Here is a 111696-nt window from a genome sequence, read left to right on the forward strand (position 1 = left end):
GACATGACACCCCGATGACGTACCACCCGTTCGAGATCGAAGGGGCCGACCGCCCTGCGCGCTGGCTCGTGACCTGCGACCACGCGGCCAACACCGTGCCCCCGTTCGTGAATGGCGGCACGCTGGGGCTGGCCGAGGGCGACATGGCGCGCCACATCGCCTATGACGTGGGCGCGCTGGGCATGGCACGCGAACTCGCCCGGCAGCTCGACGCGCCCTTCATCGCCACCAATTTCTCGCGCCTCGTGATCGACCCGAACCGGGGCGAGGATGACCCGACGCTTCTGATGAAGCTCTATGACGGCACGATCATCCCGGGCAACCGGCATGCGGGCGACGAGGAGCTTCAGCTGCGGCTCAACCGGTGCTACCGGCCCTATCACACGGCTCTGGCGGAGCTGGCGGCGCGGCGGGCCGATACGGTGATCGTCTCGGTCCACAGCTTCACCCGCCAGCTTCAGGGCCGCCCGCCCCGGCCGTGGCATGTGGGCGTGCTTTACGCCGCCGACGAACGCCTGAGCCGCCCGCTGGCGGCGCGCCTGCGGCAAGAGCCCGACCTGTGCATCGGCGAGAACGAACCCTATGGCGGGCATCTGCCCGGCGACGCCATCGCGCGGCACGCCATCGCCTATGAGCGGCCCAACGTGTTGCTGGAAGTGCGCAACGACCTGATCGAGGAAGAGGCGGATCAGGTCGCGTGGGGGAGGCGCCTGGCGCCGCTTCTGGAGGACGCGGCGGAGACGGCGGGGGTGTAGCCGTTTTCCGCGCGGAAAACGGGGTAGAAAATGCGCATTTTCTACCCCGGAATTTGCGCAAATTCCGGGCACGCCGACCGCAGCGTATCGCGTCGTCCGACGCCCTTGCGATCGACCCTCCACAAATGAACTCCATCTGCTAGGCTCGGGCGCATGTTTCGGCTTCTCTCCGGCGTCTGGGCGCTTCTGCTCGGGATCGTGTTCATCATGCTGGGCAACGGCATGCATTTCACCCTGATCGGCCTGCGCGGCGGGATCGAGGGGTTTTCGGCCACTGAACTCGCCATCGTCACCTCGGGCTATTTCCTGGGCTTCCTCTCGGGCGCCCGGATCACGCCGCTGATGATCCAGCGCGTGGGCCATGTGCGGGTCTTCGCCGCGCTGGGCAGTTTCATGTCGGCCGGGCTCATCGCCTTCCCGCTGGTGACCGACCCCATCGCCTGGACGGTGCTGCGCCTGCTGGTGGGGTTCTGCATGTCGGGCGTCTACGTGACCGCCGAAAGCTGGCTCAACGATTCCACCACCAACGAGACGCGCGGCTCGGTGCTGGCGGCCTACATGATCGCCCAGACCCTCGGGATCATCGGCGCGCAGGGGCTTCTGACCCTCGGCGATGCCGGGACCGCGACGCTGTTCATCGGCGCCTCGATCCTCGTCTCCATCTCCTTCGGGCCGATCCTTCTGTCGGCGACGCCCGCGCCGGCGGCCAAGGTCGCCAAGCCGATGTCGCTGCGCCGGCTCTTCACCGGCTCGCCGCTCGGCACGGTGGGGATCTTCCTGCTGGGCGGGGTCTATGCCACGCAGTCGGGCATGGCGGCTGTTTTCGGCACCGAGATCGGCATGTCGTCCGATGCCATCGCGCTTCTGGTGGCGATGCTGTTCGGCGGCGCGCTGCTGCTGCAATACCCGATCGGCTGGCTGTCGGACCGGATGGACCGGCGCAAGCTGATCTTCGGCGCGGCGGTGCTGGGCGGGGTGTCCTGCGGGCTGGGCTGGATGGCGGGCGGCAACCTGTGGTTCCTGATGGCGGCGGCCTTCTTTGCCGGGGGCGTGACCACGCCGCTTTACGCCCTCTTCCTCGCCTACACGAACGACTTCCTCACGGCCGAGGAGATGCCGGCGGCCTCGGGCGGGCTCGTGTTCACCTTCGGTCTGGGCGCCATCGTGGGGCCGCTGCTGGCGGGCTGGGCGATGGGGCAGTTCTCTCCGTCGGCCTTCTGGCTGGTGCTGGGCGGCACCTTCGCCTTCATCGCGCTCTATGCCCTCTACCGGATGACCCAGCGCGCGGTGGCGCCGGCGGAGGAGACCGAGAGCTATCTCGGTGTCCTGCCCACCGCCTCGCCCGTCGCGGTGGAGGCCGCCGGGGCCTGGGCGGCGGAGCAGGCGGAACAGGACCGCGACGCGCAGGAGGAAGGCTGACCCGTCCGCGGCCGGGGGCGTTTTCCGCGCGGAAAACGGGAGAGAAAATGCGCATTTTCTCCCCCGGAATTTGCGCAAATTCCGGGTGCCGCGCTCGAGGCCGCCTAGCCCGCCCGCAGGATTTTCTCCATCGCCTTGCCCTTGGCCAGCTCGTCCACCAGCTTGTCGAGGTAGCGGATCTCGCGCATCAGCGGCTCCTCGATCTGTTCGACCCGCACGCCACAGATCACGCCCGTGATCCCGCTTCGCGCCGGGTTCATGCGGGGCGCCCGGGCGAAGAAGGTCTCGAAATCGCGCTCATCCGCCAGCACCGCCTTCAGCCCTGCCGCGTCATACCCGGTCAGCCAGTGGATGATCTGGTCGAGCTCTGCCCTGGTGCGGCCCTTCCGCTCGGCCTTGGCGACGTAGTGCGGGTAGACGCTCGCGAAACTCATCGAGAAGATCTTGTGCCGTGTCATCGGGGCCTCTGTCGTGCTGCTTGACCCGTTCTACCACCGGCTTGGCCGAGATGCCCCAACTTTGCTGTTGCGCCCCGTGCGGCCAGCCGCGTTTACTCGCCCGGAAGAAGGAGACCGCCCATGCCCCATATCACCATCGAACATTCCAAGGGCCTTGAGGACAGCCACGACCTTCAGGCGCTGTGCGACACCCTGTGGGAGGCCTTTGCCGCCCACCCCTCCGTCAGTTCCCCCGATACCGTGCGCACGCGCACCATCGCCGCGACCGCCTCTCGCATCGGGGTCGAGCCGCAGAGCTTCGCCCACGCCACCCTCCTGCTGCTGCCGGGCCGGGATGAGGACACCCGCGCCGACCTTGCCCGGCTGACACTGGACCACCTGGAAAAGCATCTTCCCGATGTCGGCAGCCTGACGGTCCGGCTGAGCGACATTCACCCGCCCTACCTCAAGCGCATGTTGTAACCCGCCTTGTCAGCGCCGCGCCAATATCCCGACGTGTTCCACAAGCACCGCTGGACGGTTCTTCCCGAACCCGTGCAACGCGCAGTCTACGAGCTTGGCTGTGCCAGTCGCCGCGACCGGGTCGAGCCGGGGCAGATCGCCGCATACAGACAGGGCCTTGCCGGGCTCACGCCCATGGCCGTGCCGCGCGGAGGCTACGAGATCAGGCGGCTTTACGAGCCCTGGATCCCGTCCAGGGACGAGGATCCCTACCTGACGTCCCTGTGGCCCAATGGGCGGTTCGGTCGCGCCCCGCGCGACAGCAAACGCCTCGCCCTGAACCCCGACCTCGGCTGGCTCGTCCTTTTCCACGGCGACGGCTATCTGCGGCAGGCGGCGATGGAGGCGCTTCCCGGTCCGCCGCGCTCTGCCTTTGAACTGGCCGCTGCCTGTTATCGCCTGAACGACTGGGTCGAGAACGTGCGCCTCGCGGCCGAGGCCTATGCCGCCCGCGCCTTCCCCGAGACCGACCCGAACGTCATCGCCGGCGCCGCGCTCTTCCTGCTGGAGATGGAGCCGCATCTTCAACGCTGGTCCGCCACGGGCCGGGCAGCGGTGCGGCATCTCCTGACCCGCCGCGATACCGCCGCCTGTCTTGCAGATACCCTGCAGACGGCGCTTACCGGCCGACAGGGATACCTTTTGCAACAGCTGCTTCGCGACCCGTCGCTTGATCCCTACCTGCACCGTCTCGCCCATGACGCCGCCCATCCGGGCGTGCGCCGTGTTGCCATGACATGCCTGCTGACCGGTCAGGCCCGCTGGCTTACGGGCTTTCGCTACGAGTGGATCGACAAGTCCATGGCGCGGCGGAAGCGTGTTCCCGTGCACGAGACCCAGTCGCTTACCGTCGCCGGCGACCTTCCCGCACTCCTCTCGGCCGCGGTGGCTGACCGATCGCCGAAAGTCCGCGCAGTGGCCGCCGACCGCTTGATCGCCCGCCGGCAAGAGGCCACATCCGACATGGACAGGCTTGCCGCACGCCTTGCGGAGGATACCTCTCCCTCTGTAAGATCGCGTGCCGCCTATTATCTGACCCACCGGTAAGGAGACCCGTCATGGACGACCAGACCCGCATCGAGCTCGAGGCCGCCGCGTTCCGGACCCTGCGCGAGCACCTGATGGAAAAGCGCACCGACGTGCAGAATATCGACATGATGAACCTCGCCGGGTTCTGCCGGAACTGCCTCTCGCGCTGGTACCAGGAGGCCGCCAACGAGCGCGGCATCGAGATGGGCAAGGAAGAGGCGCGCGAGATCTTCTACGGCATGACGATGGACGAGTGGAAGGCCAACTACCAGACCGACGCCTCGCCCGAGAAGCAGGACGCCTTCAAGAAATCCTTCGCCGAGAACGTGGGCGACAAGGGCTGAGGTGCCTTTCTCAGACGCTCTCAACCTTGTTGGCCGGGTTCTGATCGCGCTGCTGTTTCTCGGCGGCGCGGTTCAGAAGGTCGGCGACCCGACGCAGGTGATCGGGATGATCACCGGGATCGGGTTGCCGGGGTGGCTGGACTGGCCGGTTGCCGCGTTCAACCTCGTGGCCGGTCTGTGCCTTGTGCTCGGGCCGCGCGTGCGGGTCTGGGCGCTGGTGCTGGCGGCGTATTGCGTGTTCACCAGCTTCTTTCACTGGCAGCTGCGGGCCGACCCGTGGCAGGTGACGATCATGGTCAAGAATATCGCCATTGCCGGGGGCTTGCTGATCCTCGCGGCGCAGGGGCCGGGGCGGTACTACTTGTTCGGCCGCAAGAACACCTAAGCGCAATCGCTGGCGCGGAACGAAGGCGCGCCAAGCGAGCGCCGCCGCGCATCGCCCTCTAGCTTAACCCCCGTCAAAGCCCCTCGTCCCACTCCCTGCTAAACCCGCCCCGCGCAAGGTTCAGCCGGTGTCTGCCCGCCCCCTTTTCCGAACGCCGAAAGGCTTCCTATATCCAAACCAGTCTCACCCGAGGTGGAAGGACCAACCCAATGATCGAGATAGACCACACCGGCGACCACGGCATCCTCGAGATCCGCATGACGCCGCCCGTTACCGACGCCGACTACACCGATACCCTGATCCCCGCCATCGACGCGGCCATCGCCAAGGGCGACCGCGTGCGCATGCTGGCCGTGGTCGAGGCCGGCTTTTCCGACTTCACCCTGGGCGCGATGCTGAAAGACGCGCGCACCGGGCTCAAGCACTGGCGCGGCTTCGACCGGGCGGCGCTGGTGACCGACAACACCGCCATGCGCAATGCCGTGGGCGCGTTTTCGGTGTTCCTCCCCTGCCCGGTGGGCAAGTTCGCCATGTCCGAGCTGGAGGATGCCCGCCGCTGGCTGCGCGAAAGCCTCGGCACCATCCAGCAGGAGGAGATCGGCGACGGCATCCTGCATCTCAGCCTGCGCGGCAAGCTTGACGGCGAGGCCTATGCCAACGACCTCGAAGACCTCAATCGCTACATGGCCAAGCACGAGAAGATGCGCCTGCTGATCGACCTGCGCGATTTCGACGGCTGGCAGGGGCTGGGCGCGCTGAAGGATCACTTCGACCTCGTGCGCGGCCATGCCTCCCGCGTCGACCGGGCGGCCATCGTCGGCGATGCCGGCTGGCAGGACATGGCCGTGGGCATCGGCAAGCGCGCCTTCGGGCTCGACGCCCGGCATTTCGGCGGGTCGGAGTTCGACAAGGCGAAGGAGTGGCTTGCCGCCTGACCCATCCCGGGGCCGCTTCACGCAAGGGCAGGCGGCCCCGCAGGAACAACCCCCTGCCGACTCTCGTTGACTCTCCGAGATTTCAGAGAGGCCGACGATGACCGACGACAAGAAGACACCCCCGACCACCACGGACGCAGGTTTCAAGGTTCAGAGCGACGAACACTCGCTGACCGTGGGCCCCGATGGCCCGATCGTGCTGAACGATCACTACCTGATCGAACAGATGGCCAACTTCAACCGGGAGCGCATTCCGGAACGCCAGCCCCACGCCAAGGGCTCGGGCGCCTTCGGCACGTTCGAAACCACGCAGGACGTGTCGAAATACACCAAGGCCGCCATCTTCCAGCCCGGCGCGAAATGCGAGGTGGTCGCCCGCTTCTCGACCGTCGCCGGCGAGCGCGGCAGCCCCGACACCTGGCGCGACCCGCGCGGCTTTTCCATCAAGATGTACACCGAAGAGGGCAATTTCGACATGGTCGGAAACAACACGCCTGTCTTCTTCGTCCGCGACCCGATGAAGTTTCAGCACTTCATCCGCAGCCAGAAACGTCGCGCCGACAATGCGCTGCGCGACCACGACATGCAGTGGGATTTCTGGACGCTGTCGCCCGAAAGCGCCCACCAGGTCGCCTATCTGATGGGAGATCGCGGCATTCCGCGCACATGGCGCGAGATGAACGGCTATTCCTCGCACACCTATTCGCTGGTCAATGCCGAGGGCGAGAAGTTCTGGGTCAAGTTCCACTTCCACACCGACCTGGGCGACGGCAACGCCTACCTGAGCCAGGAGGAAGCCGACGAGTTGGCCGGTGCCGACAGCGATTACCACCGGCGCGATCTCTTCAACGCCATCGCCGAGGGGAACCCGCCCTCTTGGACGCTCAAGTGGCAGATCATGCCCTACGAGGATGCCAAGACCTATCGCATCAACCCCTTCGACCTCACCAAGGTCTGGCCGCATGACGACTATCCCCTGATGGAGGTCGGCAAGCTGACCCTCGACCGCAACCCGGTCGATTTCCATAGCCAGATCGAACAGGTCGCCTTCGAGCCCAACAACATGGTGCCGGGCGTGGGGCTTTCGCCCGACAAGATGCTGCTGGCGCGCGGCTTCTCCTATGCCGACGCGCACCGTGCGCGGCTTGGGGTGAACTACAAGCAGATCCCGGTGAACGCGCCCAAGACCGAAACGCACGCCTATTCCAAGGATGGCGAGATGCGCACCAAGCACGCGGTCGACCCGGTCTATGCGCCCAACTCCTATGGCGGTCCGGCGGCCGAGCCGGACATGACCGGCGAGGCGGGCACCTTCCACGCCGATGGCGATCTGGTCCGGCAGGCCTATACCCTGCGCGAGGACGATGACGACTGGAGCCAGGCGCACGCGCTGGTGCGCGACGTGATGGACGATGCCATGCGCGAGCGGCTGGTCAACAACGTGGTTGGCCACCTCTGCGACGGCGTCAGCGAGAAGGTCCTGCAGCGGGCCTTCGAATACTGGCGCAACATCGACAAGGATGTCGGCGACCGGATCGAGAAAGGCGTGCGCGAGAAGCTCGGCGGCACATCCGACGCGCCGGGCATGGCCTCGGCCAAGAGCATCGGCGGCTAGCCCGCCACGCGAAGGCGCGCTTTCGGGCGCGCCTTCCTGTTTCGTGCACTGACACCCCGCGAAATCTTCCCCCATTGACACGGGTCAAACCATGCGCTCGCCTGTCGGCCTAAAGTGGTGCGGCGGCAAGGACGACAGGAGGCGCGCGGTTTGAAGTTTCTCGTCACCGGCGGGGCCGGGTTCATGGGCATCAACCTGATCAGGATGCTTCTCGATCAGGGGCACGGGGTGCGCAGTTACGACATTGCACCGTTCTCCTACCCCGAGGCGGGGCAAATCGACGTGCTTCAGGGCGATATCCGCGACCGGAGCCTGCATGACCGGGCCTTCGACGGGGTCGACGTGGTGGTGCATTGCGCCGCCGCTTTGCCGTTGTGGGAGCCCGAGGAGATCATGTCCACCAATGTCGACGGCACCCGGGCGTTGCTGGAGACGGCGCAGGCGAAGGGGATTTCGCGGTTCATCCATATTTCCAGCACGGCTGTCTACGGCATTCCCGACCATCACCCGCTGGTGGAAGAGGACGCGATGCACGGGGTCGGCCCCTACGGCGAGTCGAAGGTCAGGGCCGAGGAGGTGTGCGGAGAGGCGCGGCTGACAGGGCTGTGCCTGCCGGTGCTGCGGCCGAAAAGCTTCGTCGGGCCGGAGCGGCTGGGGGCGTTCGAGCTGCTGTACGATTTCGCCTGTGACGGGCACGGCTTCCCGGTGCTGGGTTCGGGGAACAACCGCTACCAGCTGCTGGATGTCGAGGACCTGAACCGGGCCGTGCTGCTTTGTGCGACGCTGGAGCGGGAGGTTGTGAACGACACGTTCAACGTCGGCGCCGAGCGGTTCGGGTCGTTGCGCGAAAGCTTCCAGGCGGTGCTGGACCGGGCCGGGCATGGCAAACGGGTGATCGGCATACCGGCGGGGCCGGCGATCGCGGTGCTGCGGGTGCTGGAGGCGCTGGGGCTGAGCCCGCTCTACAAGTGGATCTACGAGACCGCCGGCAAGGACAGTTTCGTCAGCGTCGAAAAGATCAGGACGCGGCTGGGCTGGCAGCCGGAGCATTCCAACGAGGAGGCGCTGGTCAGGAATTACGAGTGGTACCTGGCCAACCGCGAGACGATTTCGGCCCGCACGGGCGTGACCCACCGGGTGCCGTGGAAACGCGGGGCGCTCAGACTGTTGCGGTGGGTCATCTGAGGGCACTCAACCGCCGTGTTCGGCCTTGCTGTCCTGCGGCGCCTCGGCGCGCTCGTTGAGGCCGTAATCGCGCAGGACATGGGCCACGCGAAGGCGGTAATCGGCGAACATGCCGGCGCGGCCTTTCGACTGTGCCCGGCGGTGGGCGGCAAGCCGGCGCCATTCCTCGACCGCCTCTTCGCTTTCCCAGAAGGAGAGGGAGAGCAGCTTTTCGGGGTGGACCAGGCTCTGGAACCGTTCGACCGAGATGAAGCCGTCGATCTGTTCGGCCAGGGGGCGCATCTCGGCGGCGATGTCGAGGTAGGGGTCTTTCTGGCCGTCGGCGGGGATGACCTCGAAGATGATGGCGATCATGGCTGTCTCCTTCCGGTGTTCGCGGGCGAGTTTCGGGGGTGTCGGGTTCAGGGGCAAGCGGTGTTTCCAATGGAGAGCGCCGGGGGGCCAGCCCCCCGGACCCCCCCGGGATATTTTCGCCAAGAAGAAGCAGGGGGTGGTCTTGTCGTTGTCGGGCAATACCAGATTGCAGGAGCGATAGGGCCAGTATAGCGTTCGGATATGTCGATCCCCGTCGAGACCTTCTTCCTGAACCCAGAGGCGCAAGGCACGCTGCAGGCGCAGATCCAGCAGATGATCGCGCAGGGCATCCTTTCGGGGCGCTTGCGGAAGGGTGAGAAGCTGCCCTCGTCGCGGAAGCTGGCCGGGCACCTGGGGGTGAGCCGGATCACGGTGACGCTGGCCTATACGGAGTTGCAGGCCTCGGATTACCTCGAATCGCGGGACCGGTCGGGGTATTTCGTCTCGAACAACGCGCCGGAGCCGCCGCAATTCGCGGCAAGGCACCCGCGGCAGGACAGCATCGACTGGTCGCGGGCGCTGGGCCGGAAATTCACCGGCGGGGCCACGCCGGTGAAGCCGCGCGACTGGTGGAGCTTTCGCTATCCGTTCGTCTATGGGCAGACCGATCCGTCGCTGTTCGATCACGCCAACTGGCGCCATTGCGCGCTGAGGGCGCTGGGGCAGAAGGATTTCCAGGCGCTGACGACCGATTACTACGACAATGACGACCCGCAGCTGATCGAGTTCATCGCGCGGCATACGCTGCCGCGGCGGGGGATACTCGCGCGGCCCGAGGAGATCCTCGTCACGATGGGGGCGCAGAACGCGCTGTGGCTGACGGCGCAGGTGCTGTTGACGCAACGGCGCACGGCGGTGGCGGAGGAGCCGTGTTACCACGCGCTCAGGGATATCCTGACGCAGTCGCGCTGTCATCTTGCCCCCGTGGCGGTGGACCGGGACGGGTTGCCGCCCGAGGCGCTGCCGGAAAGCGCCGACGTGATCTTTACCACGCCGAGCCACCAGTCGCCCACCAATGCGACCATGCCGATGGGCCGGCGCAAGGCGCTGATGGCAAGGGCGCGGGAGATGGAGGCGCTGATCGTCGAGGATGATTACGAGTTCGAGATGTCCTTCCTGCGGGCGCCGCTGCCGGCGTTGAAGTCGCTCGATACCGACGGACGGGTGATCTATGTGGGCAGTTTTTCGAAGTCGATCTTTCCGGGGCTGCGGCTGGGCTATCTTGTCGGGCCCGAGCCGTTCATCCGCGAGGCCAGGGCGCTTCGGGCGAGCGTCTATCGCCACCCGCCGGGGCATATTCAGCGGACGGCGTCGTACTTCCTGAGCCTCGGGCATTACGACAGCCTGATCCGGCGGATGGGGCAGGTGTTTGCCCGGCGGCGCAAGGTGATGGAGGAGGCGCTGGCGGGCCACGGCCTTGGCGTGGCCGGGCGGGGCGTGTTCGGCGGCTCGTCGATCTGGATGCAGGCCCCCGACGGGGTGGACACCGGAGAGCTAGACCGGCGCCTGCGGGAGAAGGGTGTGCTGATCGAGCCCGGGCGGCCGTTCTTCCATGCCGCCGAGCCGCCGGGCAGCTATTATCGCCTCGCCTATTCGTCGATTTCGTCGGAACGGATCCCCGAAGGGATCGCCCGGCTGGCGACGGAATTGGCGCTGATGCGCTGACTGGTCCTAACCTGGCTGCGATTCTGGCCCTACTGAGTCTTCCGGCCCTGCCGTACCTTCTGGCCAACTGCCGCCCCGGGGAGGGGGCCGGCTCGCATTCCAGGAGACACGCCATGAAGATGACCACCGAAGAAGCTTTCGTGAAAACCCTGCAGATGCATGGCATCCAGCATGCCTTCGGGATCATCGGCTCGGCGATGATGCCGATTTCGGATATCTTCCCCAAGGCCGGGATCACCTTCTGGGATTGCGCGCATGAGGGCAGCGCCGGGATGATGGCCGATGGCTATACCCGCGCGACCGGCAAGATGAGCATGATGATCGCCCAGAACGGGCCGGGCATCACCAACTTCGTGACCGCCGTGAAAACCGCCTACTGGAACCACACGCCGCTGCTGCTGGTGACGCCGCAGGCGGCGAACAAGACCATCGGGCAGGGTGGCTTCCAGGAGGTCGAGCAGATGAAGCTGTTCGAGGACATGGTGGCCTACCAGGAGGAAGTGCGCGACCCGACGCGGATTGCCGAGGTGCTGAACCGGGTGATCCTGAAGGCGAAGCGGGCGAGCGCGCCGGCACAGATCAACATCCCGCGGGATTACTGGACGCAGGTCGTCGATATCGCGCTGCCGCAGATCGTGGCGTTCGAGCGGCCGACGGGCGGGGCGGAGTCGCTGGACCGGGCGGCGAAGCTGCTGGACGAGGCGAAATTCCCGGTGATCCTGAACGGCGCGGGCGTGGTTCTGGCCGGCGGGATCGAGGCCAGCAAGAAGCTGGCCGAGCGGCTGGATGCGCCGGTTTGCGTGGGCTATCAGCACAACGATGCCTTCCCCGGCTCGCACCCGCTTTTCGCCGGGCCGCTGGGCTATAACGGGTCGAAGGCGGGGATGGAGCTGATTTCGCAGGCCGACGTGGTGCTGTGCCTCGGCACGCGGCTCAACCCGTTCTCGACCCTGCCGGGCTATGGCATCGATTACTGGCCCAAGGACGCCAAGATCATCCAGGTCGACCTGAACCCCGACCGGATCGGCCTGACCAAGCCGGTCAGCGTGGGGATCGTGGGCGATGCCAAGGCGGTGGCCGAGGGTATTCTCGAGCGGCTGTCGGATACCGCGGGCGATGCGGGGCGTGACGAGCGCAAGGCGCTCATTGCCAAGACGAAATCGGCCTGGGCGCAGCAACTGTCCAGCATGGATCACGAGGATGACGACCCGGGCACCACGTGGAACGAGCGCGCCCGCAAGGACAAGCCCGACTGGATGAGCCCGCGCATGGCGTGGCGGGCCATTCAGCAGGCCCTGCCGAAGGATGCGATCATCTCGTCGGATATCGGCAACAACTGTGCCATCGGCAATGCCTACCCGTCCTTCGAGGAAGGCCGGAAATACCTGGCGCCGGGGCTGTTTGGCCCCTGCGGCTATGGCCTGCCCTCGGTGATGGGCGCGAAGATCGGCTGCCCCGACGTGCCGGTGGTTGGGTTTGCAGGTGACGGCGCGTTCGGCATTGCCGTCAATGAACTCACCGCGATCGGCCGCGAGGAGTGGCCGGCGATGACGCAGATCGTGTTCCGCAACTACCAGTGGGGCGCGGAGAAGCGGAACTCGACCCTGTGGTTCGACGACAACTTCGTCGGCACCGAGCTGGACGAGGGCGTGAGCTATGCCGGGATCGCCAATGCCTGCGGGCTGAAGGGCGTCGTGGCGCGCACGATGGACGAGCTGACCGATGCGCTGAACCAGGCGATCAAGGACCAGATGGAACACGGCAAGACCACCCTGATCGAGGCGATGATCAACCAGGAGCTGGGCGAGCCCTTCCGCCGCGACGCGATGAAGAAACCGGTGGAAGTCGCCGGGATCGACGCGGCCGACATGCGCGAGCAGGTGGTCTGATCCGATGACGGGAACCGGCGGCGAGGACGCGATACTGGTTCTCAATGCCGGGTCCTCTTCCATCAAATGCGCTGTGTTCGGCGGTGACCTGACCGAGCGGCTGGGCGGCATGGCCGACGGAATCGGCGGCGAAGGGTCGCTGAAGGTCGGGGACACCCGGCACAAGGCAAGGTTCGCCAATCATGAAGAGGCGCTGGCGGCCCTGCTGGAGGGGCTGGCGGCGCAAGGCCTGTCGGTGGAGAGCTTCCGGGCGGCCGGGCATCGCGTGGTGCATGGCGGCACCGAGCTGACCCGGCCGGCATTGGTGACAGACGACGTGCTGGCGGGCATCCGGCGCTGCGTGCCGCTGGCGCCGCTGCACAACCCCCACAACCTTGCCGCCATCGAAACGCTGGCGCGGCTGGCGCCCGACCTGCCGCAATGCGCAAGCTTCGATACCGGCTTTCATGCTTCCAATCCGGAAGTGGCGCGGCGCTATGCCCTGCCCGCGGATATCGAGGCGCGGGGGATACGGCGCTACGGGTTTCACGGCCTGTCTTATGCGTCGCTGGTGCGGTCGCTGCCCGAGGTGTCCGGCGAGGTGCTGCCGAAACGGCTTCTGGCGCTGCACCTCGGCAACGGCGCGTCGATCTGTGCCATCCGCGACGGGCAGTCAGTGGCGACAACGATGGGCTATTCGCCGCTGGAAGGCCTGACCATGGGCACGCGTACCGGCAGCATCGACGGCAACGCCGTTCTGCGGCTCGCGGGCGAGGACGGGATCGACGCGACGCACCGGAGGCTCAACAAGGAGAGCGGGCTCTGGGGCCTGTCGGGTGGCATTTCCGACATGCGCGCGCTGCTCGAGGATGGCGGCGACCGCGCGCGCTTTGCGGTCGAGCATTTCTGTTACTGGGCGGTGCGCCACTCCGGCTCGATGATCGCGGCGATGGAGGGGCTGGATGCCGTGGCCTTCACCGGCGGCATCGGCGAGAACGCCGCGCCCGTACGGCAGCGTATTGCCGAGGGGCTGGGCTGGCTGGGGCTGAAGCTCGACCCCGAGGCCAATGACAAAGGGCATACAAAGCTGCATTCCGAGGGGTCGAATGTGGCGTGCTGGATCATCGAGGCGCAGGAAGAACGCCGGATCGCGGCGGATGCGCTGGACTTGCTGGGGGACGGGTGATTGGATTGTCGGGAAAAACGTCTGCAAGACCCGGTGATTCCTGGGAGAGTGTTCCAATCCCGGATGTCACTCAGAAAATGGTCGCGGACCCTATCAATCTGGCCTAATGTACCGCCGGACGGAGGGACAATTTCCAAATGAGTTTTGATCAACCGCGAATCAATACCTCGCCCAAGGTGTCGGACGAGGTGCGCAAGACCACGTGCTACATGTGCGCCTGCCGCTGCGGGATCAACGTGCACATGAAGGACGGCAAGGTCGCCTATATCGAGGGCAACCGCGACCATCCGGTGAACAAGGGCGTGCTTTGCGCCAAGGGCAGCGCGGGGATCATGCAGGTCAACGCGCCATCACGGCTGCGGGCCCCGTTGAAGCGTGTCGGCCCGCGCGGCTCGGGCGAGTTCGAGGAGATCAGCTGGGACGAGGCGCTGGATATCGCCGCCGGGTGGCTGGGCCCGCTGCGCAAGAACGACCCGTCGAAGCTGGCCTTCTTCACCGGGCGGGATCAGAGCCAGTCCTTCACCAGCTTCTGGGCGCAGAATTTCGGCACGCCCAACTATGCCGCGCATGGCGGGTTCTGCTCGGTCAACATGGCGGCTGCGGGCATCTACACGATGGGTGGCGCGTTCTGGGAGTTCGGCCAGCCCGATTGGGACCATACCAAGCTCTTCATGATCTTCGGCGTGGCCGAGGACCATGACAGCAACCCCATCAAGATGGGCATCGGCAAGATCAAGGCGCGGGGCGCCAAGGTGATCGGGGTGAACCCGATCCGGTCAGGCTACAATGCCGTGGCCGATGACTGGGTCGGGATCACGCCGGGGACGGATGGCCTCTTTATCCTGTCGCTGGTGCATTGCCTGTTGAAGGCCGGCAAGATCGACCTCGATTACCTCGCCCGTTACACCAATGCCGGGTACATCGTGAACCGGGATTCCAAGTCGGCCCAGTACGGGCTTTTCCTGCGCGACGCCGACGGCAAGCCGCAGGTGATCGACCGGAAGACCGGCAAGCTGACGGCGTTCGACAAGAAGGGCGTGCGGCCAGACCTGTCGGCCACGTATCGGGATGGCGGGATCACCCACAAACCGGTGATGCACCTGATGGCCTCGCGCTACATGGGCAAGGAATACGCGCCCGAGGCGGTGGCCGAGCGTTGTGGCGTCAAGCCCGCCAAGATCCGCGCGATCGCCAACGAGCTGGCGCGGGTGGCCTTCGAGGAAGAGATCGTGCTCGAGCGGGAATGGACGGATTTCCGCGGCGAAAAGCATTCGGTCATGAAGGGCCGCCCGGTGAGCTTCCACGCCATGCGCGGCATCTCGGCCCATTCCAACGGGTTCCAGACCTGCCGGGCGCTGCACATGCTGCAGATCCTGCTGGGCTCGGTCGAGGTGCCCGGCGGCTTCCGGTTCAAGCCGCCCTATCCCAAGCCCGTCACCGCCCACCCGACACCACACTGCAAGTTCACCCCCGATGCCCCGCTCGACGGCCCGCACCTTGGCTTCGTGCGCGGCCCGCAGGACCTTGCGCTGAGGGAAGACGGCACGCCCGCCCGGATCGACAAGGCGTTCACATGGGAAAACCCGATGAGCGCGCATGGCCTGATGCACATGGTCATCAGCAACGCCCATGCCGGTGACCCCTACAAGATCGACACGCTGTTCATGTACATGGCCAACATGTCGTGGAATTCCAGCATGAACACGCGCGGCGTGATCGACATGCTGACGGACACCGACGAGAACGGCGAGTATGTCATTCCGCGGATCATCTATTCGGATGCCTACAGTTCCGAGATGGTCGCCTATGCCGACCTGATCCTGCCCGATACGACATATCTAGAGCGCTACGACTGTATCAGCCTGCTCGACCGCCCGATCTGCGAGGCGGATGCCGCGGCCGACGCGATCCGCTGGCCGGTGGTCGAACCCGACCGCGACGTGCGCGGCTTCCAGACGGTGCTGGTGCAGCTGGCGAACAAGCTGAAGCTGCCGGGATTCACCGATGAGGCGGGCGCCGCGAAATACACCGACTACGCCGATTACATCACCAACCACGAGCGCAAGCCGGGCATCGGCCCGCTCGCCGGGTGGCGCAGCGGCAAGACCGGCCTGACCCACGGGCGCGGTGCGCCGAACCCCTCGCAGTTGAAAAGCTACATCGCCAATGGCGGGTTCTTCATCAAGCACATCCCCGACGAGGCGGCCTATATGAAGCCGTGGAACATGGCCTACCAGGACTGGGCCGTCGACATGGGCATCTATGACAGCCCGCAGCCGTATGTCTTCGATTTGTATGTCGAGACGATGCGCCAGTTCCAGCTGGCCGCCGAAGGCCATGGCGAACGCCAGCCGCCCGCGCATCTGCGCGAGCGGATCAAGCAGACGCTCGACCCGCTGCCGGTGTGGTACCCGCCCTTCGAGGATGGCAGCGTGGATGTGGAGGAATACCCGGTTCACGCCCTGACCCAGCGGCCGATGGCGATGTATCACAGCTGGGGCACGCAGAACGCGTGGCTGCGGCAGATCCACGGGCAGAACCCGCTCTACGTTCCGACGAAGATCTGGGAGAAGGAGGGCTTTGCCGAGGGGGACTGGGCGCGCGTGAGCTCGGCGCATGGAGAGATCGTGGTGCCGGTGGCCCACATGGCGGCACTGAACGAGAACACGGTCTGGACATGGAACGCCATCGGCAAGCGCAAGGGCGCCTGGGCGCTGGACGAAAAGGCTCCGGAGGCGACAAGGGGGTTCCTGCTGAACCACCTCATTCACGAGCTGCTGCCGCCCAAGGGCGACGGGCTGCGCTGGTCGAATTCCGATCCGATCACCGGGCAGGCCGCTTGGTTCGACCTGCGCGTGAAGATCGAGAAGACCACTGCACCCGACGAGGCAAAGCCCACGTTCAGCGCGATCAAGTCGCCGGTGGGCAAGGGGCCGGATGAACTCCGCTGGAAGGTGGGCGAATGAGCATGCCGGAGATCACCGGCCGCGACGGCGTGCGGCTGGCCACGTATGCGGAGGGCCCTGAGGGCGCGCCGGCCGTGCTCTTCATCCACGGCTGGGCGCAGCAATCTGTGTGCTGGCGGCCGGTGATGGACCGGCTGAAGGGCCGGTTCCGCGTGGTGGCGATGGATTTGCGCGGGCATGGCGCGTCGGACAAGCCGGAGGGCGAGGGGCCCTACACCGATACGGCGCTCTGGGCCGATGACGTGACCGCGGTGATCGAAGGCTACGGGCTCGAGAAGCCGGTGCTTGTGGGCTGGTCTTATGGCAGCCGGGTGATCGCGTCGTACCTGTCGGTGCATGGCGATGCAGGGCTGTCAGGCATGGTGCTCGCCGGTGGCATCCTGACCATTGGCGCGGCCCGCGAAGACTGGATGGTCGGACCGTCGAGCCCCGGCGTGCAGCGCGACCTTTACACCGACGACCTGCCGAGGCGGCTGGCGGCCACCGCGAAATTCGTCAAGGAATGCACCGCGCAGCCCCTCGATACGCAAGCGTATGGTGAGCTGGTCGGCGCTAACATGCTCTGCCCGCCGCATGTGCGCCGGGCGCTCTTTGCCCCCACGTGGGATTTCCGGCCCGTCTACGCGGCGATGACCTGCCCCGGGCTGGTGATTCACGGTGTGCAGGACGAGGTCGTTTCCGCCGCGACCGGTGAGGCGGCGGCGGCGTTGATGAAAGACGCCCGCTACCTGCCCTATGACGGGGCGGGCCATGCGCCCTTCCTCGAAAACCCCGACCGGTTCGCCGACGATCTCGCGGCATTCGTTGAAACTTGTACCACAGCGGAGGAGGGTCAATGACCACGCTTCCCGAAAAGACCGACCGCAAGCTCGGGCTGGTGATCGACCTCGACACCTGTGTCGGCTGTCACGCCTGCGTGGTCAGCTGCAAGGGCTGGAACACCGAGAATTACGGCGCGCCCCTGTCCGATCAGGATCCCTATGGCGCCGACCCGAGCGGCACGTTCCTCAACCGGGTGCATTCCTACGAGGTACAGCCCGAGGAAGGCGCGGCGCAGCTCATCCACTTCCCGAAAAGCTGTCTGCATTGCGAGGATGCGCCTTGCGTCACCGTCTGCCCCACCGGCGCCAGCTACAAGCGGGTCGAGGACGGGATCGTTCTGGTGAACGAAAGCGCCTGCATCGGCTGCGGCCTCTGCGCCTGGGCCTGCCCCTATGGCGCGCGCGAGATGGATGCGGCCGAAGGGGTGATGAAGAAATGCACGCTCTGCGTCGACCGGATCTACAATGTGAACCTGCCCGAGGAAGACCGGGTTCCCGCCTGCGTGCGCACCTGCCCGGCGGGCGCGCGGCATTTCGGCGACCTTGGCGATCCGGAGAGCGATGTCTCGAAACTGGTCGAGGAACGGGGCGGCATGGACCTGATGCCGGAGCAGGGCACGAAGCCCGTCAACAAGTACCTGCCGCCGCGGCCCAAGGACGAGCTCGACCAGGTCGACGTGCTGGCGCCCTATCTTCAGCCGGTCGCGGAGGAGCCCAAGGGCTTCCTCGGCTGGCTTGACAAGACTTTGGAGAAGCTCTGACATGCATCCGGCGCCGTCCGTCATCATCTTCACCACGCTCTCGGGGCTGGGCTTCGGCCTTCTGGCGTGGCTGGGCCTCGGCTTTCCGCAGGTCACCGGCTGGGTTGCGTTCACCTTCTTCGTCATCGGCTATGCGCTGGCGGTGGGCGGGCTTGTCTCCTCGACCTTCCACCTCGGCCACCCGGAACGCGCGCTGCTGGCCTTCACGCAATGGCGCAGCTCGTGGCTGAGCCGCGAAGGCGTCGTCTCGGTCGCGGCCCTCGTGGTGATGGCCCTCTATGGCGCCGGGCTGGTCTTCTGGGGCGAAAGCTGGCGCCTCCTCGGCGTGATCGGCGCGGCGCTGTCGCTGGGCACGGTGTTCTGCACGGCGATGATCTATGCGCAGATGTCCACGGTGCCGCGCTGGAAGACCTGGCTGACGCCGCTCCTGTTCCTGATGCTGTCGGTCTCTGGCGGCGCGCTGCTGGCCGGGCAGATCAAGGCGGCGATGCTGCTTCTGCCCCTGGCGGCGGCGGTTCAGGTGCTGTGGTGGATGCGCGGCGACGGGGCATTCGAAAACAGCGGCACGACGCTGGCGACGGCGACGGGGCTTGGCCGTACCGGCAAGGTGCGCTCGTTCGAGCCGCCGCATACCGGCAACAACTACCTGCTGCGGGAATTCGCCTACCAGGTGGGCCGCAAACACGCGACCAAGCTGCGCTCGATCGCGATGCTGCTGGGCTTCGTCCTGCCCTTTTCGCTGCTGATCATGCCCTTTGCGCATGTGCTGGCGCTGGTGGCAGTGATCAGCCATCTCGCGGGCGTCGCGGCCAGCCGATGGCTCTTCTTCGCCGAGGCCGAGCACGTGGTGGGCCTCTATTACGGCAAGCGCTAGGGCGCCGCTCATCAGCCCTTGCGGGCTGCCTCGCCCCGGCTTCTTCTTGGAATCAAATATCCATAGCGTGACGGAAGCGTGTCGGTGACACGCTCATGGGGTCAGCCCCAGCCATCCGTCCATTCATCGACCTTCGGGTTGATCCTGTTCCGGCGGAACCGCCGCCACCGCACGCGCACCGCCCAGAACAGCGCGAAGAGCAGCGTCAGCACGATGATGTTGAACCACGGGATGATCTGCACGTCGGGCCCCGCGACCCGTTTGATGGTGACCGCGTTTGGATAGATCGAAATGAACTCGTTGCGCCAGCCATAGTGGCGGATCGACACCCACCGGGGGTTCTCCGAGGTCGATTTCAGGTCGGCCGCCTCGGCCTGCAGGTTCGAGGTGTCGAACTTGAAATAGGGCGGCCAGCCCCAGCCGGTGTCCTCGTTGCGATAGACCATCACCCGGCCGTTCTCGCGCACCGCCGTGATGAAGAACACGTCGCGGTTCACCGTGCCTTCGACCTCGCCCGTGCCCTGGTTGGCCCAGAAGATCGAGTTCTCGCCGAAATCGACGCGCTTTTCATAGGTGTCGGTGATGCGCGCGATATCGTGCTGGGGCAGGGTGTAATGCAGGAAGGCGCCCACGACGAGCCAGAAGGCGATGATGAAGACCCATTTGACGTAGACCATGCCGGCCCCTTTCCTTTGCTGCGCGATTCCTGCCCGTGTGACCGCATATAATCATGAACCCGCGAGGGGCCAGATGCGACCGGGAATCTCGCAAAATTTCCCGGCACTGGCGGGGTGGCGGGACGGGGTGTGCGCGAATCCCGTTTGGCCGACGGCCCTTTCGGGTTACGTTTGCCCGATAATCATAAATCAGGGAGTACGATCATGTGTGATATCTGCGTGATGAATGCCGTGAAGGAAAAGATGCTGTCGCGGCGGAGTTTCTTTACCGCGACCGCCGCAAGCGGCGCGGCCGCGGTGCTGGGCAGCTCGGTCGCGGCCCCGCCGGCGATGGCCGCCGGGGTGGGGTCGGTCGAGGACCTGACCCATGCCTATGGCCCCGATTTCCCCACCTTCTTCGGTGCCCCCGGCATCGAGATGACGCAGGAGTTCAACTTCGCCGACCACGGCTTCAACCTCTTCAACCTGAGCATCAACGAGCACACCGGCACCCATGTCGACGCGCCGATGCATTTCTCGGCCGATGGCAACTCGGTCGACGAGATCCCGGTGAACACGCTGGTCGCGCCCCTTTGCGTGGTGGATATCGCCGCCAAGGCCGAGGAGGACGCCGATGCACAGGTCACGCCAGACGACCTGAAGGCGTGGATCGACGCCAATGGCGAGATCCCCGAGAATGCCTGTGTGGCGATGCATTCCGGCTGGGGTGGCAAGACCGGCGGCGACGGGTTCCGCAACGCTGATGGCGAAGGGGTGATGCACTTCCCCGGCTTCCATGTCGAGGCGGCGACCATGCTGATGGAGGAAACCGCGGCACAGTCGATCGCGGTCGACACGCTGTCGCTCGATTTCGGCCCTTCGCCCGATTTCGCGACCCATTACGCCTGGCTGCCCTCGGGCCGGTTCGGCATCGAGTGCCTCGCCAATCTCGACAAGCTGCCGGCGGCCGGGGCGACCATCGTCGTGGGGGCGCCCAAGCACAAGGGCGGCTCCGGCGGGCCGGCGCGGATCTTCGCGATGACGTGACGGGTTACGTCGTGAGAGCGTCCCGGACCTGATCCGGGACCTCTTCGCTGTCCGGAGGTCCCGGTTCGGGGCCGGGACGGGTATCGCGTCAGGGCGCCGCGCTCAGGATCTCGCCCACTTTCAGCGCCCGCATCGGGCTGCCGTCGACCTTGAGCTTGCCGGTCATCACGGCGGTGGTGGGGTTCTGGCTGCCCTCGACGATGTTGCGGAAGACCTGCGACGTGGCCGTCAATGTCAGGTCGGCATCGCGGTCGCTTTCGGTCGCCCCGGTCTCGTCGACATAGAGGCGCCCGAGGTCGGGCATGTCGAGCGCGACGGAGCCCCGGATACGCCCCTTGGCGCGGGCACTGACGGCGGCGGCGAAGTCTTCGAGCGGGGTCATGGACGGGGTCTCCGGCTGGATGTCGGGGATACCATGCCAGAGCGCGCGGGAAAGCAAAGTGTGACGGTGGGTCACTTCGGGCGCCGCCCCGGTTAGGCGGCGCCCGGTGTCTCAACCGACCACGTTGAACCCCGGCCCGTAGGGGTAGCCGGTGATGTTCTCGTGTCCCTCGTCGGTGATCACCAGCACGTCATGCTCGCGATAACCGCCGGCGCCGGGCGCTCCCTCGGGGAGGGTCAGCATCGGCTCCATCGAAATGACCATGCCGGGTTGCAGCACGGTATCGATATCCTCGCGCAGCTCCAGCCCGGCCTCGCGCCCGTAATAGTGGCTGAGGATGCCGAAGGAGTGGCCATAGCCGAAGGTGCGGTATTGCAGCAGGTCGCGCTCTTCCAGGAAGGCGTTGATCTGGTGCGTGACCTCGGCACAGCTGACGCCGGGTTTCAGCAGCGACATGCCATATTCATGGGTGGCGACGTTGGCCTCCCAGATCCTGCGGGAGGCCTCATCCACCTCGCCCACGAACATCGTCCGCTCCAGCGCCACGTAATAGCCCGAGACCATCGGGAAGGTGTTGAGGCTGAGGATATCGCCACGCTGCAATGGCCGCGCCGTGACCGGGTTGTGGGCCCCGTCGGTGTTCAGCCCCGACTGGAACCAGACCCAGGTGTCGCGGTATTCGGCGTCGGGGAAAACGCGGGCGATCTCCAGCTCCATCGCGTCGCGCCCGGCCATCGCCACGTCGATCTCGCGCACCCCTTCGCGCACCGCTTCCTTGATCGCGTAGCCGCCCACATCGGCGATCGCGGTGCATTTGCGGATCAGGGCGATCTCGGCGTCGGATTTCATCATCCGCTGGCGCATCGTGGCCGGCGCGATATCAAGCATGGTCAGCGGCTTGAGGAAATCCTCGAGCTTGTCGCGCTGCATCAGCGTCAGGTGGTCGCCCTCATACCCGATCACCGCGTTCTCACCCGTCACCTCGCGCACGGCGCGCCAGAAATTGTCGCGCTGCCAGTCGGTATAGGTGATGTTGTCGCCCACCGAACGGCGCCACGGCTGGCCCGCGTCGATGCCGGCCGAGATGGTGACGCAGTCGGTGTCGGTGACGACACAGGCATAGGGCCGCCCGAAGGCGCAATAGAGAAACCCCGAGAAATAGGCGGCGTTATGCATCGAAGTGAGCACGCAGGCGCTGGCGCCCATCTGCTCCATCGTGTCGCGCAGGTCGGCGAGGCGGGCGTCGTATTCGGATTTGGCGAAAGGCAGCGGGGCCTTTTCGCCATTGTGGAAGCGGTAGAATTCAGGACGTGCAGTCATTTTCAGACCCTCCTTGATCAGAAAGGTCCCGGCGTTCAGGACTGTGGGGAAGGGCCATGAGGGGGCGACGCCATCGCCCGGGCCTGTGGGTGTTCTTGCCGATCCGGGGCGATCCGGTCAAGACTGTTTGCGACTGAACGGAGGGCGACGCGTGACGGAAGCTTATCGACCGGGAGAGCGGAACCTGATCACCGACGTGGGCGGCCTGCGCGTGGGGCACGCGGCGGATGCGCGGATCAAGACCGGGTCGACCGTGCTGGTGGGGGACAAGCCCTTCGTCGCCGGGGTCCAGGTGACGGGCGGCGCGCCGGGCACGCGGGAAACGGATTTGCTGGCGCCCGACAAGACGGTGCAGGAGGTCGATGCGCTGGTGCTGTCGGGCGGCTCGGCCTTCGGGCTCGACGCGGCCTCGGGCGTGGCAGACGGGTTGCGCGTCACGGGGCGCGGCTTTGCGGTGGGGCCCGTGAGGGTGCCGATCGTGCCGGGGGCGATCCTGTTCGACCTGGCGAATGGGGGCGCAAAAGATTGGCCCGAGAATCCCTACAAGCGGCTCGGCGCGCAGGCGCTGGAGGCCGCGGCGCAAGACTTCGCGCTGGGCACGGAAGGGGCCGGAACGGGGGCGGTGACGGCCACGCTGAAAGGCGGCATCGGCTCGGCCTCGCTGCGGCTGCCCTCCGGCCATGTCGTCGGCGCACTTGTGGCGGTGAACGCGCTGGGCTCGGCGATCGTCGGCGACGGGCCGCAGTTCTGGGCGGCGCCTTTCGAGATCGGCGGCGAGTTCGGCGGGCTGGGGTTGGCCCCAACCGCCCCGCCCCTGGCCCCTCACATCAAGGGCCGCGACCGGGGCAACACCACCATCGGCATCGTCGCCACCGACGCCGTGCTCACCCAGGCCCAATGCACCCGCATGGCCACCGCCGCCCATGACGGCATGGCCCGCGCCCTTGTGCCGTCGCACACGCCGCTCGACGGTGACCTGATCTTCGCCGCCGCCACCGGGGAAAAGCCGCTGACCGATCCGCTGGCCGATACGCTTCTGCTGGGCCACGCCGCCGCCCTCTGCGTGGCGCGGGCCATTGCCCGCGGCGTCTACGAGGCGCGGGCGGAAGCGGGCGACATGAAACCGTGCTGGCGCACCAGGTTCGGCTGACGGTTCTTTCGAGTATTTGGGGCAAGATGAAGGACGGGCCGTGCTTTCATTGTTCCAAAAATACTCAAATCCGCACCGGCACCACACGCGCGCCCTATCGCGTTTCCCTTGCGACAGAGCCAGACTCGCTATATCTGCATGTGCATGACACGGATATTCGACATGGATGACCGCGCGCGCCTGCCCTGGCGCTTCCACGGCGCGACGATGACGGTGCTGGCGCGCCTATGAGCGCGCGGCCATTCCTGTCACACCACAACTCCATCTGAAGAACCGGAGAGGACCCATGTCCCCCAAGACACTCTATGACAAGATCTGGGATGCCCATCTCGCCCACGAGGCCGAGGACGGCACATCCCTTCTCTATATCGACCGGCACCTCGTGCACGAAGTGACCAGCCCGCAGGCCTTTGAAGGGCTGCGCATGGCGGGCCGCACCGTGCGGGCACCCGAGAAAACCATCGCTGTTCCGGATCACAACGTGCCCACCACCCCCGACCGGGTGAACGGGATCGAGAACCCGGAAAGCCGCATCCAGGTCGAGGCGCTGGACAAGAACGCCAAGGATTTCGGGGTGAACTACTACCCCGTCAACGATATCCGGCAGGGCATCGTGCATATCGTCGGCCCCGAGCAGGGCTGGACGTTGCCGGGCATGACCGTGGTCTGCGGCGACAGCCATACGGCCACGCATGGTGCCTTCGGCGCGCTGGCCCACGGCATCGGCACGTCCGAGGTCGAGCATGTGCTGGCCACCCAGACGCTGATCCAGACCAAGTCGAAGAACATGAAGGTCGAGATCACCGGCCAGCTGCGCCCCGGCGTCACCGCGAAAGACATCACCCTGTCGGTGATCGGCCGCACCGGCACCGCCGGCGGCACCGGCTACGTGATCGAGTATTGCGGCGAGGCGATCCGGAGCCTGTCGATGGAAGGCCGGATGACCGTCTGCAACATGGCGATCGAGGGCGGCGCCCGCGCCGGCCTGATCGCGCCGGACGAGACCACCTTCGAATACATCAAGGGCCGGCCGCATACGCCGAAAGGCGCCCAATGGGAGGCCGCGCTCAACTGGTGGAAGACTCTCTACTCCGATGACGACGCGCATTGGGACAAGGTGATCACCATCAAGGGCGAAGATATCGCCCCCGTCGTCACCTGGGGCACCAGTCCCGAGGACGTGCTCCCGATCGACGCCATCGTGCCCGCGCCGGAAGACTTCCAGGGCGGCAAGGTCGACGCCGCCAAGCGCGCGCTGGAATACATGGGCCTGAAAGCCGGCACGCCGCTGTCGGAGATCGAGATCGACACGGTCTTCATCGGCTCCTGCACCAACGGCCGGATCGAGGATCTGCGCGCCGCGGCCGAGATCCTGAAGGGCAAGAAGATCAAGGAAGGGCTTCGCGCCATGGTCGTGCCCGGCTCGGGCCTCGTGCGCGCACAGGCCGAGGAAGAGGGGCTGGCCGACATCTTCAAGGACGCGGGCTTCGAATGGCGTCTCGCGGGCTGTTCCATGTGCCTTGCCATGAACCCCGACCAGCTGGCGCCCGGCGAGCGCTGTGCCGCCACCTCGAACCGCAACTTCGAGGGCCGGCAGGGCCGTGGCGGCCGGACCCACCTGATGAGCCCGGCCATGGCGGCCGCGGCGGCGGTGACCGGCAAGCTGACCGACGTACGGCAGATGATGTGACGGTGTGCCGGGCTGAAGCCCGGCCTACCACCGGCGTAGGGCGGGCTTCAGCCCGCCACCCGTTCAAGGAGACAAGACATGGAAAAATTCGAGAAAATCACCGGGGTCGCGGCGCCCATGCCGATGATCAACGTCGATACCGACATGATCATCCCCAAGCAGTTCCTGAAGACGATCAAGCGCTCGGGCCTCGGCGTGAACCTGTTTCACGAGATGCGCTATGACGACGACGGCAACGACATCCCCGAGTTCGTGCTGAACAAGCCGCAGTATCGCGAGGCCGAGGTGCTTGTCACAGGCGACAATTTCGGCTGCGGATCGAGCCGCGAGCACGCGCCCTGGGCGATCAAGGATTTCGGCATTCGCTGCGTCATCGCGCCCAGCTTTGCCGACATCTTCTACAACAACTGCTTCAAGAACGGCATCTTGCCGATCTCGCTTCCGCAGGAGAAGGTCGACGTGCTGATGAAGGATGCCGAGAAGGGCTCGAACGCGCGGATGACCGTCGACCTCGAAGAGCAGACGGTCACCACCTCGGATGGCGAAGTCATTCCGTTCGAGATCGACAGCTTCAAGAAGCACTGCCTTCTGGAAGGGCTCGACGATATCGGCCTGACGATGGAAAAAGCCGACGCCATCGCCGCCTATGAAACCCGCGCGGCGGCCGAACGGCCCTGGGTCTGAGGCACAAGCCCGCCACAATTCGGCCATCTTCCCGGCCTTCCCGCATGGCGTGCGGGCCGGGAAATTGCCACATCTTTTAAGCGAAACTTGCCACAGGCCATTCAGGTATAGTGGCGAGGCTTGCCAATTCCACCATATGTTGTGTATATACACAAGAACGTCAAATTTCGGATATCAAATTGATGCATTCCCGCACCACTTGCATCATCAATTGAACAGAAAATTCCGATCTAGAATGCCCCAAGCTTGAGCCCGTGGTGGAAAAGGGGCAAAAATTGGACAAGAATGAGGCAGACCGCCAGAAACGGCGGGATCAAGTTGGGACAAAGGCGCGGCATCGTACCGGGCCTGGCCAGTTTGAAGGGAAACGGGCAGTGGTTTCGCAGATTGTCAGTGCGCTTTTTCGCGCCTATTGCGTGGCGGTTCTCGTCGCGCTTCCGGCGTTGCTGCTGCCGACCGTCGCCTCGGATACCGCCCAGATCGTTGTCGTCATCGCGCTGCTGGCCTCGCTCCTGACCTTCATGGAGTATTACGGGAAGTACCCCAGCATCGTCGAATTCCGTTTCGCGCCGCCCTTCAACCGCATCAAGTTCATCGCCCTGGCGGTCTCGGTGGTCACGATCTCGCTGATCATGCGGGGCAAGACCGACCCGAACGGCGTGACGGTCATGCTCAGCCAGCTGGGCGACGTGCTGGGCCGGGTGATCGACTTTCCCTATTCGCCCGTTCGCCTTGTGGTGCTGATGCTGCCGCCCGATGCCGGGCCCGACCTGACCCACGATGTGCGCACGGCGGCCGGCATTTCCTATGCCGTCTCGCTGGTGATGATGCTGATCTTCGTCACCTATGTGCGGATGCTGAATTGGCCCATGCGCAAGGGGTCGTTCAATGTCTGGGTCAACCTGCCGCTTTTCGACCCCACGCGCGGCGGTGACGTCGTCGACCGGCTCAAACGCGATGCCGGCGTTAACATAGTGTTAGGGGCTCTTCTGCCATTCATTATCCCGACGGCGATCAAGGCGACGTCGGATATCATCGATCCGGTGTCGGTCGCCAATCCGCAAACGCTGATCTGGACGATAACGGCATGGGCCTTTCTACCTGCAAGCATGTTGATCCGGGGCATCGCCCTGTCGCGCGTGGCCGAGCTGATCGAGGCCAAGCGCCGCCGGGTCTATGGCAAGGACGAGGCCGAAGACACGCTGCAGGAAGCCTGATTTCCGCCCTCCTGCTGGGCTGGCTTCTGGCCGGGCCGGCCATGGCGGACACCCTTCGCATCGCCACCTTCCACACCGAGCTGTCCCGCAAGGGGCCTGGCCTCCTGCTTCGGGATATCCTCGACGGCGATCCACAGGCCGAGGCGGTCGCCGAGGTGGTCGCGCACGCGGCGCCCGATGTGCTGATCCTCCAGGGCATCGATTACGATCACGGGCAGGCGGCTCTGGCTGCATTACGCGATCTCATCGAGGCGGCAGGCGTGGCCTATCCGCACATCTTCGCCCTGCGCCCCAACAGCGGCATGGCCAGCGGTCACGACCTCGACGGCGACGGGCGGCTGGGTGAGCCGGAGGATGCCCAGGGCTACGGCTGGTTCGCGGGCGAGGGGGGCATGGCGATCCTGTCGCGCCACCCGGTCGACCTGGCCGGCGTGCAGGATTTCAGCGATCTGTTGTGGAAAGACCTGCCCGGTGCAATTCCAGACGAGGGGATGAACGCCGAGGTGCAGAGGTTGTCCTCGGTCGGCCATTGGGCTCTCCCCATCACGATCGGCGACAGGCGGTTGACGCTGCTGACCTTCCACGCCACGCCGCCGGTCTTCGACGGCCCGGAAGACAGGAATGGGCGGCGGAACCATGACGAGATCGTCTTCTGGCAGCGCTATCTCGACGGCGCTTTCGGTGACGTGCCGGGGCATGCCTTCGTGCTGGCGGGCAACGCCAACCTCGACCCTGTCGATGGCGACGGGCGAAAGGAGGCGATAGCAGGCCTGCTTGCAGACCCACGGCTTCAGGACCCCGCGCCACAGCGCGACGGCCCGGCGGCCCGGGCCGAGGGGCAGATGGGCGACCCGGCCCTCGACACCGCCGCCTGGGGCGAGCCGGTGCCGGGGCACCTGCGGGTCAGCTACGTGCTGCCCTCGGCTGACCTGAAGGTCGCCGCGTCAGGTGTGGTCTGGCCCGGCGAGGGCGACCCGCTGGCCGCCGCCGCGACAGAGGCCAGCCGTCACAGGCTCGTCTGGGTCGACCTCGTCATCGACTGACGGATCACGGTGCAGCGTTTCGCCGGTTTCAGCCAGGGCGCCGCGGCGCGGGCCAGCGCATCCTCCGGCGCGGTGGCGGTGAAGCGGGGGCAAAGCCTATCAAACGCCTCGCTTTCCAGCCAATGCGGCGTGTCCCACAGGTAGCGCATCTCCAACAGGCTGCGCCCCATCGGCCAGACCGGCGCGGCAAACCGCAGCGGCAGCCACGACATCCGGCGCAGCGCAACCCGACGGCCCGCAAGGCCCGACAGCATGTCGGCCATGTCCGCCCCGGTCATCGTGTATCCCGGGAAATTCACATCGGTGAACGCCGGCAGGCTCTCCTTCTGCTCGGCAATCTCGGCCGCGGCTCGGGTCAGGTCCGGCAGGTAGGCCCAGGCATGGGGAATGTCCGGCTGCCCCGGATAGGTCAGCGTCCCGCGCGGCAGCGACGGCAGCATCATCCGGTCAAGCCAGTTGCCCGAGGCCTCGGTGTCGATGAAATCGCCAGCCCGCAGGATGACGGTCTGCACCCCGCTGTCGCGATAGCTCTGCTCCATCCCGACCCGCAAACGGCCAAGCGGGTTGGCCGCCGCATGGGCCGAACCTTCCCGCCAGGGGGCGGGCGTCTGCTCCCCATAGACATAGACATTCCCGGGGATCACAACCATCGCGCCCGAACGGCGGGCGGCCTCCTGTATGCGCGCATGCAACTGCGGCAGCTGCGCCGCCCAATCGGGGTAGGCCGGGTTCCAGGCGGCAACGATCACGTCGGCGCCCTGCGCGGCCTCGTTCAGGTCGTCATGCCGCCGGTCGAAACTGCGAATCGACCAGCCGGCATTCCAGAAGGCCTCGGCGGCATTGCGGCCGAACCGGCCCGAGGCGCCGAGGATCAGTACGGATTTCTGCATCATCCCGCTCCCATGTGTTCGAGGAATTGACGTAACGATACCTGTTCCCCTCCGAATGGGAATTGCCAAAAATTCTGCAATTGATATTCAATAATGAATGGATAAATCCCTCACCTCTCTCGACTGGGCCCTCGTCCGCGCCTTTCTCATCGTGGCCGAGACCGGCTCGCTTTCCGCGGCGGCGCGGCGCCTCGGGGCCAGCCAGCCAACGCTCGGCCGCCAGATCCGGCAGCTTGAAACCGCGCTCGGGCAGACGCTTTTCAACCGCCAACCCAAGGGGCTGGCGCTGACCGAGAATGGCCGCGCGCTGATGCCCGGCGCGCAGAAGATGCAGACGGCGATGCACGAGATCACGCTGACGGCGGCGGGGCAGGAAACCGGCCTCGCGGGCCCGGTGCGGATCACCGCCAGCGAATCGGTCTCGCTCTACATCCTGCCGCCGATCCTCGCCAAATTGCGGGCCGAGGCGCCGGGCATCAGCGTGGACATCGTGCCAAGCGACAGCACCGAGAACCTGCTCTTCCGCGAGGCCGACATCGCGCTGCGCATGTACCGCCCGAAACAGCTCGAACTGGTGGGGCGGCACCTGGGCGATATCCGGCTGGGCATCTTCGCCTCGCGCGCCTATCTCGACCGGGCGGGCCGGCCGGAAACGGTGCGCGACCTCTTCGATCACCCGATCATCGGCTATGACCGCAACGAAGAGATCATCCGCGAATTGCAGGCGCGCGGCTTTCCGGCCACGCGCGAGTGGTTCGCCTTCCGCTGCGACAGCCACACCGTCAACTGGGAACTGGTGCGCGCCGGCTGCGGCATCGGCTTCGGCCAGGCCGGCGTGGCCGAGGCCGACCCCGAGGTCGAGGAAATCCCGATCGACGTGAACCTGCCGGTGCTGCCGGTCTGGCTGGCCACGCACCAGGCTCTGCGCCATAGTCCGCGCATCGCCCTGGTGTGGGACGCGCTGGCCGAAGGCATGGCACCGCACCTGGTCTGAGCGGGAGAGGACGATGGAAAACCTGACCGGCGGCTGCCTCTGCGGCAAGGTACGGATCGTGGCGACGGGCCGGCCCAACCGGGTGGGCCTCTGCCACTGCCTCGACTGTCGCAAGCATCACGGGGCGCTCTTCTATGCCGCGGCGATCTTTCCCGCCGGCGCGGTGCGGGTCGAGGGCGAAACCAGGGCCTGGAAGGGCCGGCATTTCTGCCCCGACTGCGGCTCCTCGGTGTTTGCCGAAGACGGCGAGGAAACAGAGCTGCACCTGGGTGCGCTGGATGCACCGGATCAGCTGCAACCGACCTACGAGAACTGGTGCATCCGCCGCGAGGCATGGCTGCCCGCGTTTCCGTTGTCGATAAGCTACGACAGGGACCGCGAAGGCGAGGGCCGCGGCGAGGATTGACGCGCCGACGTCTGCCTTTCTTGACCCTCCCCCGGCTTCGGGCTAGGCGATTGGCGACATAGTTTCCAGACAGAGGATTGCCCCCATGACCAACCCTTCGCTTCTTATCCTCCCCGGTGACGGGATCGGCCCCGAAGTGATGGCGGAAGTCGTCAAGATCATCGGCTGGTATGGCGACAAGCGGGACATGAAATTCGACGTCAGCGAAGACCTTGTCGGCGGCGCCGCCTATGACATGCACGGCACCCCGCTGGCCGACGTGACGATGGACCGCGCGCAACAGGTCGACGCCGTCCTGCTCGGCGCCGTGGGCGGGCCGAAATACGACAACCTCGACTTCTCCGTGAAGCCCGAGCGCGGCCTCCTGCGCCTGCGCAAGGAAATGGACCTCTTCGCCAACCTGCGCCCGGCCCAGTGCTTTGACGCGCTGGCCGATTTCTCCTCGCTGAAGAAGGACGTGGTCGCAGGCCTCGACATCATGATCGTCCGCGAGCTGACCAGCGGCGTCTATTTCGGCGAGCCGCGCGGCATCTTCGAGGAAGGCAACGAGCGCGTCGGCATCAACACCCAGCGCTACACCGAGTCGGAGATCGACCGCGTCGCCCGCGCCGCCTTCGAACTGGCCCGCCGGCGGAATAACAAGGTCTGCTCGATGGAGAAGGCCAACGTGATGGAGAGCGGCATCCTCTGGCGCGAGGTCGTGCAGAAGGTGCATGACGAGGATTACGCCGATGTCCAGCTCTCGCACATGTACGCCGACGCCGGCGCCATGCAGCTCTGCCGCTGGCCCAAGCAGTTCGACGTGATCGTCACCGACAACCTCTTCGGCGACCTGCTGTCGGACGCCGCCGCGATGCTCACCGGCTCGCTCGGCATGCTGCCATCGGCCAGCCTCGGCGCGCCGATGGCGAACGGCCGGCCCAAGGCGCTCTACGAGCCGGTCCACGGCTCGGCCCCCGATATCGCGGGCCAGGGCAAGGCCAACCCCATCGCCTGTATCCTCAGCTTCGCCATGGCGCTGCGCTATTCCTTCGACCAGGGCGACGAGGCCGCGCGCCTCGAAGGCGCGGTCGAGAAAGTGTTGGCCGACGGCCTGCGCACCGCCGACCTGCTGGGCGAAGAGGGCGTGACGCCCGTCTCCACCAGCGAGATGGGCGACGCCATCGTCGCGGCGCTCGACGCCAGCCTGTGATCGAAACGCGGCCCTACCGTCCCGGCGACGGGGCCGCGTTCGAACCGCTCTACCACGGCTATCTCGAACATTACCGCCTCGGCCCCCCGGACGGGGCCGAGACCGCGCAACTGATCGGCCATCTCGATGCAGGCCGGCACATGTCCTGCCTGATGGCCCATGACGGCGCCCGGCCCGTGGGCTTTGCCACATGGGCGCTCACTTTCCCGGCGGGCCGCGGCACGGCGCTTTTCATGAAGGAGCTGTTCGTCGACCCCGCCGCCCGCGGACAGGGCGCGGGCCGCCACCTGCTGGCCGGCCTGGCAGAGATCGCCGAGGCCGAAGGCTGCGTCAGGCTCGACTGGCAGACGGATGGCGACAACCAGGGCGCCCAGGCCTTCTACAAGGCCATCGGCGCACCACGTCTCGAAAAGCTTAGCTTTCGCGTCCCCGCTGCCGACCTTGCCGACTTCCGACGTCGGCTTACCCGGCCTTCCGCTCGGCCATAGTGGGCGCCGAGATCCAGTAGCCCGCCAGCCGGTCGGCAAGCTGGCCCTTCTTCTCCCCCAGCATCTGGGCAGCCAGCCCGAAGGCCCGCTTGCGCAGCACCTCGCTTTCGGCGTCGGCCAGCTCGGCCACCCGTTTGCGGGCCGCTTTCGGCAGGTCTTTCGACGCCTCGTCCAGCGTCGCGCGCAGAACCACAAGGTCGTGATCGTCGCCCAGCACGTCCGACAACTCGTCCAGCGTGTCGACCCGGGCAAGCATCGGCTCGGGCCACGCCTCGCGCAGCAGGCGGCAATGATACCAGTGATACTTCACACGCTTGCGCCACTGGTGCAGAAGCTCGTCATTCTCCGGGTCGCGCCCGGCCTTGCGCCAGTTCTTCCGGGCCCGGCCATAGGTCTTTTTCAGCCCGCCCGCGATCACCTCGTGCGAGGTACCGTCGACGGGCCAGGCCGTGGCGCGGATGCGGGCATCCTCCAGCCGGTTCGCCGCCTCTTCCAGCCGGCCGGGCAGGTCGTGCTCGTGCAGCATCGCATCGCGCCGCTCGCCGGCCCAGGCGATCAATGGAGACAGGCTGTCGTCGCCGGCCTTCTCCGCCAGCCCCTCCAGGGTTTGCGTCAGAACCTGCTTGTCGCGGATATCCGAGAACAGCCGCGCGATATCGCGAAACTCGGCATTCTCCGACTTGTAATGCTTGCCCAACCCGGGGCGGACCAGCCGCAGAAGCCCGCGCAGCTTCTTCATCCGCTTGCGCACATCATGCACACGCGGCTCGAGCGCGCCCTCGCCGGTCAGCGAGGCCAGCGCGGCACCGATCTGGTCATCGGCCACCTGCCGCACGTTTTCCGTCAGCGACAGCCCGGGTTTGAAATGATAGGTCATATCGTCTGTCATTACATATTTACCCTTGCACGGATTTCCATGATTTCGCTACTTGCAAATCGTCGGGCAGGCGTATAATCGCGTGGCTCAGCGTCGGAGTGTAGCTCAGCCTGGTAGAGCACTGTCTTCGGGAGGCAGGGGCCGGAGGTTCGAATCCTCTCACTCCGACCATTATTTTCCCGCATAATCCACTATGACCGTTGTTGCCCCCGCTGAATTGGGGTGTTGCGTTGCCGGTGCCCATCGAATCTAACGGGCCCGACCAATTCTAGCGACGATTTGATACCCATGAATGAGACCTACGATATTCGCGAGTTTCTCGCCGACCCTACGAACCCGAGGCATATTGAAGGCGAAGTGACGTGCCCGGCCAGCGCGCGGGGCCGCGTGAAAATAAACCCGGTCGGCAATATGGCGGCGAAGCGGTTTCTCACGGTGCGGATCCTGGCAGATGAGGTTCCCGGAAGCATCATCATCGGCATGGGCCCGGGCTCCTCGGACTGCACGATTCATTCCGGAAGCCGTATGATCGCCAAGATCAACTTTTGGCGCAGGGCCAGCCTGACGATCGGCGAGGGCACCACGATGAACGGGGTGCGGCTCGTGGTCGACGAGGCCGATGTCGAGATCGGCAAGGATACCCTTTGGTCTGACGAGATTATCGTGCAGTCGAACGATCAGCATGGGCTCGTCGATCTTGCGGATTTCAAGGTCATACGGTCCGGCCGGAAACACGTCCGGATCGGCGATCATGTCTGGGTCGGGCGGCGGTCTCTGATCATGCCGGATATCGAGATCGGCGAGGGCAGCGTCATCGGCGCGGCGAGCCTCGTGACCAAGTCGGTTGAGCCGTTTACCATCGTCGCCGGCAACCCGGCGCGCGTGGTCCGCGAGAACGCGACGTGGTGCCGATCGCCAAAGGGGTTCTCCGAGGCTGAAGAGGCGTGGGTGCGGGCACGGATGCCAGGCCAGGGCGGGGACTGAAGAGCTTCAGGTCAGCAGCCCACGATCCGCAAGTTCCTTGCGGATGGCCGCGCTGTCGGCGCCGCGGTCGGGCGGTGCGGCGGGCGACGGTGTCGCCCCGCCAAAGCGCGGGGCAGGGGCCGGTTGCAGCGTGGCCCCGTCCGTTGACCAGGTGCCTCGGGCCTTCATGTGCGGGTCTTCCGCCGCTGCATCCGGCGACAGCACCGGGGCGACGCAGGCGTCGGAGCCCTCGAACAGCCCGGCCCAGTGGGCGACAGGCTGGTCGGCGAAGATTTCGGCGAGGCGGGCACCCTGCTCGGGCCACAGGGCGCGGTCGTATTGCTCGGCGAACGCCGGATCGTCGGCGAGGCCCATCAGTGACAGGAACTCGGCATAGAATTTCGGCTCGAGGCATTGCACGCTGATCCAGGCCCCGTCGGCACAGGCATAGGTCCGGCACCAATGCGCCCCGTCGAGAAGGCTCTGCCCGCGCGCCTCGACCGTGTTGCCCGAAGGCACCATCGACATCAGCAGGGCCATCATGTGGGCCGAGCCGTCGACGATGGCGGCATCGACCACGGTGCCCTGTCCGGTGCGCCCGGCGTTGATGATCCCGGCCAGCAGACCCGCCACGAGGTAAAGCGCGCCGCCGCCGACGTCGCCCACCAGCGTGGCCGGGGTGATCGGCGCATCGCCCGGCGCGCCCGCATACCAGAGCGCCCCCGAGGTGGCGATATAGTTGAGGTCATGCCCGGCGGTCATGGCGCGCGGGCCGGTCTGGCCCCAGCCGGTCATCCGGCCATAAACGAGCTTCGGGTTGCTCTCTGCAAAGCTGTCGGGCCCGAGGCCGAGCCGCTCCATCACGCCGGGGCGAAAGCCTTCGATCAACGCGTCGGCCGAGGCGATGAGCGCCCGCGCGGTCGCAAGGTCCTCCCGATCCTTCAGGTCGAGCGTGATCGATTTCTTGCCCCGGTCGAGCAGCGAGGCACCGCTGCCCGTGGGGTTGGTCGAGGCGGGGCGGTGGATCACGATCACCTCGGCCCCCATATCGGCCAGCATCATGCCCGCAAACGGGCCGGGGCCCAGCCCCTCGACCTCGACGATGCGAATTCCGTCTAGCATGCGTACCTCCCTCTGTTGGGCCAAAGGCTAGCCCAGAGGCGCCGACGGGGAAATGCGGTTTCGCCAAAACGCCCTCCGTTGCGCACCACACCACATCTCGTATCACGCCCCATCGCGCGCCACATGAACCCGGCCCTGCACCGTGAAACGCACCGACGGAATACCGACAAAATACCGACGTTATACCGACACGGCATTCTCATCCAAAATCAACGCATTAACCCTGATTCGCGGCCCAATGCGAAAACACCCCGGTTCATACCTCCGTCAGAACCGCCGGTGCAGCCGCTTCCGCGTCACGATATACCGCTTCTTCTGCCGCTCGCGCAGGAACACGAACAGCCCCGCCCCGAGGATGAGCGCGATGCCCATCATCGCCACCGGCTCGGGCAGGTCGTCCCAGATGAGCCACCCCCAGAGGATCGCCAGCGGCAGCCCGGTATATTCGAACGGCGCAATCGTGGCCGCGTCGGCAATGCGATAGGCCGCGCTCAGGCAATAGCCCACGATGGAGGAACTGAAGCCGAGCGCGAGGAAGAGATAGATGTCCGTCCCCTCCGGCCAGACCCAGGCGCGCAGCAGGAAAACAAGGCTTTCATTCTCCACCCCCTCGGCAAACCGCCCGTCGCCGGCCACCAGCCAGAACATCGAACTGACGATGATGAAGCCCACCTGGATATAGATCGCCATCGCCGAAGCCTTGGAGCTGACCCCCAGTTTGCGCGTCAGCACCTGGTTCAGCGCATAGGCGAACGCCGCGATGATCGGCAGAAGGTAGACCCAGAGAGAGACATCGCGCGACGCGTCGCTCTGCCAGGGCCGGGTCATGATGATGACGCCCAGAAGGCCCACCACGACGGCACCGATCCTGAGCGGGCCCACCTTCTCGCCCAGCAGCGGGATCGACAGCAGCGTGATCATCAGCGGCGCCACGAAGAACGCCGCCGTCGCCTCGGCCAGCGGCAGCACGGCCAGCGCGGCGAAATAGGTCATGTTGGCGAAGATGATCATCAGGCAGCGCAGCGCATGCAGCCCCGGCGTCGAGGTGCGCAGCAGTTTCCAGCCGCCTTCAAGTTGCAGCAGCACGATACTGAAAAGAATGCCGATGGCCGAGCGGCAGAACACCATCTGATGCAGCGGGTAGCCACCCGACAGGAACTTGATCAGCACGTCATTGGCGGAAAGCGCCACGATGGCCAGCAGGATGAAACCGATGCCCGCCGAGGGGTTCTGAAGCCGTGCGATCCCTGTCATGGAATGTCCTTTCCCCGACCCCCTAACACGGCCGCGCCCGGGCCTCCATCCTCAATCGCGACAATCCGCCACACGGATGCGCAGGGCGCTCTTGGCCCCGCCCCGGTGCTGGGGTACGCTTCCGCCGACAGCGTGACAGGAGGGAGCCGCCGCCATGAAGATGAGTGACGAAAAGCAGATCAACGCCGACCGCGAAACGGTCTGGAACGCGCTGACCAGTCCGGACGTGCTTCAGGAATGCGTGCCCGGCGCGCAAGATGTCAGCGGCTCGCCCGAAGAGGGGTTCGAGGCGACGGTCACCCAGAAGGTCGGCCCGGTGAAGGCGACGTTCAAAGGCACGGTGACGTTTTCGGAGATGGAGAAGCCCGAGAAACTGACCCTGACGGGCGAGGGCAAGGGTGGGGCGGCCGGCTTCGCCAAGGGCAGCGCCGCGGTGACCCTGACCGAGAACGAGGGCGGCACGCTTCTGTCCTACGATGTCGAGGCGAAGGTGGGCGGCAAGCTGGCCCAGCTTGGCAGCCGGATCGTCGATGGCTTCGCCAAGAAGATGGCCGACCAGTTCTTTTCCCGGCTCGAAGAGGTGATCGAGGGGCCGAAGGACGAGGACGAAGAGCAGGAGGCCGAGAAAAAAGGCTGGCTCAAGCGGCTGATTTCCTGAGGAAAATCAGGGTGGGTTCGCACCCACCCTACGCAAGCCCGCGTGGCGCGGATCACCGAAGGGTCGGCCACCGGCGCATGCAGCCCCTGCTCGACGACACCCGGATCAGTCTCTTCTGAAACCCGGAGCCGTTGGAGTGAATACACGGGAATTTGATGATTTTCGCACAGGCCCGCCTGCTCTCAGGGGCAATTGCACTTCGGTGCATGAGGGCTAGTTTGGCCGGATACCAAGCGCGAACAAGGTGAACTCATGGCCCCAATTGTCGATGTCAAAGACCTGCGCAAGACCTTTGACGGCGGGTTCGAGGCGCTGAAAGGCGTCTCGCTGGAAATCGAGGAGGGTGAAATCCTTGCCCTGCTGGGCCCGAACGGCGCGGGCAAGACCACGCTGATCTCGGCGCTCTGCGGCATCACCACGCCCACGGGCGGCAGTGCCCGCGTGGGCGGGCATGACATCATTTCCGACTATCGCGCCGCGCGTCAGATGATCGGGCTCGTGCCCCAGGAAATCGCACTGGAACCCTTCGAGAAGGTGATGAACGCGGTACGCTTCTCCCGCGGCCTCTTCGGCAAGCCGCGCGACGAGGCCTTCATAGAGAAGACGCTGAAACAGCTGTCGCTCTGGGACAAGCGCAAGAGCAAGGTGATGGAGCTTTCGGGCGGCATGAAGCGCCGGGTGATGATCGCCAAGGCGCTCTGTCACGAACCGCGGGTGCTGTTTCTCGACGAGCCCACCGCCGGCGTCGATGTCGAACTGCGCCGCGACATGTGGAAGGTGGTGGCGGGCCTGAAGGAAAGCGGCGTTACCATCATCCTGACCACCCATTACATCGAAGAGGCCGAAGCCATCGCCGATCGCGTCGCCGTGATCAACAAAGGCGAGATCCTGCTGGTCGAGGAGAAATCGGCGCTGATGACGCGCATGGGCCGCAAGAGCCTGCGGATCGAACTCGTCGAGCCGCTCAGGGAGGTGCCCGACGGGGTGGAAGAGTACGACCTCGAGCTTGCCCCCGATGGCCGCGCCCTGACCTATACCTACGACACCAACGCCGAGCGCACGGGCATCACGCGCCTTCTTCAGACCTTGTCCGAGAAGGGCGTGGCGCTGAAAGACCTCCAGACCTCGCAGTCGAGCCTTGAGGAAATTTTCGTGAGCCTCGTCAACGAGGGGGATGCGGCATGAACCTGACAGCTATCCGTGCGATCTATGTTTTCGAAATGGCGCGGTTTTTCCGCACCCTGCTGCAAAGCTTCATCTCGCCGGTGATCTCGACCTCGCTCTATTTCGTCGTCTTCGGCGCGGCCATCGGCAGCCGCATCGACCAGGTCGAGGGCGTCAGCTATGGCGCCTTCATCGTGCCGGGGCTGATCATGCTGACGGTGATGACGCAAGGTATCTCGAACGCCTCCTTCGCCATCTACTTCCCGAAATTCATCGGCACGATCTTCGAGCTTCTCTCGGCGCCGGTGAACTTTCTCGAAATCGTGCTGGGCTATGTCGGCGCGGCGGCCACCAAGGCGCTGTTCATCGGCATCGTGATCCTCGGCACCTCGGCGTTCTTCGTCGATCTCGACATCCAGCACCCGCTGGCGATGGTGGTCTTCCTGCTGCTGACTTGCATATCCTTCGCCCTGTTCGGCTTCATCATCGGCATCTGGGCGGGGAATTTCGAACAGCTGCAGCTGATCCCGCTGCTGGTCATCACGCCGCTCGTGTTCCTCGGCGGGTCGTTCTACTCGATCTCGATGCTGCCGCCCGTCTGGCAGACGATCACCATGTTCAACCCGGTGGTCTACCTGATCTCGGGTTTCCGCTGGTCGTTCTTCGGGCAGGCCGACGTGGCGATCGGGTTCAGCCTCTTTGCCATCGGGCTCTTCACCACGATCTGCCTCGTGATCGTCTGGCTGATCTTCAAGACCGGCTGGCGTATCCGCTCGTGATCGCCGTCGGGTTTTGAGTATTTTTGGCAAGATGAAGGGCGGGGCGGCGCCTCCCCGGTACGGTGCCGCAAGGTAAGTCGCCGGAATAATGTGCCTCGCGTACGGGTTTTTTGCGTCTGCACGTAAAACAGCGGGGCGCCCCGCCTTGTTATGGGCGCCCGCGCGATCTACATCGGGCGGATGAAGCTGAAACTGCCTTTTGTCGACCGCGGGCCGCTTGTCGCCGTGATCCGTCTCAATGGTGCCATCGGCACGGGCGGGCGCGCGCAGCTCAACGACGAGTCGCTGGCCCCGATCATCGAAAAGGCGTTCAAGCGCGGCAAGCCAAAGGCGGTGGCGCTGGTGATCAACTCACCGGGCGGCTCTCCGGTGCAATCCTCGCTCATCGCGGCCCGCATCCGCCGGCTGGCGGAAGAGAAATCCGTGCCCGTCCATGCCTTCGTCGAAGACGTGGCGGCCTCGGGCGGCTACTGGCTGGCCTCGGCGGCCGATGACATCTGGGTCGACGAAAGCTCGATCGTCGGTTCGATCGGCGTGATCTCGGCGGGGTTCGGCGCGCATGTGCTGCTGGCCCGGCAAGGGGTCGAGCGTCGCGTCTACACCGCCGGCAAGTCGAAAAGCATGCTCGACCCGTTCCTTCCCGAAAAGGAGGAGGACGTGAAGCGCCTCAAGTCGCTGCTCGACCAGATGCACGAGACCTTCACCGCGCAGATCAAATCGCGCCGGGGCGACCGCCTCGCCGACCGACAGGACCTTTTCACCGGCGAATTCTGGCTGGGCAGCCGCGCGGTCGAGCTTGGCCTCGCCGATGGCGTGGCCCATGTCGTGCCCAAGCTGAAGGCGCTCTACGGCGACAAGGTGCGCTTTGCCCGCTACGGCAAGAAGCGCGGCCTGTTCCAGCGGTTCGGCGCGACCATGGCGCAGGACGCCTTCGACACCATCGAGGAGCGGGCGGCCTATGCCCGTTTCGGCCTCTGACGTGATCGTCAAGATCGTCATATTGTTCCTCGTCTTCATGGTCGTGATGGCCATGTTCGGCAAGTTCCGCTTTCCCGGCCAGCAGCGCCTCGCCTCTGCGCGCTGCAAGAACTGCGGCCGGTTCCGCCTTGGCAAGGGTCCGTGCGACTGCCGGAAAGGCAAGGCGAAATGATCGTATGGCTGCTGGCAGGGCTCGGTCTGCTGATTCTGCTTCTGGCGGGGGATGCCCTCGTGAAAGGAGCTGTTAACCTCAGCCTGCGTGTGGGCATACCTGCGCTCATCGTCAGCCTAACGATCGTGGCCTTCGGGACCTCGGCACCAGAGCTGCTGATCTCGGTCAATGCCGTGCTGGATGACAAGCCGGGCCTCGGGCTGGGCAACGTGGTGGGCTCGAACACCGCCAACATCCTGCTGGTGCTGGGCGTGCCGGCGCTGATGACGGGCCTGCACACCAGCCAGTGCGACACCCGCAAGACCTATCTCTTCATGATCGGCGCGACGGTGATCTTCATCGGCCTCGCCTTCCGCGGCACGTTCGACATGCTGGCGGGTGGCCTGCTGCTGGGGATGCTGGCCTTCGTGCTGGCCGATGCCTTCCGCGAGGCGCGCAACCACCGCCGCGCCTGTGCCGCCGCCGCGCTCGACCCCGATGACGAGGAAGAGGTCGAAGGCGCCGACCCCAACATGCCGTGGTGGCAGATCTACGTCTTCCTCGTGCTGGGCCTCGTCGGCCTGCCACTGGGCGCCGACCTTCTGGTCGACAACGCCTCGATCATCGCGCGGCGCTACGGCGTCAGCGACTCGGTGATCGGGCTGACGCTGGTGGCGCTGGGCACCTCGCTGCCGGAACTGGCAACAACGGTCATGGCGGCCCTGCGTCGTCAGGCCGACGTGGCGCTGGGCAACGTGATCGGGTCGAACCTGTTCAACCTGCTGGCCATCATCGGCATCACCACGATGATCGGAGAGATCCCGGTCGACCCCGAGTTCCTGCAATTCGACCTGTGGGTAATGCTGGGCGCCTCGCTGCTGCTGGGGCCTTTCGTCCTGATGAAGATAGATATCAACCGGATCTGGGGCATTGTCCTGACGGCGCTCTATCTCGTCTATGTCACGTTCATACTGACCTGAAGAGGGGGCGCGCGGAATGACACGGGCACTTGTAACGGGAGCAGGCAAGCGGCTGGGCCGCGCGATGGCGCTGGACCTGGCGCGGCGCGGGCATGACGTGGCGGTGCATTACGCAAGCTCCGCCGATGCCGCCGCCGAGGTGGTTTCTGAAATCGAGGGCATGGGCCGCCGCGCCGTGGCGCTGCAGGCCGACCTGCTGGCCGAGGACGAGGTGCAGGCCCTTCTGCCCCGCGCGGCCGAGGCGCTGGGCGGGCCGATCCTGACGCTGGTGAACAACGCCTCGATCTTCGAATACGACAGGATCGAAACCGCCACTCGCGACAGCTGGGACAGGCATCTCGAAAGCAACCTGCGCGCGCCTTTCGTGCTGATCCAGGCACTCGCCGCGCAGATCCCCGACCCGGAGACCGACGAGAACGGTGAGCCGGTCGCGCAGGGGCTGGCGGTCAACATGATCGACCAGCGCGTGCGCAAGCTGACGCCCGAGTTCATGAGCTACACCATCGCCAAGTCGGCGCTCTGGACCCTGACCCGCACCGCCGCGCAGGGTTTGGCGCCGAAAGTCAGGGTCAACGGCATCGGCCCCGGCCCCACGATCATCGGCCACCGGCAGAGCGACGACCACTTCCGCCGACAGCGTCAATCGACCGTTCTGGAACGCGGCGCCGACGCCACCGACATCACCGCCGCGCTGGGCTACCTGCTCGATGCGCGGGCCGTGACGGGCCAGTTGATATGCGTCGACGGCGGTCAGCATCTCGGCTGGCAGACACCCGATATTCAGGGGGTCGAACCCTGACCCCGCGACAAGTTGTGCACGTGTCACGGTGCCGTGAAGGAAGCGTTACAAAAAATTTAATGTTTTCAGTGCATTGGTGTATATACAGTTTTTTATATAGTGAAATCAATAGGTTAAAAAACCGATTAAATTTTAGGCAACTCAACGAAGCCGTCCAAAAACAACGAGAATTTTGGTGTACCAATAAGTTGTCCGCAGCCTTATCCACAGGAATCGTGGAAAGCTTTCCTCTTGATCCTGCCGGGTTAAGATTGCAGCCAAGGCCAAGAATCATCAAGTACCCTGCATGAGCGAGCAAACCCCCGATACCACGCCGCGCACAGGCCCGCGCGTCATCCAGAGTTACCTCAAGACGCTCGACTCCTCGCCGGGCGTCTACCGGATGCTGGATGCGCAGGCGCGTGTTCTCTACGTCGGCAAGGCGCGCAACCTGCGGGCGCGGGTGTCGAACTACGCTCGCCCCACCGGCCACACGCCGCGCATCGCCCGGATGATCCTCGAAACCGCGTCGATGATGTTCCTCACCACCTCGACCGAGACCGAGGCACTGCTGCTCGAACAGAACCTCATCAAGCAGCTCAAGCCGCGCTACAACGTGCTTTTGCGCGACGACAAGAGCTTCCCCAACATCATGGTGACCAAGGCGCACCCCTACCCGATGATCAAGAAGCACCGGGGGGCCAAGACCGAAAAGGGCGCCTATTACGGCCCCTTCGCCAGCGCCGGCGCAGTGAACCGCACGCTCGCGCAGCTTCAGAAGGTGTTCCAGCTGCGCAACTGCTCGGATTCCATGTTCGAAAGCCGCACGCGGCCCTGCCTGCAATACCAGATCAAGCGCTGCACGGCGCCCTGCGTCGGCTACATCTCGGAAGAGGAGTACGGCGCGCAAGTGCGGGACGCCGAGCGCTATCTCTCCGGCCGCTCCACCGACGTGCAGGAGAAGCTGAAGACCCAGATGATGGACGCCTCGGAATCGATGGAGTTCGAGCGCGCCGCCGCCCTGCGTGACCGGATCAAGGCTTTGACACAGGTGCAGACGGCGCAGGGCATCAACCCCCGCACGGTGACCGAGGCCGACCTGCTGGCGCTGCATCTCGAAAACGGGCAGGCCTGCGTGCAGGTCTTTTTCATCCGCGCCGGTCAGAACTGGGGCAACAACGATTTCTACCCCCGCGTCGGCGCCGACGTGGAAGAGGCCGAGGTGCTCGAGGCCTTCCTCGGCCAGTTCTACGACAACAAGGAACCGCCCCGGCAGGTGATCCTCTCGCACCCGATCGAGAACGAAGACCTGATGGCCGACGCCCTTTCCGGCAAGCGCGGCGGCAAGGTCGAGATCCTCGTGCCCAGGCGTGGCGAGAAGGCCGAGCTGGTCGACAGCGCGCTCCGCAACGCCCGCGAGAGCCTCGCCCGCAAGATGGCCGAGACGGCGACGCAAGCCAAGCTGCTCAAGGGGCTGGCCGAGGCCTTCGATCTCGAAGAGCCGCCGAAACGCATCGAGGTCTACGACAACAGCCACATCCAGGGCACCAATGCCGTCGGCGCCATGATCGTCGCCGGCCCCGACGGGCTGATGAAGAACCAGTACCGCAAGTTCAACATCCGCGGCGACGACCTGACCCCGGGCGACGATTTCGGCATGATGAAGGAGGTTCTGACCCGCCGCTTCAAGCGGTTGCTGAAGGAAGACCCCGACCGCGAAGAAGGGCACTGGCCCGACCTGCTGCTGATCGACGGCGGGGCAGGGCAGGTCAGCGCCGTCGCCCAGATCATGCGCGAGATGGGCGTGCAGGACATCCCCATGGTCGGCGTCGCCAAGGGCATCGACCGCGATCACGGCAAGGAAGAATTCCACCGCGTCGGCAAACGCCCCAAGGCGCTGCGCCACAACGACCCGGTGCTCTATTTCGTCCAGCGCCTGCGCGACGAGGCGCACAGGTTTGCCATCGGCACCCACCGCGCGAAACGCGCCAAGGGCGTCTCGGCCTCACCGCTCGACGACATCCCCGGCGTGGGCGCCTCCCGCAAGCGGGCGCTCCTCACCCATTTCGGCTCCGCCAAGGCCGTCAGCCGCGCGGCCCTGAGCGACCTGAAGGCGGTCGACGGCGTGTCGGAGGGGTTGGCGCAGAAGGTCTATGACTATTTCCACGAGAAAGGCTAGGCGCCCGGAATTTTCGAAAACTCCGGGATAGAAAATGCGCATTTTCTATCCCGTTTTCTGCGAAGAAAACGGCCACCGCCCGGCCGCGCAGGGCGGGCAAAAAAATTTTCCGTCGCAACGACCTTCCCCCGTCTTGACGCCTCCCCCGCCCATCTCCATCTGCGCCGGAGCAGGCCACCGCCCGCACCCGCCTAAAGACACCGCGCCCGCCAGATCATAGCGGCGCAGACCCGGACCGCCGATTGGGGAGACCCGCACAATGTTTCAGGTTCTGGGTGCCGTCTGGGCGCTTCTTCTCGGTATGATTCTGATCATGGCCGGCAACGGCATGCAGTCCACCCTGATGGGCGTGCGCGGCGGGATCGAGGGGTTCTCGACACTGCACCTGTCCTTCGTCACCGCCGGTTATTTCGTGGGCTTCCTCCTTGGCTCGCGGCTGGCACCGCGAATGATCCAGCATGTCGGCCACGTGCGCGTCTTCGCGGCTCTGGGGTCCTTCATGTCGGCGGCGCTCATCGCCTACCCGCTGCTGGCCGACCCGATCGCGTGGGCGGGGCTGCGCATCGTCATCGGTTTTGCCATGTCGGGCATCTACGTCACCGCCGAAAGCTGGCTCAACCATTCCGCCTCCAACGCGCAGCGGGGCAAGCTTCTGTCCGCCTACATGGTGGCGCAGACCACGGGCGACATGTCGGCGCAGGGCCTTCTGAACCTCGCCGACCCGGCAGAGCCCACGCTGTTCATCGCGGCCTCTATCCTTGTCTCGCTCGCCTTTGCGCCGATCCTGCTGTCGGCCAACCCGGTGCCCTTCAACGAGAGCGCCAAGGCGATGAGCCTGCGCCGCCTCTACCACGCCTCGCCGCTTGGCACGGTGGGGGTCTTCCTGCTGGGTGGCGTCTTCTCGGCCCAGGCGGGGATGGCGGCCGTCTATGGCTCGTCGGCCGGGCTTTCGGTGCGCGAGATCTCGATCTTCATCACCTCGCTTCTGGCGGGCTCTCTGGTCATGCAATACCCGATCGGCTGGCTGTCCGACCGGATGGATCGGCGGCGCGTCATCATCCTTGCCGCCATCATCGGGGCAGGGGCCTGCACGCTGGGGTTCACCTCGGACGCGGCGCTGCCCGTGCTGATGGTGGCGGGGTTCTTCACCGGGGGCATGGCCATGCCGCTCTATTCGCTGCTCATCGCCTATGTGAACGACTACCTCGATCCCGATGACATGCCGGCGGCCTCGGGCGGGTTGATCTTCGCCTATGGCGCGGGCGCCATCACCGGTCCGATCATCGCCGGTCAGGCGATGGAGCTCACGGGCCCGCAGACCTTCTGGCTGGTACTGGCCAGCCTCTTCGCCGCCATCGCAATCTATGGTCTCTGGCGGATGACCCGCCGCCCGGGGGTTTCGGCGGAGGATTCCAGTGCCTATTTCGGGGCTATCCCAACCGGCTCCTCCATGGCCATCGAAACGGCGCAGGAGGCGGTGCAATATGAAGAGGAGCACGGCGAGACAAGCGGCCGGACGGGCTGACGCCCGGGGTACGCTTGTCCTTTCACGTGCCTCCGGAAAGGTCTAAGACTGGCCCCATGACGTGGACCATACCAAACGTGCTCACCACCCTCCGGCTGCTGGCGGCGCCGGCGGTGGCTGTGATGTTCCTCTATTTCACCCGACCCTGGGCCGACTGGTTCGCGCTCGTGCTGTTCGTGGGCGCGGCGATCACCGACTATTTCGACGGCTACCTCGCCCGGATGTGGAAACAGACCACCAAGCTCGGCACCATGCTCGACCCCATCGCCGACAAGGCGATGGTGGTGATCGCGCTGATGGTGATCGTGGGGTATTCCAGCATGTCGCCGTGGCTGGTGCTGCCCGCCACGGTAATCCTGTTCCGCGAGGTGTTCGTCAGCGGGCTTCGCGAATTCCTCGGCGACACCGCCGGCACGCTCAAGGTCACCAAGCTGGCCAAGTGGAAGACCACGGCGCAGATGGTCGCCATCGCCGTGCTCTTTGCCCAGGGCGTGTTCGAACACTACCTCTGGGCCAGCACCGAGGGCATGGACCAGGCGATGGTCGACGCCATCCTCGCCGGTCAGGAGGAGGACCTGCACGGCCTGCAGTGGAAGCTGACGGGCATGGTCTGGTGTGGGCATGTCGGTCTGTGGCTGCTGTGGCTGGCCGCGGCGCTGACGCTGATCACCGGGTTCGACTATTTCCGCAAAGCCACGCCGTTTCTGAAGGACTGACGCGATGGATGTTCTCTATTTCGCATGGGTGCGGGAACGCATCGGCCACCCGAAAGACCGGATCGAAACGCCCCCCGGCACGGTGCGCGAGTTGGTCGAAGACCTCCGCGGGCGCGAGGAACGCTATGCCGCGGCCTTTGCGGACCTGTCGGCGCTGCGGGTAGCGGTCGATCAGGAACTGTCGGATTTCGATGCGCCGCTCGACGGCGTGCGCGAGGTGGCGTTCTTTCCGCCGATGACCGGGGGCTGACGCGATGGATATCCGCGTGCAGGCAGAGCCGTTCGATTTCGGGGCCGAGGCCGGCGCCTTCGCTGCCCGGCAGGAGGGCATGGGCGCGGTCGTCACCTTCACCGGCATCGTGCGCGACCTGGAGGGTGGCGGGCTTCGCGCGATGGAGATCGAGCATTACCCGGGCATGACCGAAAAGGCGATCGAAGCCATCGCCAAGGAAGCGGCCGAGCGCTGGCACACCGGCGATCTGCTGGTCATCCACCGTTACGGGCCACTGGCCCCCGGCGACATGATCATGATGGTCGCCACCGCTGCCCCGCACCGGGCCGACGCCTTTCAGGCGGCGGAATTTCTAATGGATTTCCTGAAATCCCGTGCGCCCTTCTGGAAGAAGGAAGTCGCGCAGGATGGCGCCGACTGGGTCGCCGCCCGCGACGAGGACGAAGACGCGTTGGGCCGCTGGTAGCGGCCCCTACTTGAACCGGCTCCGTGCCTTTTCCATGGCACTGCTCATCTCGGACCACGCCTTCTCGGCGCCGGCCTTCATGTCGGTCCAGGCTTCGCCTTGCGAGCTTTTCAGCTTCTCCACCTGCGCCTGCATCTCGTCGCGCCGCTGGCGCAGCTCGTCGAGTTGCTTTTCATAATCGATCTGGCTGTCGGCACTGGCGCCCTTGGCCTGCGCCCGCAGCTTGTCGATCTCGGCCTGCCATTCCTCGAGCTTGGCCTCGTATTTCTGCTTGTAGGCTTGTTGCTGGTCCATGGGTCAAATCCTTTCATCCGAGATTGGTTTTGACCGCCCGTTCCGGGGACGGCTGTCTATGCCTCAAAGCTAGGAAGGCGGCCGCTGCGCTTCAACAGCGCCATGCCTCAACCTCTTGCGGTCAATCGGAATACTCGTCGCCACCATCGTCGGGCACGGTGCTCATTCCCATGGCAAGTATCCCGGCGGCGGCCCCCTCCGGCTCGGCCGGCTTGGGTTTCCGGAAGGCGAGTATGAACAGAACCACGCCCGCAAACCCCAGCAAACCGCCCCCGAAGAGCGCTGCGTAGATGTGGTTCTGATCGGCAGTGCTGGAGGCAAGGTTCATCTCTGTCAGGGCAAAAGCGATCCCCCCGGCAATGAAGCCGAGCGACAGCAACAGAAGGATGAGCTTCCTGATCATGGTCTGTGTCTCCTCCACCGGAGGTAGTGCACTCTTGCGCGAAATCACGCGTCTGTCAAAACCGCATCGGCGGCTTATGGCGCGCCCCAGCCACCGCCGCCCGGGGTTTCCATGCCGAAAACGCTGCCCGCGGGCAGGTCGATCTCGTCATTTCCCGCCAATTCGCGCTGCTCCCCGCCGGGCAGAACGGCCCAGTTTCGACCCACCTTGCCCGGCTCGCCGCCATCGACGCCGAAAGGCGGAATGATGCGGTGATTGCTGAGCGTGGTGACGGTGACCGGTTCCAGGAACCGCAAAAGCCGCGTCACGCCATGCCCCCCGCGCCATTGGCCCGCGCCGCCCGATCCGGGCCGGATCGAGAACTCCTCGAGCCTGACCGGAAACCTCTTCTCAAGGATTTCCGGGTCGGTCATCCGCGTGTTCGTCATATGCGTCTGCACTGCGTCGCACCCGTCGAATCCGGGGCCCGCGCCCGTGCCCCCGGCGATGGTCTCGTAATTCTGGAACTGGTCATTGCCCCAGACGAAATTGTTCATCGTCGCCTGGGACCCCGCGATCACGTGCAGCGCGCCGTAGAGGGCATTGCAGGTGGCCTGGCTTACTTCCGTATTGCCGGAAATCACAGCGGCCGGGTAGACCGGGTTCAGCATCGAGCCTTCGGGGATAATGATGTTCAGCGGCTTCAGGCACCCCTCGTTCAGCGGGATCTCCGCCCCCACCATCGTCCGAAACACGTACAGCACCACGGCCCGGCAGATCGATTTCGGCGCGTTGTAATTCCCCTCGTGCTGCGGGCTGGTGCCGGTGAAGTCGATCGTGGCCTCGCGGTTCTCCGCATCGACCGTCACCTTCACCTCGATCACCGCGCCATGATCCATCGGGTAGGTGAACTGCCCGTCGGTCAGCCGGTCGATCACCCGCCGCACGCTCTCCTCGGCATTGTCCTGCACGTGGCCCATATAGGCCTGCACCACGTCGAGACCGAACGTGTCGACCACCTTCAGCAGCGCCTGCCGCCCGGTCTCGTTCGCGGCGATCTGCGCCTTCAGGTCGGCCATGTTCTGGGGAATGTTGCGGCAGGGGTATTTGCCCGAGGCCAGCAGCGCCTCCGCCTCCGGCTCCAGCAGCGTTCCCTTGTCGACCAGCTTGACGTTGTCGATCAGAACGCCTTCCTCGTCGATGTGCTTGCTGTCGGGCGGCGCACTCCCGGGCGTGCGCCCGCCGATATCCGCATGGTGCCCCCGTGAGCCCAGCCAGAAGACCGGCTTGTCGCCTACGAAGACCGGCGTCACAACCGTCACGTCGGGCAGATGCGTGCCGCCATTATAGGGCGAGTTCAGCACGTAGGCATCGCCCTGCGCCACGTCCGGGTTCAGCCGCATCACCGTCTTGATCGAATCCGACATCGACCCAAGATGCACCGGCACATGCGGGGCGTTCGCCACCAGGTCACCCTGCGCATCGAAGATCGCACAGGAGAAATCCAGCCGCTCCTTGATATTGACCGAGGCGGATGTGTTCTCCAGCGTCGCGCCCATCTGGTCGGCCACCGACATGAAGAGGTTGTTGAACACCTCCAGCAAGACCGGGTCCGCCTCGGTGCCTGCCGCATGGTCGCGCGCCTTGGCCTCCACCCGCTCCAGCAGCAGGTTGCCCATCCTATCCACCGACGCTTCCCAGCCGGGCTCGACCACGTTGGTGCCGGTGGGCTCTGTGATGATCGCGGGGCCCGCGATCCGGCTCTCCGGCGAAAGCCGCTCGCGGTCATAAAGCGGGACGTCACGCCGTTCCCCTTCGATATGCACAGGCACCTGTGCCACCGACGCGCCATCGCCATCCGGCAGAACCGCAGCGGGGCTTTGTCCCGTGCGCCCGATCGCCTCGACGCTCAGCATGTCGAAGACAATCTCCCGCTCGGGTGAGGCGAAGCCGAACCGCTGCCGATGCGCCGCCTCGAACGCCATGCGCATCTCCTCGACCGTGCCGAATGGCACCTCCAAAGCCTGATGCGCATTATCATACCGAAGATGTGCCCGGCGCTCGACGTCGATATCGGTGATCCCCTGGCTTTCGACCTCGGTCTTCGCCTGGCCCGAGATCCGCTCCAGAACGTCCTGCGTCGCCTCGACGTCGTCGAGAGGCGCATCCATCTGCACCTCGCGCATCGCCCGCACCTCGGCCAGCCCCATGCCATAGGCCGACAGCACCCCGGCATGCGGGTGGATCAGCACCTTGGTCATCCCCAGCGCATCGGCCACAAGACAGGCATGCTGCCCACCCGCGCCGCCGAAGCATTGCAGCGTATAGCGCGTGACGTCATGGCCGCGCTGCACAGAAATCTTCTTGATCGCGTTGGCCATGTTGTCGACGGCGATCCGCAGGAAGCCTTCGGCCATCTCCTCGGGGCTGCGGGGCGCCTCTCCCGTCTCGGCCGAGACGGTCTCGGCCAGGTCTGCGAATTTCTCCCGCACCACCTCTGCATCGAGGGGCGCGTTCCCCTCCGGCCCGAAGACGGCCGGAAAATGGTCAGGGTTCAGCTTTCCCAGCATCACGTTGCAATCGGTCACCGCCAGCGGCCCGCCCCGCCGATAACACGCCGGCCCCGGGTCGGCCCCGGCACTCTCGGGCCCCACCTGGAACCGCCCGTCCTTGAACTTGCAGATCGAGCCGCCCCCGGCGGCCACGGTGTGAATATCCATCATCGGCGCGCGCATCCGCACGCCCGCCACTTCCGTCTCGAAGCTGCGTTCGTAATCGCCGGCATAGTGGCTGACATCCGTCGATGTCCCGCCCATGTCGAAGCCGATCAGGCGGTCATGCCCCGCCGCCTCGCCCGTCTTGACCATCCCGACAATGCCCCCCGCCGGGCCCGACAGGATGGCATCCTTCCCCTGGAACAGCTTCGCATCGGTCAGCCCGCCATTCGACTGCATGAACAACAGCGCCTCGCAGGCCCGGCCAACGTCCAGCGCATCGGCCACCTGGTCGACATACCGCCGCAGCAAGGGCGAGAGATACGCATCGACCACCGCCGTATCCCCGCGGCCCACCAGCTTGGCCAGCCGGTTGACCTGGTGGCTGGCGGTGATCTGGGTAAACCCGATCTCGGCGGCGATATCGGCGACCCGCCGCTCGTGCTCTGGGTTGAGATAGGCGTGCAACCCGGCAATCGCCACGGCGCGGATGCCCCTGTCATGGGCGCCTTGCAGGGTGATCCGCGCCTTGTCTTCGTCGAGCGGCCTCACGACGGCGCCATCGGCGTCCAGCCGCTCATCCAGCTCCGCCACCTCTTCATAGAGAAGATCGGGCCGCCTGATATGCAGATCGAACAGCCGCGGCCGGGTCTGGTAGCCGATCCGCAAAAGATCGCGAAACCCTTGCGTGATGAGCAGCAGGACCCGCTCGCCCTTGCGTTCCAGAAGCGCGTTGGTGGCCACCGTGGTGCCCATCTTGACCGCCTTGATCGAGCCGTCGGCGAAATTCCCCTCTTCGCCCATCACTTCGCGAATACCCTGCACGGCGGCATCGTGATACCGCTCCGGGTTTTCGGACAGAAGCTTGTGCGTATGCACCGTGCCATCGGGGGCAAGGGCGACCACATCGGTGAATGTGCCACCGCGATCGATCCAGAACTCCCACGGGGCAGTGCCCATGCCGTTGTGCCTCCTCTCCCCGCTAAAGGGAAGGTTTGGCGCCGCACAATCAAATGTCAACGCCGGATGGCATTGAAATCCGTGCGATTTTCGGTGCTAATACAATCGAAATCGGATAACGGGAGCCCTCCATGGACCTGCGCAAGATCACTGACGACTACACTGTCTCTCCGCAAATAGACGTCGAGAATGTGCGCGAGATCGCCAACGCCGGGTATCGCTCGGTCATGTGCAACCGGCCCGACGGCGAAGAGCCGGGCCAGACCGGCTATGCCCTCATCGCCGAGGCGGCCGAGGCCGAGGGGCTCAAAGTGGTCTCCGTGCCAATCACCTCGGGCATGATCACGCCCGAGGCGCTCGACGAGTTCCGCAAGGCGCTCAAGGACATGCCCAAGCCAATGCTGGCCTATTGTCGCTCGGGCACGCGCTGCACCATGCTCTGGGCCATCGCCCAGCACGGCACGATGGAGGATTCCGAGATCGAGCGCCGCGCCGCCGAGGCGGGCTACGACGTCTCGGGCGTGTTGCGGCAGCTCGGGGCGCAATGACCGGCTGGATCGCGCTGGGTAAAGCCCCTGACGGCGTGCGCGCCTGTGCCATGAAGGGCGGTAGGCTGCTGGAACAGGTCACCGCCGGCAGCGAAGGCGCGGCGCTCGAGAACCTCTCCGAACCCGCCGAGCGGATCCTCCGCATCGGCGATGGCACCCCGGCCGCGCTGCCGGCCAATATCCTGCCCGAGGGCGGCCACGGGCTGCCCGGCTTCAGCCAGAAATCACCACCCGACGTGATCGGCGCCTGGGTCCGGCTCTGGCTCGCCGGGTTCCTGTCGAACCAGCCCAACTGGGATGGGGTGATCAACGCCACAGAAGGGCCGGTCAGCCACTGGATCCACATCAGCGCGGGCGAGGCGGTCAGCTCGCAAAGCTTCCTCACGCCGCGCCTGATCGACGCGCTGGGCGGGGCCGAAACCCCCGACACCGACGCCATGAATGACAGCCTCAGCCGCCCCGAACGCCTTGCCGCCCATCTCCGCGCGGCCGAGGTCGCGGGCAACATGCAGGCCCTCACCGGCCACCTGATCGGCGCCGAACTCGCCGCCGCCCGCGCCTATTGGCTGGGCCAGCAGGTCGCCGTCATCGCCCCGCCCCCGGCGCCCATCGCCGCTGCCCTCAAGGCGCAAAGCGTGCCCTGCGAAACCCAAACGCCTGACGACCTCCTCGCGCCCGGTCTCGCCGCCATAGGCAAGACCCTGGGCCTCTAAACACCCCACGCTTCTTCTGGCCAAAAATATCCCGGGGGTCGCCATTGTCGCGCCATTGGTCCGAGAGACAATGGCGACGGGCTGGCCCCCAGTTCCGACCTATCCCGCAGGCGCCCCCGCCCGATGCCGGCAGGGCCCCGCCAAGGCCGCCACCCCAAGGATCACCCCCGACACCGTCGCGATCATCCCCGCCGCGCTCACCGCGTTGTCCGAGCCCAGCCAGAGCGGACCGTATCCGGCCAGCACGTAGCCCAGCACCGCCGAAAGTGTCGCGAACACCACCGACCAGCCGATCTGGCGCTCGAGCCGGTTGGTCATCATCCGCGCCGCGGCCGGCGGGCAGATGAACATGGCAATCACGATAATCGACCCCACCGCGTCGAACGCCGCCACCGCCGCGATCGCCGCCACCACCACCAGCGACAGCCCGATCAACCCGGTGGGCAGGCCCAGCGTCCGCGCAAACCCCTCGTCGAAGGTCGAGAGTTTCAGCGGCCGCCACAGCAGGAAGATGAACGCGCACACGAAAAGCAGCGTGAAGAACATCCGTGGCAGTTCCGGCGGCAGGCCCTTCAGCGCCTCCCAGTCCAGCAAGGACGCCCAGCCCAGCCCGTCCAGCCAGATAAGGCTTTCGAGATTGCCGTAAAGCGCGTGCTGAACGTCGAGATGCACGCTCGACGTATCCGATTGCTCCAGCAACAGCACGCCGCCCGCGAACATCGAGGTGAACACCACCCCCATCGCCGCGCCCGGCTCGATCCGGCCCACCCGGCGGATCACCTCGATCAGCAGCACCGTCACCAGGGCCGCTGCCCCGGCCCCGATCAGCATCGGCCAGGCCGACACCACCCCCGTCACCAGAAAGGCCAGCACGATTCCCGGCAGCACCACGTGGCTGATCGCATCGCCGATCAGCGCCTGCCGCCTGAGCAACAGGAAATTTCCCGGCAGGGCGCAGGCAATCGCCGCGAAGATCCCGATCAGGAGCGGCGGCAGCGACAGCGAGACGAATTCCAGCCCCATCACGTCGCCGCCTCCGGTTTCAGCGCCCGGTCCAGCTCGGCAATCTGGTCCGCCGTCAAAAGCGTCTCCAGCGGCGTCAGCCCGTCATACCGTGCGGCGGCCGCCTCGTGCCGCGGATCGGCGCGCAACAATTGCCACCGCCGCTCGTCCAGCAGGGCGCGCGCCGCCTTGGCACGGCCGGCCTCCGTTGCCACGCCGTCGGCCCGAATGAGCCCCGCCCGCCGCATCAGCCGCAGCGTCAGCCCCTCATAGATCGGCTGCTCCTGCGCCAGCGCCAGCAACCCCTGCCGCACATGCACCCGCGCCTGGAACCTGCGATGCCGTAGCACGGCGGCCAGCACTCCGCGCCCAGGCGCGAACAGCAGCGAGACCGCGAAAAAGCCAAATGCTACCAGTACGATGATCGGCCCTGTCGGCAGGTCCGGCGCCGTCGCCGACAGCGCCGCCCCGATCCAGCCCGACGCCCCGCCGATGGCGCCCGCGATGCCCACCACGCTGCCCATCCGGTCGCTCCAGAACCGCGCCGCGACTGCGGGGATGATCAAGAGCGCCACGATCAGGATCAGCCCGACGATCTTCAGCCCCACCACCGTGATCGCCAGGGCCAGCCCCATCATCGCCAGATCGGTCCGCCGCACGTCGATACCGGTCGAGGCCGCGAATTCGGAATCGAACGCCACCAGAGTCATCGGCCGCCGCAACAGCACCACCAGCGCCAGCACCAGCGCCCCGCCGGTCGCGATGATCACCGCGTCGTTCCAGAGCATCCCAGCGGTCGAGCCCAGCAGGAAGGTCTCCAGCCCCGCCTGCCGCCCCGAACTCATCGTCTGGATCACCGTCAGCAAGACGATCCCCAGCCCGAAGAATACCGACAGAACCGCCCCGATCGCCGCATCCTCCGCCAGCCGCGTGCGGGTGGACAGCCAGCTCACGCAGAGGAGACCAATCGCGGCAGAGAGGGCCGAGCCCAGCAGCAACCCGGGCAGGAACCGCCCGTCGCCGCCCAGCAGCACCATGAAGATGAACGCCAACCCGACACCCGGCAGGGTGGCATGGCTGATCGCATCGCTCACCAGCGCCCGCTTGCCGACATAGAGGAAGGTGCCGGTGGCACCCGCCGCGACCCCCAACAGGGCCGCACCGATGGTCACCAGCGTGGCGTTGTAGCCAAGTTGCAGTGTGAGGGCTTCAAACAGCATGATCGGCGCCACCCACCGTCGAGCCCGCCCCGGGCCTGACCCGAGGCCTCCGGGCCAGCCACAAGGCCCCGGCTCGGGGGCCGGGGCGCGGACCGTGCCACGTCAAAACCATTGCGAAACCTACCCCGCCACCGACATCTGCGCCGTCGCCAGACGCCCGCCATAGGCCTCGTGAAGATGCGCCTCGGTGAACGCCTCTTCGACCGTCCCTTCGGCAATCCGAGAGGTGTTGATCAGGAACACCCGGTCGAAATATTCCGGTACCGTCGACAGGTCGTGATGCACCGCGACCACCGTCTTGCCCTGCGCCTTCAGCTCCTTCAGCACGGCGATGATCGCCTTCTCGGTGGCCGCATCCACGCCCGCGAACGGCTCGTCCAGCAAGTACAGGTCCGCCCCTTGGGCGAGCGCCCGGGCAAGGAACACCCGCTGCTGCTGTCCGCCTGACAATTGCCCGATCTGCCGGTCGGCGAAATCGCTCATGCCGACCCGGTCGAGACACGCCAGGGCCGTCTGCATCTGCCGCGTGGTCACCCGCCGCAACAACCCAAGCCGCCGATACAACCCCATCAACACGACATCGAGCACGCGCGTCGGGAAATCCCAGTCCACGCTCGCCCGTTGCGGCACATAGGCGATCCGCCCCCGCTGCTTGGCCAAGGGCTTGCCGTAGCACGTCACCTGCCCCGACAAGGGCCGCACGATTCCCAGCGCGGCCTTGAGCAGGGTCGATTTTCCCGCGCCGTTCGGCCCGATGATCGCCGTCATGGCGCCGACCCGGAAGGTCGCATCGACCGAGAACACCGCCGGCTTCTCGCCATAAGACACCGTCAGGCCACGCACCGCCAGCGGGCTCTCCGCAAGCCCTTCGTCGCGCGGCTGATTGCGCCCATCCTTCGCAGCGAGCGTCAGGTTCATCGCCTCAACTCCCCGCCGCCAGCTTGCCATCCATCCCGCGTGCGGGCACGTCGCCCCCTAGCGCTGCGGCAATGGTGCTCACGTTATGATCGATCATCCCGACATAGGTCCCTTCATAGGTGCCCGGCTGGCCCATCGCGTCGGAGAAAAGCTCGCCGCCGATGGCCACCTCGTGCCCCTGCGCCGCCGCCCCTTCGACCAAGGCGCGCATGTTCCGGTCGGAGACCGAGCTTTCCACGAAAACCGCTCCGATATCGCGCTCGACCAGCATGTCGACCAGCGTCTTGATCCGGTCCAGCCCGGCCTCGGATTCGGTCGAGATCCCCTGGATGCCGATCACCTCGTAACCAAAGCTGCGCCCGAAATACCCGAACGCGTCATGCGCGGTCAGCAGTACGCGGGCGGGCTCGGGCACGGTCGCGAGCGTCTCGCTGGCATAAGTGCTCAGCCGGTCGATCTCGGTCAGATGCGCCTCCGCGTTTGCGGCGAAGGTCTCCGCATGCTCCGGTGCGGTCTCGGCCAGCGCTGATTCCACCCCGCGCACAACATGCGCCCAGAGGTCCGGCACCATCCACACATGCGGGTCGAACTTGTCGGCGTAATCGGCATGCCCGATCCGCTGCTCCACCGGCACCGCTTCGCCCACGGCGACCACATTGCCGCGCTTGGCCAGCTTCAGCAGCAACTCTTCCATCTGCGCTTCGAGGTAGAGACCGTGGTAGAGCACAAGATCGGCCCGCGTCAGCGCCACGATATCCGTTCGCGTCTGCCGATAGGAGTGGGGGTCGACACCGGGGCCCATCAGCCCCTTCACCTCGACCAGGTCGCCACCCACCTGCCGCGCGGCATCCGCGATTATACCGGTGGTGGCAACGACGCCGATCTTTCCTTCGGCGGCGCGCAACGGGGTCGCCGCCAGCGCCGTGCCGGCAAGCATCAGTCCGAGAAAGCGACGTCTCGGTGTGCGCATGTCTGCTGTCCTTCCGATAGCCATGAGACATGAATATGCGAGTCATTCGCAGAAAGTCAATGCAGTTGCGACTTATTCTCATTTTTAGAAGTGCGGCCCCGCCAAATTGCCCCCGCCTGCCGCCGCGGCCAGCTTGCCAAGGGCCAACACCCGTGCCACGCTTCCTCACATGAGCGAAACGCAAAACGCCCCGTCCGACACGCAAACCGACCCCGCGCAGATGCACCTGCCGCAGGCGGTCGAGCCGCGCAACGCGGGCCTGCCGCTGGATATGGCATGGCTCCGCTCGGTACAGGCCAACAGCTCGGCCATCGAACGCCGCGCCAAGACCCTTCCGGGCCGCCGGACCGTCAAGAAGGACCATCAGGCGGCGTGGCTCTGCCGGGCGATCTCCTGCATCGACCTGACGACACTTTCCGGCGACGATACCGAGGGCCGCGTCCGCCGCCTCTGCGCCAAGGCCCGCCAGCCGGTGCGCCACGACCTGCTCGAGGCGCTGGGCATGGAAGGCCTCACCGTCGGCGCCGTCTGCGTCTATCACGAGATGGTCGCCCCCGCCGTCGCCGCCCTGCAGGGCAGCAACATCCCCGTCGCCGCCGTCTCCACCGGGTTCCCCGCCGGTCTCTCGCCCTACCCCCTGCGCGTGGCCGAGATCGAGGCCAGCACCGCCGCCGGCGCCCGCGAGATCGATATCGTGATCTCCCGCCGCCATGTTCTCACCGGCAACTGGCAGGCGCTCTACGACGAAATGCGCGCCTTCCGCGATGCCTGCGGCGAGGCGCATGTGAAGGCCATCCTCGCCACCGGCGAGCTGGGCTCGCTCCGCAACGTCGCTCGCGCTTCGCTTGTCTGCATGATGGCGGGCGCCGATTTCATCAAGACCTCGACCGGCAAGGAAAGCGTCAACGCCACCCTGCCGGTGACTCTGGTGATGCTCCGCGCCATCCGCGACTACCACGCCGCCACCGGCTGGCGGGTGGGCTACAAGCCGGCGGGCGGGATATCGAAGGCGAAGGACGCGCTTGTCTACCTCTCGATGATCAAGGAAGAGCTGGGCGACCGCTGGCTCCGCCCCGACCTCTTCCGCTTCGGCGCATCCTCGCTGCTGGGCGATATCGAGCGGCAGCTGGAACACCACGTGACCGGACAGTATTCGGCGGGGTGGCGTCATGCCGTTGGCTGAGTGCTCGGGGCCGGTGTTGCGCCATTTGGATATTTGGACCAAGAAGAAGCCATGACCGTTCGCGAAATCTACGATACGATGGCGTATGGGGCGGCGCCGGAGAGTGCTGCAGACGCCTATGCCTGGCTTGTGGATCAGGGCGACCGGTTCGGGCATTTCATCGACGGTGTTTTTACAGACCCGGGCGAGGGCTTCGAGTCGCGGAACCCGGCCACGGGCGAAGTGCTGGCAACCCTGACGCAGGCGACGGCCGAAGACGTGGAAGAGTCGGTTGCCGCCGCGCGGAAGGCACAAGGCCGTTGGGAACGCCTCGGCGGGCCGGGCCGGGCGCGGCATTTGTATGCGTTGGCGCGGCTGCTGCAGAAGCATGCGCGGCTCTTCGCGGTGCTCGAAACCCTCGATAACGGCAAGCCCATCCGCGAGGCGCGCGACATCGATGTGCCGTTGGCTCAGCGGCATTTCTACTTCCACGCCGGCCTCGCCCAGTTGTTGGAAAGCGAGAGGCCGGGCCAGCAGGCGCTCGGCGTCTGCGGGCAGGTGATCCCGTGGAACTTCCCGCTCCTCATGCTGTCGTGGAAGGTCGCCCCGGCGCTGGCGGCGGGGAATACCGTGGTTCTGAAGCCGGCCGAATGGACCTCGCTTACCGCGCTTCTCTTCGCCGATATCTGCCGGCAGGCCGGGCTGCCGAAGGGTGTGGTGAACATTGTCACCGGCGATGGTGAGGTGGGCGAGATGATCGTCGCCCATGAGGGCATCGACAAGGTCGCCTTCACCGGCTCTACCGCCGTCGGCCGCCGCATCCGCGAGGTCACGGCTGGGCAGGGTAAGGGGCTGACACTCGAACTGGGCGGCAAGTCGCCCTACGTGGTCTTCGACGATGCCGACCTGGATTCAGCGGTCGAGGGCCTCGTCGATGCCATCTGGTTCAACCAGGGTCAGGTCTGCTGCGCTGGCTCCCGCCTGCTGGTGCAGGAAGGCGTGGCCGAGCGCTTCCACGACAAGCTGCGCCATCGCATGGCCAACCTGCGCATGGGCAACCCGCTCGACAAGTGCATCGATATCGGCGCCATGGTCGACCCGGTGCAGCGCGACCGGGTGGCGGAGATGGTCGCCGCTTGCGACAGCGGCCAGACCTACCGCGCCGATATCGACACCCCGCAAACCGGCGCGTTCTACCCCCCCACGCTCATCACCGGCCTGTCGCCCGCCGACCCGCTGATGCAGGAGGAGATCTTCGGCCCCGTACTCGTCGGCACCACCTTCCGCACGCCGGCCGAGGCGGTGCAGCTTGCCAACAACATCCGCTACGGGCTGGCGGCCTCGGTCTGGTCGGAGAATCTCAACCTGGCGCTCGACGTGGCGCCCAAGCTGGCGGCGGGCGTGGTCTGGATCAACGGCACCAACATGTTCGACGCCGCCGCCCCCTTCGGCGGGGTGCGCGAAAGCGGCTTCGGCCGCGAAGGCGGGTGGGAGGGGCTCTCGGCCTATCTGAAGCCCGCAGGCCAGCCTAAGAAACTCAAACCGCTCGAACCCTTCCCCGGCAATGGCGACCCCGAGCCCGGCATCGATCGCACCCCCAAGCTTTACATCGGCGGCAAGCAGGCCCGCCCCGACGGTGGCTATTCCCGCGCCATCCATGCCCGCAGCGGCAAGCTGCTGGGCCAGGTCCCCATTGCCAACCGCAAGGATATCCGCAACGCGGTCGAGGCGGCCCGGGGTGCATCTGCATGGTCCGCCACCCCGGGCCATTCCCGCGCGCAGATCCTCTATTACATGGCCGAGAACCTCTCGGCCCGCACTGACGACTTCGCCTCCCGGATCAACGCCCAAACTGGCGCCCGCACCGGCAAGCGCGAGGTCGAGGCCGCCATCACCCGCCTCTTCAGCTACGCCGCCTGGGCCGACAAGTTCGACGGGCAGGCCCACGGCGTACCCCTCCGGGGCATGGCGCTGGCGATGCGCGAACCCGTGGGCGTGATCGGCGTGATTTGCCCTGACGAGGCGCCGCTCCTTGGCCTGATCTCGATGATCGGTCCGGCCATGGCGATGGGCAACCGCGCGGTGCTGCTGGCGTCGGAACCCTTCCCGCTCTCGGCGCTGGAATTCGTGCAGATCCTCGAAACCTCCGACGTGCCGGGCGGGGTGGTGAACATCCTCACCGGCTCTCACGCGGAGCTGGCCCCGCACCTCGCAGGCCACGCGGATGTTGACGCCGTCTGGTCTTTCTCCTCCTCCGACATCTCGGGCGAGGTCGAACGCGCCAGCGCGGGCAACCTCAAACGCACATGGGTCAATAACGGCCACGCCCGCGACTGGTTCGCGCCCGAGGCGGAAGGCCGCGCCTTTCTGGAACAGGCAACAGAGGTCAAAACCGTGTGGGTGCCCTACGGCGAATAGGCGCCGCGCTTGTCCGCCTTCTCCGTCAGCCCGGTGATGTAGCGGCTGAACGCGTCATCCTCGCCTTCCAGAAGCCTTGGCAGGGCGGCGCGGAAATCGGGCCGGCGGAGCCAGTCGATCATGTCATCCTCCCACGACAGCCAGCGCCGCTTTGCATCGCCGGTTAGATGCTCGGAATGCAGGATGATGTAGGCCTTCTCGAAGAGCGAGACGAGCATTTCGAAGACGATATCGCGCCGCTCGCGCTGTTCGTCGGTCAGCGTGCTCTTCGGCGCGCCGCGGCTCATCAGCAGCAGGTCGGCATTGTCCATCACCAGCCGCAGGAACCCGTCATATTCCTGCGTCAGGTTGCGGTGCAACTCGTGTTCCTCGTTGATCCGCCGCAGCCGCTCTTCGCGGACGATCACGTAGATCGCGATCGGAAAGCCGAGCACGGTGACGACATAGCTGAGCCCTTCGAGCCATTGCATCAACATGGGGGCGGTCCTTCCTGAGCGGTGATGTGCGGCAGGATAGGGCAGGGGGGCGTGAAAGGGCAATCCACCGGCGTGAAGGTTGTGCCCGCCGGCCTCCGGACCGTCCAACAAAAAAAGCCCCCGCCCATAAGGCGGGGGTGCAGAGTTGAGTGCCTGCAAAGTCAGGCCACAGGCACCGGCGGTATTCTTCTGATTTCGGAGGGGGCTTCAGTTGGGTCGGTCGCCCATTTCCGCCCGGATCTGCTGGCGGAAGATGTCGATCGGCACCTTCTTCCCGTCGCGCTTGATGCACCAGTAGGTCCAGCCGTTGCAGCTTGGCGCGCCTTCCAGCGCGGCCCCGACCTGGTGAATCGAGCCTTTCACGTCGTCGCCCACAAGCGTGCCGTCCGCGCGTACCTTGGCCTTGTGGCGGTTGTTCATAGAGAACAGCTCCTCGCCCGGGCGCAACATGCCCCGCTCGATCAGCTGCCCGAACGGAATGCGCGGCGCAGCCCGTTTCGACGCTGTCACCTCAAGCGAAGCGCGGTCATACCGCCGCGTGTTCGCCAGCCGCTTCTCCGCCACCTTGCGATAGCTTTCCTCGCGCTCGATGCCGATGTAATCGCGCCCCAGCATCTTTGCCACGGCGCCCGTCGTGCCCGTGCCGAAGAACGGGTCGAGCACCACGTCGCCGGGGTTGGTGGAGCCCACCAGCACCCGGTGCAACAGCCCCTCGGGCTTCTGCGTCGGGTGGGCCTTGTCGCCGTTGTCGTCCTTCAGGCGTTCATGGCCCGTGCACAGCGGCAGAACCCAGTCCGACCGCATCTGGATCCCCTCGTTGAGCGATTTCAGCGCCTCGTAGTTGAAGGTGTATTTCGCGCCTTCTTCCTTCGAAGCCCAGATCATCGTCTCATGCGCATTGGTGAACCGCTTGCCGCGGAAATTCGGCATCGGGTTGGCCTTGCGCCAGATCACGTCGTTCAGGATCCAGTAGCCCGAGTCCTGCAGTGCTGCGCCGACCCGGAAGATGTTGTGATACGACCCAATCACCCAGATCGCCCCGTTGGGCTTCAGAAGGCGCCGCGCAGCTTTCAGCCACTCTCGGGTGAATCGGTCATAAACCTCGAAGCTGGCAAACTGGTCCCATGCGTCGTCGACCGCATCCACCTGGCTGTTGTCCGGCCGGTGCAGGTCTCCCCGCAATTGCAGGTTGTAAGGGGGGTCGGCAAAGATCAGGTCGACGCTGGCCTCCGGAAGGCCATTCATCACCTCGATGCAATCCCCCGCAAGGATCGTGTTGAGCGGAAGCGCGGGCGCGCTCGCAATCTTGGTCATCTTCGTCATTGTCTGCCTCTGTCCCGGCGCTTGATGCGCTCTGACTTGTTGGCTTCGAAGATGATTCAAACCTGATTCGTCGTCAATTTCTTTTTTGAATCAGTGGGTTACTGATTTATCTTGATACAAGATATTGTGTACTGGTTTGAACGAACGTCTATGGTGTGGGGTGACACCGAGATTTTGAAGGGCGGCCATGTGGCTTTTCGAGCCATAGCCCGCGTTTGTCTCCCAACCGTAGCCGGGAAACTGTTGCGCCAAATCCCACATGATGCGGTCGCGCCTGATTTTCGCCACAATCGACGCGGCAGCAATTGACGCACAAAGGCTGTCGCCCTTGATCACCGCCCGCGCCGGCCCGGCACAGTTTCGGGGAATCATGTTGCCGTCGATCAGCGCCATGCAGGCCGGCTTGCTCAACCCCGCGAGCGCCCGCTCCATCGCCAGGTGCGCGGCCCGCAGGATGTTGATTTCGTCGATCTCCTCGACGCTGGCATGGGCCACCGAGACCTCGGCACATGCCATGATCTCGTCATGCAGCGCGGCCCGACGCATCGCGCTCAACTTCTTGGAATCGTTCAGGCCTTCGGGAACGCAATCGGGCTCCAGCACCACGGCACAGGCCGTCACCGGGCCCGCCAGCGGCCCCCGCCCCACCTCGTCGACCCCGGCCACGCGCAGCGCGCCCTGGCTCAGCAGGTCAAGTTCCATAAGGTAGGTGGGCCCGGTCATGCCTCTGGAAATCACGTTGGCGGGTTGCACGGGGTGGCCGGCGTGGTCAGCCGGCGCTGCGGAGGTCCTGGATCAGGGCGTCGATATTGCCACGGCGGGCATCGAGCATGGCGCCAATCTCGGTGCGTTCGCTCAGACGGAGGCTGACGCCCTCGATCAGCATGTCGAAGAACAGGTCACGCCCCGAGCGGTCGGAGACCAGGAAACGCACCTCGAAGGGCGCCTCGCCGCGCAGGTAGACGGTGGAGATGACCTCGTGCCACGACTTCACCTGGCGCACGCCCTGCACCTCGATCCGGCCGCCGACGAACTGGCGGAACTGCTTGCCGTACTTGCGGGCGATGTAGCCGCGGAAGGCATCGGTGAAGGCACGCATCTGGGCTGCGCTGGCGCGGCGCGAATCGGCGCCGAGCGTGGATTGCGCGATGATGTTCACATCGGCGTAGCGGGCGAAGATGCTCTCGAAATCCTGTATCATGCCGCCGAGCGACTTGCCCGAGGCGATGACGCGGTTGATCTCGGCCACGACCTTGTCGATGAGCGCCCTGGCCGTGGCATCGTTCAGCGCCATTGCCGGCAGGGGCAGGGCGAGCGCCGTGGTGGTGGCGAGGCCGGCCCCGAGAAGGCGGCGGCGGGTGAAATTACTCGGCATAGGGATCGTCATAGGGGTCCTCATAAGTCGCGCCATACGGATCTTCGTAGGGATCAACATAGGCGTCGCCCTCGCTTCCGCCCAGTTTGAACCTGCGATTCTGAAGATAAAGTGAGCGTGCCTGCGCGTAACTGTCGGCGCTGTCGTAAAGGACACCATCGATCGAATCGCCATAGCGGCCCCGCTGGGTGAGCGTGGCCGAGACGCTGGCCGAGGGCGGGATGTAGGATTCGGGCGATTCCAGCACGTAGCGCAGCGGATTGGTGAACAGGTCGACCCAGCGGCCGGCATAGGCGCGCTCGGTCGAGGGGCCGAAGATCGGCGTTTCGACATAAGCGCCCTCGCGCACGCCCCATACGGCGAGGGTTTCGCCGAAATCAGCTTCCGTCGCCGCGGGCATGTTCAGCTCGGTCGCCGGATCGAAGAAGCCGCCCAGCCCGAACGTGGTGTTCACGAGGAATCGGTAGGTGTCTTCCGTGGCTCCACGCATGTTGCCCTGAAGGATGTTGTTCACCACCGCCTGCGGGATCGACAGGTTGGCCGAAAAACGCGAGACCGCGGTCTCGATGTCGTCGGGCATGAAGGCGCTGTAGCCCCGGCTGACTGGCCGGATCACCGAGCGGTCGAGGTTCTTGTTGAACTCGTGGACCGAGCGATTGCGCTTTTCATACGGATCCCACGGCTCACCCGGCGGGTGGTTCGGGCCCGGGGCGGAGCAAGCCGCCAGCCCCGCCGCCAGCACTGCTCCGAGCGCAGCGCGTAAGACGCGGGTGGATGTAAGCGAGGTCAGGTAGGTCAAGAAGCAGCCGCCACGATGTTAATAAAACCGTACATAAACTATAGGATCATTCTGCCCAGAAGTCGCCCCGTCAGATCGACACAGATGTGGCGCTTTGGCGACAGTAGGTCTATGGCAGGATGAGGGTAATTTGCAACCTCGGCCGGTAACAAGAAGAACCATGATTTCATGACCAATCAATCTCAGGATGTGCGGCGTGGCCGGGCGGAACTTCGGGCCGCACGACGCGAGAGCCGGGGCCTCTACTGGTTCGTTGGGCTGTTCAGCTTTTTCGTGAACCTTCTGATGCTGACCGGGCCGCTTTACATGTTGCAGGTCTATGACCGGGTTCTGGGCAGCCGGTCGGTCGAGACGCTCATCGCGCTGTCGGTGCTGGTTCTGTTTCTTTTCAGCATGATGGGCCTGCTCGACTACGCCCGTGGCCGGATCATGGGGCGCGTTGCGGCGCGGTTTCAGGCCCGGCTCGACCGTCGGGTGTTCGATGCGGTGATCCGCAAATCGGCTATCGCACCGGATGCCAACAGTGCCACCGGCCTGCGCGATCTGGAGTCGGTACAGCGGCTGATGTCGTCGCCAGTGCTGATGTCGCTCTTCGACATCCCCTGGACGCCTTTTTTCCTTGCCGGTATCTGGATCTTTCACCCGTGGCTGGGCACGCTGGCCATCGTCGGCGGAGCCGTGCTCATTCTCATCACCGTGCTCAACCAGCGGATGACGAGCGAGCCGCTGCAGGAGGCCAATCGCTCGGTCGTGCAGGCCGAACAGATGGCGGAACAGATTCGCACCGAGTCGGAAATGGTGCAGGCGATGGGAATGCGCGATGCCGCCTTCGGCCGCTGGCAGGAGATGCGGTCGAAAGCCCTCAGGGGGCAGATCGCCGCATCTGACCTTGGCGGCACCTTCACCACCTCGACCCGCGCGTTTCGGCTGTTCCTGCAGTCGGCGATGCTGGGCGTCGGGGCCTTCCTGGTGCTGCGGGGCGAACTGACGCCGGGGGCGATGATAGCCGGGTCGATCCTGATGGGCCGTGCGCTGGCGCCGGTCGAGCAGGCGATCACCCAATGGCCGATGGTGCAACGGGCGAAACGCGGCTGGGAAAGCCTCGAGGAGCTTCTGTCGGCTGTCCCGCCAGAGGCGCCGAAGACGCCGCTGCCGCGCCCCGCGGCGCGGCTGGACGTTCAGCGAATGACGGTCGCGCCACCGGGCGAGACGCAGCCTTCGCTGCGCGGCATCAGCTTTTCGGTGCAGCCGGGGCAGGCGGTGGGCGTGATCGGGCCCTCGGGGGCGGGCAAGTCGTCGCTGGCCCGGGCATTGACGGGGGTGTGGCGGCCGGCGGGTGGGTCGATCCGGCTCGACGGGGCAGCGCTCGATCAGTACGAGCCGGCGATGCTGGGCCGGCATGTCGGCTATCTGCCACAGCGGGTGCAGCTGTTCGACGGCACGATCACCGAGAATATCGCGCGTCTGGCGGACGAGCCCGACGCGGCGCAGGTGGTGGCCGCCGCGAAGATGGCCGATGCACACGAGATGATCCTGAAGCTGCCGCAAGGCTATGACACGCGCGTGACCGCGGCCAGTGCCCGACTCTCGGGCGGGCAGATGCAGCGGATCGGGTTGGCGCGGGCGATGTATGGCGACCCGGTGATCCTTGTGCTCGACGAGCCGAATTCGAACCTCGACAACGAGGGGAACGCGGCGGTGAATGCCGCGATCAAGCGGTTCAAGGCGCAGGAACGCTCGGTGCTGGTCATGGCGCACAGGCCGGCCGCGATCCAGGAATGCGACCAGATCCTCATGCTGGATGGCGGGCTGGTGCGCGCCTTCGGGCCCAAGGACGAAGTGCTGAAACAGGTGGTGCAGAACCATGAGCAGATTGCCAAGGCGCGCGGCGGCGGAGGTGTGCAATGAGCTCGGCTGACAGCGGCCGGTGGTCCGTGCGCGGGCCGATGACGGTGGGGCTGATCGGTCTGTTGCTGCTCGTGGGGGGCTTCGGCACCTGGGCATCGATCACCACGATTTCAGGGGCGATCATCGCGCCCGGGCGGATCGAGGTGGATCAGAACCGACAGGTCGTGCAGCACCCTGACGGCGGCGTCGTGGCCGCGATCGAGGTGGACGAGGGCGACGTGGTCGAGGCAGGAGACGTGCTGATCCGGCTCGACGAGACGGCGCTGGCCTCGCAACTGGCGATCACCGAAAACGAACTCTTCGAACTGATGGCGCGGCGGGGCCGGCTGGAGGCCGAGCGCGACGAAGCCGGGGAGATCAGTTTCGATCCGCTGCTGGTCGAGGTGGCGGCGGAGCGGCCGGATATGGCCGGGCTGATGCAGGGCCAGAAACGGCTGATGGAGGCGCGGGCCGACTCAATCGCGCAGGAGATCGATCAGCTGGAAAAGCGGCGCGGGCAGATCGCCAACCAGATCGAGGGCATCACCGCCCAGGAAGAGGCGCTCGAGCGGCAGCTCGAGCTGATCGGCAGCGAGCTGGAGGATCAGCAATCGCTGCTCGACCGCGGACTGGCGCAGGCCGCGCGGGTGCTGGGCCTGCAAAGGGAACAGGCGCGACTGAGCGGGCAGGTGGGCGAACTGGCGGCGTCGAAGGCGCAGGCCGCCGGCCGGATCACCGAGATCGAGGTCGAGATCCTGAAACTGGGCTCGCGCAGGCGGGAAGAGGCGATCACCAACCTGCGTGATATCCAGTACCGGGAACTCGAGCTGCTGGAAGAGCGCCGGGCGCTCATCGAACAGCTCAACCGGCTTGATATCCGCGCGCCCGTTGGCGGGGTGGTCTATGGCCTGACGGTGTTCGCCCTGCGCGCCGTGGTGCGGCCGGCCGACCCGCTTCTATACGTGATCCCGCAGGACAAGCCGCTGATCATCAACGCCGAGATCGATCCAATCCATATCGACAAGCTGTTCGTCGGGCAGGATGTGGTGCTGCGGTTCCCGGCGCTCGACCAGCGGACAACGCCCGAACTGACCGGGACGGTCATGCAGATCTCGGCCGATGCGTTCCAGGAACAGGAGACGCGGCGAAGCTTCTACCGGGCCGAAATCACGTTGAGCGAGGGGGAGCAGGCGAAGCTGCCCGAAGGCGTGACGCTTATCCCGGGTATGCCGGTGGAGGCCTTCGTGCGCACAGCCGACCGCACGCCGATTGCGTACCTCGTGAAGCCGCTGACGGATTACTTCACCAAGGCGTTCCGGGAATAGGGCCCAGCCCCGGCCAGGTAACCGGCTGACAGCGAAATCCGGCACCCCCGCACAATACGGGTTTTCAACCCAGCCCCGCCCGAGTAGCGTCCGCCGCGACAGACCAGATGTTGGAGGACACGATGGGTGAGTTCGAGAAAAAGCTGGCCGAAATGGGCGTGAGCCTGCCCGACGCGCCGGCCCCGGCGGCGAATTACGTGCCTTACGTGCAGGTGGGCGATACGCTCTACGTCTCGGGCCAGATCCCCAAGGTGGGCGATACGCTGGTCAAGGGCAAGCTGGGTGACGACATGGATACCGTGAGCGGCGCCGAGGCGGCGAAGGTCTGTGCCATCGCGCTTCTGGCGCAGGTCAAGGCGGCCTGTGGCGGCGACCTGGACAAGCTGAAGAAGGTGGTGAAGCTGACCGGCTTCGTCAACTCGACGCCCGACTATGACGAACAGCCGATGGTGGTGAACGGCGCGTCGGATTTCATGGCCGAGGCGCTGGGCGAGGCAGGGCGGCATTCCCGCTCGGCGGTGTCGGCCGCGTCGCTGCCGTTCGGCGTGGCGGTCGAGATCGAAGGCATCTTCCAGATCGGATGAGCCAGCTTCCGGAAGATTTCCTGCGGCGGCCCATCGCGCACCGTGCGCTGCATGACGTGGCGGACGGGCGGCCGGAGAATTCGCGCGCCGCGATCGCGGCGGCGATCGAGGCGGGGTACGGCATCGAGATCGACCTGCAGCTTAGCCGCGATGGCCGGGCGATGGTGTTTCACGATTATGACCTCGGGCGGCTGACCGGCGACAAGGGCCCGATCCGCCAACGCGAGGCGGCGGAGCTGGCGCAGATCGGCCTGCTGGGCGGGCACGAGGGCGTACCGAGCTTCGCCGAGGTGCTGGAGCTGGTCGACGGCCGGGCGCCTTTGCTGGTCGAACTGAAGGATCAGCACGGGCAGATGGGCGTGACCGACGATGCGCTGGAACAGGCCGCGGCAGCGGATCTGGCGGGGTACAACGGCCCCCTGGCGCTGATGTCGTTCAACCCCAACATGGTGGGTCGGATGGCCGAATTGGCCCCGGCGTGGCCGCGCGGGATTGTCACCTGCGGCTACGAGGCCGAGGATTGGCCGCTTCTGAAGGAAGCGACGCGTGATCATCTGCGGGATATCCCCGATTACGACGATGCCGGGTGCAGCTTCATCAGCCATCATGCCACCGACCTTGGCCGCGACCGTGTGGCCGAGCTGAATGCGGGTGGCGCGGCGGTGCTGTGCTGGACGATCCGGTCGCCCGAAGCGGAGGCAGAGGCGCGCAAGGTTGCCCAGAACATCACCTTCGAGGGGTACCTCGCGGCCATTCCCGCTTGAACTCGGGCCGATCGGGCACAAGTCTAGGCGACAGGATTCAAGCAGGGGCATAGGCCAATGGACGGGCAGGCGGTTACAATCACCGTGCATGACCGGCTTGACCAGATCGGTCAGGCGGATTGGGACGCCTGTGCCTGCCCCGAGGCCAGCGATGGCGGGGCGCCGAATGACCCTTTCACCACCTATCGGTTCTTGAAGGCGCTGGAAGACAGCGGGTCTGTCGGCCGGGGCACGGGTTGGCATCCGCAATACATGTCGGCCGAGGTGAACGGGCAGGTGATTGCCTGTGCGCCGCTTTACGCCAAGACCCACAGCCAGGGCGAATATATCTTCGATTTCAACTGGGCGCATGCCTATGAGCAGGCGGGGGGGCGGTATTACCCCAAGCTTCAGATGGCCGTGCCGTTCACGCCGGTGACGGGCCGGCGGTTGCTGACGCGCCCCGGATACGAGGACGCGGGGCGCGCGGCACTGGTGCACGGGGCGGTGCAGCTGGCTGACCGCAACAGCATCTCGTCGCTGCATATCACCTTCTGCACGGGCGAGGAGACGGAAGCGGGCGAGGCGATGGGGCTGATGCCCCGGGCGTCGCAGCAGTTTCTCTGGCTGAACCGGAGGTACGCGGATTTCGACGATTTCCTTGCCTCGATGTCGTCACGCAAGCGGAAGAACATCCGCAAGGAGCGGCGGGAGGCCAATGATTTCGGCGGCGAAATACGCATGCTGACAGGCGACGATATCGAGCCGCAGCACTGGGATGCGGTCTGGACCTTCTACCAGGATACCGGCGCGCGGAAATGGGGCACGCCGTACCTCACGCGGGAGTTTTTCGATATCGCGCACGAGGTGCTGCGCGACGATATCCTGCTGGTGCTGGCCGAGCGGGAGGGCCGGCCCGTGGCCGGGGCTCTGAACATGATCGGGCGCGATGCGCTTTTCGGGCGGTACTGGGGCTGTGTCGAGCATCACCCCTGCCTGCATTTCGAGCTGTGCTATTACCGTGCGATCGATTTTGCCATCGAGCAGGGGCTCGCGCGCGTCGAGGCGGGCGCGCAGGGCGAGCACAAGCTGGCCCGCGGATACCTGCCGGCGGAGACACATTCCTTGCACTGGGTGCGCGATGCGGGTTTCGCCGAGGCGATTGAGCATTATCTAAAGGCGGAGAGGAACGCGGTGAATGAGGATATAGAAATCCTCACCAGTTATGGCCCGTTCCGGAAGGACAATAGAGAGGAACGCCAGTGACCGAGAAACTCAGCGATACCGCCCGCAAGACCACGCTGGAGCCGCTGCTCGAAGCCGGTTGGGAGCTTGATGACGGGCGCGATGCGATCAGCAAAAAGTATGAATTCGAGAATTTCGTCGAGGCGTTTGGCTTCATGACGAAATGCGCGATCTGGGCGGAGAAATGGAATCACCACCCGGAGTGGTCGAACGTCTACAAGACGGTGAATGTCACGCTGACCACGCATGACGTGGACGGTTTGAGTTCGCTTGACGTGAAGCTGGCCCGGAAAATGGATGGGCTGGCCGAGTAACGTTTGAACGCGCCTCGGGCCTGACCCGGGGCGCGTTTCATCTGCGATCAGATCTTCTGGTCGTATTCGCCCACGGAAGGCTCGGTGCGGATCACCGTGTCGAGTTCTTCGAAGATGGCGCGCATTTCGGCGTCGCTGTCGGAGCTCTCGCAGACCACCACCAGGTTCGGCGTGTTGGAGCTGGCCCGCACCAGCCCCCAGCTGCCGTTGTCGAGGATGACGCGGGCGCCGTTGACGGTGACCACTTCCTTGATCTTGCGGCCAGCGAAGGTTTCGTCATCTTCGGCCTTGGCGACGAGTTTCTCGACGACGCGGTCGAGCACGTCGTATTTCTCGGTGTCCGAACAGTAGGGCGACATGGTGGGGGTCGACCAGGTTTGCGGCAGGGCGCGGCGCAGGTCGGACATGGACATCTCGGGGTTGCGGTCCATCAGCTTGCAGATCTCGACGGCGACGCGCATGCCGCAGTCGTAGCCGCGGCCGACGGGTTCGGCGAGGAAGTAGTGGCCGGATTTCTCGAAGCCGGCGAGGGCGCCAATTTCCTTGACCCGCCGCTTCATGTGGCTGTGGCCGGTTTTCCAGTAATCGGCGGTGACGCCGTTCTTCTGCAGCTCGGGATCCGAGGCGAAGAGGCCGGTCGATTTCACGTCGGCCACGAAGGTGGAGTTCGGGTAGATCTTCGACAGGTCGCGGGCCATGATCACGCCGACCTTGTCGGCGAAGATCTCCTCGCCCTCGTCGTCGACGACCCCGCAGCGGTCGCCGTCGCCGTCGAAGCCGAGCGCCAGATCGGCGCCGGAGGCGCGCACGGCATCGGCCATGTCGTGCAGCATTTCCATCGCTTCGGGGTTCGGGTTGTAGTTGGGGAAGGTATAGTCGAGTTCGGTGTGGAGCGGCACGACCTCGACGCCAAGACGCTCGAAAAGCTCGGGCGCGATGGCCGAGGCGGTGCCGTTGCCGGTGGCGCAGACGACCTTGAGCTTGCGGGACATGCGGAAATCGCCGATCAGGTCGTCGAGATAGGCCTCGCGCACGCCATCGACGAACTCGTAGCCGCCGCCGTCGCGTTTCTCGCCTTCGCCATTGAGGACGATATCGCGCAGCTCGCCCATTTCATCCGGTCCGTGGGTGAGGGGCCGGTCGAAGCCCATTTTCACGCCGGTCCAGCCGTTGGGGTTGTGGCTGGCCGTGACCATGGCGACCGCCGGCACGTCGAGGTGGAACTGCGAGAAATAGGCCATGGGCGAGAGGGCCGGGCCGATATCCTTGACCTGGATGCCGGCCTGCATGAGGCCGACGATCAGGGCGTTCTTGATCGAGAGCGAATAGTCGCGATAGTCGTTGCCGACGGCAATCACCGGCGCGATGCCGCGCTTGTGCATCTGGGTGCCAAGGCCGAGGCCGAGAGCGGTCATGCCGGGCAGGTTGATCTCGTCAGGGTATTTCCAGCGTGCGTCGTACTCGCGAAAGCCGGTGGGCTTGATCATCGGATCGCGCAGGAAAGACCACGTATTGGGGGTGACGTCGGGCAGCGGTTTGGTCACGGGTGGAGATCCTTCTGAAAGTCAGAGGCTGAGCGGGTTTTCCTTGGCCAGCCTGTCGAATTGCATGAGCGTGGAAATCAGCGCAGGCATCTGCGCGAGGGGGATCATGTTCGGCCCGTCGGAGGGGGCGGTGTCGGGGTCTTCATGGGTTTCTATGAACACGGCGGCCACCCCGATTGCAACCGCCGCCCGCGCCATGACCGGCGCGAATTCGCGCTGTCCGCCGGAGGAGCCACCGAGGCCGCCTGGCTGTTGCACGGAATGGGTGGCGTCCATCACCACCGGGTAGCCGGTCTGCGCCATCTGCGGGAGCGAGCGCATGTCGGCGACAAGCGCGTTGTAGCCGAAGGTGGTGCCGCGTTCGGTGAGCATAAGCCGGGTGTTGCCGGTGCTTTCCAGCTTGGAGATGACACCGGCCATGTCCCACGGGGCAAGGAACTGCCCCTTCTTGACGTTGATCGCCGCGCCGGTTTCGCCGGCGGCGAGCAGCAGGTCGGTCTGGCGGCAGAGGAAGGCCGGGATTTGCAGCACGTCGCAGACCGCCGCCACGGGGGCGCATTGGTCGGGCAGGTGCACGTCGGTCAGCACCGGCAGGCCGAGCGTGTCCTTGACCGATTGCATGACCTTCAGCCCCTCGTCGATACCAAGCCCGCGCTTGCCCGACATGGAGGAGCGGTTGGCCTTGTCGAAGGAGCCCTTGAAGATGAACTGGGCGCCGGCGGCCTTGCAGGCTTCGGCCATCTTCCCGGCGATCATCTGGGCGTGGTCTGTGCTTTCAAGCTGACAAGGGCCGGCGATGACCGTCAGGGGGCGGTCATTGCCGATCGTGAGGTCGGAAATTGTGACATGCGTCATGGGTTAGGACGATACCTGCTCTCTCAGAATGGACGCGGTGAGCGACACCATGAGGTAGATACCGGCAAAAATCAGGAACGCAACGATCGTGTTCTCGAAGGCCCGCGGATAGGAGGGATCCTGCGAAGCGACGGGCGTGACGCTGACCGTGAGGTAGCGGACCTGCTTGTTCGCCTCGATCTCCGAGGCGCGCTTGGCCTCGAGCGCCGATTGCAGCACCAGGTCGGCAGTGGCGAGGTCGGCCTGCGCCATCTGAATCTCTGCGGCCTGTGAGGCGAGCGAGGCCGAATTCTCGGTCGCATCGGTCAGGCGGGCGTTCTGCTTGGCAAGCTCGCGTTGCAGCACCTCGATCTGGCTGCGCAGCGCCTCGACCTTGGCGGCGTTGGGGCGGGAGTTGTTGAGCTGGGTGTTGAGGGCCAGCTCCTTCTCCTGCAGCTGCAGTTCGACGTTCTGGATCAAGGCGCGGATGTTGGCGACCTCGCCCTCGGGGTCGAGGATCGACCCCTCCTGCAGGGTGACCAGCCGTTCCTGTGCGGCGCGGCGTTCGGCCTTGGCATCGTCAAGGCTGGCCACGGCGGTCTTCACCGCGTCCTGCCGTTTTTCCTGGCTCAGGTGGTCGACGCGTTCCTCGGCATATTCGATGAGCTTCTGCGAGAACTGCTGGCTGACTTCGGGGTCGGCCGTCGACAGCTCCATCCGGATGACGCCTTCGGTCGGGTCGTAACCGAGCTTCACGTATTTCTTGTAGATGCTGTAGGCGGCCTCGTTCGTGGCGTCGGGATCGAGCCGCTGGATCGGGTCGATCCAAGGTTGGCTGAAATGCTCGCGAAAGCCCACGTCCTGATCGAGGCGCAGCATGGCGTCTTTCGATTGCAGGTAGGATTGGGTCGCGATGGAGTCCTGACCGGTGGCGAAGGCGGTGCCGCTGAAGAGGCCCGAGGCGGGCGACGACCCGGCGGAGCCGTCGGCTGTAAGGATCAGGAATTCGGACTTGGTGGAATACATCGGCGTGGCGATGCTGAAATAGTAGTAGCCCACAATGAACGTCGGCAACAGGACGAATGCCAGCAACCGCGACATGAGCAGCGCGAGCTTGCGCCGCCTGCGTCGGCCGATGTCGCGCTGGATCTGCATGATCTCGGAGGCTCGCCGATCGGCCGGACTGACCTCTGTCGAGGGGAGGTAGGTCTGTCCCGTGGGCACCGTCTGGGGCAGCTGGATACGCCCCTCGCCGGTTTCGGCGGGCTGGGTGTTGTTCGTGGTGACCAACTCGAGGATGTTCGAGCGCTGGAACGGGTCGATGCCCTTGGCGCGCAGCAGGCGGACGGCGTCGAAATCCGAGGTGGGCGCCAGCCCGTGTTTCTGGGCCATGCGGCGGGCCATGCGCAGCTGGCGGCCGGTCAGACCCTCGTTGCGGATGGCGTCGATGTCTCTCGATGCGCCCATCTCCGAGGCGCTCGAGACCATGCCCGCGCGGGTCTCGGTCTCAGTCTCAGTCTCAGGGTCGTATGCGGCCGAAGCAGGCTCGGACGTGTACGAAGAACTCGAGCCCGAGGATTGCGGCCCCGGATACTGCTGATCTTGCCGCGGGTCTTCCGACGGCGTTTGCGCGGTGTCCGACACCGGGCCCGGCTGGCTGGCCGGCGTGCGGCGGATGCGGAACTTCCTAGCCTTGGGTTTCGTAGTCATAAAGCTGTCTTGCCTCTTCCAAGGTATCGAACATGTGAAGCTGGCCGTTCTTCAGAACGGCCGCGGAGCGCGCGAACTTCTCGAGCGTCTGCGGCTGGTGCGAGACGATCACGACGGTCGTCGTCGCCAGCCGCTCTTTCAGGATCTCGCCGGCCTTGCGGTTGAACTCGACATCCGTCGAGCTGGGCATGCCTTCGTCGATCAGGTACATATCGAAGTCGAGCGCCAGCATGAGCGCGAAGGTGAAGCGCGCGCGCATTCCCGACGAGTAGGTGCCCAAGGGTTGGTCGAAATACTCGCCCAGCCCGCAAAGCCAGCGGCAGAACGCCTCGACGTAATCGGGGTCGAGCCCGTAGAGCCGCGCGATGTAGCGGGAGTTTTCCATCGCCGAGACCTTGGTGATGACACCGCCCATGAAGCCCAGCGGAAAGCTGATGCGGCAGCCACGGCGGATTTCGCCCTCGTCGGGTTTTTCGAGCCCGGCCATCATCTTGATCAGGGTGGTCTTGCCGGTACCGTTGGGCGCGAGGATGCCGAGACTGCGGCCAAGCTCGACGCGGAAAGACACACGGTCAAGAATGACCTTGCGCTGACTTCCCGTCCAGAAAGACTTGCTCACATTTTCGAATTCGAGCATCCAATGGCTCCGGTGCTGCTCTGACGGCCCTCTTGTCGTAACGGGGCTTCGTTAAGGCCTTATACGCCAACGTCGTTCTTCAGTATGTCCGATTTCGGGTGAATGTTTCAATAAATCGTGGCCATTTTAAGCCATGCTGCGTCAAAAATGACGGGTCCGCCCCCGGTTTTGTTTCCATTGTGGAACTGTTTTGGCCGGGAGCGGTGATTTTGCCGGGGCGCCAGCGGTCAGGCGATGGCCTGCCAGGCGAGCCCCGCGAGGACGGCGCCGGTGATTGCAAGGCCCAGGTAGGCCGCGAAAACCCGGGGTTTGACGAGGGCCCAGACGGCGATGGCAGCGGGGATGGAACTGACGCCGCCGGCGATGACGAAGCTCATGGCGGCGCCGTTGCTCATGCCCTGGGCCAGCAGCGCGTCGACCAGCGGCACGGCGGCATAGCCGTTGAGATAGGCCGGGGCGCCGACGAGCGCGCCGAGGAGGATGGTGCCGAGGCCGTCGCCGCCTAGCAGGCCGGCGATCGCGTCGGCGGGGATGTATTCCAGCATCAGGGCTTCGATGACATAGGCGAGCGCCAGCCATTTCAGCAGGAAGACCGCGTTGTCGAGGGCGCTGGCCTTGAAGGCGTCGGCGCGCTCGGTGTCTTGCCAGAAACGCCAGACGGGTTTGCCCTCGAAGGGTTTCTTCACGCCGCAGCACCCGCCGACCTGGGGCTTGTCGCGCAGCGGCTCGGTGAAGACCGCCGAGCGGGCGGCGGCCATGGTGACGAACCCGCCGAAGAGGCCGAGGCCAATGGCGGCGAGGGTCTTAGCGACGGCGAAATCCCAGCCGAGCGTGCCTGAGGTGATGAGGAACATCGCCGGGTCCATGATGGGCGAGGCGAGCCAGAAAGCCATGACGGCGCCAAGCGGCGCGCCGAGGGCGAGCATGGCGGCGATGAAGGGGATGACCTCGCAGGAGCAGAAGGGAGAGAGGCCGCCGAGGAGGGCGGCGAGGACGATCATGCGTGTCTGGCGGCCTTCGAAAGCTTTCGCCAGCAACGTCTCGGCGCCGGTGGCCTTCATGAAGGCCACGGCGAGCACGGCGAAGGCGATGAAGGGCGCGGTGTGCCAGAGGGCGTTGGCGGCGAAGGCGAGGGTGGGACGGAATTGGATGGGGTCGAAGAAGGCTGTCAGCGCGAGGATGACGCCGAGGGCGAGCCAGGCCTTGTCGGTCTTCTGCCACCAGAGGCGGGCGGCCGGGAGGGAGATGTCAGTCATGGGCGTGATCCGCGGGGTTGGGGCTGTCGGCGCAGCATTCGCGCAGCAGGAAATCGGAGAGGGCGCGCAGTTCGTCATAGGCGACGGCGGCGCAGATGATGCTTCGGCCCTGCTTTTCCTGGGTAACGAGGCCGGCCTGGGCGAGAATTTTCATGTGGTGGGTGAGCGTCGAGCCGGTGACGCCGGTGCGTTGGCCCAGCTCGCCGATGGTCAGGCCGTCGGTGCCGGCGCGGACGAGGCTGCGCAGGACGGCGAGGCGCTGTTCGCTGCCGAGCGCGGCGAAGGTGGAGGCGGCGAGGGCGAGGTCGTGATCGGAGATGGGTGACTGTTTCATGATTCTAGAATGATCGAAATATTTGCGCGCCGGCAAGCGTTATTTCGATATTTGTCGAACTGTCCGCTCGTCACGCCCTTGCAGGCGTGCCTCGCTCAGGTCTCGGAGGCGCGGGTCAGCGACAGGCGCGCGGTTTCGAGATGTTCCTTCATGATGTTCGCCGCGCGCTCGGGTTCCCGCGTGCGGATGGCGTTCATGATCTGACGGTGCTGGACGTTGTAGGTGCGGATGGTTTGGGCATCGAGCGTCAGATGGCGCATCCGGGTCCAGTCATCCTCGCTCCGGACATTGCCGATCTGGTCGATGATCCAGATCAGCAGGCCGTTGCGCGTCGAATCGACAAGCGCGCGGTGAAACTCGGTATCGGCCTCGGAGAAGGCGACCGGGTCTTCGGTGCACTCCTCCATCCGGGTGCAGAGCTCTTCCATGCGGTCGAAATCGGTGTGCCGGCCATGCAGCACGGCGAGGCGGCAGACATGCGGTTCCAGCGCGAATCGGGTGTCCATCAGTTCGAGCGGGGTGGCGTTCTCGATGGCGTCCGTGGTCGAGCGATCTGGTTTGTGAACCACATATGTACCGCTGCCGGCGCGAATCTCGACATAGCCTTCCTGTTCAAGCCGGGTCAGCGCCTTGCGGATCGTGCCCCGTGCGGCACCATAGGTTTCCGCCAGGACTCGCTCCGGCGGCAGGCGGTCGTGCAGCTGCAGATTTCCCTTTGAAATCTCGCGCCTTACCAGTGCCGCGATGTCGGCTGCTCCCAGTTTCTGATCGCTCGATGCACTCATACACGCCCTCCCTCGAATGGTCCAAAGTTATACCAAAACGATGAAATTTCCAGCATAAACTTACCTATTGGATCAAAAGTGGTTGACTTTTGGCCGACGCAGCGGAAAGCTTTATTCACGCGGTAAACCTCCGCGCCGGACGTGTCGCGGACGGTAACACTTTTGTTTGGGAGTGCTCCATGGCGGCACATCTGGAACAAACGAATGCTCGGGTCATGCACCCATCTTTACATGCGATGCGCGTCGCAGGGAAGCTGCGCACCTTTCTCGATCTCCGGGGCATGGACCGGACATGACAGGATTGGTTCACGCAACTTAAGGGCCAAAACGCCGCCGAATGGCATCAGACCAGAGGTGGCACAACCATCAGGGAGCAAGAAAGTGGCTGAAATGGATATTGAAAAGTTCGTCGAGGCGCCGGGCCGCGACGAAAAGATCAAGGAAGTTCGGAAGAAGATCGACGAGCTGGGTATCGAATATCTCTACCTGCAGTTTGTCTCTGTCACCGGCAAGATCATGGGCAAGGGGATCCCGGCCGATCACTGGGAACAGGTCGCCAAGAAGGGCTTCCAGCTCGTCTACGGCGCGACGATGAACCTCTTCCTGAACCGGGCGGGCGACTACTTGGGCTATGGCCCGGAAGCGGCCGAGCTGGTCGGTATTCCCGAGCCGGAAACCTTCATGCAGCTGCCCTGGGCGCCGGAAATCGGCCGGTTCTACTGCACGCTGTTCCGCAACCGAGAGGAAAAGGTTGATCCGGGTGCATACCTGACGTCGGATTGCCGCGGCAACCTGCGCCGTCTGCACGAGGAATTCACCAAGAAGCACGGCACCAAGCTGCGGATCGGCACCGAGCCCGAGATGATGTGGCTGAAGTTCGACGAGAACGGCAAGCCGAAGGACGGCTATTCCAAGCCCTATTGCTATCACATCGACCAGTTCGAGAGCCTGCGGCCGGTGTCGCTCCAGGTGATCCGCTATGCCCGCAAGATGGGCCTCGACATGATCCAGGGCGACCACGAGGACGCGCCCGGTCAGCTCGAGCTCAACTGGATGTTCGACGACGTGTTGCGCAATGCCGACCGTCTGACCACCTATCGCCAGATCTGCGCCCAGGTGGCGCGCGAGAACGGCATTTTCGCCTGCTTCATGACCAAGCCCTTCATGGGGGTTTCGGCCAGCGGCTGTCACCACAACATGAGCCTGTGGCGCGGTGGCGAGGACGAGTTCGTCAAGTGCGGCAACAACCCCGACGACCTGCCGGGGATGGCCGACAACTACATGTACGTGAAAGGCGGCGAGAACACCTTCATGCCCGACACCGACGACCCGCAGATGCCGGGCACCGAAGGTCTGAAGGCGATCGGCGGCGTGGTGCATCACCTGCAGGCGCTCACCGCGATCGGCTGTTCGACGGTGAACTCCTACCGCCGGCTGTGGGACACGGGCTTCTGGGCGCCGGTCTTCTCTGACTGGGGCTTCCAGAACCGGACGACCGGCCTGCGGGTTTCGGCGCCCGGCCGCTTCGAGTACCGTTCGGTCGACTCGATGGTGAACCCCTACCTGATGGGCTCGACCCTGCTGGCGGCGATGGATGACGGGCTGGAGAACAGCCTCGACCCGGGCAAGCCGGAAGAGCGCAACATCTACGAGGCGATGGAGCAAGGCAAGGAAGTGAAGAAGCTTCCGATGAGCCTTGGCGAGGCGCTCGACAAGCTTGCGGCGAGCGATGTCGTCCAGCGCGGTCTGCCGGGCGAGATGTACCGTCTCTACGACGAGTACAAGCGCGACGAGTTCGCCCGCTTCATGTCGACCGTCACCGAGTGGGACAACGAAATGTACATGGAATGTCTGCCCTGAGGCATTCCATCCTCAAGGCGGCAGGTGACCCTCTTGCCTGCCGCCTTTCTTGAACAGCAACGCGACAACCAGACAACCAAAGGAGGCGCATCCAGATGTGCGGAATTGCTGGATTGATCCACAAGGGCAAGAGCGCAAACGTCGGGTCGGAAATGACCCTGATGTTGCAGGCCCTGAAACACCGAGGACCGGACAGCACCGGGTATGCGGTCTACGGCGAGCCGAAGGAAGGCGAGTATATCATGCGCCTCAAGGTCGCCGAGGCCGAAGACCGGGCGCGCGGCCACAGCGTGCACAAGCTGATTTCCGACCGCATCGCCGCGGTCGACGAAATCCTGGGCGAGCATGACGTGACCGTGAAATCGAAGAACGCGGTGACCGAATACGCCCTGCGTTACGTGCTGAGTGATATCGACGACACCGGCAAGCTGGCCGGCCGCCTCGAGGAGATCGAGGGCGTCGAGATCCTGTCCTTCGGCAACGGGCTCGAACTGATCAAGGACCTGGGCGACGCCACCGTGGTTTCGAACCAATACGGCCTGAACGAGTTCAAGGGCACGCACGGCATCGGCCACACGCGGATGGCGACAGAGTCGGATGTCGACATCAAGTCGGCGCACCCCTACTGGGCCTTCCCCTATAACGACGTGAGCGTCGTCCATAACGGGCAGATCACCAACTACTGGATCATGCGCCGCGAGATGGAACGCAAGGGCCATCGTTTCATGTCGAACTGCGACAGCGAGCTGCTGGCGGTCTACACGGCCCACAACCTTGCCAATGGCGTGTCGCTCGAGGACAGCCTGAAGCAGTCGATCCAGGAGATCGACGGCGTCTTCACTTACCTCGTGGCGACCAAGGACCAGCTGGGCATGGCCAAGGATACGATGGCCGCCAAACCGCTGGTTCTGTACGAATCCGATGATCTGATCGCGATGGCCTCGGAAGAGGTGGCGATCCGGGCAATCCTTCCCGAAGAGATCGATACGACAGACCCTTATGACGAGGAGGTTCGGGTATGGCAGGCGTAACCGACGAAGAACTCAAGCAGATGACCCAGGAAGAGCGGGTCACCGCTCTGGGGATGCGCACCGAACAGCTGACGGGCAAGTCGCTCTATGTCGAATTCGACCCCGATGCCGAGGAACGCTTTACCTACCCCTGGGCGCCAGATGTCGACTTCAACAAGCGCACCGAGCTTGATACCGACAAGATGACCACGACCGAGGTGAACAGCTCCATCCGCGAGCTGATGCGCGAGGGCTATGGCACGATCGTGCTGCAGAACCCGCGCGGCAAGCACAGCCTTGGCGTCGGTATCCTGAGCCGGCTCAACCTGATCATCGAGGGCTCCTGCGGGTATTTCGGCGTGGGCCTCATCGACGGGCCGAACGTGCGGATCACCGGCCGGGTCGGCTGGTCCTGCGGTGAGAACATGATGGCGGGCACCATCGTCATCGAGAAGAACGCAGGCTCGACTTTCGGCGCGGCGATGCGCGGCGGCGATCTTGTCTGCCGCGGCTCGGTGGGTTCGCGCACGGGGATCGATCAGAAGGGCGGCACGATCATCGTCGGTGGCGACACCGGCGCACTGTCGGGCTTCATGATGCAACGCGGGCGGATGGTTGTCTGCGGCAATGCCGGAAAGAACCTCGGCGACTCGATGTATGACGGCACGATCTACGTGGGCGGCGAAATCAAGTCGCTCGGCGTCGATGCCGTCGAGGCCGAGCTGACCGATCTCGACAAGAAGTGGCTGACACGCAAGCTCACGCAGTACGGGCTGATGCCCGACAAGGGCGTCGATCACTTCACCAAGGTCGTGGCCGGCAAGCAGCTGTGGAACTACGACAACCTCGAACCGACCGAGAAGAAATTGATCCTGTAAAAGGGTGGGTTGGCACCCACCCTACGGGGTCGGGGGCGCCAACCGCCGCACACGGATAAGGAGACACGACAATGGCTGACGGCGATCTGCCACAGAAAAAGCCCCTGGGCCGCGACAATTACCGGCTGGGCGACAGCTTCATCTTCCCGCCCAACGTGATGGACGACATCCACATCAAGTCCGAGCTTGGCCGCTACCGGATGCGGGGGTTCTCGCTGTTCAAGAAAATCCCGCACTGGGATGACCTGACCTTCCTTCCCGGCACGCTGACGCGGTTCGTGATCGAGGGCTACCGCGAGAAATGCGAGACCAAGACGGTGATCGGCCCGCGCGCCAAGAAGCCGCTGGAGCTGGATATTCCGGTCTATATCACCGGCATGTCCTTCGGCGCGCTCAGCTACGAGGCGAAAACCGCGCTGGCACGGGGCGCCACGATGGCGGGCACGGCGACCTGCTCGGGCGAGGGCGGCATGATCCCCGATGAGCGGCGCTACAGCTCGAAATGGTTCTACCAGTGCATCCAGTCGCGCTATGGCTTCAACCCGAACCACCTGATCCTCGCCGATGGCTGCGAGTTCTTCATCGGGCAGGGCTGTAAAGTCGGCCTTGGCGGCCACCTGATGGGTCAGAAAGTGACCGACCAGGTTGCCGAGATGCGCTCGCTGCCCGCCGGCATCGACCAGCGCTCACCCGCCCGTCACCCCGACTGGCTCGGCCCGGATGACCTTGCACTGAAGATCCAGGAGATCCGCGAGGCGACCGACTGGCAGATCCCGATCCAGCTCAAGCTGGGCGCGGCGCGGGTCTATGACGACGTGCGCATGGCGGTGAAGTGTGACCCCGACAGCATCTATATCGACGGGATGGAAGGCGGCACCGGCGCCGGCCCGCACCTTGCCACCGAGGATACCGGCGTGCCGGGCATGGCCGCCATCCGCCAGGCGCGGAAGGCGATCGACGACCTTGGCAAGCGCGGCGAGATCAGCCTTGTCTATGCGGGCGGCATCCGCAATGGCGCCGACGTGGCGAAAGCCATCGCGCTGGGCGCCGACGCCATCGCCATCGGCCACTCGGCGATGATGGCGCTGAACTGCAACAAGGACATCCCCGAGGCCAACTATCCCGAAGAGATCGGCGCGGAGCCCGGTTACTGCTACCACTGCCACACGGGCCGCTGCCCGGTCGGCGTGGCGACGCAGGACCCCAAGCTGCGCGAACGGCTTGATCCGGATGCGGCGGCGGAACGTGTCTACAACTTCCTCCACACGCTCACCATCGAGGCGCAGCTCTTCGCCCGCGCCTGTGGCAAGACCTACATCCACTCGCTGGAGCCCGAGGATATTGCCGCGCTGACGATGGAAGCCTCGGCCATGGCCGGTGTGCCGCTTGCGGGCACCAACCATACCGTGGGCGTCGAGGATTATCACCACTTCTAAGCGGTGGGTTGTCACCCACCCTACGGCTTGACCGTGGGGTGGGCGGACCCCACCTTTCCGACAAGGAGAGACACAAATGGCTGGAACACAGTACCGCGGCTCGGAGATCACCGATGTCGACCAGTTCCTGAAAGACGCCGACGGGCTTGGCTCGGAGCGCGAGAAGGAAATCGGCCAGCATATCGGCTATCGCTACGACGTGAACCTGGTGCCGGATTACGACCGGATCACCCCTTATCTTCAGAAATACATGGAGGTCATGGGCTGGGACGACCTGAACTGGCTGGAAGACGTGCACATGGGCTATGAAGAAGGCGCCCCTGCCGTGTTCGACCGGAACAACAATGGCTGGATCCGCGTGCCCGACACGCTCGATCTGCCCGACAACCAGCAGGATCGGGACATGATCGCGCGCGAGCTTCTTCTGAAGTTCCAGATGTCCGACCGGCACCCGCTGGTGGCGCTGCGCAAGGCTTACATGAAGTTCTGAAGCATCATGCCGCGCCCGCTCGATATCGCCTGTCTTCAGACACGGCCCCGGCCCGAGTTCCGCCCGGCGCTGGACGAGGCCTTGCCCCTGGCCGACACGGCGGCGCGGGCGGGCGCGGATATTCTCTTTCTGCCGGAATATTGCGGCGGGCTGCAATCCGAGGGGTCGGCCTTGACGCCGCCTTCTGCGCCGGAGTCAGAGCACCCTTTCCTGCAAGAGATGCAGGGCTTTGCGCGCGACCGGAAGATCTGGATCAACCTCGGCTCCATCGCCGTGGACGGGCCCGACGGGCGGATCATCAACCGCGGGTTCATGCTGGACGATTCGGGCGAAATTCGCGGGCGCTACGACAAGATCAACATGTTCGACATCCAGCTGTCGGAAACCGAGGTCTATCACGAAAGCGCTCGGGTGAGCCCGGGCTCGAAGGCGGTGATCCATGACACGCCCTTCGCCCGGATCGGGCACACGATCTGTTACGACCTGCGCTTTCCGCAGCTGTTCCGCACGCTGGCGCAGGCCGGGGCGGAGATCCTCATTTGCCCGGCGGCCTTTACGAAGAAGACCGGCGAAGCGCATTGGCATGTGCTGAACCGGGCCCGCGCCATCGAGACCACCCGTTTCGTCATTTCCGCCTGTGCCATCGGCCCGGTGCCGGGGGGCGGGGAGTGTTACGGTCATTCGCTGGTGGTCAGCCCGTGGGGCGAGGTGATCAGCGATGGCGGCACCATTCCCGGCGTTGTGCAGGCGCGCATCGACCTTGATGCCGTGGCCGAGGCCGAGGGCCGCGTGCCCAGCCTGATGAACGACCGGCCCTTCACCCTTTCCCATTCCTCCCACAGGAGCGTTGCATGAGTTCGCTGGCCTCGCAATTCGGGCAGAGCTTTTCCAACCACCCCTTGCGCATGGGCTTCCTGCGCTGGCAATGCCGGGTGCGGCAGATGGCCATGCGCGACAAGGATGGCCGGCCGGATGATGCGATCATGCCGGAGGTGTTCCTGCCGGGCCAGGACGAGCCGCTGGGCGCGATCATCACGGTGATGAGCAAGACGCCGGGCTATTCGGTGACGCCCGAGTTGGAGCACATGTCCGCCAAGACCAACGACCCGGCACAGCGGCGCGAGCAGGCGATCCGGTTTCTCGCGGCGGGGTATTACCAACAGGCGGCGGAGTTCTCTGACATCCTGACCGCCACCTTCCCGCCGGGCTCGCCCGGCGCGGCACAGATCCACGAGGCCGGGCGCTGTACGCTGGTCTTCGAGGCCTATGCCCAGCGGTTCGAGCTCGACTGCAAGGTCTGGCGGCTGGCGCCGCATAACCTTCTGCACCAGGCGACGATGGCGCATAACCGGCTCTTCAATCCGGGGATTCCGGGGGACACGGTCGTGCTGGGGTTCGAGCCGGACTGGGAAAACTGCACCTCCGACCCGAAGATCGCCTGACCTGAAGGCGCGCCTTGCGGCGCAGCCGGTTGGTTTGCGTTCGGGCCACGCAGGCCTTGGGGGCGCTGCCCCCAAACCCCCGGGATATTTTTGCCAAGAAGAAGCAGGGGCGCATTCCCTGCACTTTCATTTTTCCGGAAATACTCTCGCCGAAGGCGTCCTGACCTCGCGGCCGGCGGCGTCGTTCGCGGGTGCGCGGTGCCGTTACGGAAATGTCTCGACACCTGAATACAGTTTGTATACATAACGTATCCAGAAAGGATTCGCGATATGGCCCCAGACCGGAAGACCCAATGCCTCGAAGATCTGCGGATGCGGATTCTGCGGCAGGAGATCGCGCCGGGCGCCGATCTCGACGAGGCGGCGATCTGTGCCGAGTACGGCTTGTCGCGGACCCCCGTGCGGGAGATTTTTCAGCGGCTGGCGGGCGAGGGGTACCTGACGCAAGGCCAGAACCGTGGGCCGAAGGTGGCGTCGATGGACCTTCCGGTGATGCGGATGTTCTTTCAGACCGCGCCGATGATCTATGCCAACGTCGCGCGGCTGGCGGCCGAGAACCGGCGCGCCGACGAGATCCCGCCGCTGAAGGCCACGCAGGAGGAATTCCGCGCCGCGACCGAGGCCGGCGATGCCGGCAGTGCCGCGCTGCTGAACCACCGCTTTCACCGGCAGATCGGCGAGATGGCGCACAACCCCTACCTGCTGGCCAGTCTCAACCGCATGTTGATCGACCATACGCGGCTGAGCCAGACCTTCTATCGCCCGGCCTCGGAAGACGAGACGGCGCGCGTGAAGGCCGCCATCGACCATCACGACGCGATGATCGCCGCCATCGAGGCGCATGACGCCGACGGCATCGTCGACCTGACCATCGAACACTGGAACCTGTCGCGCGACCGGCTGGAGCGGTTTGTCACCCCTGACCCGCTGCCGCTTGACGTGCTTTCCAAAGAGGACCGCGCCAATGCAGTTTGAAGGGATCTGGACGCCCATCGTCACGCCCCTGAACGCCGATTTCTCGATCAACGAGGCCGCGCTGGCCGAGGTGGTCGAATACCTGATCGCCGGTGGCGTGAACGGGATCATCTCGGCCGGGACGACAGGGGAATATTACGCCCAGACGGTCGAAGAGCGGGCGCACCTGGCGAAGCTCACGAAGGAGATGATCGGCGGCCGGGTGCCGCTGGTGGTGGGCACCGGCGCGCTGCGCACCGAGGACAGTATCGAGTTTGCGAAGATGGCCAAGGGGGTGGGCGCCGACGCGATCCTCGTGGCGACGCCGCCCTATTCGGTGCCGACGGGGCGCGAGATCGCGCTGCATGCGCTGGCGATCGACCGGGCGGTGGACATGCCGGTGATGCTTTACAACTACCCGGGCCGGATGGGCGTGAACATGGACGCCGACACGCTGGATCGCCTTGGCCGCTCGCCCAATTTCTGCGGCATCAAGGAAAGCAGCGGCGACATCAACCGCCTGCACCTGGTCGCGCGGGAGTATCCTCACCTGGGGCTGCTTTGCGGGATGGATGACCAGGCGCTCGAGTTCTTTGCCTGGGGCGCCAAGGGCTGGGTCTGTGCCGGGTCGAACTTCGCGCCGGAGGCGCATGTGGCGCTTTACAAGGCGTGTGTGGTCGAGGGCGACTTCACCAAGGGCCGGCGGATCATGTCGGCGATGATGCCGCTGATGAGCGTGCTCGAACAGGGCGGCAAGTTCATCCAGTGCATCAAGCACGGGCTGACGATGCGCGGCATTCCCGCGGGCCCGCCCCGCAAGCCGCTGCAACCGCTCAACAAGGACGACAAGCGCGCGCTGGAAGAGGTGATCCGCACGCTCGACACCGCCATCGCCGCGATCACGGGAGAGGCCAAATGACCGAGTTACTGACCCGCGAGGAATACGCCGCCATCGCCGCCGACCTCGACCTGCCCGCGGCGCCGTTCATCGACGGCAAGTTCCGCAAGGGGAACGGCCCGGTGATGGAGACGGTGAACCCGGCCACGGGCGAGGTGCTGAAAAAGATCTCGACCGCCAATGCCGAGGACGTGGATTTCGCCGTGAAGAAGGCACGCGAAGCCTTTGACCGGGGCGAGTGGTCGCGGGCGCACCCGTCGGAGCGCAAGGATGTTCTGATCCGCTTCTGCAAGCTGATCACGCGGCGGCGGCACGAGCTGGCGGTGATGGAGAGCCTCGACAGCGGCAAGCCGATCCGCGATTGCGAGACGATCGACGTGCCGGAGACCATTCACACGATCAAGTGGCATGGCGAGCTGATCGACAAGATCTACGACCAGACCGGCCCGAGCGGGGACGACGCGATTTCGATGATCGTGCGCGAGCCATTGGGCGTGGTGGCCGCCGTGCTGCCGTGGAACTTCCCGATGCTGATGATGGCGTGGAAGATCGGCCCGGCGCTGGCCGCCGGCAACTCGGTGATCGTGAAGCCCGCCGAGCAGACCAGCCTGACCGCGCTGCGGCTGGCCGAGGTGGCGCATATGGCGGGCATCCCGCGCGGTGTGCTTCAGGTTCTGCCGGGCGACGGGCCAGGCGTGGGCGAGCCGCTGGGGCTGCACATGGGCGTCGACATGGTGAGCTTTACCGGCTCGACCGAGACCGGCAAGCGGTTCCTGCGCTATTCGGCCGACAGCAACATGAAGAAGGTCACGCTGGAATGCGGCGGCAAGAACCCGGCAGTCGTGCTGGAGGATGCCGAGAACCTCGATCACGTGGCAGAGCACGTGGTCAACGCGGCCTTCTGGAACATGGGCGAGAACTGTTCGGCGACCAGCCGGCTGATCGTGCACAAGGCGGTAAAGGACGCGCTGCTGGAGCGGATCGTGGCAAGGATGCGCGACTGGAAGATGGGCGATCCGTTGGATCCGGCGATGCATCTGGGCGCGCTCATTGACGGCGAGCATTGTAAGAAGGTGTCGAAATACCTCAAGGGCAAGGCCGTTGCCGGGGGTGGCAAGGCGAAAGGGAATTTCGTCGAGCCCACGGTTTACGAGGTGAAGAAATCCGACGCGAAGGCACGCGAAGAAATCTTCGGGCCGGTCCTGTCGGTCATCGAAGTGGCCAGCACCGAGGAGGCGATCCAGCTGGCCAACGACACCGAATATGGCCTCGCGGCGTCGGTCTTTTCCGGCAATGTGCGCAAGGCCATCCGCGCCGCGCGGGAGATCCGGGCGGGCACCGTGACGGTCAACTGCTACGGCGAGGGCGATATCTCCACCCCCTTCGGCGGCTACAAGCAATCGGGCTTCGGCGGGCGTGACAATTCCATCCACGCCCATGACCAGTTCACCGAAATGAAGACGATCTGGATCGACCTGACCGATCCAAAGGACGGCGACAACGTCGGGTAGGGCGGGTGTGAACCCACCACTCGCGCAACGGTGGGTTGGCACCCACCCTACGAGAAGGACGGCGCATCATGGCTGATGTGGCAGAGAAAAGAGCAGCCCGGCGTGGCCGCGGGGCGCGCACCTCGGCGCGGCGGACGCGGGATTTCACGATGCTGCCCGCGCTGAGGCGTGGGCTTCCGCTGACCGAACCGATGGATATGGAGCAGGTCGAGCGGATCGACGCGGCCTCGATGCATATCCTCGAGAACGTGGGCGTGGTGTTCCGCGACGAGATCGCGCTGGCCGACTGGAAAGCCGCCGGGGCGAAGGTGGAGGGGGAGACCGTCTATCTTGACCGTGGTCTCGTAAGGGAGCTGATCAAGACGATTCCCGAAACCTTCACCTACCACGCGCGCAACCCGGCGAATAACCTGCCGTTCGGCAAGGATCACGCGATCTTCGTGCCGATGACGGGTGCGCCCTACCTACGCGACCTCGACGATGTACGGCGGAACCCCACGCTGGAGGATCTGGCGAATTTCCACAAGCTGTCGCATATGCTGCCGGCGCTGCACAGCTCGGCGCATCATATCGTGGAACCTTACGACCACCCGATCAGCCAGCGGCACCTGCGCATCACCTATTCGTCGATGAAGCATTCCGACAAGACGTTCATGGGCATGACCACCAGCCCGAAGAACGCCGAGGACGTGATGGAGATGTGCGCGGTCCTGTTTGGCGCGGACTTCATGGAGGATCACCCGGTCGCCACCGGCAACTGCAACGGCAACTCGCCGCTGGTGTGGGATGAAACCATGCTGGGCGCGATGCGCGCCTTCTGCCGGAAGAACCAGCCGGTGCTGTGCTCGCCCTTTGTGCTGGGCGGGGCGAATACGCCCGCGTCGGTGGCGCCCTCGGTGGCGCAGCTGAATGCCGAGGTGCTGTCGGCGCTGGCCTACACGCAGGTCATCCGCAAGGGGTGCCCGGCGATCTACGGCCATTACCTGTCGACCGTCAGCATGAAATCCGGCGCGCCGATGGCGGGGACGCCCGAGATTTCCCTCATGAACATGATGATCGGACAGATGGCGCGGTTCTACGGCGTGCCGTGGCGCTCCTCGACCAACCTTGGCGGGGCCAAGACGCTCGATGCGCAGGCGGGCTATGAAAGCGCCACCACGCTGATGGCGCTGCAGATGGCGGGCACGAATTACATGTGGCACGCCGCGGGCTGGAACGAGGCCGGGATGCATTGCTCGATGGCCAAGTTCGTGGTCGATGCCGAGCAATGCGCCATGGCCTACCGCATGGCCGAGGGTATCCGCTGGGACGATTTCGACGAGGCTGTCGCGGCTGTCGCCGATATCGGCCCGGGTGGGCATTACCTTGGCCACGAGCACACGCTCGCCAATTTCCAGCGGGCATTCTTCATGCCGGACCTGTTCGATAATAATGCATTTGAACAATGGGTTGCCGAAGGCGGCATCGATACGAACATCCGCGCCCTCAATCACGCGCGGGACTTGCTGAAGGCCTACGAGGAGCCGACACTCGATGCCGGCGTCAACGAGGCGCTGCTCGATTACATCGCGCGCCGCGAAAGGGAGATCCCGGCTGCGGATGCGCTGAACCAGGAGTACTGAACCATGTGTGCGTTGCCTTATCTCGACCTGACTGACCCCGGGTTTTCCACCCGTGGACCGGAAGTGATGGCGGCGCGCGATGCGCATTGGTGCGCCGAGACGCCCTATGGGCTGGCGGTGCTGCGCTACATGGAGGTGGGCCGCATCCTGCGCGACCGCCGGTTCCGGCAGGGCAGCCACGCCTGGCCCGACACGGTGGGGATCGAGGGGCGTTTCGCCGATTTCTGGCGCGACTCGGTGATCGGGCGCGAGGGGGACGCGCATCGCAAGCTGCGCGCGCTGGCGGTGCCGGCGCTGTCTGAGGAATACGTGCTCAGCCTCAAACCCGCGTTTGACGAGATTGCCCGCGATCTGTGCGAGGGACTGCGCCAGACCCGCGCCTGCGAGTTCCAGTCGGCCTTTTGCGAGCCCTTCGCCGGGCAGGCGATCACCACGCTTCTGGGCCTGTCACGCGAGCGCTGGCCCGAGGTGGCGCATGATGCCAGCGACCTCGGGTTGGCAATGGGGATCGAGGCGCCGCAGCATCAGGACCGATTCAACGCCGCCTGTACGCGGCTTTTCAACCTTGCCGACGAGCTGGTCGCGCGGGTGCGGCGGGGCGAGGACAGCGAAAGCTATGTCGCCCGCATGGTGGCGGAGTTCGACGCCAATGGCGACTGCACCCATGAAGAGCTGCTGAACACGATCGTGATCTCGATCTTCGGCGGGGTCGACACGACCCGTGCGCTGCTCGGCCTTGGCCTGTCTCTGTTCATCGAGCACCCGGATCAGTGGCATCTGATGCGCAACGACCCGTCGCTGATCCCCGCCGCGGTCGACGAGTTCATTCGCGCCCGGCCGACAACCACATGGGCCACGCGAGAGGCGGTGGAGGATGTCGAGATGAACGGGCAGGTGATCGAGAAGGGCACCATCCTGCACCTTTTCGTACATGCCTCGGCCCGCGATCCGGAATATAGCGACAACCCCGATTTCGACATCACCGCCAAGCGGCGCAAGCATTTCGGCTTTGGCGGCGGGGCGCATCACTGCATCGGGCACTTCGTGGCGCGCACCGACACCGCCTGCGCGCTCGACGCCCTGCGCCAGACCTTCGCCAACGTCGAGTATGACGGCGCCCCCGAATGGCTACCCGACAGCGGCAACACCGGCGCGCGTCGCCTGCCGATCAAGTACGAGGTCGCCTGATGAGGTTCGAGGGCAAACGCGCGCTGGTGACCGGCGCGGCAGGGGGCATCGGCGCGGTGCTGGCCGCGATGCTGCGGGCCGAGGGGGCCGTTGTGGCTGTCACCGACCGGCAGACCGACGGGATCGAGGCCGAGGCGCACTTTGACGGGGATCTCTGCGACGGGGCCTTTTGTGATGCCTTGCCCGGGCAGGTGGCCGAGGCATTGGGCGGGATCGACCTGCTTTGCAACAATGCGGGTGTCATTACCCGCGGCCCGATCACCGAAGTGACCGATGCCGACTACGCGCTAACCATGGCCGTGAATGTCGCCGCACCCTTCCGCCTGTGCCGGGCCGCCATTCCGATCATGGCGGGGCAGGGAGGCGGCGCCATCGTCAACACTGCCTCCTGCTGGGGCCTGCGCCCCGGTCCGAACCATCCGCTCTATGTCATGTCCAAGGCGGCGGTCGCCTCGCTCACCCAGTGCCTTGGTCGCGACCACGCGCATCAGGGCATCCGCGTCAACGCCGTCTGTCCGAACGAGGTCAACACGCCGATGCTGCGCAGCGGATTTGCCGCGCGCGGATTCGACCCCGACAAGGCGATGGCAGACCTGCACGCGTCTGTCCCAATTGGCCATGTCGCCGACCCGGAGGAGATTGCCGACGTGATCCTGTTCCTCGCCTCGGACGCGGCCCGTTACATGACCGGCGCGTTGCTGGAAGTACACGGAGGCAAGCCAGTCGTATGAAACGGTTCGACGGAAAAGTGGCGCTGGTGACCGGCGCGTCCTCGGGCATGGGGGCGGCGACGGCGGACCTGCTGGCCGAAGGTGGGGCGCGGGTGTTCACGGCACAGCGCGGCGGGACGGCGCATGAAAGCATCCCGGCCGATTTCTCCGACCGGGCCACGCCGGCGCGGGTGATCGGCCATGTGGAACAGGCGGCGGGCCGGCTCGACATCCTGATAAACAATGCCGGAATGATGCGCGAAGGAACGGTCGAGGAAACAAGCGAGGAAGACTGGGATGCGCAGCTTCACCTCAACCTCACCATTCCGTTCCTGCTGATCCGTGCCGCCATGCCGCTTCTGAAGGCCTCGAAGGGGGCCATCGTCAACACTGGCTCGATCGAGGGCCTGGGCAACAACCCCCGCCACCCGGCCTATGGCGCGTCGAAAGCCGGGCTGCACGGGCTGACCCGCGCCGTGGCGGTGGACGAGGGGCAGCATGGTGTGCGCTGCAACGCGGTGGCGCCGGGCTGGATCGACACGCCGCTGAACGAGGCCTACATCGAGAGCCTTGGCGACCCGGCGCAGTTCCGCCGCGAGGTGGGCCGCATCCATCCGATCCGCCGAACCGGCGCGCCAGAGGAAGTCGCCCGCCTGATCTGCTGGCTCGCCTCGGACGAGGCAAGCTTCGTCACCGGCCAGATCTACACCGTCGACGGCGGGCGCACCGCACAATTGAGCCTGCCATGAAAGTCACCCGCCTGCCTGTCGATCCCGGCCCCGCCGGGTGGAACGAGATCCTGCCTGCCGCCGACGCGGCGCAGGAACTGCACGAGCGCACCACCGCCGATTTCCTTGTCATCGGCGGCGGCTATGCGGGGCTTGCGGCGACCCGGCGGCTGGCGCAGCTGAACCCCGAGGCGCGGATCGTGCTGCTGGAGGCGAAACGCATCGGCGAGGGACCGGCGGGGCGCAATTCCGGTTTCATGATCGACCTGCCGCATGACCTGGCCTCCGACGATTACGGCGGGGCGGTGGAAGCCGATAAGGCCCAGACCCGCGCCAACCGGGCGGGGATCGACTTCGCCGGGGCGATGGCCGAGGAATACGGGCTTGGCGAGGAGGCGTTTGCCCGGTCGGGCAAGATCAACGCGGCGGCGACCGACAAGGGGCATCGGCACAATCTCGACTATGCGCAGCACCTCACGGCGATGGGCGAGGCGAACGAGATGCTCGACGCGGCGCAGATGCGCGAGCTGACTGGCACGGGCTATTACCAGAGCGGGCTTTACACCCCCGGCACGGCGATGATCCAGCCGGCGATGTTCGTGCGCGGGGTGGCGCGGGGGCTGCGCTCGAACCGGGTGCGGATCTACGAGAATTCGCCGGTGACGGACCTGAAGCGCAACGGCGCGTGGAACGCGACGACGCCCCGGGGCCGAGTGGTGGCGCCGAAGGTGATCCTGGCGGTTAACGGCCATGCCAACAGCTTCGGCTATTTCAAGCGGCAGTTGCTGCATGTCTTCACCTATGCCTCGATGACCCGGGCTTTGACCGCGGACGAGGTGCAGAAACTCGGCGGCCAGCCCCGCTGGGGCGCCACACCGGCCGACCCGATGGGCACCACCGTGCGGCGCATTTCGGGGATTGGCGGCGACCGGATCGTGATCCGCAACCGGTTCACCTGTGATCCTTCGATGGAGGTGAGCGCCGCGCGGATTGCGCGGGTGGGACGGGATCACGACAGGGCCTTCGCGGCGCGGTTTCCCATGCTGACGGATGTCGGGATGGAGTATCGCTGGGGCGGGCGGCTGTGCCTGAGCTGGAACAGCGTGCCCGCGACGGGGGAGGTCGAAACGGGGCTGTTTTCGGCCTGTTGTCAGAACGGGCTGGGCACGGCGAAGGGCACGATGCTGGGGATGGTGACGGCGGATCTGGCGGCGGGGAACCATACCGACCTGCTGGCCGATGTGCTGTCGCTCGATGCGCCGAAGCGGCTGCCGCCCCTTCCGTTCACCTTCCTCGGCGCCAATGCAGTGATGCGCTGGGGCGAGATGAAGGCGCGGCGCGAGATGTGAGGCCGCTCGTCAGCCCTTGCGGGCTGTCTCGCGAGGCAGGCGCGCAAGGGACTGAAGGGCGTCAGTCGCGGGCGAGGTCTTTCAGGATCGGGCAGTCTGGCCGGTTGTCGCCCGCGCAGGTGCGCACCAGTTCGTTGAGCGTATCACGCATCGCCTGAAGCTGGGCGATCTTCTCCTCGATCTGGTGCAGATGCTCCGACGCCACGCGCTTCACGTCCGCACTGGCCCGGGCGTCATCCTCGTAAAGGGCCAGCAGCGTGCGGCAATCCTCGATCGAAAATCCCAGCGCGCGGGCCCGCCCGAGAAAGGCCAGCTTGTGCGCATCGGTCTCGCGGAACACGCGATAGCCGTTGGCATCCCGCGCCGGCCGGACAAGGCCGATATCCTCGTAGTACCGGATCGTCTTGGCCGGCAGGCCGGTGCGCTCTGCCACGTCGCCGATGTTCATTGCCGCCTCCGTCATTCTGCTGCCGCGGGGTGCAGGGCCGGGGCGGGGCCTGCCGGCTTTTCCGGTACGGCTCGGCCCACCCGGCGCAGGCGCAGCGCGTTGGTGACCACGAAGACCGAGCTCAGCGCCATCGCCCCCGCCGCCAGCATCGGCGACAGAAGCGTGCCGGTCAGCGGGTAAAGCACGCCCGCCGCCACCGGTATGAGCGCGGCGTTATAGGCGAAGGCCCAGAACAGGTTCTGCCGGATATTCCGCATGGTCCGCCGCGACAGGTGCCGGGCGGTCGCCACACCGCCAAGGTCGCCCGACATCAGCACCACGTCGGCCGACTCGATGGCCACATCGGTGCCGGTGCCCACGGCGATGCCGATATCCGCCTCGGCGAGGGCAGGCGCGTCGTTGATCCCGTCGCCCACGAAGACGACCGAGCCGAGGCTTTCCCGCAGCGCCTGCACCGCCTTCCGCTTGTCGGCGGGCAGCACACCCGCCTCGACATGGTCTATCCCCAGGTCAGCGGCGATGGCATTGGCGGTTGCCGGTGTATCGCCGGTGATCATGGCGATCTTCAGCCCCTCCTCCCGCAGCGCATCGAGTGCGGCGCGGGTGGTGGGCTTCACCTGGTCGGCCACGGCCATGAGGCCGGCCAGCTGCCCGTCGATGGCGACAAAGACCGGGCTTTGCCCCATGGCCGACACCTCGCCGGCCGCCCCGTTCAGCGCGTCATGATCCACGCCTTCCCGCTCCATCAGCCGCGCGGTGCCGATCAGCATCTCATGCCCGTCGACCGTGGCCGACAGACCGTGCCCGCCGATCGCGCGCATGTCCTCGGCCGGCGGAATATTCAGGCCCTTGTCCCTGGCCGCCTCAACGATGGCCTGCGCGATCGGGTGTTCCGACTGCGCCTCGGCTGCCGCCACGAGGCGCAGCACGGTATCCTCGTCCTGCCCCTCGACCGTCACCAGCCGGGTCAGGCGGGGGCGCCCCTGGGTCAGCGTACCGGTCTTGTCGAAGGCCACCACGCGCGCCTCGTCGAGCCGTTGTAGCGCGTCGCCCTTGCGGAACAGAACGCCCAGCTCGGCCGCGCGGCCCGTGCCGACCATGATCGACGTTGGCGTCGCCAGGCCCATCGCACAGGGGCACGCGATGATCAGCACCGACACGCCCGCCACCAGTGCCAGACCCAGCGCCGGGCTCGGGCCCACGGCCAGCCACACCAGCACCGTCAGAACGGCGATGGCGATGACCACCGGCACGAAAACCGCGACCACGCGGTCGGCCAGCGACTGGATCGGCAGGCGGGTGCCCTGCGCCCGCTGCACCTCGGCCACGATCTGCGACAGCATCGTGTCGCGGCCCACACGGGTGGCCTTGAATGTCAGTGCACTGTCGCCGTTCACCGTGCCGCCGATCACCTCGTCGCCGGGCGCCTTGGCCACCGGCACCGGCTCGCCCGAGATCATGCTCTCGTCGACGTAAGCCTCGCCTCTGGTCACCTCGCCATCCACGGCGATCTTCTCGCCCGGGCGGACCAGCAGGAGGTCACCCGGCTGCACGCTCTCCAGCGGAATATCCTCGTAGCCGCCGTTGCGCTCCACCCGCGCGGTCTTGGGCTGCAGGCCCACCAGCTTGCGGATCGCCTCGCCCGCCTGCCCGCGCGCCCGCGCCTCGAGCCAGCGGCCGAGAAGGATCAGCGTCACGATCACGGCCGCAGCCTCGAAATAGACGGCCCTTGTGCCCTCGGGCAGCAGCGACGGCGCGAAAAGCGCCACGGTCGAGAAGGCCCACGCGGCCGACGCGCCAAGCGCCACCAGCGAGTTCATCTCCGGCGCCCCGCGCAGAAGCGCGGGCACGCCTTTCACGAAGAACTCCCGCCCCGGCCAGACCAGAACGATGGTCGCCAGCACGAATTGCAGCATCCACGAGGTCTGTTGTCCGATGGTCTGCTGCACGAAATGGTGGAAGGCGGGGACCATGTGCCCGCCCATCTCGACGATGAAGATCGGCAGGGTCAGGGCACCCGCGATCAGCGTGCGGCGCAGGGCCGGGGTGGCCTCGTCCTCCTGCCGGTCGGGGCGCGGGGCGCCGTCATCGGCGGGCACGCTCGGGTAGCCGGCATCGCTGACCGCGCGGGCCAGCTCCTGTGGGCTGATCGCGTCGGTGAAGATCTGCACCGTCGCGGTGCCGGCGGCGAAGTTCACGGCGGCATCGACCACGCCGGGCAAGGCCGTCAGGGCTTTCTCGACACGGCCGGCGCAGGAGGCGCAGGACATCTCCGACACCTCCAGCGTCACCGTATCGGTGCGCGCCGGGTATCCGGCTTGGTCGAGTGCCTCGACGATGGCCGCCTCTGTGCCGTGAGCGGCGGTCACCTCGGCACTGCGGGCGGCGAAATTCACCTCGGCGTTTTCAACGCCGGGCACGGCCGAGATCGCACGCTGTGCCCGGCCGGCACAGCCGGCACAGGACATCTCGTCGATCTCGATTCGGAAGTGTTGGGTCTGGGTCATGTTTCCCAGATAGGGCTTCCAGTCACTGGAAGGTCAAGGGGGCAGATCAACAAAACGCGATCAGCGGCTCAGAAGGGGTGCGACGAGGTCGGCAATACGGCCCGAGCCCTTTGCCGACGGGTGGGTCTTGTCCGCCGCGAATAGCGTCAGGTCATCGGGGCGGAACACGTCATCCATGTCGGCCAGCGTCACGCCGGCATCCCGCGCCGCCATCCGGCCCAGCCGCGCCTCGAGCACCTTGTAGCGCGGCTCGCAGGCTGTCCCTGCGTATTTAGGCGAGGTGTAATAGTCGGCCCAGATCACCTGCGACCCGCGCCTGCGCAGATCGGCCACCAGCGCGGGGATCGCGCCCTGCGTGCCGTCCTCGGATATCAGCCGGTTGAGCACCGGGCCACATTGGCCGCAGTCACAGTTGGTCAGATCGTTGGCCCCGCCATTCACGACGACATGCGCGACCCGCACGCCCTCAAGCTGCGAAGGGATGTTCAACGGACCCGCTCCACCCATCACCTTGGCCAGCGGCAGCGAGACGTCGCCCACAGGTTCGTTTAACCGCGCCTCCAACTGATCGGCCACCGAGGCCCCGGCGGAACGGTTCCAAGCCATGACGGAATCGCCGGCGACGACGATGCGGGCTTGATCGGGAACGCCGCGCCCACAGGCGGCGAGAACAAGGAGGAGGGAGAGGAGGATCACGTGTTTCATCCAAGGGGAAGTGATCCAGTCGGGGTTGGGATCAAGGTAGGGCGGCGGTATCTTGCGGAACAGCAGAGGAGCCGCGCATCGGTGGGCCGCGGTGCGGCGATCCAAACGGGCGTGGCCTGGTGGTTTATGCCCGCCACGTACATCCGAGGTCACGTTGTCGCTCTGGCCTCTCCAAATCGCCGGGCCGTCGGGGCGGCCCAGCGATGCGCGGCGGGCTTCGCCATCTATTCCGCGCGGGAACCTCGATGCCGCGACCAATTGAAAAAGGCCGGACGCCCGGCCCGGCCCTTTCCCGTCATCCCACGATGATCACTCCGCCGCGCAGGCCCCCGGGTTGTTGGGGTGCATCGTCCAGTTGGCGTAGTCTTCCTCGACGACCTTGCCGGTGCGCTTGTCCACCTCGCCGGGCGCCACCCGCTCCATCGTGATGCAGTCCTCCACCGGGCAGACATTGACGCAAAGGTTGCAGGCCACGCATTCCTCGTCGATCACCTCGAAGACCCGGTCCTCGGACATCGAGATGGCCTGGTGGCTGGTATCCTCGCAGGCCGCGTAGCAGCGGCCGCACTTGATGCAGGCATCCTGGTCGATGCGCGCCTTCGTGACGTAGTTGAGGTTGAGGTGCTGCCAGTCCGAAAGGTTCGGCACCGCGCGGCCCACCAGTTCGTCGACCGAGGTGAACCCCTTCTCGTCCATGTAATGCGACAGGCCCGAGATCATCTCCTGCACGATCTTGAAGCCATAGGTCATCGCGGCGGTGCAGACCTGCACGTTGCCGGCGCCGAGCGCCATGAACTCGGCCGCGTCCTTCCACGTGGTCACGCCGCCGATGCCCGAGATGGGCAGGCCCTGCAATTCGGGCGTGCGGGCGATTTCGGCCACCATGTTGAGCGCGATGGGCTTCACCGCCGGGCCGCAATAGCCGCCATGCGCGCCCTTGCCGTCGATCGTGGGCTCTGGCGCGAAGATGTCGAGGTCGACCCCGGTGATCGAGTTGATCGTGTTGATGAGCGACACCGCGTCGGCGCCACCATCCTTGGCGGCCTGCGCGGGCTTGCGGATATCGGTGATGTTGGGCGTCAGCTTGACGATCACCGGCAGGTCGGTGTGCTTCTTGCACCATTCCGCCACCTGCTGCACGTATTCCGGCACCTGGCCCACGGCCGAGCCCATGCCGCGCTCGCTCATCCCGTGGGGGCAGCCGAAGTTCAGCTCGACCCCGTCACAGCCCGTCGCCGCCACTTTCTCGAGGATCGCCTTCCAGCTCTCCTCCTCCACCGGAACCATCAGCGAGGCGATGATCGCGCGGTCGGGGTAATCCTTCTTCACCCGCGTCATCTCGTCGAGGTTGGTCTGCAGCGGCCGGTCGGTGATCAGCTCGATGTTGTTGAGCCCCAGAAGCCGCCGGTCGGCGCCCCAGATCGCGCCGTAACGCGGGCCGTTCACGTTGACGATGGGCGGGCCTTCCTCGCCCAGCGTCTTCCACACGACCCCGCCCCAGCCGGCCTCGAAGGCGCGGCGGACGTTGTATTCCTTGTCCGTCGGCGGGGCCGAGGCCAGCCAGAACGGGTTGGGGGATTTGATCCCGATGAAGTTGGATGTCAGATCGGCCATGTTGTCTGGTCCTTTCCCTGTTGCCTGCGCGGCCCTAGTCCGGCGCGCGGAAGATCATTTCGACCGGGGCGATATCCCCGGCGGATATATGCGTGACGTAGTTCTGCAGCTTGTCCTTCGCGGTGCCGCCCATCAGCAGGTGAATGCCCAGCGGCGGCGGCCCGCCTGCCTTTTCCATCCGGGCGAAGACCCGGTTGAAGAAGTCGAGCGCAAAGTCGAGCCGGTTGCGTTCGGCCACAAGCTCGAGCCCGGCCTTTTCGGCGGCCTCGCGGTACATCTCCGGAGGGTCGACGAAGGAAAAGCCCGAGGTTTCGGCCCACGGAAACGGGAAGTTCAGCGGCTCATCGGAGAGGCGCATCACGTCGAAGAGGGCGAAGGTCCCGCCCGGCGCCAGAACCCGCGCCACCTCGGCGAAGAGGCCCGTCTTGTCCTCGATATTCATGCCCACGTGGAACATGAGCGCGAGGTCGAAGGCGTCATCCTCCACCGGCAGATCAAGCGCACTGCCGGTCTTGAAAAGCGTCCGCTCCTCGAGCCCCACCAGCGTGCTCAGCACCTTGGCCGCCGCCACGTAACCGGGCGTCAGATCGACCCCGGTGACGTGACAGCCCGCCCGCCCCGCCACATGCCGGGCCGTGCCCCCGATGCCCGAACCGATATCGAGCACCCGCATCTCGCGGTCGATCTCGAGCTGGTCGAGCAGCGCGTCGGTCGCCTCCTGCCCGCCGGTATGGAACTCGTCCACCGGCTTGAGATCGTCGGGCGTCGGCGCCTCCGGGTCGGCGCCGGCCTTTTCCAACGCCGCCTTGATCGTGTCGACGATATGCTCGACCGAGTAGTGATCGGCCACACGGGTTTCGAGGCTTTCCATCGCGGTTTCCCTTTCGCGGGTCATGACCATGTCGGCCAAGCCTATCACGAAACGAGGCTGGCGTGGATGTCCTCGGCGGCGTCGCGCCCCTCGGCCACCGCAGTCACCGTCAGGTCGTCGCCCCCGGCGGCGCAATCGCCCCCGGCCCAGACGCCCTCGACACTGGTGCGGCCCGCGCCCGTCACGGCGATCTTGCGGCCGTCGAGCTTGGGCAGGTCGTCGCCCTCCAGCGTCTGGCCGATGGCCTTGAACAGCTGGTCGGCGGGCAGGCGGAAGCGTTCACCGGTGGGTTTGAGATCGTCGTCGGTATATTCGAACTCGACCTCGCGCACCGCGCCGTTGCCGTGAATGGCAACCGGCGTGGCGTTGGTGATGATCCGCACGCCCTTCGAGGCGGCAAGATCCTGTTCGTAGACAGAGGCGTTCATCCGGTCGCGGCCCCGGCGATAGACAAGGCTCACGTTCAGGGCGCCCAGCAGCTTCGACTGCACGGCGGCATCGACGGCGGTCATCCCGCCCCCGATCACCACCACGTCGCGTCCCACGGGCAGGGAAGACAGGTCGCTTGCCTGCCGCAGCTCGGCGATGAAATCGACGGCGTCGGCGATGCCGTCCTTGTCCTCGTCGGCAAGCCCCAGCGCGTTCACGCCGCCAAGGCCCACGCCAAGGAACACGGCGTCATATTCCTCGCGCAGCGCTTCGAGCGTCAGATCGCGACCCAACCGCTTGCCCGTTTCGACGGTGATGCCGCCGATCTTCAAAAGCCAGTCGACCTCGGCCTGGGCAAAACCGCCCACCGTCTTGTACGCGGCGATGCCGTATTCGTTCAGTCCGCCGGGCTTTTCCCGCCCGTCGAACAGCACCACGTCGGACCCGCGCATCGCCAGCCGGTGCGCGCAGGACAGGCCAGCTGGCCCGGCACCCACGACGGCCACGCGCTTGCCCGTCGGTGCGCCGCGCTTGAACGGGTGCACGTCCTTGGCCATCAGCGTGTCGGTGGCATAGCGCTGCAACTGGCCGATCAGCACCGGCTTGCCCTCGGCCACCTCGCGCACGCACACCTCTTCGCAAAGCGTCTCGGTCGGGCAGACCCGGGCGCACATGCCGCCAAGGATGTTCTGGCTCAGGATCGTCTCGGCCGCCGCCTCGGGCGTGCCGGTGGCGATCTGCCGGATGAAGAGGGGGATGTCGATGTCGGTGGGGCAGGCGGTGATGCAGGGCGCATCGTGGCAGAAGTAGCAGCGATCCGCCGCAACCAGCGCTTCGTGATCGTCGAGTGGGTCATGCAGGTCGGCGAAGTTCTCTTCGTAATCCTGTGCCTGCAGCCTGCCGGAGACGATTCCCGGCGAAAAGGCGTTGTGGGTCAAGATGTCCTCCACGTGTTGGCCGTGTTTTTCAAAGGAGTATGACACAGGTTCTTTTTTTATCAAATGGTAAAATTTCAGCACGTCACCGCATGTTTCAGCAGTTGGAAAAGCCGCTCGGTCGAGGCGCGTGTGGTTTGAGCGCAACAGCTCGCGTACACGCGGTGAGTGTATCAAACTGAGCTTGCCTCCGCGCGGAAGAGCGACTTAGCTGGCAGCCCGACCCACCCAACTTCTTTGGTAGGCAGGAAAAATCAAGACAACACAGGATTAAGTAACAGTGTCTTTCAGGTTCATTGTGCCGGCTCTGGCCGCAATTCTCATGACGACCACCGGCTGCGCCACCGTGACCCGCGGCAGCACCGAAGAAGTCACCTTCACCTCCAAGCCCAGCGGGGCAGTCGTCACGACCGGCCTGGGCTCCGGCTGCACCACGCCCTGCGCGATACGCATCAGCCGGAAAGAGGCATTCTGGGTGACCTTCAAGCGCGGCCGCGACGTCCGCAAGCTGCATGTCACGGTCAAGTCCTCGTCGGACGGCACCGCCGCGACGGCCGGCAATTTCATCGCCGGCGGGCTGATCGGCGTGGCGGTCGATGCCGATTCCGGCGCAACGCTCGACCACGTGCCGAACCCGGTGCATGTCGATTTCTCCGTGCCGCAGGCGGACATTCAGCAATCGGCAGACGCCTATTACCACGCGATCCGAAAGGCCGAGGAAGAGAAGTTCGCCAAGGAGCGCGCGGCCGAAAAGGCCGCGAAGGAAAAGCAGATGCAGTGATCGCGCGCGGCAGTCGCGCGCCTTATCGCGACTGCTCGTGCTCCAGCCTTTGCCGGGCAATTTCCTCGTTGCGGTCGGCCTTCTGCTGATCGGCCAACGACTGTTCGACGTAAGTGAGATGCGCCTCGACGGCGGCGCGCGCGGCTTCGGGGTCGCGCGCCTGAAGGGCGGTGTTGATCGCCCGGTGCTGGTCGAGCAGGGCGCCCCGCGTGGTGCGCTGCTTGAACATGACCTGCCGGTTGTAGAACACGCCCTCCCGCAAAAGCTGGAACATCGACCGCATCATGTGCAGCATCACCACGTTGTGGCTGGCCTCGATGATCGACATGTGAAACTCGGCATCTAGCCGGGCCTCGTCCTCGGGGTTGGTCTTGCGGTGGGCGGCCTCCATCTTGGCGAAGATCTCGCCCACCACCTTGAGGTCGGTGTCCGAGGCCAGCCGCGCCGCCCGCTCTGCCGCCAACCCTTCGAGATCGCGGCGGAAGGCGATATAGTCGAAGACCGCCTCGTCATGCTCGGAAAAGAGCTGGATCAGCGCATCCGAAAACGCACTCCCCAGCACGTCGGCCACGTAGATGCCCGCCCCGGCGCGGGTCTTCAGCAGTCCCTTCTCCTGCAACTCCCCGATCGCCTCGCGCAGGCTTGGGCGCGAGACGCCCAGCCGGTCGGCCAGTTCCCGCTCCGCCGGAAGCCGCTCGCCGGGCCGCAGGATGCCGCGCAGGATAAGCTTCTCCACCTGCCGCGTGACGGCGGTGGAAATCTTCTCGGGCGTGACTCTGTGAAACGGCATGCGGGCGCTCCAGGGGTGACGGGGCAGGGGCGCTGCCCCTGACGCTGCCCCCCGGGAATATCAATCAGAAAGAAGGGGGTAACGCATTCTGGCCCCGCGCGCGCCTCGGGTCAATGCAGGGTAACCAGCGAAATCGCCCCCACAACGATCAGGCTCAGCGCCCAGACCGTGTCGAGGTTGAACCACCCCTTCGTCAGGAACTTCAGCCCCAGCCAGTGATAAACCCCAACCGCCAGCGCGCCACCCGCCACCGTCATCGCCAGCGTATGCACCACCGCCACCACCAGCGCGGTGCCGGTGTCGGAGCCCATCAGGCTGAAGGCCGCCCTGTGCCCGGCCCCCTCGTTGGCGAGATTGCAGATGCCGAGGTAGATCGGCACCAGCATCAGCCCCGCCCCATGCGCCAGCGCGGCCAGGAACGACCAAAGCGCCAACCGCGACGGCGGCACACGGGCCAGGAACCGCGGATGCCGCCTTGTGATCAGCAGGGTGACCCCCATCGCGATCACCACAACTGCCGCGCCGATGCGGATTTCCCGCTGCCAGTCCGCCAGCGCCAGCATCGCCGAAAAGGGCAGCAATATCGCCGTCATCGACAGCAGGTGCCCCACCCCCAACGCCAGCAACGCCTTGTACAAATGCCCATATCGCCGGTCCATCAGCGCCGAGGACACGGCCAGCGGCCACCCCATGCCGGGGTTCAGCCCATGATAGAACCCCGAGGCGATCACGGCCCACCAGAGGGCCGCGACCGATGCATTATCCATCACGGATCAGACGGAGGGGTAACAGAAACTGTCGGTCGAACAGTCCCCACCTTCCAGCCGGATCTGGTGGGTGCGGTAGCCTTCCGGGAACTCGACCCAGAAATCCTCCGCCAACTCCAGCCCGCCATCGGCGCCGGCATTGGCCATCACCATCGCCCCGCCCCGGTCGCCCGGGTAGAACTGGTCGTCCCATGTCGAATAAAGCGAGTTGGTCCAGTAGACCCGCTTGCCGTCGCGGCTGATCTCGACCATCTGCGGGCCATAGCCGAACGCCTTGCCGTTCGGGTGCTTCGTCTGTTTCACGATCCCGCCGATCTCGACCTTCCCGGCCAGCTTCGGCGCCATCGGGTCGGACACGTCATACTGATGCATCTCGCCGGTGCCCCAGCAGGCGACGTAAAGGAACCGGTCATCGAGGCTCAGGTCGATATCGGTCACCAGCGGCGGCACCGCCTCGAACCCTTTCAGCAGGTCGGGCAGGTCGTCGGGCGATGCGGGCTGCGGGTCGATGGTGATGGTCTTCTTCGCTTCGAACGTGCCGTCCTCTTTCTGCCACCACGTAAAGATCGCGCCCTGAAGGTTGGTCGTGTCCACCACCACGCCACAGAACCCGTGGTTCTTCGCCGGGTCATGCGCGGGCCGGATCTCCAGCGCCATCTGGTGGTTCTCGCCCAGGTCTATGGTTTGCACGTTCCTGCGCTGCCGCAGGTTCCAGAAATGAATGCGATGCCCGTACTTGTTCGACAGAAGGTCCTCGGCCACGATCCCGTTCTCGAATTGCGGCGGCAGGCCCCATTCCGAACTCACCATGTAGTCGCGCGGCAGGTTCCACCAGAAATCGTAATGCTTGTCCTGGCTGCCCCGGTCGATCTCGTAGCGGCCGATGATGTCGAAGCTCTCGCAATCGAGGATGAAGATGCCCGGCGGTCCGTCGGTGCCGTCCTTGCCGCCCCCGCCGAGGGTCGAGACATAAATCCCCTCCGGCCCGCAATGGATGGTGTGCGGGCGGGAATAGCCGGTCTTGGCAAACACCTCTTCCGGCTCGATGATCTTGTGGATCTTCGCCTTCAGCGGCTCCTTCACGTCGATCACATAGATCCGGCTCGACCGGATGCCGGGGATGATCAGGTAGCGCCGTTCCAGGAAAGCATGCCCCGTCAGCGGCGACAGGGCCGAGGAACAGGCGTTCCAGCCGAAATGGTGAAACTCGTCACCTTTGTTGGGCATGATCACCTTGTGCACGATCTCGCCGTATGTCTTCGAAGTCGGGTCGACGTCGATCACCGCCAGCCCGTCGGGCTGCGAGGCATCCGGCGACAGCATCAGCGTGAAGGCCAGCGATTCGGCCGGCGCCTCCATGGCCATTTTCGGGGATGGATAGAATGTCGGGTCAGGTCTTAGATTCATGGCAATTTCCTCCCTTATCGGCACGCCTTCCGCGTCCCCCAACGCACGTGCCGTAAGGGAAGGGTCTCACGCCCTCAGAAGTCCGCCAAATGAAATCTGTGCCGCGAGCGGCGGGTTGCCTGAGCCGAGGGGTTAGAACTCCACCCCGATCTGCGCCTTCACGCCCGAGCGGAACGGATGCTTCACCAGCTCCATCTCGGTCACCAGGTCGGCGATCTCGATCAGCTCGTCCTTCGCGTTCCGGCCTGTCAGCACCACGTGGGTCATGTCGGGCTTCTCCTCGACAAGGAACTCCACCACCTCGTTCACGTCGAGGTAATCATACCGCAGCGCGATGTTGATTTCGTCCAGCAGCACCATCCGGTTCCGCTCGTCCCGAATGAGCTCCTTCGCCTTTTCCCACGCGGCCTGCGCCATCTCGGTGTCGCGCTCGCGGTCCTGCGTCTCCCAGGTAAAGCCCTCACCCATGGTGTGAAACGCGCAGGCATCCGAGAATTTCGACAGGATCAGGTCGCGCTCGCCGGTGCTCATGCCGCCCTTGATGAACTGCACCACGGCACAGGGCATGTCATGGGCGATACAGCGGAAGATCATCCCGAACGCGGCCGAGGATTTCCCCTTCCCCTTGCCGGTATGGATGATGATCAGGCCCTTCTCGTCGGTCTTGGTGGCCATGATCTTGTCGCGCGCGGCCTTCTTCTTGGCCATCTTCATCGCGTGGCGGTCTGGATCGTCGGTCATCTCGGCCCTCCCTTTGACGCCCGACATTGGGCGAGCGCGGCGCGGGGTGCAAGCGGGGTTTTGCGATTTCGGCAAAGCGCCGTAAGCTTCGCCTCGCCGCCAAGGGAAGCCGCATGCCCTTCTACAACGATCTTCGCCCCGAGGCCGACTACAAGGACCGCGATTTCGAGCGCGTCTTCCCGAACATGACCCGCGCCGAACAGGTCCGCTGCATCGACGGCCTGCTGCGCCTCAAGGCGGAGCTGTCCGGCCCCGGCGGCGTGCCCGCCCGGCGGACCGAGCAAAACCTGCTGCTCGCCAGCTGGAACATCCGCAGTTTCGGCACCTCCCGCCAGCGCCTCCCCGAGGCCTATTTCTACATCGCCGAAATCCTCGCCGCCTTCGACCTCGTCGCCATCCAGGAGGTGAAGTCGAACCTGGTCGAGCTGGAAAAGATCATGCGCCTGCTGGGCCCGGGCTGGAAATACATCGTCAACGACGTGACCGAAGGCCATGCCGGCAATGACGAACGCTCGGCCTATGTCTACAACACGGCCCGGGTGCAATTCTCCGGCCTCGCGGGCGAAATCGCCCTCTGGCAGGCGCTCACCGAAGACAGCCCCGTTGGCCTGCAACAGCTCAGCCGCGCGCCCTACATGACGGGGTTCATCGCCGGCTGGAAACAGTTCGCGATGGTCAACCTGCATCTCGAACCGGGCGACACCACGCCCGCCGTCGGCATCCGCTCCGAAGAGGTCCGCCTCCTCCTCGCCGCGCTCGAGGTAAAGCGCAGCGGCCTGTGGTCCGACAACCTCGTCCTTCTGGGCGACATGAACTTCTACCGCTCGAAGGATCACGACAATCTCCGCGCGCTGGCTGCCGCGGGCTATGTCGAATGCGCGGCACTTCTGGGCAAACCCACCAACGTGCATGACAACATCGCGCCCGGCCGCACGGTCGAGACCTACGACCGCATGTTCTTCCGCGCCAACGACTATTTCCGCTTCGCCACCGCAAGCGACGGAAACCAGAGCGGCGATGTCTTCGACCCCTTCGCCCATGTCTACCGCCGCGACGATACCGCCACTTACCGCGAAGAGATGCTGGCCGATTACGGTGGCGCGAAAGACCTCGCCAACACCCCGTCGGAGCTTCACGCCTACTACCTCGACACCTGGCGCGAGAACCAACTCTCCGACCACTACCCGATCTGGGTGGAACTGGTCACCGACAACTCCGCCGAATTTCTCGCCGAGAAGCGCGGCCAGCTCACCTGACCGCCAGGCTCCACGCGCCCGTGTTTCTTCTGGCCGGAAATATCCCGGGGTCCGGGGCAGAGCCCCGTTAACCCGCCCTTAACCATCCCGCGCCCAAGCTCACGGGATGCGCTGGTTCGCCCTTCTCCTCCTGCTCACCGCCTGCAACACGCCCACACCGGCGTTCTACGGCGTCGACCCCGTGCGCATCCACCTCGCCGGCAGCACCTTCGACATCCGCGTGAAAGACCGGCGGGCCGAGGCGATCCGCCTCAACATGGAATGGGCGCCTCGCCTGTCCTCGGTGGGCGAAAAGGCCGTGCTTGCCATCGAAAAGGTCAGCGGCTGCGAGGTGGCGCGCCTCAAGGGCGATGCCGCGCTGGTCGAGGCGCGGCTCGATTGCGGTTCCGGCCCGCCGCCGCCGCGCCCGCCCAGCGGAGAGCTCTTCTGCGAGATGGACCTGCACGAGACCGGCGACACCGGCAGCTTGTACTGCGTGCCCGCCGATCAGACCTTCCCGCAGCCGGGGTAATCCTCCGGCATCCAGGCCAGCCGCTCGTCGCCGTGGTAGATCTCCGATGGTGTCACCGCGCCCGGATCCTCCAGCAGCGCGGCATGGAAATGCGTCTCGCCCGGATACCTGTCGGAGGCATAGAAGACCGACGCGCCACACTTGGCACAGAACCCCCGCCTGTTCCCCGGAGAGGACTCGTAGACCGAAGGCTCTTGCCCCGTCCACCGCCACTGCCCGTCGGGATGCCCGACAAAGGTGACCATCGCTGCCCCGGCGCCCCGCCGGCAGCTCTCGCAATGGCAGTGCCCGACCCAATTATGCGGGCCCTCCAGCTCGAACGCCACCGCGCCGCACAGGCAATGCCCCTTCAACGTCATATCCGCCTCCTTCGCGACACCGCCCGTCAGGGCGGGGGAGCCCCCCGCCGCGCCGCCTCGATCCTGTTCCGCGCCGAGTTAGAGCGCGGCACCCAGAGCCCCCGGTCGATCGCCTCCTGCAACCGCTCGGCCATCTCGCGCAGGGCGGGGGCGTTGTGCTCGGCGATGAAGTCGCGCGTTTCATCATCCTCGAGAAACGCCGCCTCGACCATGTCGAAATGATGATCCCTGACCGCGCCCGTGGTGGCCGAGAAGGCAAACAGGTAATCCACCGTTGCCGCGATCTCGAAGGCACCCTTGTAGCCGTGCCGCTTGACCCCCTCGATCCACTTGGGGTTCACGACGCGGCTGCGCACCACCCGCCCGATCTCGTCCTCCAGCGTCCGGATCACCGGCCGCTCGGGCCGCGAATGATCGTTGTGATAGATCGGCCGGTCCTTGCCCTGCAGGGTCGACACGGCCGCCGCGGCCCCGCCCTCGAACTGGTAATAATCATCCGAGTCGAGAATATCGTGCTCGCGATTGTCCTGATTCTGGACGATCGCTTCCGTCTGCTTCAGCCGCGCCTCGAAACCCGCCCGGTCGGGCGTCCCCTCGTCCTTCGCGCCATAGGCATAGCTGCCCCAGGTCAGGTAGGCCTCTGCCAGATCCGCCTTGCCCGACCACAACCGCTCGTCGATGAGCGCCTGCAAACCGGCGCCATAAGCCCCCGGTTTCGAACCATAGATCCTTGCCCCGGCGCCCTCGGCCTTCGCCCGCGCAGCCGCCGGGTTCAGATCCTCCGGCTCGTCCATCGCCTGCACGGCCCGTGCGGCACTGTCGAAAAGCGCGATCAACTGCGGAAACGCATCCCGGAAAAACCCCGAAATCCGCAAGGTCACATCCACCCGAGGTCGCCCCAGCACCCCCTGCGGCAGCACCTCGAACCCGGTGACGCGCCGGTTCGCCGCGTCCCATTTCGGCTTTACCCCCATCAGCGCCATCGCCTGCGCGATGTCGTCGCCGCCGGTGCGCATGTTGGCGGTGCCCCAGGCCGTCAGCAGCATCGTCCGGGGCCAGTCGCCGTGGGTCTGCAAATGCTTCTCGATCAGCAGGTTGGCCGATTTCCACCCCAGCGCCCAGGCGGTCGGCGTCGGCACCGCCCGGCTGTCGACCGAGAAGAAGTTCCGCCCCGTCGGCAACACATCCAGCCGCCCCCGCGTCGGCGCGCCCGACGGGGCAGGGGGCACGAACCGCCCCGCCAGCGCGTCGATGAGGCCCTGGCCTTCCTCCGGCCCGCAGGCCGCCATCGTGGGGCGGATCACCGTCTCGATCTCGTGCAGGACGGCGGCCGACGCTGGTCCCGGAGCAGGCTCCGGGACACCGCCCCGCCCGCCATCCCGTAAAAGACGTTGCGCCAGAAGTTCCAGCCGCTCCACCGTGTCGCCGGTGCTCCTCCACGGATCGTCCGCCACCTGCGTCAGCGCCTCCGGCTGCGGCCCGTCCCACGCCGCCGCCATCTCGCAATCGAGCGGATCGAAGCCAAGCTTCAGGTCATCGGCCAGCGCCCGGATGATCGAGGCGTCACCAGCCTTGCCATGCCCCCGCGGCACGCGGGCCAGCGCGATCGTCAGGTCCAGCGCCTGTCGCCCCTCGGGTGACTGGCCGAAGACATGCAGCCCGTCACGGATCTGCGCCTCCTTCAACTCGCAGAGATAGGCGTCGAGCTTGGCGAGGTCCGTCTCTTCGTCCGCGCCGCCCATGCCGACATCGCGATCCAGCCCCGTGGCCGAGGCCAGCGTCAGGATCTCCCGCCGCAGATGGTCGATCCGCCGTGGGTCGACGCCCGCCGCCTCGTAATACTCGTCCACCAGCGCCTCGAGATCCTTCAGCGGCCCATAGGTCTCGGCCCGCGTCAGGGGCGGCGTCAGGTGGTCGATGATCACCGCCTGCGCCCGCCGTTTGGCCTGCGTGCCCTCGCCGGGGTCGTTGACGATGAACGGGTAGACATGCGGCGTGGGGCCAAAGACGGCCTCGGGCCAGCACTCCTGCGACAGCGCCAGCGCCTTGCCCGGCAGCCATTCGAGGTTGCCGTGCTTGCCCATATGCACGATCGCCTGCGCCCGGAACTGGTGCCTGAGCCAGAAATAGAAGGCCAGGTAATTGTGCGGCGGCACGAGGTCAGGGGAATGGTAGGTATCGGTCGGGTCGATATTGTAGCCGCGCGCGGGCTGCACGCCGACGACCACGTTACCGAATTGCAGAACCGACAGGCTGAACCGGCCGCAATCAACCTCGCCGGGCGTGAAGAACGGGTCGGCCTCGGGCGCGCCCCAGCGCTGTTCCATCGCCTCGCGCAGTTCCCACGGCAGCTGCCCGTAATCGATCATGTAGTCGGCCAGGCTCATCTCCACCCCGCCGCCGCGTTCCGCCCGGTCGGTCAGCCAGTTCGTCGGCCCCGCCATCACTGCCTGCATCAGCGCGTCGCTGTCTTCGGGCGCGCCGGTCACCTTGTACCCGGCCTGCTCCAGCAGCCTCAGCACATGCACCGTGCCGGCGGGCGTATCGAGCCCCACGCCATTGGCCAGCCGCCCATCCTTGTTGGGGTAGTTCGCCAGCACCAGCGCCACCTTGCGCTCCGCCTCCGGCGTCTGCCTGAGCCGTGCCCAGTTCATCGCCAGCTGCGCCACGAAATCGATCCGGTCGCCCTGCGCCCGGTAGGTGGCGATCGGGCATTCCGTCGCCTCGTCGAAGAACGCCTCGCCCTTGAAGCTGACGGCGCGCGAGAGCACGCGGCCATCCACCTCCGGCAGCGCCACGTTCATGGCGATATCGCGGGCGGAGAGGCCGGTCAGCCCCTCCTTCCACGCCTCCTCCGAAGAGCCCGCCAGCACCACCTGCATCACCGGCGCCTGCGCCGCCGCGCTCATGGTCAGCGGGTTATCGGGGCTCTGATCCCCCGCATGGGGCGAGCCGACGGCGAAGGACGTGGCGTTGAGGATCACCGAGGGCGGCGCAGCGGTAAACAGATGCTCCAGCGTCGCCACCGAGACCGGGTCCTTCAGCGAGGCCACGAACACCGGCAACGGGTTCAGCCCGGCCCTGAGCAGCGCCTTCACCAGCCGGTTGACCGGGTTCAGCCCGGCCCCCTGCACCAGCGCCCGGTAGAAGATCAGCGGCACCACCGGCTGGCCCTCCGTCCACGCGCCTCGCGCCGCGGCCAGATCGGCCACGCCCGCGCCCGGCCAGTACACGCCCGCCCGCAACAGCGGCGCGGCGGCAGCGGGCTTCTCCCCGCCTTCCAGCATCGCCTGCGCATAGCCGAGGAAATTCACTGCATTCTCCGGCCCGCCCTCGACGAGATAGGCCCAGAGCGCGTCGTAATCCTCGTCCGGCACCGTCGACAGCTCCCGCAGCTCCGCATCCGGCTTGTCATCGCCCGGCAACAGCGCCAGCGGCACGCCCGCCTCATGACAGCGCGCCGCGAACTGCTCGGCCCCGTATTTCCAGTAGCCCACGCCGCCCAGCACCCGGGCCACCACCAGCCGCGATCTCGTGGCGCAATTGTCCAGATGCAGGTCCACCGACATCGGGTGCTGCAAATGCGTCAGGTTCGCCAGCCGCAACCCCGGCGGCGTTTCCATGTCGGCCCGCGCCGCGCTCAGGCTCGCCAGCTCGGTATCGGCGGCGGAAATGAAGACGATGTCCGACGGGCTCTGGCCAAGGTCGACCGGTTCCTTGCCATCGTCGATCGTGCCGGGAGTGGCGGCGAGCAGGTGCATCAGGTCTGGCCTTTCCGCCGGTGGCAGGCGTCGGGATTTTGAGTATTTCTGGCAAGATGAAGCATGGGCGTCACGCCTGCTCCAGCGGCTTTTCCATGAAAACCGAGGTGGCGTTGGGGCGGTAGTCCCCGAAGATGCCGCGCCGCACGAAGCCGGTTCTTTCG

107 protein-coding genes, 1 tRNA gene and 1 pseudogene (1 of these 109 only partly in view) are annotated in these 111696 nt (G+C 65.6%); 68 read left to right on the plus strand and 41 right to left on the minus strand.

Going from position 1 to position 111696, the window contains the following annotated elements; genetic code table 11:
• The first annotated feature begins 14 nt into the window (after positions 1 to 14).
• Positions 15 to 755 carry an N-formylglutamate amidohydrolase gene (locus tag RIdsm_RS01630; protein WP_057816345.1) on the plus strand — a complete coding sequence of 247 codons (741 nt, stop codon included), beginning with the start codon at positions 15 to 17 and terminating at the stop codon, positions 753 to 755.
• A 153-nt stretch (positions 756 to 908) separates the two neighbouring features.
• Positions 909 to 2174 carry an MFS transporter gene (locus RIdsm_RS01635; protein ID WP_057816344.1) on the plus strand — a complete coding sequence of 422 codons (1266 nt, stop codon included), beginning with the start codon at positions 909 to 911 and terminating at the stop codon, positions 2172 to 2174.
• 104 nt (positions 2175 to 2278) lie between these two features.
• Here the strand turns inward: RIdsm_RS01635 and RIdsm_RS01640 are convergent, their stop codons facing one another.
• Positions 2279 to 2632 carry a DUF2200 domain-containing protein gene (locus RIdsm_RS01640; protein WP_057816343.1) on the minus strand — a complete coding sequence of 118 codons (354 nt, stop codon included), beginning with the start codon at positions 2630 to 2632 and terminating at the stop codon, positions 2279 to 2281.
• A 120-nt stretch (positions 2633 to 2752) separates the two neighbouring features.
• On the opposite strand from RIdsm_RS01640, the gene RIdsm_RS01645 reads away from it, so the two are divergent.
• The 7 genes from RIdsm_RS01645 to RIdsm_RS01675 all read left to right on the plus strand — a co-directional run bounded on the left by RIdsm_RS01645 (position 2753) and on the right by RIdsm_RS01675 (position 8626).
• Positions 2753 to 3094 (plus strand): tautomerase family protein, encoded by a 342-nt coding sequence (locus tag RIdsm_RS01645; protein ID WP_057816342.1) that lies wholly within the window; start codon positions 2753 to 2755, stop codon positions 3092 to 3094.
• Positions 3095 to 3100: 6 nt separating this feature from the next.
• Entirely contained in the window at positions 3101 to 4180 is a 1080-nt protein-coding gene (locus RIdsm_RS01650) for a hypothetical protein (protein WP_074940363.1), read from the plus strand.
• A gap of 11 nt (positions 4181 to 4191) precedes the next feature.
• Entirely contained in the window at positions 4192 to 4506 is a 315-nt protein-coding gene (locus RIdsm_RS01655) for a DUF1244 domain-containing protein (protein WP_057816340.1), read from the plus strand.
• A 1-nt stretch (position 4507) separates the two neighbouring features.
• Complete coding sequence (locus RIdsm_RS01660) at positions 4508 to 4891, plus strand: DoxX family protein (protein ID WP_057816339.1); 384 nt, start codon at positions 4508 to 4510, stop codon at positions 4889 to 4891.
• Between the two features lie 209 nt (positions 4892 to 5100).
• The gene (locus tag RIdsm_RS01665) at positions 5101 to 5826 is read left to right on the plus strand and encodes a SpoIIAA family protein (RefSeq protein ID WP_057816338.1); all 726 of its coding nucleotides are present in this window, start codon (positions 5101 to 5103) and stop codon (positions 5824 to 5826) included.
• 97 nt (positions 5827 to 5923) lie between these two features.
• Positions 5924 to 7441 (plus strand): catalase, encoded by a 1518-nt coding sequence (locus RIdsm_RS01670; RefSeq protein WP_057816337.1) that lies wholly within the window; start codon positions 5924 to 5926, stop codon positions 7439 to 7441.
• A gap of 150 nt (positions 7442 to 7591) precedes the next feature.
• Positions 7592 to 8626: an NAD-dependent epimerase/dehydratase family protein gene (locus RIdsm_RS01675; RefSeq protein WP_074940366.1), complete on the plus strand. Its 1035-nt coding sequence runs from the start codon at positions 7592 to 7594 to the stop codon at positions 8624 to 8626.
• A gap of 6 nt (positions 8627 to 8632) precedes the next feature.
• Here the strand turns inward: RIdsm_RS01675 and RIdsm_RS01680 are convergent, their stop codons facing one another.
• Positions 8633 to 8980, minus strand: a complete 348-nt coding sequence (locus RIdsm_RS01680; RefSeq protein WP_057816336.1) for an antibiotic biosynthesis monooxygenase family protein — start codon at positions 8978 to 8980, stop codon at positions 8633 to 8635.
• Between the two features lie 201 nt (positions 8981 to 9181).
• On the opposite strand from RIdsm_RS01680, the gene pdxR reads away from it, so the two are divergent.
• The 7 genes from pdxR to RIdsm_RS01715 all read left to right on the plus strand — a co-directional run bounded on the left by pdxR (position 9182) and on the right by RIdsm_RS01715 (position 19121).
• On the plus strand, positions 9182 to 10645 hold the full coding sequence (pdxR, locus tag RIdsm_RS01685) for a MocR-like pyridoxine biosynthesis transcription factor PdxR (RefSeq protein WP_057816335.1): 1464 nt from the start codon (positions 9182 to 9184) through the stop codon (positions 10643 to 10645).
• Between the two features lie 113 nt (positions 10646 to 10758).
• Positions 10759 to 12534 (plus strand): sulfoacetaldehyde acetyltransferase, encoded by a 1776-nt coding sequence (gene xsc / locus RIdsm_RS01690; RefSeq protein ID WP_057816334.1) that lies wholly within the window; start codon positions 10759 to 10761, stop codon positions 12532 to 12534.
• A gap of 4 nt (positions 12535 to 12538) precedes the next feature.
• A complete protein-coding gene (locus tag RIdsm_RS01695) occupies positions 12539 to 13699 on the plus strand; it encodes an acetate/propionate family kinase (protein WP_057816333.1) in 1161 nt (386 codons plus the stop codon).
• A gap of 137 nt (positions 13700 to 13836) precedes the next feature.
• Positions 13837 to 16665: a molybdopterin oxidoreductase family protein gene (locus RIdsm_RS01700; RefSeq protein ID WP_057816332.1), complete on the plus strand. Its 2829-nt coding sequence runs from the start codon at positions 13837 to 13839 to the stop codon at positions 16663 to 16665.
• Positions 16662 to 17504 (plus strand): alpha/beta fold hydrolase, encoded by an 843-nt coding sequence (locus tag RIdsm_RS01705; protein WP_057816331.1) that lies wholly within the window; start codon positions 16662 to 16664, stop codon positions 17502 to 17504. The genes RIdsm_RS01700 and RIdsm_RS01705 overlap by 4 nt, the downstream gene beginning before the upstream one ends.
• Positions 17501 to 18247, plus strand: a complete 747-nt coding sequence (locus RIdsm_RS01710; RefSeq protein WP_057816330.1) for a 4Fe-4S dicluster domain-containing protein — start codon at positions 17501 to 17503, stop codon at positions 18245 to 18247. The genes RIdsm_RS01705 and RIdsm_RS01710 overlap by 4 nt, the downstream gene beginning before the upstream one ends.
• Position 18248: 1 nt before the next feature.
• Complete coding sequence (locus RIdsm_RS01715; protein WP_057816329.1) at positions 18249 to 19121, plus strand: dimethyl sulfoxide reductase anchor subunit family protein; 873 nt, start codon at positions 18249 to 18251, stop codon at positions 19119 to 19121.
• A 101-nt stretch (positions 19122 to 19222) separates the two neighbouring features.
• On the opposite strand, the gene RIdsm_RS01720 is transcribed toward RIdsm_RS01715, so the two are convergent.
• Positions 19223 to 19798: a DUF1523 family protein gene (locus tag RIdsm_RS01720; RefSeq protein WP_057816328.1), complete on the minus strand. Its 576-nt coding sequence runs from the start codon at positions 19796 to 19798 to the stop codon at positions 19223 to 19225.
• 204 nt (positions 19799 to 20002) lie between these two features.
• On the opposite strand from RIdsm_RS01720, the gene RIdsm_RS01725 reads away from it, so the two are divergent.
• Positions 20003 to 20824 carry a cyclase family protein gene (locus RIdsm_RS01725; RefSeq protein ID WP_057816327.1) on the plus strand — a complete coding sequence of 274 codons (822 nt, stop codon included), beginning with the start codon at positions 20003 to 20005 and terminating at the stop codon, positions 20822 to 20824.
• An 88-nt stretch (positions 20825 to 20912) separates the two neighbouring features.
• Here the strand turns inward: RIdsm_RS01725 and RIdsm_RS01730 are convergent, their stop codons facing one another.
• Entirely contained in the window at positions 20913 to 21206 is a 294-nt protein-coding gene (locus RIdsm_RS01730; RefSeq protein ID WP_057816326.1) for an SCP2 sterol-binding domain-containing protein, read from the minus strand.
• Between the two features lie 111 nt (positions 21207 to 21317).
• Positions 21318 to 22526 (minus strand): M24 family metallopeptidase, encoded by a 1209-nt coding sequence (locus RIdsm_RS01735; RefSeq protein ID WP_057816325.1) that lies wholly within the window; start codon positions 22524 to 22526, stop codon positions 21318 to 21320.
• A 151-nt stretch (positions 22527 to 22677) separates the two neighbouring features.
• Between RIdsm_RS01735 and RIdsm_RS01740 the strand changes: the two genes are divergently transcribed.
• The 5 genes from RIdsm_RS01740 (at position 22678) to RIdsm_RS01765 (ending at position 28310) form a co-directional block, all read left to right on the plus strand.
• Positions 22678 to 23676: a P1 family peptidase gene (locus tag RIdsm_RS01740; RefSeq protein WP_057816324.1), complete on the plus strand. Its 999-nt coding sequence runs from the start codon at positions 22678 to 22680 to the stop codon at positions 23674 to 23676.
• A 286-nt stretch (positions 23677 to 23962) separates the two neighbouring features.
• Positions 23963 to 25366, plus strand: a complete 1404-nt coding sequence (gene leuC, locus RIdsm_RS01750; RefSeq protein ID WP_057816323.1) for a 3-isopropylmalate dehydratase large subunit — start codon at positions 23963 to 23965, stop codon at positions 25364 to 25366.
• 78 nt (positions 25367 to 25444) lie between these two features.
• Positions 25445 to 26050, plus strand: a complete 606-nt coding sequence (gene leuD / locus RIdsm_RS01755; protein WP_057816322.1) for a 3-isopropylmalate dehydratase small subunit — start codon at positions 25445 to 25447, stop codon at positions 26048 to 26050.
• A gap of 374 nt (positions 26051 to 26424) precedes the next feature.
• Positions 26425 to 27267, plus strand: a complete 843-nt coding sequence (locus RIdsm_RS01760) for a hypothetical protein (protein ID WP_057816321.1) — start codon at positions 26425 to 26427, stop codon at positions 27265 to 27267.
• A gap of 41 nt (positions 27268 to 27308) precedes the next feature.
• Entirely contained in the window at positions 27309 to 28310 is a 1002-nt protein-coding gene (locus RIdsm_RS01765; RefSeq protein WP_057816320.1) for an endonuclease/exonuclease/phosphatase family protein, read from the plus strand.
• Here RIdsm_RS01765 and RIdsm_RS01770 read toward each other — a convergent pair.
• Positions 28274 to 29200, minus strand: a complete 927-nt coding sequence (locus tag RIdsm_RS01770) for a Rossmann-fold NAD(P)-binding domain-containing protein (protein WP_057816459.1) — start codon at positions 29198 to 29200, stop codon at positions 28274 to 28276. The genes RIdsm_RS01765 and RIdsm_RS01770 overlap by 37 nt on opposite strands.
• Before the next feature lie 97 nt (positions 29201 to 29297).
• Here RIdsm_RS01770 and RIdsm_RS01775 point away from each other — a divergent pair, with 97 nt between their 5' ends.
• The 4 genes from RIdsm_RS01775 (at position 29298) to RIdsm_RS01790 (ending at position 32280) form a co-directional block, all read left to right on the plus strand.
• Positions 29298 to 30194 (plus strand): LysR family transcriptional regulator, encoded by an 897-nt coding sequence (locus RIdsm_RS01775; RefSeq protein WP_057816319.1) that lies wholly within the window; start codon positions 29298 to 29300, stop codon positions 30192 to 30194.
• Positions 30195 to 30207: 13 nt separating this feature from the next.
• On the plus strand, positions 30208 to 30600 hold the full coding sequence (locus tag RIdsm_RS01780) for a GFA family protein (protein WP_057816318.1): 393 nt from the start codon (positions 30208 to 30210) through the stop codon (positions 30598 to 30600).
• A gap of 85 nt (positions 30601 to 30685) precedes the next feature.
• On the plus strand, positions 30686 to 31792 hold the full coding sequence (gene leuB, locus RIdsm_RS01785; protein WP_057816317.1) for a 3-isopropylmalate dehydrogenase: 1107 nt from the start codon (positions 30686 to 30688) through the stop codon (positions 31790 to 31792).
• Positions 31789 to 32280 (plus strand): GNAT family N-acetyltransferase, encoded by a 492-nt coding sequence (locus tag RIdsm_RS01790; RefSeq protein ID WP_057816316.1) that lies wholly within the window; start codon positions 31789 to 31791, stop codon positions 32278 to 32280. The genes leuB and RIdsm_RS01790 overlap by 4 nt, the downstream gene beginning before the upstream one ends.
• On the opposite strand, the gene RIdsm_RS01795 is transcribed toward RIdsm_RS01790, so the two are convergent.
• A complete protein-coding gene (locus RIdsm_RS01795) occupies positions 32255 to 33157 on the minus strand; it encodes a CHAD domain-containing protein (protein WP_177228430.1) in 903 nt (300 codons plus the stop codon). The two genes, RIdsm_RS01790 and RIdsm_RS01795, sit on opposite strands and share 26 nt — an antisense overlap.
• A gap of 94 nt (positions 33158 to 33251) precedes the next feature.
• Here RIdsm_RS01795 and RIdsm_RS01800 point away from each other — a divergent pair.
• Both RIdsm_RS01800 and RIdsm_RS30875 read left to right on the plus strand, forming a co-directional pair.
• Positions 33252 to 33328: transfer RNA gene (locus tag RIdsm_RS01800), tRNA-Pro, on the plus strand.
• Positions 33329 to 33898: 570 nt separating this feature from the next.
• Positions 33899 to 34096: pseudogene (locus RIdsm_RS30875) on the plus strand (acyltransferase); the annotation flags it as partial.
• A gap of 51 nt (positions 34097 to 34147) precedes the next feature.
• On the opposite strand, the gene RIdsm_RS01810 reads toward RIdsm_RS30875, so the two are convergent.
• On the minus strand, positions 34148 to 35242 hold the full coding sequence (locus RIdsm_RS01810) for a CaiB/BaiF CoA transferase family protein (RefSeq protein ID WP_057816313.1): 1095 nt from the start codon (positions 35240 to 35242) through the stop codon (positions 34148 to 34150).
• 267 nt (positions 35243 to 35509) lie between these two features.
• Positions 35510 to 36496 (minus strand): DMT family transporter, encoded by a 987-nt coding sequence (locus RIdsm_RS01815; RefSeq protein WP_057816312.1) that lies wholly within the window; start codon positions 36494 to 36496, stop codon positions 35510 to 35512.
• Positions 36497 to 36650: 154 nt separating this feature from the next.
• Here RIdsm_RS01815 and RIdsm_RS01820 point away from each other — a divergent pair, with 154 nt between their 5' ends.
• The 12 genes from RIdsm_RS01820 to RIdsm_RS01875 all read left to right on the plus strand — a co-directional run bounded on the left by RIdsm_RS01820 (position 36651) and on the right by RIdsm_RS01875 (position 47102).
• Positions 36651 to 37154, plus strand: coding sequence for an SRPBCC family protein (locus RIdsm_RS01820; protein WP_057816311.1), 504 nt, complete (start codon positions 36651 to 36653; stop codon positions 37152 to 37154).
• 252 nt (positions 37155 to 37406) lie between these two features.
• The gene (locus RIdsm_RS01825; RefSeq protein WP_057816310.1) at positions 37407 to 38339 is read left to right on the plus strand and encodes an ABC transporter ATP-binding protein; all 933 of its coding nucleotides are present in this window, start codon (positions 37407 to 37409) and stop codon (positions 38337 to 38339) included.
• Complete coding sequence (locus RIdsm_RS01830; RefSeq protein WP_057816309.1) at positions 38336 to 39097, plus strand: ABC transporter permease; 762 nt, start codon at positions 38336 to 38338, stop codon at positions 39095 to 39097. Before RIdsm_RS01825 ends, RIdsm_RS01830 begins: the two co-directional genes overlap by 4 nt.
• Before the next feature lie 180 nt (positions 39098 to 39277).
• The gene (locus tag RIdsm_RS01835) at positions 39278 to 40075 is read left to right on the plus strand and encodes a S49 family peptidase (protein WP_057816458.1); all 798 of its coding nucleotides are present in this window, start codon (positions 39278 to 39280) and stop codon (positions 40073 to 40075) included.
• Positions 40056 to 40247 (plus strand): hypothetical protein, encoded by a 192-nt coding sequence (locus RIdsm_RS01840; protein WP_057816308.1) that lies wholly within the window; start codon positions 40056 to 40058, stop codon positions 40245 to 40247. Before RIdsm_RS01835 ends, RIdsm_RS01840 begins: the two co-directional genes overlap by 20 nt.
• Positions 40244 to 41206, plus strand: coding sequence for a calcium/sodium antiporter (locus tag RIdsm_RS01845; RefSeq protein ID WP_057816307.1), 963 nt, complete (start codon positions 40244 to 40246; stop codon positions 41204 to 41206). Before RIdsm_RS01840 ends, RIdsm_RS01845 begins: the two co-directional genes overlap by 4 nt.
• A 16-nt stretch (positions 41207 to 41222) precedes the next feature.
• Positions 41223 to 42005, plus strand: coding sequence for an SDR family oxidoreductase (locus RIdsm_RS01850; RefSeq protein ID WP_057816306.1), 783 nt, complete (start codon positions 41223 to 41225; stop codon positions 42003 to 42005).
• A 286-nt stretch (positions 42006 to 42291) separates the two neighbouring features.
• Positions 42292 to 44163: an excinuclease ABC subunit UvrC gene (uvrC, locus tag RIdsm_RS01855; RefSeq protein WP_057816305.1), complete on the plus strand. Its 1872-nt coding sequence runs from the start codon at positions 42292 to 42294 to the stop codon at positions 44161 to 44163.
• 259 nt (positions 44164 to 44422) lie between these two features.
• Complete coding sequence (locus RIdsm_RS01860; protein WP_057816304.1) at positions 44423 to 45688, plus strand: MFS transporter; 1266 nt, start codon at positions 44423 to 44425, stop codon at positions 45686 to 45688.
• Positions 45689 to 45744: 56 nt separating this feature from the next.
• Entirely contained in the window at positions 45745 to 46404 is a 660-nt protein-coding gene (gene pgsA, locus RIdsm_RS01865) for a CDP-diacylglycerol--glycerol-3-phosphate 3-phosphatidyltransferase (protein ID WP_057816303.1), read from the plus strand.
• Positions 46405 to 46408: 4 nt separating this feature from the next.
• The gene (moaD, locus tag RIdsm_RS01870) at positions 46409 to 46654 is read left to right on the plus strand and encodes a molybdopterin converting factor subunit 1 (protein ID WP_057816302.1); all 246 of its coding nucleotides are present in this window, start codon (positions 46409 to 46411) and stop codon (positions 46652 to 46654) included.
• Positions 46655 to 46658: 4 nt separating this feature from the next.
• Positions 46659 to 47102: a molybdenum cofactor biosynthesis protein MoaE gene (locus RIdsm_RS01875; protein WP_057816301.1), complete on the plus strand. Its 444-nt coding sequence runs from the start codon at positions 46659 to 46661 to the stop codon at positions 47100 to 47102.
• Positions 47103 to 47108: 6 nt separating this feature from the next.
• Here RIdsm_RS01875 and RIdsm_RS01880 read toward each other — a convergent pair whose 3' ends face one another.
• From RIdsm_RS01880 to RIdsm_RS01890, 3 genes are all read right to left on the minus strand, one after another.
• Positions 47109 to 47396 carry a sll1863 family stress response protein gene (locus RIdsm_RS01880; protein WP_057816300.1) on the minus strand — a complete coding sequence of 96 codons (288 nt, stop codon included), beginning with the start codon at positions 47394 to 47396 and terminating at the stop codon, positions 47109 to 47111.
• Between the two features lie 121 nt (positions 47397 to 47517).
• Entirely contained in the window at positions 47518 to 47799 is a 282-nt protein-coding gene (locus RIdsm_RS01885) for a hypothetical protein (protein WP_057816299.1), read from the minus strand.
• Positions 47800 to 47873: 74 nt separating this feature from the next.
• Positions 47874 to 51452, minus strand: coding sequence for a hydantoinase B/oxoprolinase family protein (locus RIdsm_RS01890; RefSeq protein ID WP_057816298.1), 3579 nt, complete (start codon positions 51450 to 51452; stop codon positions 47874 to 47876).
• Between the two features lie 131 nt (positions 51453 to 51583).
• Between RIdsm_RS01890 and RIdsm_RS01895 the strand changes: the two genes are divergently transcribed.
• Positions 51584 to 52000, plus strand: a complete 417-nt coding sequence (locus RIdsm_RS01895; RefSeq protein WP_057816297.1) for a protein tyrosine phosphatase family protein — start codon at positions 51584 to 51586, stop codon at positions 51998 to 52000.
• The gene (locus tag RIdsm_RS01900; RefSeq protein WP_057816296.1) at positions 51997 to 52713 is read left to right on the plus strand and encodes a 2-dehydro-3-deoxygalactonokinase; all 717 of its coding nucleotides are present in this window, start codon (positions 51997 to 51999) and stop codon (positions 52711 to 52713) included. The genes RIdsm_RS01895 and RIdsm_RS01900 overlap by 4 nt, the downstream gene beginning before the upstream one ends.
• A 99-nt stretch (positions 52714 to 52812) precedes the next feature.
• On the opposite strand, the gene RIdsm_RS01905 is transcribed toward RIdsm_RS01900, so the two are convergent.
• The 4 genes from RIdsm_RS01905 to RIdsm_RS01920 form a co-directional block, all read right to left on the minus strand.
• Positions 52813 to 53739: a metal ABC transporter permease gene (locus RIdsm_RS01905; RefSeq protein WP_057816295.1), complete on the minus strand. Its 927-nt coding sequence runs from the start codon at positions 53737 to 53739 to the stop codon at positions 52813 to 52815.
• Positions 53736 to 54935, minus strand: a complete 1200-nt coding sequence (locus RIdsm_RS01910) for a metal ABC transporter permease (RefSeq protein WP_057816457.1) — start codon at positions 54933 to 54935, stop codon at positions 53736 to 53738. The genes RIdsm_RS01905 and RIdsm_RS01910 overlap by 4 nt, the downstream gene beginning before the upstream one ends.
• 120 nt (positions 54936 to 55055) lie before the next feature.
• Positions 55056 to 55853, minus strand: coding sequence for a metal ABC transporter ATP-binding protein (locus RIdsm_RS01915; RefSeq protein WP_057816294.1), 798 nt, complete (start codon positions 55851 to 55853; stop codon positions 55056 to 55058).
• 4 nt (positions 55854 to 55857) lie between these two features.
• Complete coding sequence (locus tag RIdsm_RS01920; RefSeq protein ID WP_057816293.1) at positions 55858 to 56823, minus strand: metal ABC transporter solute-binding protein, Zn/Mn family; 966 nt, start codon at positions 56821 to 56823, stop codon at positions 55858 to 55860.
• 169 nt (positions 56824 to 56992) lie between these two features.
• Here RIdsm_RS01920 and deoC point away from each other — a divergent pair, with 169 nt between their 5' ends.
• Both deoC and RIdsm_RS01930 read left to right on the plus strand, forming a co-directional pair.
• Positions 56993 to 58006: a deoxyribose-phosphate aldolase gene (gene deoC / locus RIdsm_RS01925; RefSeq protein WP_057816292.1), complete on the plus strand. Its 1014-nt coding sequence runs from the start codon at positions 56993 to 56995 to the stop codon at positions 58004 to 58006.
• Positions 58007 to 58057: 51 nt separating this feature from the next.
• Entirely contained in the window at positions 58058 to 60403 is a 2346-nt protein-coding gene (locus tag RIdsm_RS01930) for an aldehyde dehydrogenase family protein (protein ID WP_057816291.1), read from the plus strand.
• Here the strand turns inward: RIdsm_RS01930 and RIdsm_RS01935 are convergent.
• From RIdsm_RS01935 to RIdsm_RS01955, 5 genes are all read right to left on the minus strand, one after another.
• Positions 60391 to 60879, minus strand: a complete 489-nt coding sequence (locus RIdsm_RS01935; protein ID WP_057816290.1) for a hypothetical protein — start codon at positions 60877 to 60879, stop codon at positions 60391 to 60393. The two genes, RIdsm_RS01930 and RIdsm_RS01935, sit on opposite strands and share 13 nt — an antisense overlap.
• A 207-nt stretch (positions 60880 to 61086) precedes the next feature.
• Positions 61087 to 62202 (minus strand): site-specific DNA-methyltransferase, encoded by a 1116-nt coding sequence (locus tag RIdsm_RS01940; RefSeq protein WP_057816289.1) that lies wholly within the window; start codon positions 62200 to 62202, stop codon positions 61087 to 61089.
• A 90-nt stretch (positions 62203 to 62292) separates the two neighbouring features.
• On the minus strand, positions 62293 to 62925 hold the full coding sequence (locus RIdsm_RS01945) for a ribonuclease HII (RefSeq protein WP_057816288.1): 633 nt from the start codon (positions 62923 to 62925) through the stop codon (positions 62293 to 62295).
• A 46-nt stretch (positions 62926 to 62971) separates the two neighbouring features.
• Positions 62972 to 63577: an MlaC/ttg2D family ABC transporter substrate-binding protein gene (locus tag RIdsm_RS01950; protein WP_057816287.1), complete on the minus strand. Its 606-nt coding sequence runs from the start codon at positions 63575 to 63577 to the stop codon at positions 62972 to 62974.
• Complete coding sequence (locus RIdsm_RS01955; protein ID WP_235607896.1) at positions 63567 to 64376, minus strand: MlaA family lipoprotein; 810 nt, start codon at positions 64374 to 64376, stop codon at positions 63567 to 63569. Before RIdsm_RS01955 ends, RIdsm_RS01950 begins: the two co-directional genes overlap by 11 nt.
• Positions 64377 to 64544: 168 nt before the next feature.
• Between RIdsm_RS01955 and RIdsm_RS01960 the strand changes: the two genes are divergently transcribed.
• The 6 genes from RIdsm_RS01960 (at position 64545) to RIdsm_RS01985 (ending at position 70474) form a co-directional block, all read left to right on the plus strand.
• Positions 64545 to 66284 (plus strand): type I secretion system permease/ATPase, encoded by a 1740-nt coding sequence (locus tag RIdsm_RS01960; protein ID WP_057816285.1) that lies wholly within the window; start codon positions 64545 to 64547, stop codon positions 66282 to 66284.
• Complete coding sequence (locus RIdsm_RS01965) at positions 66281 to 67588, plus strand: HlyD family type I secretion periplasmic adaptor subunit (RefSeq protein WP_057816284.1); 1308 nt, start codon at positions 66281 to 66283, stop codon at positions 67586 to 67588. The genes RIdsm_RS01960 and RIdsm_RS01965 overlap by 4 nt, the downstream gene beginning before the upstream one ends.
• Before the next feature lie 122 nt (positions 67589 to 67710).
• On the plus strand, positions 67711 to 68172 hold the full coding sequence (locus tag RIdsm_RS01970; RefSeq protein ID WP_074940370.1) for a RidA family protein: 462 nt from the start codon (positions 67711 to 67713) through the stop codon (positions 68170 to 68172).
• On the plus strand, positions 68169 to 68936 hold the full coding sequence (locus tag RIdsm_RS01975) for a glycerophosphodiester phosphodiesterase family protein (RefSeq protein ID WP_057816282.1): 768 nt from the start codon (positions 68169 to 68171) through the stop codon (positions 68934 to 68936). The genes RIdsm_RS01970 and RIdsm_RS01975 overlap by 4 nt, the downstream gene beginning before the upstream one ends.
• Before the next feature lie 57 nt (positions 68937 to 68993).
• Positions 68994 to 70181, plus strand: a complete 1188-nt coding sequence (locus RIdsm_RS01980; protein WP_057816281.1) for a GNAT family N-acetyltransferase — start codon at positions 68994 to 68996, stop codon at positions 70179 to 70181.
• Positions 70178 to 70474 (plus strand): 4a-hydroxytetrahydrobiopterin dehydratase, encoded by a 297-nt coding sequence (locus RIdsm_RS01985; RefSeq protein ID WP_057816280.1) that lies wholly within the window; start codon positions 70178 to 70180, stop codon positions 70472 to 70474. The genes RIdsm_RS01980 and RIdsm_RS01985 overlap by 4 nt, the downstream gene beginning before the upstream one ends.
• 47 nt (positions 70475 to 70521) lie before the next feature.
• On the opposite strand, the gene RIdsm_RS01990 is transcribed toward RIdsm_RS01985, so the two are convergent.
• From RIdsm_RS01990 to RIdsm_RS02020, 7 genes are all read right to left on the minus strand, one after another.
• Positions 70522 to 72018, minus strand: coding sequence for a phosphomannomutase/phosphoglucomutase (locus RIdsm_RS01990; RefSeq protein WP_057816279.1), 1497 nt, complete (start codon positions 72016 to 72018; stop codon positions 70522 to 70524).
• A 21-nt stretch (positions 72019 to 72039) separates the two neighbouring features.
• Positions 72040 to 72873, minus strand: a complete 834-nt coding sequence (gene kdsA / locus RIdsm_RS01995; protein ID WP_057816278.1) for a 3-deoxy-8-phosphooctulonate synthase — start codon at positions 72871 to 72873, stop codon at positions 72040 to 72042.
• A gap of 3 nt (positions 72874 to 72876) precedes the next feature.
• Positions 72877 to 74562 carry a KpsE/RkpR family capsule polysaccharide export protein gene (locus RIdsm_RS02000; protein WP_057816277.1) on the minus strand — a complete coding sequence of 562 codons (1686 nt, stop codon included), beginning with the start codon at positions 74560 to 74562 and terminating at the stop codon, positions 72877 to 72879.
• The gene (locus RIdsm_RS02005) at positions 74540 to 75199 is read right to left on the minus strand and encodes an ABC transporter ATP-binding protein (protein ID WP_057816276.1); all 660 of its coding nucleotides are present in this window, start codon (positions 75197 to 75199) and stop codon (positions 74540 to 74542) included. Before RIdsm_RS02005 ends, RIdsm_RS02000 begins: the two co-directional genes overlap by 23 nt.
• Before the next feature lie 227 nt (positions 75200 to 75426).
• Complete coding sequence (locus RIdsm_RS02010; RefSeq protein WP_057816275.1) at positions 75427 to 76455, minus strand: permease; 1029 nt, start codon at positions 76453 to 76455, stop codon at positions 75427 to 75429.
• Complete coding sequence (locus tag RIdsm_RS02015; RefSeq protein ID WP_057816274.1) at positions 76448 to 76789, minus strand: ArsR/SmtB family transcription factor; 342 nt, start codon at positions 76787 to 76789, stop codon at positions 76448 to 76450. Before RIdsm_RS02015 ends, RIdsm_RS02010 begins: the two co-directional genes overlap by 8 nt.
• 95 nt (positions 76790 to 76884) lie before the next feature.
• The gene (locus tag RIdsm_RS02020; RefSeq protein ID WP_057816273.1) at positions 76885 to 77574 is read right to left on the minus strand and encodes a FadR/GntR family transcriptional regulator; all 690 of its coding nucleotides are present in this window, start codon (positions 77572 to 77574) and stop codon (positions 76885 to 76887) included.
• 390 nt (positions 77575 to 77964) lie between these two features.
• Here RIdsm_RS02020 and RIdsm_RS02025 point away from each other — a divergent pair, with 390 nt between their 5' ends.
• From RIdsm_RS02025 to RIdsm_RS02095, 15 genes are all read left to right on the plus strand, one after another.
• On the plus strand, positions 77965 to 79434 hold the full coding sequence (locus RIdsm_RS02025) for a glutamine synthetase family protein (protein WP_057816272.1): 1470 nt from the start codon (positions 77965 to 77967) through the stop codon (positions 79432 to 79434).
• 95 nt (positions 79435 to 79529) lie between these two features.
• Positions 79530 to 80465 (plus strand): class II glutamine amidotransferase domain-containing protein, encoded by a 936-nt coding sequence (locus RIdsm_RS02030; protein WP_057816271.1) that lies wholly within the window; start codon positions 79530 to 79532, stop codon positions 80463 to 80465.
• Entirely contained in the window at positions 80453 to 81322 is an 870-nt protein-coding gene (locus RIdsm_RS02035; RefSeq protein ID WP_057816270.1) for a GltB/FmdC/FwdC-like GXGXG domain-containing protein, read from the plus strand. Before RIdsm_RS02030 ends, RIdsm_RS02035 begins: the two co-directional genes overlap by 13 nt.
• 71 nt (positions 81323 to 81393) lie before the next feature.
• Complete coding sequence (locus tag RIdsm_RS02040) at positions 81394 to 82758, plus strand: FMN-binding glutamate synthase family protein (protein WP_057816269.1); 1365 nt, start codon at positions 81394 to 81396, stop codon at positions 82756 to 82758.
• A gap of 76 nt (positions 82759 to 82834) precedes the next feature.
• Positions 82835 to 83248 (plus strand): hypothetical protein, encoded by a 414-nt coding sequence (locus tag RIdsm_RS02045; RefSeq protein WP_057816268.1) that lies wholly within the window; start codon positions 82835 to 82837, stop codon positions 83246 to 83248.
• Positions 83249 to 83254: 6 nt separating this feature from the next.
• A complete protein-coding gene (locus RIdsm_RS02050) occupies positions 83255 to 84103 on the plus strand; it encodes a carbon-nitrogen hydrolase family protein (protein ID WP_057816267.1) in 849 nt (282 codons plus the stop codon).
• Entirely contained in the window at positions 84100 to 84690 is a 591-nt protein-coding gene (locus RIdsm_RS02055; RefSeq protein WP_057816266.1) for a hypothetical protein, read from the plus strand. The genes RIdsm_RS02050 and RIdsm_RS02055 overlap by 4 nt, the downstream gene beginning before the upstream one ends.
• A gap of 270 nt (positions 84691 to 84960) precedes the next feature.
• A complete protein-coding gene (locus RIdsm_RS02060) occupies positions 84961 to 85665 on the plus strand; it encodes a GntR family transcriptional regulator (RefSeq protein WP_057816265.1) in 705 nt (234 codons plus the stop codon).
• On the plus strand, positions 85655 to 86563 hold the full coding sequence (dapA, locus tag RIdsm_RS02065; RefSeq protein ID WP_057816264.1) for a 4-hydroxy-tetrahydrodipicolinate synthase: 909 nt from the start codon (positions 85655 to 85657) through the stop codon (positions 86561 to 86563). Before RIdsm_RS02060 ends, dapA begins: the two co-directional genes overlap by 11 nt.
• Positions 86560 to 88053 carry an aldehyde dehydrogenase gene (locus tag RIdsm_RS02070; RefSeq protein WP_057816263.1) on the plus strand — a complete coding sequence of 498 codons (1494 nt, stop codon included), beginning with the start codon at positions 86560 to 86562 and terminating at the stop codon, positions 88051 to 88053. The genes dapA and RIdsm_RS02070 overlap by 4 nt, the downstream gene beginning before the upstream one ends.
• Positions 88054 to 88121: 68 nt before the next feature.
• A complete protein-coding gene (locus tag RIdsm_RS02075) occupies positions 88122 to 89675 on the plus strand; it encodes a trimethylamine methyltransferase family protein (protein WP_057816262.1) in 1554 nt (517 codons plus the stop codon).
• A 3-nt stretch (positions 89676 to 89678) separates the two neighbouring features.
• On the plus strand, positions 89679 to 90863 hold the full coding sequence (locus RIdsm_RS02080) for a cytochrome P450 (RefSeq protein ID WP_074940373.1): 1185 nt from the start codon (positions 89679 to 89681) through the stop codon (positions 90861 to 90863).
• The gene (locus RIdsm_RS02085; RefSeq protein ID WP_057816261.1) at positions 90863 to 91594 is read left to right on the plus strand and encodes an SDR family NAD(P)-dependent oxidoreductase; all 732 of its coding nucleotides are present in this window, start codon (positions 90863 to 90865) and stop codon (positions 91592 to 91594) included. Before RIdsm_RS02080 ends, RIdsm_RS02085 begins: the two co-directional genes overlap by 1 nt.
• Complete coding sequence (locus RIdsm_RS02090; protein WP_057816260.1) at positions 91591 to 92322, plus strand: SDR family NAD(P)-dependent oxidoreductase; 732 nt, start codon at positions 91591 to 91593, stop codon at positions 92320 to 92322. Before RIdsm_RS02085 ends, RIdsm_RS02090 begins: the two co-directional genes overlap by 4 nt.
• Positions 92319 to 93650 carry an NAD(P)/FAD-dependent oxidoreductase gene (locus tag RIdsm_RS02095; protein WP_057816259.1) on the plus strand — a complete coding sequence of 444 codons (1332 nt, stop codon included), beginning with the start codon at positions 92319 to 92321 and terminating at the stop codon, positions 93648 to 93650. The genes RIdsm_RS02090 and RIdsm_RS02095 overlap by 4 nt, the downstream gene beginning before the upstream one ends.
• Before the next feature lie 61 nt (positions 93651 to 93711).
• On the opposite strand, the gene cueR is transcribed toward RIdsm_RS02095, so the two are convergent.
• The 6 genes from cueR to RIdsm_RS02125 all read right to left on the minus strand — a co-directional run bounded on the left by cueR (position 93712) and on the right by RIdsm_RS02125 (position 101165).
• A complete protein-coding gene (gene cueR / locus RIdsm_RS02100; protein WP_057816258.1) occupies positions 93712 to 94098 on the minus strand; it encodes a Cu(I)-responsive transcriptional regulator in 387 nt (128 codons plus the stop codon).
• Between the two features lie 11 nt (positions 94099 to 94109).
• The gene (locus RIdsm_RS02105) at positions 94110 to 96605 is read right to left on the minus strand and encodes a heavy metal translocating P-type ATPase (RefSeq protein ID WP_057816257.1); all 2496 of its coding nucleotides are present in this window, start codon (positions 96603 to 96605) and stop codon (positions 94110 to 94112) included.
• A 60-nt stretch (positions 96606 to 96665) separates the two neighbouring features.
• Positions 96666 to 97310, minus strand: a complete 645-nt coding sequence (locus tag RIdsm_RS02110) for an SGNH/GDSL hydrolase family protein (protein ID WP_057816256.1) — start codon at positions 97308 to 97310, stop codon at positions 96666 to 96668.
• A 309-nt stretch (positions 97311 to 97619) separates the two neighbouring features.
• Complete coding sequence (preA, locus tag RIdsm_RS02115; protein ID WP_057816255.1) at positions 97620 to 98924, minus strand: NAD-dependent dihydropyrimidine dehydrogenase subunit PreA; 1305 nt, start codon at positions 98922 to 98924, stop codon at positions 97620 to 97622.
• Positions 98925 to 98958: 34 nt separating this feature from the next.
• Positions 98959 to 99819 (minus strand): class I SAM-dependent methyltransferase, encoded by an 861-nt coding sequence (locus RIdsm_RS02120; RefSeq protein ID WP_160325845.1) that lies wholly within the window; start codon positions 99817 to 99819, stop codon positions 98959 to 98961.
• Between the two features lie 20 nt (positions 99820 to 99839).
• Positions 99840 to 101165: an NAD(P)-dependent oxidoreductase gene (locus RIdsm_RS02125; RefSeq protein ID WP_420854128.1), complete on the minus strand. Its 1326-nt coding sequence runs from the start codon at positions 101163 to 101165 to the stop codon at positions 99840 to 99842.
• A gap of 316 nt (positions 101166 to 101481) precedes the next feature.
• On the opposite strand from RIdsm_RS02125, the gene RIdsm_RS02130 reads away from it, so the two are divergent.
• Positions 101482 to 101940, plus strand: coding sequence for a hypothetical protein (locus RIdsm_RS02130; protein ID WP_074940400.1), 459 nt, complete (start codon positions 101482 to 101484; stop codon positions 101938 to 101940).
• A gap of 22 nt (positions 101941 to 101962) precedes the next feature.
• On the opposite strand, the gene RIdsm_RS02135 is transcribed toward RIdsm_RS02130, so the two are convergent.
• From RIdsm_RS02135 to cobO, 4 genes are all read right to left on the minus strand, one after another.
• Positions 101963 to 102730 (minus strand): FCD domain-containing protein, encoded by a 768-nt coding sequence (locus tag RIdsm_RS02135; RefSeq protein WP_057816252.1) that lies wholly within the window; start codon positions 102728 to 102730, stop codon positions 101963 to 101965.
• A 110-nt stretch (positions 102731 to 102840) separates the two neighbouring features.
• Positions 102841 to 103497: a hypothetical protein gene (locus tag RIdsm_RS02140; RefSeq protein ID WP_057816251.1), complete on the minus strand. Its 657-nt coding sequence runs from the start codon at positions 103495 to 103497 to the stop codon at positions 102841 to 102843.
• A gap of 6 nt (positions 103498 to 103503) precedes the next feature.
• On the minus strand, positions 103504 to 104904 hold the full coding sequence (locus tag RIdsm_RS02145; RefSeq protein ID WP_057816250.1) for a selenium-binding protein SBP56-related protein: 1401 nt from the start codon (positions 104902 to 104904) through the stop codon (positions 103504 to 103506).
• Positions 104905 to 105036: 132 nt separating this feature from the next.
• Positions 105037 to 105645 carry a cob(I)yrinic acid a,c-diamide adenosyltransferase gene (cobO, locus tag RIdsm_RS02150; RefSeq protein ID WP_057816454.1) on the minus strand — a complete coding sequence of 203 codons (609 nt, stop codon included), beginning with the start codon at positions 105643 to 105645 and terminating at the stop codon, positions 105037 to 105039.
• A 113-nt stretch (positions 105646 to 105758) separates the two neighbouring features.
• Here cobO and RIdsm_RS02155 point away from each other — a divergent pair, with 113 nt between their 5' ends.
• Together RIdsm_RS02155 and RIdsm_RS02160 are read left to right on the plus strand one after the other, a co-directional pair.
• Positions 105759 to 106901: an endonuclease/exonuclease/phosphatase family protein gene (locus RIdsm_RS02155; RefSeq protein ID WP_057816249.1), complete on the plus strand. Its 1143-nt coding sequence runs from the start codon at positions 105759 to 105761 to the stop codon at positions 106899 to 106901.
• 106 nt (positions 106902 to 107007) lie between these two features.
• Complete coding sequence (locus RIdsm_RS02160) at positions 107008 to 107412, plus strand: hypothetical protein (RefSeq protein ID WP_074940376.1); 405 nt, start codon at positions 107008 to 107010, stop codon at positions 107410 to 107412.
• Here the strand turns inward: RIdsm_RS02160 and RIdsm_RS02165 are convergent.
• The 3 genes from RIdsm_RS02165 to RIdsm_RS02175 all read right to left on the minus strand — a co-directional run.
• Positions 107388 to 107771, minus strand: a complete 384-nt coding sequence (locus RIdsm_RS02165; RefSeq protein WP_057816248.1) for a GFA family protein — start codon at positions 107769 to 107771, stop codon at positions 107388 to 107390. The genes RIdsm_RS02160 and RIdsm_RS02165 overlap by 25 nt on opposite strands.
• A gap of 26 nt (positions 107772 to 107797) precedes the next feature.
• On the minus strand, positions 107798 to 111532 hold the full coding sequence (gene cobN / locus RIdsm_RS02170) for a cobaltochelatase subunit CobN (RefSeq protein ID WP_057816247.1): 3735 nt from the start codon (positions 111530 to 111532) through the stop codon (positions 107798 to 107800).
• A 70-nt stretch (positions 111533 to 111602) separates the two neighbouring features.
• On the minus strand, positions 111603 to 111696 hold the end of the coding sequence (locus RIdsm_RS02175) for a GNAT family N-acetyltransferase (protein WP_057816246.1). 365 nt of this gene lie beyond the right edge of the window; 94 of the gene's 459 nt are visible here — the last part of the coding sequence; its start codon lies beyond the right edge, outside the window — the gene reads right to left on this strand; it ends in the stop codon at positions 111603 to 111605.

The sequence above is a fragment of the Roseovarius indicus genome, assembly GCF_008728195.1.
GTDB classification, from domain to species: domain Bacteria; phylum Pseudomonadota; class Alphaproteobacteria; order Rhodobacterales; family Rhodobacteraceae; genus Roseovarius; species Roseovarius indicus.

What these genes read in the sequence shown, in the direction of transcription:
- RIdsm_RS02110 (WP_057816256.1), bottom strand. Translation starts at nt 97,310, where the DNA reads ATGAAACACGTGATCCTCCTCTCCCTCCTCCTTGTTCTCGCCGCCTGT.
- RIdsm_RS01640 (WP_057816343.1), bottom strand. Translation starts at nt 2,632, where the DNA reads ATGACACGGCACAAGATCTTCTCGATGAGTTTCGCGAGCGTCTACCCG.
- RIdsm_RS01820 (WP_057816311.1), top strand. Translation starts at nt 36,651, where the DNA reads ATGAAGATGAGTGACGAAAAGCAGATCAACGCCGACCGCGAAACGGTC.
- cueR (WP_057816258.1), bottom strand. Translation starts at nt 94,098, where the DNA reads ATGAACATCGGCGACGTGGCAGAGCGCACCGGCCTGCCGGCCAAGACG.
- leuC (WP_057816323.1), top strand. Translation starts at nt 23,963, where the DNA reads ATGTCCCCCAAGACACTCTATGACAAGATCTGGGATGCCCATCTCGCC.
- RIdsm_RS01980 (WP_057816281.1), top strand. Translation starts at nt 68,994, where the DNA reads ATGGACGGGCAGGCGGTTACAATCACCGTGCATGACCGGCTTGACCAG.
- RIdsm_RS01945 (WP_057816288.1), bottom strand. Translation starts at nt 62,925, where the DNA reads ATGACCGGGCCCACCTACCTTATGGAACTTGACCTGCTGAGCCAGGGC.
- RIdsm_RS02135 (WP_057816252.1), bottom strand. Translation starts at nt 102,730, where the DNA reads ATGCCGTTTCACAGAGTCACGCCCGAGAAGATTTCCACCGCCGTCACG.
- RIdsm_RS02060 (WP_057816265.1), top strand. Translation starts at nt 84,961, where the DNA reads ATGGCCCCAGACCGGAAGACCCAATGCCTCGAAGATCTGCGGATGCGG.
- RIdsm_RS02105 (WP_057816257.1), bottom strand. Translation starts at nt 96,605, where the DNA reads ATGACCCAGACCCAACACTTCCGAATCGAGATCGACGAGATGTCCTGT.
- RIdsm_RS02155 (WP_057816249.1), top strand. Translation starts at nt 105,759, where the DNA reads ATGCCCTTCTACAACGATCTTCGCCCCGAGGCCGACTACAAGGACCGC.
- leuD (WP_057816322.1), top strand. Translation starts at nt 25,445, where the DNA reads ATGGAAAAATTCGAGAAAATCACCGGGGTCGCGGCGCCCATGCCGATG.
- RIdsm_RS01950 (WP_057816287.1), bottom strand. Translation starts at nt 63,577, where the DNA reads ATGCCGAGTAATTTCACCCGCCGCCGCCTTCTCGGGGCCGGCCTCGCC.
- RIdsm_RS01720 (WP_057816328.1), bottom strand. Translation starts at nt 19,798, where the DNA reads ATGGTCTACGTCAAATGGGTCTTCATCATCGCCTTCTGGCTCGTCGTG.
- RIdsm_RS01705 (WP_057816331.1), top strand. Translation starts at nt 16,662, where the DNA reads ATGAGCATGCCGGAGATCACCGGCCGCGACGGCGTGCGGCTGGCCACG.
- RIdsm_RS01920 (WP_057816293.1), bottom strand. Translation starts at nt 56,823, where the DNA reads ATGCGCACACCGAGACGTCGCTTTCTCGGACTGATGCTTGCCGGCACG.
- RIdsm_RS01670 (WP_057816337.1), top strand. Translation starts at nt 5,924, where the DNA reads ATGACCGACGACAAGAAGACACCCCCGACCACCACGGACGCAGGTTTC.
- preA (WP_057816255.1), bottom strand. Translation starts at nt 98,924, where the DNA reads ATGGCCGATCTGACATCCAACTTCATCGGGATCAAATCCCCCAACCCG.
- RIdsm_RS01780 (WP_057816318.1), top strand. Translation starts at nt 30,208, where the DNA reads ATGGAAAACCTGACCGGCGGCTGCCTCTGCGGCAAGGTACGGATCGTG.
- RIdsm_RS01715 (WP_057816329.1), top strand. Translation starts at nt 18,249, where the DNA reads ATGCATCCGGCGCCGTCCGTCATCATCTTCACCACGCTCTCGGGGCTG.
- RIdsm_RS02120 (WP_160325845.1), bottom strand. Translation starts at nt 99,819, where the DNA reads ATGACCCGCGAAAGGGAAACCGCGATGGAAAGCCTCGAAACCCGTGTG.
- RIdsm_RS01630 (WP_057816345.1), top strand. Translation starts at nt 15, where the DNA reads ATGACGTACCACCCGTTCGAGATCGAAGGGGCCGACCGCCCTGCGCGC.
- RIdsm_RS01815 (WP_057816312.1), bottom strand. Translation starts at nt 36,496, where the DNA reads ATGACAGGGATCGCACGGCTTCAGAACCCCTCGGCGGGCATCGGTTTC.
- RIdsm_RS02075 (WP_057816262.1), top strand. Translation starts at nt 88,122, where the DNA reads ATGGCTGATGTGGCAGAGAAAAGAGCAGCCCGGCGTGGCCGCGGGGCG.
- RIdsm_RS02140 (WP_057816251.1), bottom strand. Translation starts at nt 103,497, where the DNA reads ATGGATAATGCATCGGTCGCGGCCCTCTGGTGGGCCGTGATCGCCTCG.
- RIdsm_RS02040 (WP_057816269.1), top strand. Translation starts at nt 81,394, where the DNA reads ATGGCTGACGGCGATCTGCCACAGAAAAAGCCCCTGGGCCGCGACAAT.
- RIdsm_RS02025 (WP_057816272.1), top strand. Translation starts at nt 77,965, where the DNA reads ATGGATATTGAAAAGTTCGTCGAGGCGCCGGGCCGCGACGAAAAGATC.
- RIdsm_RS01810 (WP_057816313.1), bottom strand. Translation starts at nt 35,242, where the DNA reads ATGCTAGACGGAATTCGCATCGTCGAGGTCGAGGGGCTGGGCCCCGGC.
- pdxR (WP_057816335.1), top strand. Translation starts at nt 9,182, where the DNA reads ATGTCGATCCCCGTCGAGACCTTCTTCCTGAACCCAGAGGCGCAAGGC.
- RIdsm_RS02085 (WP_057816261.1), top strand. Translation starts at nt 90,863, where the DNA reads ATGAGGTTCGAGGGCAAACGCGCGCTGGTGACCGGCGCGGCAGGGGGC.
- RIdsm_RS01825 (WP_057816310.1), top strand. Translation starts at nt 37,407, where the DNA reads ATGGCCCCAATTGTCGATGTCAAAGACCTGCGCAAGACCTTTGACGGC.
- RIdsm_RS02030 (WP_057816271.1), top strand. Translation starts at nt 79,530, where the DNA reads ATGTGCGGAATTGCTGGATTGATCCACAAGGGCAAGAGCGCAAACGTC.
- RIdsm_RS01850 (WP_057816306.1), top strand. Translation starts at nt 41,223, where the DNA reads ATGACACGGGCACTTGTAACGGGAGCAGGCAAGCGGCTGGGCCGCGCG.
- RIdsm_RS02015 (WP_057816274.1), bottom strand. Translation starts at nt 76,789, where the DNA reads ATGAAACAGTCACCCATCTCCGATCACGACCTCGCCCTCGCCGCCTCC.
- RIdsm_RS02000 (WP_057816277.1), bottom strand. Translation starts at nt 74,562, where the DNA reads ATGACTACGAAACCCAAGGCTAGGAAGTTCCGCATCCGCCGCACGCCG.
- RIdsm_RS02095 (WP_057816259.1), top strand. Translation starts at nt 92,319, where the DNA reads ATGAAAGTCACCCGCCTGCCTGTCGATCCCGGCCCCGCCGGGTGGAAC.
- RIdsm_RS02020 (WP_057816273.1), bottom strand. Translation starts at nt 77,574, where the DNA reads ATGAGTGCATCGAGCGATCAGAAACTGGGAGCAGCCGACATCGCGGCA.
- RIdsm_RS01680 (WP_057816336.1), bottom strand. Translation starts at nt 8,980, where the DNA reads ATGATCGCCATCATCTTCGAGGTCATCCCCGCCGACGGCCAGAAAGAC.
- RIdsm_RS01940 (WP_057816289.1), bottom strand. Translation starts at nt 62,202, where the DNA reads ATGACGAAGATGACCAAGATTGCGAGCGCGCCCGCGCTTCCGCTCAAC.
- kdsA (WP_057816278.1), bottom strand. Translation starts at nt 72,873, where the DNA reads ATGACGCATGTCACAATTTCCGACCTCACGATCGGCAATGACCGCCCC.
- uvrC (WP_057816305.1), top strand. Translation starts at nt 42,292, where the DNA reads ATGAGCGAGCAAACCCCCGATACCACGCCGCGCACAGGCCCGCGCGTC.
- cobN (WP_057816247.1), bottom strand. Translation starts at nt 111,532, where the DNA reads ATGCACCTGCTCGCCGCCACTCCCGGCACGATCGACGATGGCAAGGAA.
- RIdsm_RS01845 (WP_057816307.1), top strand. Translation starts at nt 40,244, where the DNA reads ATGATCGTATGGCTGCTGGCAGGGCTCGGTCTGCTGATTCTGCTTCTG.
- RIdsm_RS02160 (WP_074940376.1), top strand. Translation starts at nt 107,008, where the DNA reads ATGCGCTGGTTCGCCCTTCTCCTCCTGCTCACCGCCTGCAACACGCCC.
- RIdsm_RS01840 (WP_057816308.1), top strand. Translation starts at nt 40,056, where the DNA reads ATGCCCGTTTCGGCCTCTGACGTGATCGTCAAGATCGTCATATTGTTC.
- RIdsm_RS01775 (WP_057816319.1), top strand. Translation starts at nt 29,298, where the DNA reads ATGGATAAATCCCTCACCTCTCTCGACTGGGCCCTCGTCCGCGCCTTT.
- RIdsm_RS01915 (WP_057816294.1), bottom strand. Translation starts at nt 55,853, where the DNA reads ATGAACCTGACGCTCGCTGCGAAGGATGGGCGCAATCAGCCGCGCGAC.
- RIdsm_RS01635 (WP_057816344.1), top strand. Translation starts at nt 909, where the DNA reads ATGTTTCGGCTTCTCTCCGGCGTCTGGGCGCTTCTGCTCGGGATCGTG.
- RIdsm_RS01930 (WP_057816291.1), top strand. Translation starts at nt 58,058, where the DNA reads ATGACCGTTCGCGAAATCTACGATACGATGGCGTATGGGGCGGCGCCG.
- leuB (WP_057816317.1), top strand. Translation starts at nt 30,686, where the DNA reads ATGACCAACCCTTCGCTTCTTATCCTCCCCGGTGACGGGATCGGCCCC.
- RIdsm_RS01695 (WP_057816333.1), top strand. Translation starts at nt 12,539, where the DNA reads ATGACGGGAACCGGCGGCGAGGACGCGATACTGGTTCTCAATGCCGGG.
- RIdsm_RS01910 (WP_057816457.1), bottom strand. Translation starts at nt 54,935, where the DNA reads ATGCTGTTTGAAGCCCTCACACTGCAACTTGGCTACAACGCCACGCTG.
- RIdsm_RS02090 (WP_057816260.1), top strand. Translation starts at nt 91,591, where the DNA reads ATGAAACGGTTCGACGGAAAAGTGGCGCTGGTGACCGGCGCGTCCTCG.
- RIdsm_RS01935 (WP_057816290.1), bottom strand. Translation starts at nt 60,879, where the DNA reads ATGTTGATGCAATGGCTCGAAGGGCTCAGCTATGTCGTCACCGTGCTC.
- RIdsm_RS01900 (WP_057816296.1), top strand. Translation starts at nt 51,997, where the DNA reads ATGACCGGCTGGATCGCGCTGGGTAAAGCCCCTGACGGCGTGCGCGCC.
- RIdsm_RS01970 (WP_074940370.1), top strand. Translation starts at nt 67,711, where the DNA reads ATGGGTGAGTTCGAGAAAAAGCTGGCCGAAATGGGCGTGAGCCTGCCC.
- RIdsm_RS01975 (WP_057816282.1), top strand. Translation starts at nt 68,169, where the DNA reads ATGAGCCAGCTTCCGGAAGATTTCCTGCGGCGGCCCATCGCGCACCGT.
- pgsA (WP_057816303.1), top strand. Translation starts at nt 45,745, where the DNA reads ATGACGTGGACCATACCAAACGTGCTCACCACCCTCCGGCTGCTGGCG.
- RIdsm_RS02165 (WP_057816248.1), bottom strand. Translation starts at nt 107,771, where the DNA reads ATGACGTTGAAGGGGCATTGCCTGTGCGGCGCGGTGGCGTTCGAGCTG.
- RIdsm_RS01795 (WP_177228430.1), bottom strand. Translation starts at nt 33,157, where the DNA reads ATGACCTATCATTTCAAACCCGGGCTGTCGCTGACGGAAAACGTGCGG.
- RIdsm_RS01965 (WP_057816284.1), top strand. Translation starts at nt 66,281, where the DNA reads ATGAGCTCGGCTGACAGCGGCCGGTGGTCCGTGCGCGGGCCGATGACG.
- RIdsm_RS01730 (WP_057816326.1), bottom strand. Translation starts at nt 21,206, where the DNA reads ATGACCCCGCTCGAAGACTTCGCCGCCGCCGTCAGTGCCCGCGCCAAG.
- RIdsm_RS01960 (WP_057816285.1), top strand. Translation starts at nt 64,545, where the DNA reads ATGACCAATCAATCTCAGGATGTGCGGCGTGGCCGGGCGGAACTTCGG.
- RIdsm_RS02055 (WP_057816266.1), top strand. Translation starts at nt 84,100, where the DNA reads ATGAGTTCGCTGGCCTCGCAATTCGGGCAGAGCTTTTCCAACCACCCC.
- RIdsm_RS01655 (WP_057816340.1), top strand. Translation starts at nt 4,192, where the DNA reads ATGGACGACCAGACCCGCATCGAGCTCGAGGCCGCCGCGTTCCGGACC.
- RIdsm_RS01880 (WP_057816300.1), bottom strand. Translation starts at nt 47,396, where the DNA reads ATGGACCAGCAACAAGCCTACAAGCAGAAATACGAGGCCAAGCTCGAG.
- RIdsm_RS02130 (WP_074940400.1), top strand. Translation starts at nt 101,482, where the DNA reads ATGACGACCACCGGCTGCGCCACCGTGACCCGCGGCAGCACCGAAGAA.
- RIdsm_RS02050 (WP_057816267.1), top strand. Translation starts at nt 83,255, where the DNA reads ATGCCGCGCCCGCTCGATATCGCCTGTCTTCAGACACGGCCCCGGCCC.
- RIdsm_RS02010 (WP_057816275.1), bottom strand. Translation starts at nt 76,455, where the DNA reads ATGACTGACATCTCCCTCCCGGCCGCCCGCCTCTGGTGGCAGAAGACC.
- RIdsm_RS01890 (WP_057816298.1), bottom strand. Translation starts at nt 51,452, where the DNA reads ATGGGCACTGCCCCGTGGGAGTTCTGGATCGATCGCGGTGGCACATTC.
- moaD (WP_057816302.1), top strand. Translation starts at nt 46,409, where the DNA reads ATGGATGTTCTCTATTTCGCATGGGTGCGGGAACGCATCGGCCACCCG.
- RIdsm_RS01725 (WP_057816327.1), top strand. Translation starts at nt 20,003, where the DNA reads ATGTGTGATATCTGCGTGATGAATGCCGTGAAGGAAAAGATGCTGTCG.
- dapA (WP_057816264.1), top strand. Translation starts at nt 85,655, where the DNA reads ATGCAGTTTGAAGGGATCTGGACGCCCATCGTCACGCCCCTGAACGCC.
- RIdsm_RS01885 (WP_057816299.1), bottom strand. Translation starts at nt 47,799, where the DNA reads ATGATCAGGAAGCTCATCCTTCTGTTGCTGTCGCTCGGCTTCATTGCC.
- RIdsm_RS01860 (WP_057816304.1), top strand. Translation starts at nt 44,423, where the DNA reads ATGTTTCAGGTTCTGGGTGCCGTCTGGGCGCTTCTTCTCGGTATGATT.
- RIdsm_RS02070 (WP_057816263.1), top strand. Translation starts at nt 86,560, where the DNA reads ATGACCGAGTTACTGACCCGCGAGGAATACGCCGCCATCGCCGCCGAC.
- RIdsm_RS02045 (WP_057816268.1), top strand. Translation starts at nt 82,835, where the DNA reads ATGGCTGGAACACAGTACCGCGGCTCGGAGATCACCGATGTCGACCAG.
- cobO (WP_057816454.1), bottom strand. Translation starts at nt 105,645, where the DNA reads ATGACCGACGATCCAGACCGCCACGCGATGAAGATGGCCAAGAAGAAG.
- RIdsm_RS01835 (WP_057816458.1), top strand. Translation starts at nt 39,278, where the DNA reads ATGAAGCTGAAACTGCCTTTTGTCGACCGCGGGCCGCTTGTCGCCGTG.
- RIdsm_RS02005 (WP_057816276.1), bottom strand. Translation starts at nt 75,199, where the DNA reads ATGCTCGAATTCGAAAATGTGAGCAAGTCTTTCTGGACGGGAAGTCAG.
- RIdsm_RS02145 (WP_057816250.1), bottom strand. Translation starts at nt 104,904, where the DNA reads ATGAATCTAAGACCTGACCCGACATTCTATCCATCCCCGAAAATGGCC.
- RIdsm_RS01735 (WP_057816325.1), bottom strand. Translation starts at nt 22,526, where the DNA reads ATGACTGCACGTCCTGAATTCTACCGCTTCCACAATGGCGAAAAGGCC.
- RIdsm_RS01700 (WP_057816332.1), top strand. Translation starts at nt 13,837, where the DNA reads ATGAGTTTTGATCAACCGCGAATCAATACCTCGCCCAAGGTGTCGGAC.
- RIdsm_RS01830 (WP_057816309.1), top strand. Translation starts at nt 38,336, where the DNA reads ATGAACCTGACAGCTATCCGTGCGATCTATGTTTTCGAAATGGCGCGG.
- RIdsm_RS01665 (WP_057816338.1), top strand. Translation starts at nt 5,101, where the DNA reads ATGATCGAGATAGACCACACCGGCGACCACGGCATCCTCGAGATCCGC.
- RIdsm_RS01710 (WP_057816330.1), top strand. Translation starts at nt 17,501, where the DNA reads ATGACCACGCTTCCCGAAAAGACCGACCGCAAGCTCGGGCTGGTGATC.
- RIdsm_RS01765 (WP_057816320.1), top strand. Translation starts at nt 27,309, where the DNA reads ATGGCGGACACCCTTCGCATCGCCACCTTCCACACCGAGCTGTCCCGC.
- deoC (WP_057816292.1), top strand. Translation starts at nt 56,993, where the DNA reads ATGAGCGAAACGCAAAACGCCCCGTCCGACACGCAAACCGACCCCGCG.
- RIdsm_RS01645 (WP_057816342.1), top strand. Translation starts at nt 2,753, where the DNA reads ATGCCCCATATCACCATCGAACATTCCAAGGGCCTTGAGGACAGCCAC.
- RIdsm_RS02035 (WP_057816270.1), top strand. Translation starts at nt 80,453, where the DNA reads ATGGCAGGCGTAACCGACGAAGAACTCAAGCAGATGACCCAGGAAGAG.
- RIdsm_RS01895 (WP_057816297.1), top strand. Translation starts at nt 51,584, where the DNA reads ATGGACCTGCGCAAGATCACTGACGACTACACTGTCTCTCCGCAAATA.
- RIdsm_RS01875 (WP_057816301.1), top strand. Translation starts at nt 46,659, where the DNA reads ATGGATATCCGCGTGCAGGCAGAGCCGTTCGATTTCGGGGCCGAGGCC.
- xsc (WP_057816334.1), top strand. Translation starts at nt 10,759, where the DNA reads ATGAAGATGACCACCGAAGAAGCTTTCGTGAAAACCCTGCAGATGCAT.
- RIdsm_RS01770 (WP_057816459.1), bottom strand. Translation starts at nt 29,200, where the DNA reads ATGCAGAAATCCGTACTGATCCTCGGCGCCTCGGGCCGGTTCGGCCGC.
- RIdsm_RS02080 (WP_074940373.1), top strand. Translation starts at nt 89,679, where the DNA reads ATGTGTGCGTTGCCTTATCTCGACCTGACTGACCCCGGGTTTTCCACC.